At 45.9% G+C, this 110,164-nt stretch carries 93 protein-coding genes, 28 tRNA genes and 1 pseudogene; 81 read left to right on the top strand and 41 right to left on the bottom strand.

From position 1 onward, the window contains the following. Positions 1-52 precede the first annotated feature (52 nt). The 3 genes from Q5691_RS07370 to Q5691_RS07360 all read left to right on the top strand — a co-directional run bounded on the left by Q5691_RS07370 (position 53) and on the right by Q5691_RS07360 (position 3,892). The gene (locus Q5691_RS07370) at positions 53-1,582 is read left to right on the top strand and encodes a type I restriction-modification system subunit M (protein WP_333344297.1); all 1,530 of its coding nucleotides are present in this window, start codon (positions 53-55) and stop codon (positions 1,580-1,582) included. A 12-nt stretch (positions 1,583-1,594) separates the two neighbouring features. Beyond that, entirely contained in the window at positions 1,595-2,554 is a 960-nt protein-coding gene (locus Q5691_RS07365) for a Fic family protein (RefSeq protein WP_333344293.1), read from the top strand. A 66-nt stretch (positions 2,555-2,620) separates the two neighbouring features. After that, positions 2,621-3,892 carry a restriction endonuclease subunit S gene (locus Q5691_RS07360; RefSeq protein ID WP_333344291.1) on the top strand — a complete coding sequence of 424 codons (1,272 nt, stop codon included), beginning with the start codon at positions 2,621-2,623 and terminating at the stop codon, positions 3,890-3,892. Between the two features lie 25 nt (positions 3,893-3,917). Here the strand turns inward: Q5691_RS07360 and Q5691_RS07355 are convergent, their stop codons facing one another. Beyond that, positions 3,918-4,274 (bottom strand): type II toxin-antitoxin system PemK/MazF family toxin, encoded by a 357-nt coding sequence (locus tag Q5691_RS07355; RefSeq protein WP_333344289.1) that lies wholly within the window; start codon positions 4,272-4,274, stop codon positions 3,918-3,920. After that, the gene (locus Q5691_RS07350; protein ID WP_333344287.1) at positions 4,271-4,615 is read right to left on the bottom strand and encodes a hypothetical protein; all 345 of its coding nucleotides are present in this window, start codon (positions 4,613-4,615) and stop codon (positions 4,271-4,273) included. The genes Q5691_RS07355 and Q5691_RS07350 overlap by 4 nt, the downstream gene beginning before the upstream one ends. 453 nt (positions 4,616-5,068) lie before the next feature. Here Q5691_RS07350 and Q5691_RS07345 point away from each other — a divergent pair, with 453 nt between their 5' ends. Next, positions 5,069-7,936 (top strand): type I restriction endonuclease subunit R, encoded by a 2,868-nt coding sequence (locus Q5691_RS07345; protein WP_333344285.1) that lies wholly within the window; start codon positions 5,069-5,071, stop codon positions 7,934-7,936. A gap of 319 nt (positions 7,937-8,255) precedes the next feature. Beyond that, a complete protein-coding gene (locus Q5691_RS07340) occupies positions 8,256-8,486 on the top strand; it encodes a DUF2281 domain-containing protein (RefSeq protein ID WP_333209050.1) in 231 nt (76 codons plus the stop codon). Positions 8,487-8,647: 161 nt separating this feature from the next. On the opposite strand, the gene Q5691_RS07335 is transcribed toward Q5691_RS07340, so the two are convergent. The 5 genes from Q5691_RS07335 to petM all read right to left on the bottom strand — a co-directional run bounded on the left by Q5691_RS07335 (position 8,648) and on the right by petM (position 11,641). After that, positions 8,648-8,941 carry a hypothetical protein gene (locus Q5691_RS07335; protein ID WP_333344295.1) on the bottom strand — a complete coding sequence of 98 codons (294 nt, stop codon included), beginning with the start codon at positions 8,939-8,941 and terminating at the stop codon, positions 8,648-8,650. A 91-nt stretch (positions 8,942-9,032) separates the two neighbouring features. After that, the gene (locus tag Q5691_RS07330) at positions 9,033-9,251 is read right to left on the bottom strand and encodes a hypothetical protein (RefSeq protein WP_333209051.1); all 219 of its coding nucleotides are present in this window, start codon (positions 9,249-9,251) and stop codon (positions 9,033-9,035) included. 191 nt (positions 9,252-9,442) lie between these two features. Beyond that, positions 9,443-10,360, bottom strand: a complete 918-nt coding sequence (locus tag Q5691_RS07325) for an NAD(+) kinase (protein ID WP_333209053.1) — start codon at positions 10,358-10,360, stop codon at positions 9,443-9,445. A 1-nt stretch (position 10,361) separates the two neighbouring features. Continuing rightward, positions 10,362-11,339 (bottom strand): NmrA family NAD(P)-binding protein, encoded by a 978-nt coding sequence (locus tag Q5691_RS07320; protein ID WP_333209055.1) that lies wholly within the window; start codon positions 11,337-11,339, stop codon positions 10,362-10,364. A gap of 197 nt (positions 11,340-11,536) precedes the next feature. Then, positions 11,537-11,641: a cytochrome b6-f complex subunit PetM gene (gene petM, locus Q5691_RS07315; RefSeq protein WP_172189541.1), complete on the bottom strand. Its 105-nt coding sequence runs from the start codon at positions 11,639-11,641 to the stop codon at positions 11,537-11,539. Positions 11,642-11,711: 70 nt separating this feature from the next. Here petM and pdxA point away from each other — a divergent pair, with 70 nt between their 5' ends. Further along, the gene (pdxA, locus tag Q5691_RS07310; protein ID WP_333308386.1) at positions 11,712-12,809 is read left to right on the top strand and encodes a 4-hydroxythreonine-4-phosphate dehydrogenase PdxA; all 1,098 of its coding nucleotides are present in this window, start codon (positions 11,712-11,714) and stop codon (positions 12,807-12,809) included. Positions 12,810-12,929: 120 nt separating this feature from the next. Further along, complete coding sequence (locus Q5691_RS07305) at positions 12,930-16,541, top strand: OmpA family protein (RefSeq protein ID WP_333344284.1); 3,612 nt, start codon at positions 12,930-12,932, stop codon at positions 16,539-16,541. 104 nt (positions 16,542-16,645) lie between these two features. Here Q5691_RS07305 and Q5691_RS07300 read toward each other — a convergent pair whose 3' ends face one another. Further along, a complete protein-coding gene (locus Q5691_RS07300; RefSeq protein WP_333209060.1) occupies positions 16,646-17,470 on the bottom strand; it encodes a biotin--[acetyl-CoA-carboxylase] ligase in 825 nt (274 codons plus the stop codon). Positions 17,471-17,966: 496 nt separating this feature from the next. On the opposite strand from Q5691_RS07300, the gene Q5691_RS07295 reads away from it, so the two are divergent. From Q5691_RS07295 to Q5691_RS07210, 18 genes are all read left to right on the top strand, one after another. Continuing rightward, a tRNA-Asp gene (locus Q5691_RS07295) sits at positions 17,967-18,040 on the top strand. A gap of 206 nt (positions 18,041-18,246) precedes the next feature. Further along, a tRNA-Cys gene (locus tag Q5691_RS07290) sits at positions 18,247-18,320 on the top strand. 102 nt (positions 18,321-18,422) lie between these two features. Continuing rightward, positions 18,423-18,497, top strand: a tRNA-Met gene (locus Q5691_RS07285). A 3-nt stretch (positions 18,498-18,500) separates the two neighbouring features. After that, positions 18,501-18,575, top strand: a tRNA-Trp gene (locus tag Q5691_RS07280). Positions 18,576-18,581: 6 nt separating this feature from the next. Beyond that, positions 18,582-18,656 (top strand) — tRNA-Glu (locus Q5691_RS07275). 5 nt (positions 18,657-18,661) lie between these two features. Further along, a tRNA-Lys gene (locus Q5691_RS07270) sits at positions 18,662-18,736 on the top strand. A 13-nt stretch (positions 18,737-18,749) separates the two neighbouring features. After that, positions 18,750-18,831, top strand: a tRNA-Tyr gene (locus Q5691_RS07265). Positions 18,832-18,865: 34 nt separating this feature from the next. Further along, positions 18,866-18,939, top strand: a tRNA-Tyr gene (locus Q5691_RS07260). Between the two features lie 4 nt (positions 18,940-18,943). Beyond that, a tRNA-Ser gene (locus Q5691_RS07255) sits at positions 18,944-19,030 on the top strand. 4 nt (positions 19,031-19,034) lie between these two features. Then, positions 19,035-19,107, top strand: a tRNA-Phe gene (locus Q5691_RS07250). Positions 19,108-19,113: 6 nt separating this feature from the next. After that, a tRNA-Asn gene (locus tag Q5691_RS07245) sits at positions 19,114-19,188 on the top strand. Positions 19,189-19,198: 10 nt separating this feature from the next. Beyond that, positions 19,199-19,277, top strand: a tRNA-Gln gene (locus Q5691_RS07240). A 5-nt stretch (positions 19,278-19,282) separates the two neighbouring features. After that, positions 19,283-19,356: transfer RNA gene (locus Q5691_RS07235), tRNA-Gln, on the top strand. A gap of 29 nt (positions 19,357-19,385) precedes the next feature. After that, positions 19,386-19,462: transfer RNA gene (locus Q5691_RS07230), tRNA-Leu, on the top strand. Positions 19,463-19,485: 23 nt separating this feature from the next. Further along, positions 19,486-19,566, top strand: a tRNA-Leu gene (locus tag Q5691_RS07225). Between the two features lie 4 nt (positions 19,567-19,570). Beyond that, positions 19,571-19,643, top strand: a tRNA-Pro gene (locus Q5691_RS07220). 124 nt (positions 19,644-19,767) lie between these two features. Further along, positions 19,768-19,841 (top strand) — tRNA-Leu (locus Q5691_RS07215). A 95-nt stretch (positions 19,842-19,936) separates the two neighbouring features. Continuing rightward, positions 19,937-20,008: transfer RNA gene (locus tag Q5691_RS07210), tRNA-Thr, on the top strand. Between the two features lie 20 nt (positions 20,009-20,028). Here the strand turns inward: Q5691_RS07210 and Q5691_RS07205 are convergent. After that, a complete protein-coding gene (locus Q5691_RS07205; RefSeq protein WP_333209063.1) occupies positions 20,029-20,634 on the bottom strand; it encodes a macro domain-containing protein in 606 nt (201 codons plus the stop codon). A gap of 103 nt (positions 20,635-20,737) precedes the next feature. Here Q5691_RS07205 and Q5691_RS07200 point away from each other — a divergent pair, with 103 nt between their 5' ends. The 9 genes from Q5691_RS07200 to Q5691_RS07160 all read left to right on the top strand — a co-directional run bounded on the left by Q5691_RS07200 (position 20,738) and on the right by Q5691_RS07160 (position 22,361). Beyond that, on the top strand, positions 20,738-21,181 hold the full coding sequence (locus Q5691_RS07200; protein ID WP_333101624.1) for a retroviral-like aspartic protease family protein: 444 nt from the start codon (positions 20,738-20,740) through the stop codon (positions 21,179-21,181). A 44-nt stretch (positions 21,182-21,225) separates the two neighbouring features. Next, positions 21,226-21,296, top strand: a tRNA-Gly gene (locus Q5691_RS07195). A gap of 59 nt (positions 21,297-21,355) precedes the next feature. Further along, positions 21,356-21,427: transfer RNA gene (locus tag Q5691_RS07190), tRNA-Gly, on the top strand. 82 nt (positions 21,428-21,509) lie between these two features. After that, a tRNA-Arg gene (locus tag Q5691_RS07185) sits at positions 21,510-21,582 on the top strand. Between the two features lie 335 nt (positions 21,583-21,917). Continuing rightward, positions 21,918-21,991: transfer RNA gene (locus tag Q5691_RS07180), tRNA-Arg, on the top strand. 7 nt (positions 21,992-21,998) lie between these two features. Beyond that, a tRNA-Ala gene (locus tag Q5691_RS07175) sits at positions 21,999-22,075 on the top strand. 47 nt (positions 22,076-22,122) lie between these two features. Further along, a tRNA-Ala gene (locus Q5691_RS07170) sits at positions 22,123-22,195 on the top strand. 5 nt (positions 22,196-22,200) lie between these two features. After that, positions 22,201-22,274 (top strand) — tRNA-His (locus tag Q5691_RS07165). Between the two features lie 4 nt (positions 22,275-22,278). Further along, positions 22,279-22,361, top strand: a tRNA-Ser gene (locus Q5691_RS07160). 545 nt (positions 22,362-22,906) lie between these two features. Here Q5691_RS07160 and Q5691_RS07155 read toward each other — a convergent pair. Both Q5691_RS07155 and Q5691_RS07150 read right to left on the bottom strand, forming a co-directional pair. After that, entirely contained in the window at positions 22,907-23,137 is a 231-nt protein-coding gene (locus Q5691_RS07155) for a hypothetical protein (protein ID WP_333308393.1), read from the bottom strand. 77 nt (positions 23,138-23,214) lie between these two features. Further along, complete coding sequence (locus tag Q5691_RS07150) at positions 23,215-23,379, bottom strand: ribbon-helix-helix domain-containing protein (RefSeq protein ID WP_333203442.1); 165 nt, start codon at positions 23,377-23,379, stop codon at positions 23,215-23,217. A 237-nt stretch (positions 23,380-23,616) separates the two neighbouring features. Here Q5691_RS07150 and Q5691_RS07145 point away from each other — a divergent pair, with 237 nt between their 5' ends. From Q5691_RS07145 to Q5691_RS07105, 9 genes are all read left to right on the top strand, one after another. Beyond that, positions 23,617-24,189 (top strand): dihydrofolate reductase family protein, encoded by a 573-nt coding sequence (locus tag Q5691_RS07145; RefSeq protein WP_333209066.1) that lies wholly within the window; start codon positions 23,617-23,619, stop codon positions 24,187-24,189. Between the two features lie 197 nt (positions 24,190-24,386). Beyond that, positions 24,387-24,460, top strand: a tRNA-Lys gene (locus tag Q5691_RS07140). Between the two features lie 227 nt (positions 24,461-24,687). After that, complete coding sequence (locus Q5691_RS07135) at positions 24,688-25,650, top strand: GNAT family N-acetyltransferase (protein ID WP_333308395.1); 963 nt, start codon at positions 24,688-24,690, stop codon at positions 25,648-25,650. Between the two features lie 751 nt (positions 25,651-26,401). Then, positions 26,402-26,602, top strand: coding sequence for a hypothetical protein (locus tag Q5691_RS07130; protein ID WP_333209070.1), 201 nt, complete (start codon positions 26,402-26,404; stop codon positions 26,600-26,602). 210 nt (positions 26,603-26,812) lie between these two features. Continuing rightward, positions 26,813-26,885, top strand: a tRNA-Lys gene (locus Q5691_RS07125). Positions 26,886-27,015: 130 nt separating this feature from the next. Next, on the top strand, positions 27,016-27,501 hold the full coding sequence (locus tag Q5691_RS07120) for a hypothetical protein (RefSeq protein WP_333209072.1): 486 nt from the start codon (positions 27,016-27,018) through the stop codon (positions 27,499-27,501). A gap of 211 nt (positions 27,502-27,712) precedes the next feature. Further along, the gene (locus tag Q5691_RS07115) at positions 27,713-29,152 is read left to right on the top strand and encodes a hypothetical protein (protein ID WP_333209074.1); all 1,440 of its coding nucleotides are present in this window, start codon (positions 27,713-27,715) and stop codon (positions 29,150-29,152) included. A gap of 101 nt (positions 29,153-29,253) precedes the next feature. After that, positions 29,254-29,541: a Txe/YoeB family addiction module toxin gene (locus Q5691_RS07110; protein WP_333209076.1), complete on the top strand. Its 288-nt coding sequence runs from the start codon at positions 29,254-29,256 to the stop codon at positions 29,539-29,541. 47 nt (positions 29,542-29,588) lie between these two features. After that, entirely contained in the window at positions 29,589-29,912 is a 324-nt protein-coding gene (locus tag Q5691_RS07105) for a type II toxin-antitoxin system prevent-host-death family antitoxin (RefSeq protein ID WP_333209077.1), read from the top strand. 74 nt (positions 29,913-29,986) lie between these two features. On the opposite strand, the gene Q5691_RS07100 is transcribed toward Q5691_RS07105, so the two are convergent. Then, positions 29,987-30,253: a DUF433 domain-containing protein gene (locus Q5691_RS07100; protein ID WP_333209079.1), complete on the bottom strand. Its 267-nt coding sequence runs from the start codon at positions 30,251-30,253 to the stop codon at positions 29,987-29,989. A gap of 471 nt (positions 30,254-30,724) precedes the next feature. On the opposite strand from Q5691_RS07100, the gene Q5691_RS07095 reads away from it, so the two are divergent. Continuing rightward, positions 30,725-31,066: a hypothetical protein gene (locus tag Q5691_RS07095; RefSeq protein WP_333209081.1), complete on the top strand. Its 342-nt coding sequence runs from the start codon at positions 30,725-30,727 to the stop codon at positions 31,064-31,066. Positions 31,067-31,209: 143 nt separating this feature from the next. Here the strand turns inward: Q5691_RS07095 and Q5691_RS07090 are convergent, their stop codons facing one another. Beyond that, positions 31,210-31,602, bottom strand: coding sequence for a DUF4189 domain-containing protein (locus Q5691_RS07090; protein ID WP_333082037.1), 393 nt, complete (start codon positions 31,600-31,602; stop codon positions 31,210-31,212). Between the two features lie 152 nt (positions 31,603-31,754). Here Q5691_RS07090 and Q5691_RS07085 point away from each other — a divergent pair, with 152 nt between their 5' ends. From Q5691_RS07085 to Q5691_RS07065, 5 genes are all read left to right on the top strand, one after another. Further along, on the top strand, positions 31,755-32,582 hold the full coding sequence (locus tag Q5691_RS07085) for a hypothetical protein (protein WP_333308403.1): 828 nt from the start codon (positions 31,755-31,757) through the stop codon (positions 32,580-32,582). 40 nt (positions 32,583-32,622) lie between these two features. Continuing rightward, positions 32,623-33,261 (top strand): ThiF family adenylyltransferase, encoded by a 639-nt coding sequence (locus tag Q5691_RS07080; RefSeq protein WP_333344283.1) that lies wholly within the window; start codon positions 32,623-32,625, stop codon positions 33,259-33,261. A gap of 130 nt (positions 33,262-33,391) precedes the next feature. After that, positions 33,392-33,835, top strand: a complete 444-nt coding sequence (locus Q5691_RS07075; RefSeq protein WP_333344282.1) for a peptidoglycan-binding domain-containing protein — start codon at positions 33,392-33,394, stop codon at positions 33,833-33,835. 202 nt (positions 33,836-34,037) lie between these two features. Beyond that, complete coding sequence (locus tag Q5691_RS07070) at positions 34,038-34,394, top strand: peptidoglycan-binding domain-containing protein (protein WP_333344281.1); 357 nt, start codon at positions 34,038-34,040, stop codon at positions 34,392-34,394. A 143-nt stretch (positions 34,395-34,537) separates the two neighbouring features. Continuing rightward, positions 34,538-35,104: a DUF924 family protein gene (locus tag Q5691_RS07065; RefSeq protein ID WP_333344280.1), complete on the top strand. Its 567-nt coding sequence runs from the start codon at positions 34,538-34,540 to the stop codon at positions 35,102-35,104. Positions 35,105-35,315: 211 nt separating this feature from the next. Here Q5691_RS07065 and Q5691_RS07060 read toward each other — a convergent pair whose 3' ends face one another. Beyond that, positions 35,316-36,662, bottom strand: coding sequence for a sorbosone dehydrogenase family protein (locus Q5691_RS07060; RefSeq protein ID WP_333344279.1), 1,347 nt, complete (start codon positions 36,660-36,662; stop codon positions 35,316-35,318). 313 nt (positions 36,663-36,975) lie between these two features. Continuing rightward, on the bottom strand, positions 36,976-37,476 hold the full coding sequence (locus Q5691_RS07055) for an autotransporter (RefSeq protein WP_333209092.1): 501 nt from the start codon (positions 37,474-37,476) through the stop codon (positions 36,976-36,978). Between the two features lie 670 nt (positions 37,477-38,146). Between Q5691_RS07055 and Q5691_RS07050 the strand changes: the two genes are divergently transcribed. Then, positions 38,147-38,782 (top strand): L,D-transpeptidase, encoded by a 636-nt coding sequence (locus Q5691_RS07050; protein WP_333209094.1) that lies wholly within the window; start codon positions 38,147-38,149, stop codon positions 38,780-38,782. Positions 38,783-38,976: 194 nt separating this feature from the next. Here the strand turns inward: Q5691_RS07050 and Q5691_RS07045 are convergent, their stop codons facing one another. The 5 genes from Q5691_RS07045 to Q5691_RS07030 all read right to left on the bottom strand — a co-directional run bounded on the left by Q5691_RS07045 (position 38,977) and on the right by Q5691_RS07030 (position 43,475). Continuing rightward, a complete protein-coding gene (locus tag Q5691_RS07045) occupies positions 38,977-40,845 on the bottom strand; it encodes a tetratricopeptide repeat protein (RefSeq protein WP_333209096.1) in 1,869 nt (622 codons plus the stop codon). A 72-nt stretch (positions 40,846-40,917) separates the two neighbouring features. Then, positions 40,918-41,712 carry a Uma2 family endonuclease gene (locus Q5691_RS07040; protein WP_445304829.1) on the bottom strand — a complete coding sequence of 265 codons (795 nt, stop codon included), beginning with the start codon at positions 41,710-41,712 and terminating at the stop codon, positions 40,918-40,920. Positions 41,713-41,716: 4 nt separating this feature from the next. Further along, complete coding sequence (locus Q5691_RS27665) at positions 41,717-41,869, bottom strand: hypothetical protein (protein ID WP_445304752.1); 153 nt, start codon at positions 41,867-41,869, stop codon at positions 41,717-41,719. A 252-nt stretch (positions 41,870-42,121) separates the two neighbouring features. After that, on the bottom strand, positions 42,122-42,562 hold the full coding sequence (locus tag Q5691_RS07035; RefSeq protein ID WP_333308407.1) for a hypothetical protein: 441 nt from the start codon (positions 42,560-42,562) through the stop codon (positions 42,122-42,124). 46 nt (positions 42,563-42,608) lie between these two features. Further along, positions 42,609-43,475 (bottom strand): HEAT repeat domain-containing protein, encoded by an 867-nt coding sequence (locus Q5691_RS07030; protein WP_333344278.1) that lies wholly within the window; start codon positions 43,473-43,475, stop codon positions 42,609-42,611. Positions 43,476-43,690: 215 nt separating this feature from the next. Between Q5691_RS07030 and Q5691_RS07025 the strand changes: the two genes are divergently transcribed. From Q5691_RS07025 to Q5691_RS07005, 5 genes are all read left to right on the top strand, one after another. Continuing rightward, complete coding sequence (locus Q5691_RS07025; RefSeq protein WP_333209100.1) at positions 43,691-44,503, top strand: ABC transporter ATP-binding protein; 813 nt, start codon at positions 43,691-43,693, stop codon at positions 44,501-44,503. Positions 44,504-44,671: 168 nt separating this feature from the next. Then, positions 44,672-45,409: an ABC transporter ATP-binding protein gene (locus Q5691_RS07020; RefSeq protein ID WP_333209102.1), complete on the top strand. Its 738-nt coding sequence runs from the start codon at positions 44,672-44,674 to the stop codon at positions 45,407-45,409. Next, on the top strand, positions 45,406-46,266 hold the full coding sequence (locus Q5691_RS07015; RefSeq protein ID WP_333344277.1) for an EamA family transporter: 861 nt from the start codon (positions 45,406-45,408) through the stop codon (positions 46,264-46,266). The genes Q5691_RS07020 and Q5691_RS07015 overlap by 4 nt, the downstream gene beginning before the upstream one ends. A 191-nt stretch (positions 46,267-46,457) precedes the next feature. Then, complete coding sequence (gene cobN / locus Q5691_RS07010; protein WP_333344276.1) at positions 46,458-50,342, top strand: cobaltochelatase subunit CobN; 3,885 nt, start codon at positions 46,458-46,460, stop codon at positions 50,340-50,342. Positions 50,343-50,427: 85 nt separating this feature from the next. Beyond that, entirely contained in the window at positions 50,428-52,089 is a 1,662-nt protein-coding gene (locus tag Q5691_RS07005; RefSeq protein WP_333344275.1) for a hypothetical protein, read from the top strand. 105 nt (positions 52,090-52,194) lie between these two features. On the opposite strand, the gene Q5691_RS07000 is transcribed toward Q5691_RS07005, so the two are convergent. Continuing rightward, entirely contained in the window at positions 52,195-52,941 is a 747-nt protein-coding gene (locus tag Q5691_RS07000; protein ID WP_333344274.1) for a hypothetical protein, read from the bottom strand. 17 nt (positions 52,942-52,958) lie between these two features. After that, the gene (locus Q5691_RS06995; RefSeq protein ID WP_333344273.1) at positions 52,959-55,085 is read right to left on the bottom strand and encodes a M64 family metallopeptidase; all 2,127 of its coding nucleotides are present in this window, start codon (positions 55,083-55,085) and stop codon (positions 52,959-52,961) included. A 419-nt stretch (positions 55,086-55,504) separates the two neighbouring features. Here Q5691_RS06995 and Q5691_RS06990 point away from each other — a divergent pair, with 419 nt between their 5' ends. The 8 genes from Q5691_RS06990 (at position 55,505) to Q5691_RS06955 (ending at position 63,883) form a co-directional block, all read left to right on the top strand. Further along, entirely contained in the window at positions 55,505-56,425 is a 921-nt protein-coding gene (locus tag Q5691_RS06990; protein ID WP_333209114.1) for an NAD(+) kinase, read from the top strand. Between the two features lie 236 nt (positions 56,426-56,661). Beyond that, complete coding sequence (locus tag Q5691_RS06985) at positions 56,662-57,147, top strand: hypothetical protein (protein WP_333344272.1); 486 nt, start codon at positions 56,662-56,664, stop codon at positions 57,145-57,147. A 169-nt stretch (positions 57,148-57,316) separates the two neighbouring features. Next, positions 57,317-59,293 carry a carbamoyltransferase gene (locus tag Q5691_RS06980; RefSeq protein WP_333209117.1) on the top strand — a complete coding sequence of 659 codons (1,977 nt, stop codon included), beginning with the start codon at positions 57,317-57,319 and terminating at the stop codon, positions 59,291-59,293. A 100-nt stretch (positions 59,294-59,393) separates the two neighbouring features. After that, positions 59,394-59,801 carry an SxtJ family membrane protein gene (locus Q5691_RS06975; RefSeq protein WP_333344271.1) on the top strand — a complete coding sequence of 136 codons (408 nt, stop codon included), beginning with the start codon at positions 59,394-59,396 and terminating at the stop codon, positions 59,799-59,801. Further along, entirely contained in the window at positions 59,802-59,966 is a 165-nt protein-coding gene (locus Q5691_RS06970) for a DUF5989 family protein (RefSeq protein WP_190657062.1), read from the top strand. It begins immediately after the preceding gene. A gap of 4 nt (positions 59,967-59,970) precedes the next feature. After that, positions 59,971-61,203, top strand: coding sequence for an SGNH/GDSL hydrolase family protein (locus Q5691_RS06965; RefSeq protein WP_333209121.1), 1,233 nt, complete (start codon positions 59,971-59,973; stop codon positions 61,201-61,203). A gap of 13 nt (positions 61,204-61,216) precedes the next feature. Further along, positions 61,217-62,542, top strand: a complete 1,326-nt coding sequence (locus Q5691_RS06960; protein ID WP_333344270.1) for a hypothetical protein — start codon at positions 61,217-61,219, stop codon at positions 62,540-62,542. A gap of 6 nt (positions 62,543-62,548) precedes the next feature. Continuing rightward, positions 62,549-63,883 carry a hypothetical protein gene (locus Q5691_RS06955; protein ID WP_445305825.1) on the top strand — a complete coding sequence of 445 codons (1,335 nt, stop codon included), beginning with the start codon at positions 62,549-62,551 and terminating at the stop codon, positions 63,881-63,883. Positions 63,884-63,950: 67 nt separating this feature from the next. On the opposite strand, the gene Q5691_RS06950 is transcribed toward Q5691_RS06955, so the two are convergent. Further along, a complete protein-coding gene (locus Q5691_RS06950; RefSeq protein WP_333209127.1) occupies positions 63,951-65,279 on the bottom strand; it encodes a hemolysin family protein in 1,329 nt (442 codons plus the stop codon). A 423-nt stretch (positions 65,280-65,702) separates the two neighbouring features. Between Q5691_RS06950 and mfd the strand changes: the two genes are divergently transcribed. Beyond that, a complete protein-coding gene (gene mfd, locus Q5691_RS06945) occupies positions 65,703-69,266 on the top strand; it encodes a transcription-repair coupling factor (protein WP_333344268.1) in 3,564 nt (1,187 codons plus the stop codon). 126 nt (positions 69,267-69,392) lie between these two features. Beyond that, positions 69,393-70,046, top strand: a complete 654-nt coding sequence (locus Q5691_RS06940; protein ID WP_333344267.1) for an S-layer homology domain-containing protein — start codon at positions 69,393-69,395, stop codon at positions 70,044-70,046. A gap of 242 nt (positions 70,047-70,288) precedes the next feature. Here Q5691_RS06940 and Q5691_RS06935 read toward each other — a convergent pair whose 3' ends face one another. Then, positions 70,289-71,005, bottom strand: a complete 717-nt coding sequence (locus Q5691_RS06935) for a heme oxygenase (biliverdin-producing) (protein WP_333209133.1) — start codon at positions 71,003-71,005, stop codon at positions 70,289-70,291. 277 nt (positions 71,006-71,282) lie between these two features. Further along, positions 71,283-73,223: a DNA topoisomerase (ATP-hydrolyzing) subunit B gene (gene gyrB / locus Q5691_RS06930; RefSeq protein ID WP_333059513.1), complete on the bottom strand. Its 1,941-nt coding sequence runs from the start codon at positions 73,221-73,223 to the stop codon at positions 71,283-71,285. A 257-nt stretch (positions 73,224-73,480) separates the two neighbouring features. Between gyrB and miaA the strand changes: the two genes are divergently transcribed. After that, positions 73,481-74,401 (top strand): tRNA (adenosine(37)-N6)-dimethylallyltransferase MiaA, encoded by a 921-nt coding sequence (gene miaA, locus Q5691_RS06925; protein ID WP_333344265.1) that lies wholly within the window; start codon positions 73,481-73,483, stop codon positions 74,399-74,401. A 131-nt stretch (positions 74,402-74,532) separates the two neighbouring features. On the opposite strand, the gene msrP is transcribed toward miaA, so the two are convergent. Continuing rightward, positions 74,533-75,516, bottom strand: a complete 984-nt coding sequence (msrP, locus tag Q5691_RS06920) for a protein-methionine-sulfoxide reductase catalytic subunit MsrP (RefSeq protein WP_333344263.1) — start codon at positions 75,514-75,516, stop codon at positions 74,533-74,535. A 495-nt stretch (positions 75,517-76,011) separates the two neighbouring features. Here msrP and Q5691_RS06915 point away from each other — a divergent pair, with 495 nt between their 5' ends. The 4 genes from Q5691_RS06915 (at position 76,012) to Q5691_RS06900 (ending at position 80,411) form a co-directional block, all read left to right on the top strand. Further along, the gene (locus Q5691_RS06915) at positions 76,012-78,057 is read left to right on the top strand and encodes a serine/threonine-protein kinase (RefSeq protein ID WP_333344261.1); all 2,046 of its coding nucleotides are present in this window, start codon (positions 76,012-76,014) and stop codon (positions 78,055-78,057) included. 360 nt (positions 78,058-78,417) lie between these two features. Beyond that, positions 78,418-78,984 carry a tetratricopeptide repeat protein gene (locus tag Q5691_RS06910; protein ID WP_333344259.1) on the top strand — a complete coding sequence of 189 codons (567 nt, stop codon included), beginning with the start codon at positions 78,418-78,420 and terminating at the stop codon, positions 78,982-78,984. Positions 78,985-79,042: 58 nt separating this feature from the next. Then, a complete protein-coding gene (locus tag Q5691_RS06905) occupies positions 79,043-79,960 on the top strand; it encodes a hypothetical protein (protein ID WP_333344257.1) in 918 nt (305 codons plus the stop codon). A 157-nt stretch (positions 79,961-80,117) separates the two neighbouring features. Next, the gene (locus Q5691_RS06900; RefSeq protein WP_333209145.1) at positions 80,118-80,411 is read left to right on the top strand and encodes a DUF3288 family protein; all 294 of its coding nucleotides are present in this window, start codon (positions 80,118-80,120) and stop codon (positions 80,409-80,411) included. 65 nt (positions 80,412-80,476) lie between these two features. On the opposite strand, the gene secA is transcribed toward Q5691_RS06900, so the two are convergent. The 6 genes from secA to Q5691_RS06870 all read right to left on the bottom strand — a co-directional run bounded on the left by secA (position 80,477) and on the right by Q5691_RS06870 (position 86,951). After that, positions 80,477-83,293, bottom strand: a complete 2,817-nt coding sequence (secA, locus tag Q5691_RS06895; protein WP_333344255.1) for a preprotein translocase subunit SecA — start codon at positions 83,291-83,293, stop codon at positions 80,477-80,479. Between the two features lie 182 nt (positions 83,294-83,475). Continuing rightward, positions 83,476-83,955 (bottom strand): HEAT repeat domain-containing protein, encoded by a 480-nt coding sequence (locus Q5691_RS06890; protein ID WP_333308444.1) that lies wholly within the window; start codon positions 83,953-83,955, stop codon positions 83,476-83,478. A gap of 10 nt (positions 83,956-83,965) precedes the next feature. Continuing rightward, positions 83,966-85,231 carry a protein kinase domain-containing protein gene (locus Q5691_RS06885; RefSeq protein ID WP_333308434.1) on the bottom strand — a complete coding sequence of 422 codons (1,266 nt, stop codon included), beginning with the start codon at positions 85,229-85,231 and terminating at the stop codon, positions 83,966-83,968. A gap of 191 nt (positions 85,232-85,422) precedes the next feature. Beyond that, entirely contained in the window at positions 85,423-85,647 is a 225-nt protein-coding gene (locus Q5691_RS06880; RefSeq protein ID WP_333308436.1) for a hypothetical protein, read from the bottom strand. Between the two features lie 22 nt (positions 85,648-85,669). Then, complete coding sequence (locus Q5691_RS06875; protein WP_333344253.1) at positions 85,670-85,858, bottom strand: hypothetical protein; 189 nt, start codon at positions 85,856-85,858, stop codon at positions 85,670-85,672. 160 nt (positions 85,859-86,018) lie between these two features. Next, positions 86,019-86,951 carry a ribonuclease Z gene (locus Q5691_RS06870; RefSeq protein WP_333288192.1) on the bottom strand — a complete coding sequence of 311 codons (933 nt, stop codon included), beginning with the start codon at positions 86,949-86,951 and terminating at the stop codon, positions 86,019-86,021. Between the two features lie 264 nt (positions 86,952-87,215). On the opposite strand from Q5691_RS06870, the gene Q5691_RS06865 reads away from it, so the two are divergent. Further along, on the top strand, positions 87,216-88,391 hold the full coding sequence (locus Q5691_RS06865; RefSeq protein WP_333344251.1) for a SpoIID/LytB domain-containing protein: 1,176 nt from the start codon (positions 87,216-87,218) through the stop codon (positions 88,389-88,391). A 9-nt stretch (positions 88,392-88,400) separates the two neighbouring features. Continuing rightward, positions 88,401-88,658: a hypothetical protein gene (locus tag Q5691_RS06860; RefSeq protein WP_333312088.1), complete on the top strand. Its 258-nt coding sequence runs from the start codon at positions 88,401-88,403 to the stop codon at positions 88,656-88,658. A gap of 467 nt (positions 88,659-89,125) precedes the next feature. Here Q5691_RS06860 and Q5691_RS06855 read toward each other — a convergent pair whose 3' ends face one another. Then, on the bottom strand, positions 89,126-90,442 hold the full coding sequence (locus Q5691_RS06855; protein ID WP_333344249.1) for a hypothetical protein: 1,317 nt from the start codon (positions 90,440-90,442) through the stop codon (positions 89,126-89,128). Positions 90,443-91,212: 770 nt separating this feature from the next. Between Q5691_RS06855 and Q5691_RS06850 the strand changes: the two genes are divergently transcribed. From Q5691_RS06850 to Q5691_RS06840, 3 genes are all read left to right on the top strand, one after another. After that, entirely contained in the window at positions 91,213-91,734 is a 522-nt protein-coding gene (locus Q5691_RS06850) for a photosystem I assembly protein Ycf3 (RefSeq protein ID WP_333039118.1), read from the top strand. 134 nt (positions 91,735-91,868) lie between these two features. Beyond that, on the top strand, positions 91,869-92,150 hold the full coding sequence (gatC, locus tag Q5691_RS06845; RefSeq protein WP_006635952.1) for an Asp-tRNA(Asn)/Glu-tRNA(Gln) amidotransferase subunit GatC: 282 nt from the start codon (positions 91,869-91,871) through the stop codon (positions 92,148-92,150). Between the two features lie 209 nt (positions 92,151-92,359). Continuing rightward, positions 92,360-93,076: a TrkA family potassium uptake protein gene (locus Q5691_RS06840; RefSeq protein WP_333215071.1), complete on the top strand. Its 717-nt coding sequence runs from the start codon at positions 92,360-92,362 to the stop codon at positions 93,074-93,076. Here Q5691_RS06840 and Q5691_RS06835 read toward each other — a convergent pair. The 3 genes from Q5691_RS06835 to Q5691_RS06825 all read right to left on the bottom strand — a co-directional run bounded on the left by Q5691_RS06835 (position 93,033) and on the right by Q5691_RS06825 (position 98,438). Next, complete coding sequence (locus Q5691_RS06835) at positions 93,033-94,664, bottom strand: sodium:proton antiporter (protein WP_333344247.1); 1,632 nt, start codon at positions 94,662-94,664, stop codon at positions 93,033-93,035. The genes Q5691_RS06840 and Q5691_RS06835 overlap by 44 nt on opposite strands. A 450-nt stretch (positions 94,665-95,114) precedes the next feature. Continuing rightward, positions 95,115-95,642: a hypothetical protein gene (locus tag Q5691_RS06830; RefSeq protein WP_333215067.1), complete on the bottom strand. Its 528-nt coding sequence runs from the start codon at positions 95,640-95,642 to the stop codon at positions 95,115-95,117. Positions 95,643-95,723: 81 nt separating this feature from the next. Next, positions 95,724-98,438 carry a cation-transporting P-type ATPase gene (locus tag Q5691_RS06825; protein ID WP_333344245.1) on the bottom strand — a complete coding sequence of 905 codons (2,715 nt, stop codon included), beginning with the start codon at positions 98,436-98,438 and terminating at the stop codon, positions 95,724-95,726. A gap of 344 nt (positions 98,439-98,782) precedes the next feature. Here Q5691_RS06825 and Q5691_RS06820 point away from each other — a divergent pair, with 344 nt between their 5' ends. Next, positions 98,783-99,187, top strand: coding sequence for a BON domain-containing protein (locus Q5691_RS06820; RefSeq protein ID WP_333344244.1), 405 nt, complete (start codon positions 98,783-98,785; stop codon positions 99,185-99,187). Between the two features lie 132 nt (positions 99,188-99,319). Here the strand turns inward: Q5691_RS06820 and Q5691_RS06815 are convergent, their stop codons facing one another. Further along, complete coding sequence (locus Q5691_RS06815) at positions 99,320-99,697, bottom strand: hypothetical protein (protein WP_333215060.1); 378 nt, start codon at positions 99,695-99,697, stop codon at positions 99,320-99,322. Positions 99,698-99,980: 283 nt separating this feature from the next. Here Q5691_RS06815 and rppA point away from each other — a divergent pair, with 283 nt between their 5' ends. The 5 genes and pseudogenes from rppA to Q5691_RS06790 all read left to right on the top strand — a co-directional run bounded on the left by rppA (position 99,981) and on the right by Q5691_RS06790 (position 106,040). Continuing rightward, positions 99,981-100,658, top strand: a complete 678-nt coding sequence (gene rppA / locus Q5691_RS06810; RefSeq protein WP_333085832.1) for a two-component system response regulator RppA — start codon at positions 99,981-99,983, stop codon at positions 100,656-100,658. A gap of 18 nt (positions 100,659-100,676) precedes the next feature. Further along, positions 100,677-101,957, top strand: a complete 1,281-nt coding sequence (locus tag Q5691_RS06805) for a HAMP domain-containing sensor histidine kinase (protein WP_333215058.1) — start codon at positions 100,677-100,679, stop codon at positions 101,955-101,957. Between the two features lie 85 nt (positions 101,958-102,042). Further along, complete coding sequence (locus tag Q5691_RS06800) at positions 102,043-102,594, top strand: DUF3124 domain-containing protein (RefSeq protein WP_333312095.1); 552 nt, start codon at positions 102,043-102,045, stop codon at positions 102,592-102,594. Positions 102,595-103,013: 419 nt separating this feature from the next. After that, positions 103,014-103,972: pseudogene (locus Q5691_RS06795) on the top strand (aldo/keto reductase). A gap of 196 nt (positions 103,973-104,168) precedes the next feature. After that, entirely contained in the window at positions 104,169-106,040 is a 1,872-nt protein-coding gene (locus tag Q5691_RS06790) for a serine/threonine-protein kinase (protein ID WP_333215054.1), read from the top strand. A 116-nt stretch (positions 106,041-106,156) separates the two neighbouring features. Here the strand turns inward: Q5691_RS06790 and Q5691_RS06785 are convergent, their stop codons facing one another. From Q5691_RS06785 to Q5691_RS06770, 4 genes are all read right to left on the bottom strand, one after another. Then, complete coding sequence (locus tag Q5691_RS06785; RefSeq protein WP_333215052.1) at positions 106,157-107,092, bottom strand: branched-chain amino acid ABC transporter permease; 936 nt, start codon at positions 107,090-107,092, stop codon at positions 106,157-106,159. A 204-nt stretch (positions 107,093-107,296) separates the two neighbouring features. Continuing rightward, entirely contained in the window at positions 107,297-108,247 is a 951-nt protein-coding gene (locus Q5691_RS06780; RefSeq protein ID WP_333215050.1) for a branched-chain amino acid ABC transporter permease, read from the bottom strand. Between the two features lie 283 nt (positions 108,248-108,530). Beyond that, positions 108,531-109,787, bottom strand: a complete 1,257-nt coding sequence (locus Q5691_RS06775; protein ID WP_333215048.1) for an ABC transporter substrate-binding protein — start codon at positions 109,785-109,787, stop codon at positions 108,531-108,533. A gap of 194 nt (positions 109,788-109,981) precedes the next feature. Further along, positions 109,982-110,164: hypothetical protein (locus tag Q5691_RS06770; protein ID WP_333344241.1), on the bottom strand; the 183-nt coding region annotated here is incomplete at its 5' end.

Here is a 110,164-nt window from a genome sequence, read left to right as displayed (position 1 = left end):
TGTTTTGGTAAAAATTGTAATCTCACACTTTTTTCATTATAACCGATAACTAATCAACTTATTTATTTTTCATTCCTTAGGGTTTATTTTCTATAAGTATCTGTCGGAGCGTCAGTATCTTTACGCTAATGAAATCTTGGCTGAGGATAAGATTGATTTTCTAGAGCTTGATGAATCTTCAGCAGAAGGGCAGGAATATTTAGAGGCAATCAAAGAGGAGTCGATCGCACGGTTGGGGTATTTTCTGAAGCCGTCGGAGTTGTTTGGTGCTTTGGCAAAGCGGGCATTGGGGAATAAGGCGGAGGAGGAAGAGATTAGTGATGAGGAGTTGGAAGCGAGTTCCATTTTTATTTTGGACGATTTGACTCAGGTGCTCAATAGCATCGAGCGATCGACGATGGGGAAGGAGAGTGAGGAGGATTTTGACCATTTGTTTGAGGATTTGGATCTGACTTCGACAAAGTTGGGGCGAACTCCGAAGGCGAAGAATGCACTGATTGCGAAGATTTTGGTGCATTTGAATAAGATTGATTTTCGGTTGCAGGACAGCGAGAGCGATGTGCTGGGCGATGCCTATGAGTATTTGATTGGGCAGTTTGCGAGTGGGGCGGGGAAGAAGGCGGGGGAGTTTTATACGCCGCAGCAGGTTTCTAAGGTGTTGGCGAAAATTGTGACGACGGGGAAGCGGCGGCTGAAGTCTGTTTACGATCCGACTTGTGGATCGGGTTCGTTGTTGTTGCGGGTGGCGCGAGAGGTGGAGTCTGTCGGGGATTTTTACGGGCAGGAGATGAACCGCACCACCTATAACTTGGCGCGGATGAATATGATTTTGCACGGGGTGCATTATCGGAATTTTGATTTGCGGCAAGAGGATACGCTGGAGCATCCGCAGCATGAGGGGATGCGGTTTGAGTCGGTGGTAGCAAATCCGCCGTTTTCGGCACATTGGAGTGCGAATAAGCTGTTTGAGTCAGACGATCGCTTTAGTCAGTATGGGCGGTTAGCGCCGAGTTCTAAGGCAGATTTTGCGTTTGTGCAGCATATGCTGCATCACTTGGATGATAATGGGACAATGGCGGTGGTACTGCCCCACGGGGTTTTGTTTCGCGGTGCGGCGGAGGGGCAGATCCGCAAGTATTTGATCGATGAGCGCAATTGGTTGGATGCGGTAATTGGGTTGCCGGCGAATATTTTTTATGGAACGAGCATTCCAACTTGCGTGTTGGTGTTTAAGAAGTGTCGCGAGCATCCGAATGATATTTTGTTTATTGATGCGAGTGCGAATTTTGAGAAGGCAAAGAATCAAAATTTTTTGCGGGATGAGGATGTAGAGAAGATTGTTGAGACCTATCGAGGACGGTTACAAGAAAACAAATATAGTTATTGTGCACCGCTATCGGAGGTTGCGGAGAATGATTTTAATTTGAATATTCCCCGTTATGTGGATACGTTTGAGGAGGAGGAGGAGATTGATTTGGGGGCGATCGCTTTACAATTACAATCTATGGATCGGGCAATGGAGGAGAACGATCGCATCATTCGGGGATTTTGTGAGGAATTGGGGATTGAGGTGCCGTTTTAGGGTATGGGGAATATGGATACTCAGTTATTGCTTTCTTCTTCTCATCTGTATGAGAATTTTATGCGGCGGCTCATTGGTTTAAGTCAACAAGCCAATTTTTCATTAAGTGCTGCGATCGAGGATTATTTAACCATGAATTATCGGCTTAAATTAGAACGGATCGATAAACTCAAAGCTTGGCTGGATGAGTTTAGACCTTTTGAACCTGCGATCGTTGCCGAACTCAAAAAGCTCTATGATGTTCGCTTTACTTATAACTCAAATGCCATTGAGGGGAATACTTTAACTCAAAGCGAGACAGAATTAGTGTTAACCAAGGGGATTACGGTGGGGGGCAAAACCCTAGACGAACATTTAGAGGCGATCGGGCACAAGGAGGCGATCGATTATATCGAACATTTAGCCCAAAAAGACACCAAAATTAACGAATGGGAAATTAAGCAAATTCACAATCTAATTCTCCGCAAAATCAACCCAGAGGAGGCGGGGAGTTATCGGACTCTTGATGTGATGGCAGCAGGGACAAATTATCGTTATCCTCCTCACTATTTACTGTCTCAATTAATGGGAGATTTTGTGAGTTGGCTCAATTCGGAACCGGCTTTAAGTCTCCATCCGGTTGAATATGCAAGTATCGCCCATTATCGGTTTGTTTCGATTCATCCTTTTCGGGATGGGAATGGTCGATCGGCTCGATTATTAATGAATTTACTGTTAATTCGATCGGGCTATCCGATTGTGGTGATTAATAACCAAGTTCGCAATAATTATATTAATGCTTTAGCCTATGGACAACAAAACCAAGACGATTTAAGTCAGCTTTATGACTTGGTTTTTGATGCGGCGATCGCGTCACTGGTGGAGGTTTTAAGGTTGTTGGTGACGGCAAGCAGTAGCAGGGGAAAGGGACAGGCTTTTTATCAGGAAATTACGGATTTTCTCGATCGCGCAGGAGTTGAGGCAGATGTATAAAGATATGGAGAGGAACGATCGGGTGATTCGGGGGTTTTGTGATGAGTTGGGGATTGAGGTGCCGTTATGAATAAGAAGTTAAAGAAAAATGTGCCTGTGTTGCGGTTTCCTGATTTTAGTGGGTCTTGGTTGATAAAATCAGTCTCAGAATTAGTCACAGAAAACCTTATCTATAAGCCTCTTGACGGTAATCATGGAAATCTACACCCCACATCTTTTGATTATGTAAAAAGTGGAATTCCTTTTGTAATGTCTAATGATATTCAAAATGGAGTCATTAACTATAGTAAATGTCACTATATATCAGAAAATTTAGCAAAAAGTTTGCAAAAAGGATTTTCTAAAGAAGGCGATGTACTATTAACGCATAAGGGAACAGTTGGAGAGGTGGCGATTGTTGGCAAAACTCCATTTCCTTTCATAATGCTTACTCCTCAAGTTACTTACTATCGTGTTAAAAATCCCCAATTATTATCTAATCTGTATTTGGTATCTTTTTTCACATCTTATAACTTTCAAAAGATGTTAAAAGTTCTGGCGGCTGGCGGAACACGACCTTATATTGGAATAACGGAGCAAGGGAAGCTGAATATCTCGATTCCATCTGTAAAAGAACAGGAAAAGATTGCGAGTTTTCTGGGGGCGATCGACACCCGCCTCACCCAACTGCGCCGCAAGCACGAACTCCTGCAAACCTATAAACGGGGCGTAATGCAGAAACTCTTTTCTCAACAAATTCGGTTTAAGGGCGATGATGGGAAGCCTTTTCCTGATTGGCAAAAAAAGAAGCTTGGGGAAATCGCAAGTAGGCAAGTCAAAAAAAATCTTGACGAATCAATCACTAGAGTTTTAACAAACTCTGCTGTGCAAGGTGTTATAGATCAACAAGACTATTTTGACAAAGATATCGCCAATGCTGACAACTTGGCAGGCTATTACATCATAGAAAAAGGTGATTATGTCTACAACCCAAGAATTTCTACAAGCGCACCAGTTGGACCAATTCATAAAAACAAAATTGGCTTGGGTGTAATGTCTCCACTCTATACAGTTTTTCGCTTCAAAACTAAAGAAGATGCTTTTTATGAACAGTTATTTAAAACATCGGTTTGGCACAAATATATGTGCAGTGTTGCGAATTACGGAGCAAGATATGATCGAATGAATATAACAACATCCGATTTTATGGCTTTACCTCTGCCTTATCCCATTTCAGAGGAACAAGAAAAAATAGTGGATTTTGTGACAGCGATCGACCAAAAGATCCAAGCCATTGCCCAACAAATCGCATTAACCGAACAATACAAAAAAGGCTTGCTGCAAAAAATGTTTGTGTAGTGGCTGTAATTGCTGCTGTTTATCGTTAACTAAAGCCAAATACTTGCTTAATCGCCCCATCAACCCTAGCCAAATCCTCCCCACTCAACTCTCCACGTACCCTTACCAGCCGTTGCCGATGGTCGATCGGACGAGTCTGTAAACAATCCGCGATCGATCGTTTCGCCAGTCCATTCATCGCCGATGGATCTAAATCAATATTCGTCGAGATGCGCGCCTTTTTCTCATTCCATTCCGTAATCGGCACAACCTGAATCACAGGCACACGCGCATTGTAAACATCATTCGTCACAATGATACAAGGCCGAACCTTCCCCGTTTCAGAACCTCTCGTCGCTTCCAAATCAACATCAATAATCTGCCCGCGCCGCAAACTATTCATTCTGGCCAACCCGCCAGCGCGCTATCCGTCAAAGCCTGCAAATCCGTATCCTCCGCATAAACCTCCGTATATAAATCCGCCGACATCTCCAACGAATCTAACTCCTGCTGCAACTTCCCCAGCGCCACCCGAATCAATTCATCCTGATTCTGAAAACCATACTGCCGCGATTTTTGCACAAATGCCCACAACGACTCATCTAAATTAAACTGCGCTTGCACCATAAAACACCTCTCCCAAACGCCATATTCCCTAGTGTAGCACCCTGCACAATCCACTCCTTGCCATCTCTGAGAAGTCCCGTACTGAGTGCGTGATACCAATTTTTTATGAGGTTGCATAGAATCCGATCACCCTGGCGCCCCCCTTAATAAGGGGGGGACAAGATTCTTCTCAAAGTCCCCCTTATTAAGGGGGATTTAGGGGGATCGAGATATGTGTAACTTCACATTAAATTGGTATGAAATTTCTGTCAATTTTTACGATTGGGCAAGAAATCAATTTAATCGAACACCTTTAAAAAGGCTTGCTGCCAAAAATGTTTGTGTGAGACTAAAATAGGGAATAGAAATAAACTCCATTACCCATTATACCAATTTTTTATGATGCCCCGTAGAATCCGATCACCCTGGCGCCCCCCTTAATAAGAGGGGGACAAGATTCCGCTCAAAGTCCCCCTTCTTAAGGGGGATTTAGGGGGATCGAGATATGTGCAACTTCACATTAAATTGGTATTACCTACTATCCATTACCCATTCCCCATTCCCCATTCCCCATTCCCCATTCCCTAAACAATGACTCAATCAGAACAAGAACTAGAACAAAACTTGATCGATCGCCTGACGGGACTCGGCTACGAACCCGTCACCCTCCGCAACGCCGCCGACTTCACCGCCAACCTCAAAACCCAACTCGAAAAACATAACAATACCCAACTCAGCCCCGAAGAATTTAAACGAGTCCTCAACCACCTCGACAAAGGCAACGTCTTCGATCGCGCCGAACGCCTCCGCGACAAAATGGAACTCATCCGCGATGATGGTACACCCCTTTATTTAGAATTTTTAAACACCGAACACTGGTGTCAAAACCAATACCAAGTCACCCACCAGATCGCCCAACAAGGCAAATACAAAAACCGCTACGACGTAACTTTATTAATCAACGGACTCCCCCTCGTCCAAATCGAACTCAAACGCCGAGGACTCGAACTAAAAGAAGCATTCAACCAAATCAACCGCTACCAACGCCACTCCTACGGTGCAGACTTTGGGCTATTTCAATATGTGCAAATTTTTGTCATCTCCAACGGCGTGAATACTCGCTACTACGCCAACAACCGCAAACAAGAATACAAACAAACCTTCTACTGGGCAGATGCAGAAAATAACCTAATCACCCAACTCGACGACTTCGCCAAGGCCTTTCTGGAGAAATGCCACCTCTCCAAAATGATCTGCAAATACATCGTCCTGCACAAATCCGACAAAGTGCTAATGGTGCTACGTCCCTACCAATACTACGCCGTCGAAGCCATCATTGAGCGCGTCAAGGACACCGACAAAAACGGCTACATCTGGCACACCACAGGATCAGGCAAAACCCTCACCAGCTTCAAAGCCGCCCAAATCCTCACCGCACTCCCCAAGGTCCATAAAGTGCTGTTTGTGGTCGATCGCGCTGACCTCGACTACCAAACCAGCAGGGAATTCAACTACTTTAGCCCCGACTGCGTAGATACAACCGACAACACCAAAGAACTTGTCAATCAGATGACAGGCGACAGCAATCTCATTGTCACCACCATCCAAAAACTCAATAACGCCATCAGAAACCCTCGCCATGAATCTGTCATGGAACCCCTGCGGAATCAGCGTATCGTCTTCATCTTCGACGAATGCCATCGTTCCCAATTTGGCGAAACCCACAAAAATATCGTCAAATTCTTCCCCAACGCCCAAATGTTTGGCTTTACTGGCACACCCATCTTCGCCGACAACGCCGCTAGTAACGCCTATGGCAAACGCACCACCAAAGACCTATTCCAAGAATGCCTGCATAGATATGTGATCACTAATGCGATCGCCGACGAAAACGTCCTTAAATTCTCCGTTGAATATTGGGGGAGAATTCGCCGCAAAGATGGCAGTTTAGAATTACAACCCCTATCCGATAAAACCTTTTTTGAAGACCCCAAGAGAATCGCAGGTGTCGTTGATTGGATAATCGCCAACCACGATCGCAAAACCCACAATAAAAAATTCTCCGCCATACTCTGCGTCAGTAATATTGATAGCTTACTGACCTATTACGAAACTTTTAAAAATAAGCAAAAACAGGGTTTACATGACTTGCGAGTCGTGACGATTTTCACCCCCAGCATTAACGAAGACGACGAAGAGGCAAATGGCTTAATCGGCGAACCCGATTTTGATTTAAAAACCAGCAACAGTCCCCACAGCCGCGACAAACTCGCCGAATTTATCAACGATTACAACGTCCTCTATCAAACCCAGCATTCGGTCAGAGACAGCAAAGCTTTCTACACCTACTACAAAGACATCTCCAAACGGATGAAAGACCGCGATCGGGAAAACGCTCAGGATCGCGATCGGGCCGATATTTTGTTAGTCGTCAATATGTTCCTCACGGGCTTCGATGTCAAAAAGCTCAATACCCTCTACGTTGATAAAAACCTCCAGTATCACGGACTCATTCAAGCCTATTCCCGCACCAACCGCATTTTGGGCGAACTCAAATCCCAAGGCAATATTGTCTGCTTCCGTAACCTCAAAGAGAACACCGACCAAGCCGTCGCCCTCTTCTCCGATGCCAACGCCAATGAAGAAATCTTTATCGAACCCTACGAACATTACATTGAAGCATTTAATCAAGGCGTGCAGGAATTGACGGCGATCGCCACTATCCCCAACGATGTCAATAAACTGATCAGCGAAGACGATCAAGTGGAATTTGTCAAAGCCTTTCGTAATCTCATCCGTCTATTAAACGTCACTAAATCCTTCACCGAGTTTAATTTTACTGACCTGAACATGGACGAACAGACCTTTGAAGATTATAAGAGCAAGTACCTCGACATTTACGACAGAACGCGATCGCGCAATGACGAAGAAGATAAGTCTCTCATTGAAGAAGTTGATTTTGAATTGGAATTGATTCAACGCGATGAAATCAATGTCTCCTACATTCTCAAACTCCTAGCAGAACTCCGACGAAACATCAAAACTAGCGAGGAAGACTATCAGAAGAAAAAAGAATCTATCCTCGACCTCGTTGGGCAAGAAGTCCAGTTACGCAGTAAACGCGATCTCATTGAAAAGTTCATTGATGAGCAGATGCCCACAATTAAGCCAGAAGATGCGATCGAAACCGCATTTCAGAGCTTCTGGAATCAGGAACGCACGGTCGCCGTGCGCCAACTCTGTCTCAAGGAGAATCTGAAGCTCGAAGCCGTCCACCAAATGATCGCCGACTACAAATTCTCAGGCAAGGAACCATTACGCGAGACAGTTCTGAATGCCTGTAACGAAAAACCCAAACTATTAGAGCGCAAAAAAATCTTCGATCGCGTCGTGTTGCAATTACTCGACCTTATCAACAAGTTCGATGATGCTCTTGGCGCATTTGAAGAGGAACAATAAAACAACCCTCAAAGCAGGCGATCGCCAAATTAGTGGCGATCTTCATACGTGGTCTAACAAGTCGATAAAGCGGACGGGCAAGAGATTCTAGTGGGGATGCCGAGATTATCTGCCACCGCTTATCTTAGCCGTTATCTCGCAAACGCTGCCTGACTTTGGAGATGATTCGGAAGCTCGATCGAGAGCTTGACCTACAGAAAATTGGTAGAATCAATAGATACGCTTCGATCGCGCACCCATGCAACAAGCTAGTAGATCCCAAAAAAAGATGTTTGTGTAAATCGTTAAAATAGTACCAAAAACAATTAAGGAGAAACCCATGTTAACCCTAGAAATGGCAATCCAAAAAATCAAACATTTTTCCCCCGAACAACGCAATAAAGTTATTGAATTTATCGAATTTCTAGAATTTCAAGCCAGCCAAACTCAAACGATAGAACAAAAAAAAGATGACTCCAATCAAGAACAATCCTTTTTTGAGCTAGCTGGAATCTGGGAAGAAAAAAATATCACTCTAGACGACATTCGCAAAGACGCCTGGGGCAAATAAAACCAATGATTTTGTGTGACACCAATATTCTCATCGAATTCTATAAAAACAATCACTGATTGGGAGCGTTATCTCGTAAACGCAGCCTGACTTTGGAGATGGTTCGGAAGCTCGATCGAGAGTTAAGCTAAATAAAACTCCGAGTTCTGCATCGATGCTTATTAGAAGCGAATAATTTCGATCGTGCCTCGCGATCGCACAAAACAAACATCAAATTCTCGAAAGAAGTTGGTTTGCCCGAGAATTAATGGAACCTGAGAGGCTTGTGCCCAAGCAAATGCTAGGCGAACGGGTTCCAGATTCCCAATTTGAACATCTACAAATACACCCCGCGCCTCAACCGTTGCCAGATTTCCAGCCAATGGCAAGCGGACAGTTTGTTCCTCCCAAATTGCACCCAATTGCAGACCAATGTCATAAGGTAATAGATTGACCGCAGACCCAGTATCTAGCAGTGCATTCGCCGAGACAGAAAAGCCTGCATGAATCAGAGTGATGGGAATCGTGGGTAATGCTTCATCGTCAGAAAAGGGAAACTCGATCTAACTAGGCATGAGTAGATGCCTCTCGATCGTCCTGAATCATCTGCATCATAATGTTTGCAGCTTCCGTTGCATCGTAGGGCGACCAAACTGGATACTCTGATGCAGAAAAGATGACTTGTAATTCAGCGTCTGGGATTTGCACTGCTAGGAGTTTGAAGAGTGATAATTTGTCTGACTGGCTCAGATTGTTCACCAAAGGAATTAACTCAGCGAGAGACATGGTTTAAACTCCCAGAAGTACGAGAATACATCTATCATAAACGCTGCCTGAGTTTGGAGATGGTTCGGAATCTCGATCGAGAATTAAGGATTCCTTACGAGATTCCGATCAAACTTTATCCTGCCCAAAAACAAAGAAAAAGCCGCCCTAAAAGGACGGGACTTTAGCCCTCCGCTCATTACCAACAAATATCAAGGCAACTCAACCGAACTCGGTTTAGCAATGTGAGGCAAGCCCCAGCCCAATTTTTCCCGCAAAATGTGGAAAAACTCAAAAGATTGCACCCGAATAAAGCGGGCTGGGTACTGAGCTCGCTCGACTTGCACCCAATCCTCCGGCAGAACATAACATCCGCCGTTCCCGTCTACCACCATTACCAGGCGGTTTGGACTCGCCGGCAAAATCTTGATCGGCTCAGTGTTGGAAAACACCAAAGCCCGCGAAGCCATTGAATGCGGGCAAATAGGCAGCAACTGCAGCACCGGCACTCCGGGAATGATGACAGGGCCACCGGCAGAAAGGGCGTAAGCTGTCGAACCTGTGGGAGTCGCGATGATGACTCCATCTGCGGCAATGTCAATAGAGGCGTGCTGGCCGATCGCCACTTCAAAATGACACATACAAGTCAGCGGTTCCCGGTGCAGCACCATTTCATTGAGACAAAGGGCTTCCCAGAGGCAGTCGTTTTCTCGAAACAACCGCACCGCTAGCATTGATCTTTCTTCTATTTCGTATTCTCCAGCGATTACCTTTTCCAAAGCTTGCGGCAGCAAGTTCAGGTAAGTTTCTGTTAAAAAGCCCATGTGACCCGTATTGACAGTCAGCAGCGGCACTCCAATCGGAGCGACTTGGCGAAATGCCGACAGCACCGTACCGTCGCCGCCCAAAACCACTGCAAACTCCATGTCGCTGTCAAAACCGGGGGGGACGAGTTGTTCGATCTGAGTGTGGCACAGGGGGCGATCGGGGCTAGAATAGCCCAGAATTCCTCCGGAACCAGAAACCGAGCAAACCTCCCAGCCGCGGGCAGTCAGCTTGTCTTCCAACTCTGCGGCGATGCGACAAGCCACAGGTTTAACGTCGTTGTATATAATCCCTGCTTTCGGCACTTTAAAATGTAAAGGGCATTTTTTGTTTACTCCGTTTTTTAGTCTTAAGCTGCTCGTACTCTATTTCCTTGAGCTTCTTCATAATCAGATTAAAGTATTCTTCGAGATAAGACTCCAAAGTAGTAGTTTCTTTGGGGTCGATTCCGAAGACACTGTAAACATCATCCATCGGAGCTTTCAAGGGTTTTCCGGCTGCCAAAACTTCTGAAAAAGCCAATCTGTCAGCTACGTTCCAACTCCACTGAAAGAAGGTAGCTAATTTACGAGTAGCCTTCAACAAGGCGTCTGGGGTGCGCGTAATTTTGGCTTGCTTCCCTGACAGCCGTTCGCACAACCGCACGATTTCGTCAGCATCCCAAGCGCGATTTCCCACCACCGGAAAGCTTTTTTTCTCGGTTTCAGGAACCGAAAGAGCCCGGACGGCAAATTTAGCAACGTCCTGAGTGTTCATGTAGGCAAGGGCGGATGGCTTGTTGGGCAGCCAGACTGCCTGATTGTCCAAAATCGGCATTGCATACAGGCTCACCAGTCCTTGCAAAAAGCCGCAAGGTCTCAAGATTGTGTAGTCTAAACCGGATTCTGCTAAAAACAGTTCGGTACAACGCTTGATTTCCAACAACGGGACTTGGGGATATTTCTCGGCGTCGAGAAAGGAAAAGAATATGTAACGCTTGATGCCTGCTGCTGCTGCTGCTTGGATCAGCGATACTTTTCCGTCCCAGTCTACTCTTTTGATGCTGACAGAATCTGCTGCACTGGCTGTTGCTGCATCGATAATAGCACTGACGCCTTCTAGGGCCGGAGGCAGACTGTCTGGCTGGCAAAGGTTTCCCGGTACGAGTTCAGCGCCCCATTCTTTCAAAAATGCAGCTTTTCTGTAACTTCTGACTAAACAGCGCACCTGGTAGCCCTCGTCTAGGGCGCGGCGGGCTATTTGGCGGCCGAGAGTGCCGGTGGCACCTAAAATCAATAAAGTCATCTAGGGATTAATTATGAATCTTAAACTTTCAATAAGATGGTATCAGGTTTTTGTTAAGTTTATATAAAAAACTTAACAAAAACCTGAAATTTTCTCATTTTAGGCTTGAGATATTCGCCAGAAGGCTTGCTTTCGGCAGCAAGTAGACTCTAGAAGGCAGAAGGTAGAAGGCTTCTGAAGGATTGGTTGAAAAAAACTTATTCTTCGCCGCCTTGCAATTTGAGCAGGAGGAAGCCTCCACCTATACCCACGAAAATTAGGGAAAAGGACAAAAAGGCTGCATTGAAAATTTCAGGATTCATGATTTGATAAGTCTAATTGGGCGATCGCATTAAATAAAGATAATATAATTTGGGGCAACCCGGTACATGAATGCTAAAATTTCAGTGCCGCAATTCCTGTATTTTGTTGGAGAAAACTGCCTTGAGTCTCGATCGGGAATCAAAACTAGCTGTAACTCTGGGAGATCCGGCGGGAATTGGCCCGGAAGTGATTCTCAAGGCATTGGCAGATCCCGCTGCTGCTTTGATGGTGACGGTTTTCGGATCTAAGAGAGTTTTGCAGCAAACTTACGATAAGTTGCGATCGAGCAATCCCGCAGCAGAAGCGGTAAATCCCGAAACATTAAATATTATTGATATCGAACCAGACAGCAAGTGGGGCGAAATAGTACCCGGTGTCGGGAGTGCAGCTAGCGGGGCGGCTAGCTTTGCTTATATGGAAAGTGCGATCGCCCTTACCCTCGCCGGCGAATTTTCCGCGATCGTCACAGGCCCGATTTCCAAAACTTGCTGGCAGGCTGCCGGTTACAATTATCCCGGACAAACAGAACTCCTCGCAGAAAGGGCGAAATCGCAGCGGTTCGGAATGCTGTTTGCCGCCACATCTCCACACAGTGGTTGGACGCTGGTAACTTTACTGGCTACCACACATATTTCCCTCCGTCAAGTCCCCGATGCGTTGAGTCCAGAATTACTCAGCGAAAAACTAGAATTGCTGGTAGAGTGTTTGCGGGAAGATTTTGGGCTGGAAAGACCGAAAATTGCGATTTCTGGCTTAAATCCTCACAGCGGCGAAAATGGCAAACTGGGAAATGAAGAGCAAGACTGGATGATACCTTGGTTGGAAACGCAGCGCGATCGTTTTCCTCAAGTGCAGTTAGACGGGCCAGTCCCCCCTGATACCCTGTGGGTAAAACCGGCTAAAGTTTGGTACGGTTTAGCCAAGGAAGCTCACGACGGTTACTTGGCAATGTACCACGACCAGGGGTTGATTCCAGTAAAATTGATGGCTTTCGATAAAGCAGTCAACACTACAATTGGCTTGCCTTTTGTCCGCACGTCTCCGGATCACGGCACAGCTTTTGATATTGTAGGTCAAGGGATTGCAGATGCCTCCAGCATGAAGGCAGCATTGCAGTTTGCCGCCCAGTTGGCTAGTCGCAGAACAGCAGTTAAAATAGGGCGATAGGTTTAGTACGCCTGACGCTTGGAACAATTGTGTCATTCCTATTGATTTTCGCTGGGGTGAGGCGGCAAGCAAGCTGGTAATTTCCTTCGGTCGATTAAAATCAACTATTGGTAGCGCAGTATGGCAGCATTTAATGATAATTCCGGCAAAATATATCAGTCAGAAAAAGAGGTTTCTGATGCAACTCTGGCAAGTTCTAAAGCTGGAGAGCAACTTCAGGAATTGCTAACCATATTGACTGAATTTCAGTTATTAAAGAAATCCAAAAAAGAGCCAAGCGAGCTGAAATTACCGCTTTCGGAAAAGTCTGTTCAGCGATTAGAGGATGAGGAAAATCGGCGCCAACAATTGTCTTTCCTGATCGAATCACCGAGTATTGTACCGGAAGTATTAACTAACGATGAAGAGATCCCATCTCAAAGACGAGAAAACAATAATGAGGAACCAGATTTATCTATAGCCGGGAAGGTAGCAAAAAATAATCGGCAGTCGGAGGAAGAATTAGAACAAGCAGTTGAGCAGTTTAAACAGTTGCAACAACTACTGTTTGAAAGAGATTTACCGGAATTTTACAGTAATGTTTTGAGCGTGGAACAAAGGTTAGAAAATTTTGAAAATCTGATGTCTCAACCCGAAGAGTTGATGATTTTACTGAGGCCGTTAATTCCTGAGTTAGTCAGAGAAGAATTAGAGGAGTTGAAGTCGGAATTAAAAAAGGCGATCGACCTCGCGAGCAATAATAAAATTAATCCGATCGAGTTGGAGGCAAAATTAGCAGATTGGGAAAATCAAATTGCTAACTTGAACCAGCAGCCACTGCCGAATACAGAACACTTAATCCAACGGCTGATGCCAGTGGTGGGCGATCTGCTAAACCGTAAGGTAGAGGAGTCTAAGTTAGAGGTAGCTTCGGCGATCGCACCGAGAGTCAATCAAGTAATTCACAATCAAAACGGACTTGAAGAACAGGTAGTAAGAATTGAAGATAGAGTAGCGAATATTCAGCAGCGTTACCAGCAGCAACCGGAAGATTTAATCAAGCAGCTAGTACCAGTAGTTAGCGATTTGCTGAACCGGAAAATTAGTGAATTAAAATTAGAGATTGTAGAAGCTGTTGCTCCCTCAGTACAGGTAAGAATAGCTTGGGTAGAAATAGAAGAAAAAGTATTGAGCATCATCGAACGCCGACTGGCTACGCAACAGTCGCCAATTCAGAAGCCTGAAGAGATAATGGCGATGCTAATGCCGGCAATAACTGATTTGCTGAATCAGAAAATCGATGAATCAAAATTACAAGTAGCAGCGACGATCCAACCTTTGATAGAATCAGCAATTCTTCAAAGAGAAGTTCAAGGCAAATTGAGCGACGTAGAAAGTAGACTAAATAATCTTCAACGACAGCAAAAAACTCAGCCGGAAGATATAATGGCAAGGTTAATGCCGTTAATGATTGAGTCGCTGAACCGGAAAATCGAGGAGACAAAGTTAGAGGTGAGAGAGGCGATCGCACCTGGTGTCAACACTGCTATTCAAAACAGCGGTATTGCAGCACAAATATTAAATAATGAAACTAAGATTGTCGAAGTTCAGCAGCAAGTTTTAGCCGAGATAGAAGGGTTGATGGCAAGAATAATGCCAGTGATTGTAGAAATGCTGTCTCGAAACATCGGGGAAGCAAAGCTAGAGATAGAATCTGCGATCGCCCCCGCTGTCGATGCCATCATTCAGAATAAAAATATCGATCAAAGACTCGGGAAGATCGAACAACAGATTGTGGCGATCGAACACCGGATTTATGAATCCACAGACTTGTTTACCGATTTACTGAAACCTTTGATTGATGAGCTGATGGTTAGCCATCACGCCCAACTACAAAAGTCGGTCATCGAATCTATTTTACCATTGTTAGATGAAGTTGTAAGTTATAATTACAGACTCAACGATAAAGTAGGGGAACTCGATCGCAAAATTACTGATGCTGAATGGGGAGGCGATCGGGAAGAATTAATCGCCCGAATTAAAATCATGTTTCCCGAAATGATGCTCCAAACCATTAATGAGTCGAAACAATCATTTGTCGAAACCATAGCTCCGATAATTGATGAAATAATTAATACCAAAACCCGAGAAAATCGACAATCGATGGGAGTAGCCATATCGCCGGCTCTGACTGTGGGAATCAGCCACAGAATGAGTGAATCGCCCGATGAAATTGCCATGGCGATCGCGCCGGAAATGGCCGCCGCTATCAAACAGCAAATTCATCTCAAGCGAGAAGCAATGTCGGATGCACTTTATCCGATCATCGGCAGCACGATTTTAAAATACATTGCCGAGATGATGCGGGAGATTAATGAAAAACTCGAAGCATCTTTAAGTCCAGAGGGAATTAGTCGCAAAATTAAAGCCAAATTACAGGGCATTTCTGAAGCAGAATTGCTGATGAAAGAAACAACACCACTGAGTGTTAAAGCGGTTTTTTTAATTCAAACGCAATCGGGCTTAGTAATTTCAGCAGTGCAGAAGTCTGAACGCGAACAGCTAGAATCAGAGATGGTAGCAGGGATGCTGACTGCTATTCGGGCTTTTGTTAACGATTGCATATCTCAGTCGGGAAATATTGCAGAGATTGATGCTATAGAATACGGGACATCTAAGATAGTATTGGAAGTAGCGGGTTCGTGTTATCTGGCCGTAGTTATGCAAGGAGAAACCCGCCAGTGGTTTAAGTATAAAATGCGATCGATATTCAACAATATTGTTCAAGAATACGGGGATCGAATCCAGTCATTCAACGGCGATCCAGCGACTGTGCCACCCGAAGTAAACTCAAAATTGCAAAAATTAATCGATACAGAGGTAAAAGTTAAATCTCGTAAACGTCCAATTTTACCCATGATCGGTTTGGCAGCGTTAGGTTTAATTGGCGTACCTTGGGGAATTCATCAATACCGCAGCAGAGTTGCAGCGAGCTTAGAAGCAGATACAAATTTAGCATTACAATCTGCTCCCGATTTATCAGTTTATCGCCTCGTGGCTGATGTTAAAGATAGAGTATTGGAGATTTCGGGACGAGTGCCGAATCAAAATCTGCGATCGAAAGCGGAAAAAATCGCTCAGCAAGCGGCTCCCCAATCAAGAATTGAAAATAAAATTATAGCCGTTGAAGTACCGCCAGATCCGGTTTTAGTCGAAGCCGATGTCAAGCGGACAGCAGCTCTTTTGAATAAAGTAGAAAGCATTAATATCTCCGCTCGCTATGCAGAGGGAAAAGTCGCCGTTGCAGGCAGCGTAAGCAAAGTACCAGATGCTCAGAAAATAACTCAAGCTTTTGAGAAAATTCCGGGGGTGAAGTCTGTAACAAATACAGTGATAATAGGAACTCCACCGCCACCCAAGATAATAATGCCAGTTCGCGTATATTTCGGTGCAGGTTCGGCAAGTTTGCAGGCGAAAGATGTAGCAGAAAAGCTTAGCAAAGTCAAGGAATATATGGAGAAAAATCGCACGAAGAATTTAAGGGTAGTTGGCTACAGCGATTTTAAAAGCACTCCGGTAGAAACTCAAAAGTTGGCACTGGAAAGGGCGACAAATGTGAAAAATATTTTGGTTAGACAAGGGATAAATGGCAACAGAATACAAGTTGCTTCTACCAAGGGTCGTCCCGAAGGTGTGGAGGCCAATCAACCGCTGTGGCTGAGCAGATTGGTAGTATTTGAGGTGATAAATTAGAAATAGGGAATGGGGAATTGGGAATTGGGAATTGGTAATTGAGAATGGGGAATTGTTGACTGTTGACTACTGACTAATGACTACTGACTAATGACTTCTTCCTCTTAAATTAATCGAACTCGCCCAGAGGTAAAGGCTTGTATTCGATCGCCCGCCAAGCATATTAGCAAGCGGCCGCTTCCATCAATGCCGGCGGCTTCTCCGCAGATGGTTTCGGAGGAAAGTTCGATCGCCACCGGGCAGCCAATCAACGCATCGCGGCGGCGCAATTCCGGCAAAAGTAGCGCTAAACCGGACTTGGAGGCTGGCTTGTCTGTGGTAGAAAACATATCGGCTAGTTCGAGTAAATAGTGCCGCAGTCGATCGAGCAAACACAGTTCATCTGGTACTGTACTAGCAATAGAATGCAAGCTTACCGCATTGCCGAGATCCCTTTCATCCAATCCCGCAGCCGCGAAATCTACGCAGCGGTTGAGCCCAATTCCGACAACCGCGCGAGTTGTGCCCAAAGCATTGCCCGAAGTGGCTTCGCAGAGAATTCCGGCTAATTTGTGGCGATCGATCCAGACATCGTTTGGCCATTTCAGGCGCAGCATATCACGACAGTCAGGAACTAAATCTTCGATCGCGTAAATCACCGCTAAACCCGCTGCTAAACTGAGTCCCGGCAACAGAGTAGGGTTGAGGTTTTCGAGTACAAAACTAACAGTCAAGACACCGCTTGGGGCGTGCCAGGTGCGCCCGTGTTGGCCGCGCCCGCTGGTTTGTCGCTTCGTAAATACTGCATCTCCGTGGTGGAGCCCGGCCGCGCGGGCGATCGCCCAACTGTTGGTACTCGGACAGGTATCTAACGAGTGTAGCCAGTGATGGACGTTTGGGCGATCGGGTTCTGGGGATGCGGGCACGGGAGTTAAGGGCAATTCCGACAAGGTTTGATTTGTAGTATTTGATATCTAAAAGCTGATTATCGCATTTTCCAGAAGTGCCACCTCGGGCGACGGCGAGAATTCTGCGAAATTGGAGTGTAGTACAGTTTCAGCATCAGATTTACCTTACGCTACAACATCAGTTGAGCCGCAATATCTCTTTATTTATAAGGGTTTTGGCGAACGTAGAGGGTTGGGGGGAGCGATCAACACCCCTTTAAAAAACCCAATTTAAAAAAAAGTTGTATTACCCCCTTGACAGTCTTGTATTACGCAATGTAGTATAAATGTATGGCGAAGGGGAAAGAGCTTCAAAGCCTTGCCCCTCAAGCAATATGAACCTTGAAAACTGAATAGGAAGTTAATCATGTCACATAATTGTGGACATCGGCGGTGTAGACTCCGGCAACAATAGCCCGATCGGGTTGTAGTACGCGGAATCAACCGCCACCCTGTCCCAACTTGAGTAATTCAAGGACAGAAAATTGTTCATTTTCGCGGGGGTATAGCTCAATCGGTCAGAGCAGTCGCCTGTCGAGCGAAAGGTTGCGAGTTCAAGTCTCGTTACTCCCGTCAGTCGATTTTAGATTTTAGATTTTAGATTTTAGATTTACTCCACAGGAGAAGAATCTGGGAATTGGAACTTTGGTCTAAAATCCACACATCCTGTCGGAAAGCAAGTATCCGTTTTTCGGCGGGTCAAAGTCCCGTAGGCAAAAGTCAAGCCGTCTTCCCCTCTGGCGTGAAGATTGCGAGTGCAAACCTCGTCGGGACTCCCAGGTTAGGTGGCTGAGTGGCTCAAAGCGTCGGTCTGCAAAACCGATTTTCGCGGGTTCAAATCCCGCCCTAACCTCTGTTCCCTATCAGAAATTAAAAATTAGAAATTAAAAGATTAAACTAACAGTCTTTTAATTGAAATTTTTAACTTTGAAAAGGAACGAAGCGAAAGTGACATTGCAGCGTAGCTTAATAGTAAAGCGCCAAGTTCATACCTTGGTCAATGCGGGTGCAAATCCCGCCGCTGCCACCAAAAGCAGGGATGGTGTAACTGGCAACACTCTGGTCTCCAAAACCAGAATTCTGAGTTCAAATCTCAGTTCCTGTGCCAATTTATAGTGCTGTAGGCAAATGGTTTAAGCCGCTTGGTTTTCACCCAAGTGATTTGCGGGTTCAACTCCCGTCAGCACTTCTCGTGGGTCGTTGGCAGAATGGTTTTGCAGCCGCCTTTTAAGCGGATGGATCGAGGTTCAATTCCTCGACGACCTACCAAAATTTCTATCTTGGGTCGGCCCTCCTATTGGTGTGGGTAGCTGTCTGTAAAACAGTAGCTTAAAGCGTTGCTGGTTCAATTCCAGCCCGACCCATTTGTAACTGTATTTAATATGCAGTTGCAATCTTGAGAGCGTGGTGTAGCCGGATAACATCTCAGTGAATAAAACTGAAGATTGAGGGTTCAAATCCCTTCGTTCTCGCTGTGGAGAGGTGGCCGAGTGGCTTAAGGCGCTTTCCTGCTAAGAAAGAGCGGTTTAACAGCCGTCGAGGGTTCAAATCCCTCCTTCTCCGTTTTCCCCCGATAGCTCAGTTGGTAGAGCGCTTGTCTGAAGAACAAGAGGTCGTCAGTTCGATACTGACTTGGGGGATTGCATTGCCTTATAGCTCAATGGTAGAGCAAGCGGTTGTTAACCGCTAGGTTGTAGGTTCGAGTCCTACTGGGGCAGCCATTTTTTTAATTGCCGGGTAGACAAATTGGTAAAGTCGCCTATCTCTGAAATAGGAGTTTCTGTAGGTTCAAAGCCTACCCCGGCACCCAATAATTGGGAAGTCGCCTAATCGGTATGGCACCGCTCTTTGAAAGCGGCAAAATGCAGGTTCGATCCCTGCCTTCCCAGTTCTGCTATTACCAAAGCAGATAAATTACACTCCTGTAGCCCAATTGGCAGAGGCCGCAATTTCAAAAATTGTGTTGTGTGAGTTCAAATCTCACCAGGAGTACCAAATTTTTAACTAAGTTTCTACTTGCTCCTGTGGCGGAATTGGCAGACGCGGCAGACTTAAAATCTGTTTTATTTTGAGTGTGAGTTCGAGTCTCACTAGGAGCATGAGCGGGATGTAATTCAGCGGCCAGAAGCTATGCTTTGGGAGCATGGAGTCGTTGGTTCAAATCCAACCATCCCGACTTTATCCCTGTGATGTAATTGGAAAACATCACTCGCTCAGAACGAGTGTTTTTTGCAGGTTCGAGGCCTGTCAGGGGTATGAGGTTTTATTCAATCTCAAATCTCAAATCTCAAATCGGTTTTGCCCCTGTAGCCCAATTGGGAGAGGCGCTAGATTTAGGATCTAGTCAGTGCTGGTTCGATGCCAGTCAGGGGTATTTGGTGACATTGCGGGTGAAGTAGCCTGGGTAGGCTTGGAGGTCTCATAAGCCTCTTAATAGCAGGTTCAACTCCTGCCCCCGCCACCAAAAATGCAGGTGTGATGTAATTGGCAACATGAGGCTCTTGTAAAGCTTTCTTGCAGGTTCAACTCCTGTCACCTGCTTGGGAAAATACGATCGCTATTTAGCCAGAATTGCGATCGCCACCTTCCCAAATTTGCAGTTGTCGTTCTGCGGCAACAAAACAGTTTACATACGGCGTGGGATAAACAAAATAGTCGTAAGCCAGCGCCATTTGCCGCGCGGCTTCGCGATAAGGAACTCTGCCTATCCCCGTTCCTAAACCCGGACAAACGACACTCTCAATTTTACGTTCTGCGTGTCGATTGTAGCGCCGAATTGTTAATAGCATTGCCCACATTGCCACATACGGAACGTCTGTACCCACAACAGACATAGGTACGCGCATGGTGGGAGTATGAGCGAGAAAAGGATGTTTGGGATGGTGAGTTTCGATGATGAATGACGTGCCAACTGGTTGTTCGCCTAAATAGTCTTCCAAGATATGCTGCTGAACCCTAACCATCAGAGAATGACCGAAAAAACTAACGATAGCTGCGTCGATACCGCCATCCATCATGCCAAATGAATTAGCGGGACTCACCAAACAGTCATACTCGGTTAAATCCTCGAAACATTTGTTGGTAATTTCGAGATTGGGTAAGTAGAAAAAATGTTCTTGGAATGCCGCGAATAGTTCGGGATTTGGTGCTGTAAGTATAAGTTTCATGTGTTTTATCTCCGAACGCTAGTTTAGCAAATAGCTAAGGACGATCGTACTCATTTTTCCAAAAACTTGTCATAATTGAGGTTGAGTAGTTCAAGGTTAAACTATGCTAGCAACTGACAACACCTCAATGGGAAAAATTATTACCACACTCACCGTGACTAACCGCGCCGATCAAAATGTCGCAGCCAGAGGATTTATGCCTTCCGACCAAATCCGTTCAGTCACTCTAAATAATGTGCTAGTTGATACAGGTGCAACAACATTGTGTTTGCCTGCAAGTATCATTGCACAACTCGGTTTAGAATTGCTCAAAGAAGTGGATGTAGAGACTGCTAATGGCATTGGTAAAGCCAGAATTTTTCAGGATGCTAAAATTTCTTTAGTAGGACGCGAAGGCACGTTTGAGTGTTTGGAATTGCCCGGAGGTATGAATCCTTTATTAGGCGTGATTCCTCTCGAAGCCCTGGGAATTGAATTAGATTTAAAAAATCAGCGATTAGTAACTTTACCCATCAGTCCAACGCAAACTTACTTGACAATTTTGTAAAGGCTGTATGTTGAGGTTAAAGAGATACAATCGCTAAACTAATTGCGGATATGGTGTAACGGTAGCATTCGAGTCTTCCAAACTCTAGGCACGAGTTCGAGCCTCGTTATCCGCTTGGCTAAACGAGAGGTTTTTTCAATCCAAAATCTCAAATTTCCAATCTAAAATCGGTTTGCGGATGTCATGTAGCGGCTAGCATCTGAGTATGCCATTCTCAGCGCATGGGTTCGAGTCCCATCATCCGCTTTTGTAGTCCTGAGCTTCGATGGTAGAGCGTTTGCCTTACAAGCAGACGCGGGGTAATCTCCTGTCAGGACTACTAATTTATGGGAGTGTAGCTCAATGGATAGAGCGCCGCGCTTCGGACGCGGATGTTGTGGGTTCAAGTCCTGCCACTCTCGTTGTTTTTGCTTTAATTTAAGGAGGTTGATTCCATTGAATGGATAATTTTTTCTAGTAAGAGCGATCGCCCTTTGCGTGTCCCTATCTTTGGAGCCTACATACTTTAGTACGAGAGGAAAGGTAACGCTGTCAAATTCAGCGGGCGTTTGAGAACGAGGAGTGCATTGAACCCGGCAGGTTGGCTTAAAGGTAGCCATCCTTTAAAGAGTGTGTAATAACTCATCGGCCCAGTCCCTCTAGTAACTGAGAAAACGCAATGCTCTGATAACTTGCACGTCAAAGTGCGTGAAGCGCAGCTATCCCGTAGGGAATCGTACAAATCAACAAAAAATACGGGAGTGTAACTCAAGTGGATAGAGTGTCGAGCTTCTACCTCGAATGTTGTGGGTTCGAGTCCTACCGCTCCTGCTGTCTGGGGTTCGTAGCTTAATTGGTAAAGCATCTAACTGGCTGTTAGAAAGATATCGGTTCAAATCCGATCGCAATCCACCACACCAATTTTAGATTTTAGATTTACTCGACAGGTGAATCTTTTACCCGGGGTCATAGCTCAATTGGTAGAGCGCTTGCTTTGCACGCAAGAGGTTAGGAGTTCGATTCTCCTTGATTCCACTGCGGTGTCTGAAGCCAAAGCGGTCGCGGCGCTGGTTTGTGGAACCAGTAATAGCGGGTTCAATCCCCGTCAGACACCCCTTGGAAGATGCCGCTAAATGGTTGGCAACCAGTCTTGAAAACTGGGGTACAGGTAACTGTAAGGGTTCGATTCCTTCATCTTCCTTTTAACCACCGGAAGTCGAAAAGCGAGACACCGTGCTGATAACGCGGGGATAGGAGGGGCAGTACCTCCTCGGTGGATTTCTTATGATTTTATATATAAATAAGGGAGAATTATGGTTAATTATTTTCACGAGATTTACTATCATACAGCGAGCAAAATTATGGGGAGGTCACCTAAGTGGAATGGCACCGTAAAAACTTTGGAAAAGCGGCTCCCAAAAGGACGATCGGGTTTGTTGAGTAGGGTAAAAAGTTGCTTCGCGACGTTCCCTGAAAACGCAAACTGGCAGCGGGTTGCGGAGGCACTGAAAGGAACTAACAGTCCGAGATGGGGGCAGTTCCCGTCTGCTTGCGGGCAGTAAGGAAGCGCGTTTCCTGAAAGTTGCTGTCGATTGATGCGGGTTCGAGTCCCGTCCTCTCCATTCAAGGTTCAAGTCCAAATCGAAGAGTTTCAACCCGTGCCCTAACAGTTAAAGCATACATACTCGGCTGTTAACCGACCAAAACCAATGCTTTACGCACTTGCACGGGTTGAACCTCAGAACCTCAGTTGTTCTTGAGGTCTAAATCGCGATCGTAGCTGCCGATTGGCCGCAGTCTGGTCATCAACTGCTTCAGCAAGAAGCCATTGCTGTTCCAAGCGGTATAAGGAGTAGCCCCTTGTCCTTTCAGGCACAAGGTTTGTCGGGCTTTGTTGTGGCAGATATTTGCCAGCAGGCTGACGACTGACACTAAGCCGAGTTCATCGACAAGGGCTTCGAGTTCTTCTTTATTCACAAGCACACCTCCAGGGTTGACTATTCCTGGATAGTACCATATAGTACCTTTCAAGGGTACTTACAGTATGCTATTAGTTACTTAGTTTCAGTTTCCTCCACGAGGTTGTATTCCTTGATAGCCGCCATGACTAGCAGAGTGGACATAGGAACTCCTGTCTGCTGGGAGATGTTTCTCAGTTTTTCGTGCAAACGCTTGGGAACTGTGACTTTGATCACAGCAGTCTCTTCTTTGTCAGCCATTTCAAGCAGTCATGTTTAGTTGACATCAGCTTATCCTCTTTCCGAGTACCGATCGCGCTTTGCTCTGATCGTCTGTAGGGATGCGGGCGCAGCGCGATAAAATGGCTGCTGCTGCGAAACTGTGCGCTAACAAATAAAAAGGTCGATCGCAAATCTCTAACCAAGGGAGCGATTGGATATATTAGTTACATTCAGAAACAAGCAGTAACCAAACAACTTAATAAAATAAGGTGAAACATGAGAAAACTAAAATATTACGTTGCTTGCACCGTTGACGGGTTTATTGCTCGCGAAGATGGCTCATTTGATTGTTTTCCCATGGAAGGAGAGCATTTCGCTGATTTGTTCGATTCCTTTCCTGAAACTTTTCCGGCTCACTTTCAGGAAGCACGAGGCATTCGTGCAGAAAACAAGCAGTTTGATGCGGTTTTGATGGGACGGAAAACCTATGAGGTAGGGCTAAATGTTGGTGTAACTAATCCTTATCCCAGCTTGAAGCAGTATGTATTTTCGCGCACTATGGAAGCCAGTCCTGATGAGAATATTCAACTTGTTGCGGACAATCCTGTTGCATTTGTTAGGGAATTGAAAAAAGAAACAGCTAAAGACATCTGGCTGTGCGGTGGTGGGGCTTTAGCGGCAACTCTTTTTTCTGAGATTGACGAGATGATTGTGAAGTTGAATCCGGTAGTAATTGGAGCGGGAATTCCTCTTTTTTCCGGTGCAATCGAGCCGACCAATTTGGAAGTTGCCGATCGCAAAATCTACAGCAACGGTTTCATGTTGCTTCATTATCGAGTGAAGCATTAGCGATAAGGACTTTATTAGTTGCAATTACTGCGGGCGAAAAAAGACTGAAGTCCTTACTACAAAATGATCTTCTAGGAATTACACAAAAATTGTATGCGGTATTTTCTCTATTTCAATGTTGAGTCAGACCGATCGCCACAAATTTTTACAAAAAAAGTTGATTTTTCAGAACGGTTGTGTTAAAATAGCTTAGATGCGGGAGTATAGCTCAGTTGGTTAGAGCAGGTGACTCTTAATCTCAAGGTCGAAGGTTCAAGTCCTTCTACTCCCATCCCCAATAACCTACTATTCACAAGGCTTTGAGACTTTAAACTGTCTCTAGTATGTCGCTTTTAGCCCATTTTTCGCTCACGATAGCAGCCAAGGGCGGTAGCGGTTGGATTACAGTGAGTGTTTGCGTTTTCGGATTTTTAAGGTCAATCGACCCGCCCGATCGATAAAAGTGCGATCGCCCAAGCTATTTTTAAACTGAATAACGACAGGAAATGGTGATTAGCTATGATGGCAAGTCTCTCGACGCGCTGCTATGGGGGCGATCGCGATTTAGATGCGATCGCACATTTAATCAATACTTGCGAAGAAGTTGATCGGCTCGATGAAGGTACTTCCATCTCGGAATTAGAACAAGAATTTAACCAACCGTCCCTAGACAAAGCCCGCGATATCCGCCTTTGGGAAGATGCGGAAGGAAAATTAATCGGTTTTGCTCAGTTGTCGGTTTCTGAACCGGGGGAAGTAATTGACGGTTGGCTGTGGTTTCGCGTCCACCCCGACGCGCGATCCGGCGATGTGGAAGCAGCCGCGATCGCCTGGGGTGAAGTGCGGATGCGCGAGGTGTCTGCGATGCGGAGCGCGCCCGTGAAGCTGCGATCTTGGGCTCGCGCTGAGGATTGCGATCGCATTTCTGTGCTCGCAAGTTGCGGTTTCAGGGCCGATCGCTATTTTTTCCGCATGGCGCGATCGCTCTGTGAACCAATCCCAGAACCGCAATTTCCCGAAGGTTTCTTGCTGCGTCAAGTCTCCTGCGAACAGGATGCGGAAGCTTGGGTAGAAATGTTCAACCAGTCGTTTATCGACCACTGGAACCACCACGATTTTACAGTAGAGAAATCCAATTACTATTCAACTCTACCCAATTATAGAAACGATCTAGATTCGATCGCTGTTGCAGCAGACGGCACTTTTGCCGCTTTTTGCTACTGCGAAATTAACCCCGATGAAAACGATCGCACCGGCAGAAACGAAGGCTGGATTGGTGTTCTCGGTACGCGGCGCGGCTTCCGCAAAATTGGATTGGGACGAGCAATGTTGCTGGCTGGTTTGCATCGACTCAAAGCTGCCGGTGTCGAGACGGCTATTCTCGGCGTCGATGCTGAAAATTCCTGCGGTGCGCTGCGGCTTTACGAATCAGTAGGCTTTCACAATATTCGCAAGAGCATTTCTTATGTTAAGGATATTTAATTGATAGGGACTTACTCACATCTTGCACCATTCTCACGAACAGGCAAGATGCCTGTTCCACAAGAAAATTTACTCTTTGTGGAACAGGCATCTTGCCTATTCATAAAAAGCTTATTGAGAATGGTGCAATATCTCAGGACTTACGCACTCCGACCCAAGAAACCCGGTTTTTTACCGGATATGCGGGTAGCAACCAAATATTTTCGTGAAAAAACCCGGTTTCTCGCCACTCGTGTAAGTTTTATCTAAAAAACTTTTGCTACCCCCTTGACACCTGTGTAGTATGTATGTAGTATATAAGTATGGAAAGCGCAGGACAAGCAAAAACCTGTATTTTTCGTGCAAATTCTGAACGTTGACAACTAAATATTGCTCAAAATTTCAACGAACATCAATTTGAAAGTCTTGTAATATAGACTCGATGGTCATGTTGTTACTTTATACGAGACTGTTCGGTTACAAACTGACTCGAACAGAGTCAGATATTGTACGAAATCAGTCTAATTTCGACGAATTTCATGCGGATTCAGAACAGACAATTTCAGCCAGATTTAAATCAAGCAAAAAGGCTGAGGAAATCCGTAAAATCAAACAAGCTTATCATTGAGAACGGCGCTTCTTTCAGTAAAGATTATCAGATTTCGTGAATCTTTACCGATACTGGCAATTTGCTAAGTCTCACAAAAAGCCAAAGTCGAGAGCAGATAAGCTACTAATCCCAAATCCAAAATTGCTCTAGGAGGTATCGGTGATGGTTCACATTCGTTTTGAAGGACGTTCCTACGATCTGGCAGAAGACCAACTGGGTATCGCGGCAGGCATGAGCGACAAGGCTATTAAGGAACGTCTAGCAAATCATTTTGATGTCAAAGGCGATCGCTTCGAGTCTTACGTTCTGGATCGCCGTCCCAGCGGCGATTTAATTGTCCGCCCAGAAGCCGTTTACGGCTAGAAATTCATTTAAAGCACGTATTAGGCAGCGCACCCTAACAAAAGAAGCTTACAAACTGGATACGTTCGACTTAAAATCGAATTGTAGGTTCAATTCCTACTTGCCGTGAGGCTAAAGCTTCTCTGACTTGTGCGCTGCCTCTTATAGCTGAATTTGTTATATCTATCCGGCGCTTAAAAGTTCCACTTGGCGCCCCAACAAAGGAAGCTTACATACTAGCTCATTGGTAGAGCAATTCCCTCTTAAGGGACTGGTCGCGGGTTCAACTCCTGCGTATGTGCCAACGGCTTTCTTGACTTGCGCGAAGTGACCTTTTAGGCGCTATAAACTCTTGTTGTTAATTCAGGATAATAATTAAGTAATCCTGTTTGTATTGAAGACTTCCGTCCTCAAAAATAAATTGGGTATTAGCCATGAGAAAAAAACTGGCAATTTACCGATCGCCCAAGGAGATAGACAGTCTGATTCATGCCTTCCAAGAAGGCAACCTGTCGCGAAGTCAATGGACCCACGAAGCACATTTAACTGTTGCCCTGTGGTATCTGTGTTATGACTCGGAGCAAGAAGTGATAAATGCGATTCGCAATGGCATTAAAAGTTACAACTCGGCTCAAGGAATTGAAACCACAAAAAACAGTGGGTATCACGAAACGCTAACGCTGTTTTGGGTACGAATTATTCGCCGATATCTCGCCGATGAAAGCCAAAATCGCTCGATCGTATATCTGGCTAATGGTTTGATTGCCAAATATGCCGATTCCCTACGGGATAGCTCCGCTTCACGCAATTTACCATTTCGCTACTACACGCGCGATCGGCTGATGTCTTGGGAAGCCCGAAATAGCTGGGTTGAACCAGACTTGAGAGCGATCGAATTAGAAAGAGTTTCCCTGAAATAGTTAATTTAAAATCGCAGTTTTTGCCGCGCCCCAATCGCGAGAGCTTACATACAGACCCTATTAGGTTTAGCCATAGGTTTACTAAAAAAAAGCTCCCCAAACTTGCGCGGTGATTTTTAAATTTCACTTGCTAGCGTGCAACAACTGCCAACCACCGATTTTGAATACTTCTAAAATCCAAAATCCAAAATCGAATAGGAAGGTAACACCAATGAATATGAATACAGCAGAGCGCGATTTGCGTTTGGAAATGTTCAACAGTCTCCTCACAACTCCGCACCGTCAATTAGAAAAAGTAGCAGAAATTCACAAGTTAATTATCGAATTAGACCCAATATTTTACGGTCATTTAGCAGTGTGGTATCAACGTCACGGCGACGTGCGCGATCACAAGGAAGTTTTTGCTGGAAATTTGCTGACTTCGGCGCTGACGGAACACCGAGATGCCGGTTTTATGATGCTGCAAGAGTTCCCTCCCTACGAGGTTTCGCGGATTGTGGACTTTATGAAGCAGCACCAGAATAAGGTTCCCCGCAGCGCGCGCACTGCTGTCACTCGCTATCTGAAATCGCGGGAAAAGAATGCACAGTTTTTCGATCGCGCCGCCATCCGCAACCGCAAGGCGATGAAGCATTTGTACGCAACGCTGCACGTCAAGCCGAGCGATCGCGCTAATGCTATCCTGTTTAAAGACAATCCGCCGGAAGACTCTCTGGCATTCGTTTTGAAGCAGTTAGCAAAGGCGGCGACACCTGCGGAACAGGCGAATTTGATTGTTGAGTACAAGATTCCGTATACGATCGCAGTTGGTGCGATCAGACAGCTAACGCCAACGGTTTTGGCCGCGCTGATTAATTCGATGTCGCCGCAGGAAGTCATCAACAATTTGAAATCGATTCAGTCGCGTGGCGCGATGGATCACGCCGAAGTTAAGCAGTTGATTGACTCGAAGCTGGATGAAGCGGCAAAGTGCGATCGGGTTTCTGCTTACAAAGCGAGTGTTGCGGGCGCGGGCGCGAACTTCGACGCAGCAACGGCGGCGAAGCTGGAAGCGGTGACAAACGAACAGGTGAAGAAGCGCGGCAAGATTGCGAAAGCAACCGGTTTGTTGATTGACAAGTCGGGTTCGATGGAAAGTGCGATCGAAGTCGGCAAGCGTCTCGCTGCTTTGATTTCCGGCATCTCCGACGCTGCTTTGTTCGTTTATGCCTTTGACACGATACCGTATCCAGTGCAAGCAAACGGCAGCGAATTGACAGACTGGGAAGCCGCTTTCAAACACATTCGCAGCGGCGGCGGCACAAGTTGCGGTTGCGCGGTGGAAGCAATGCGAATTAAAAAGCAGGTTGTCGAGCAATTCATTATCGTAACAGATGAAGGCGAAAATGCTGCACCTTATTTTGCAGATGCTTATCAGAATTACTGCCGCAGTTTGGGGGTAAATCCTGATGTTGTGATTGTGCGAGTTGGTTCTTGGTGCGAATATGTCCAGAAGCAATTGAAGGACAAAAAAGTATCGGTGGAAACCTTTACCTTTGCAGGTGATTATTACTCCTTGCCGAATTTAGTGCCGATGTTGAGTCGTCCTTCGCGACTGGAATTGTTGATGGAAATTATGGACACGTCGCTGCCTGTGAGGGATGACAAGTGATATAATTGAGCATGGCTCGTGAGTTAAGCTTGCGGCCAATGCTCACTTTATTTTTTCTAGGAGGGAGCATAAAATTGAAAAAATGATTCAGGGTTTGCCAGATGAGTGCTGAGGGTGAGAGCGATCGCGTAGAACGTCAGGCCGTTTTTCAGCCGGAGTTTTTAGAAGACCTAGAATATTGGGTACAAACTGACCGCAAGATGGCGTTACGCTTAATCAAAATGGTCAGAGAAATTCTGCGAGACCCGTTTGAAGGCATTGGCAAGCCGGAACCCTTGAAATACGAGTTTTCGGGCGCGTGGTCGCGTCGCTTGAATAAAGAACATCGTATTGTTTATTTAGTAAGTGAGGACCGTATTGATTTTCTGAAAGGGCGCTATCACTATTAGTAAAGTGAGAAAAGTTGAGTCATTAAATTAGTCGGAGTTAGAATTTTATGTCAACTGAGATTACATACACTGAAGCAGAAGCAAATTTAGAAAATCTCTGTAATCGCGCTGTTGAAACTGGGGAAGTAATAGTTATTACTAGGCCTAGCGGCAAAAATGCCGTTTTGATTTCTGAGGCAGAATTAGAAAGTTTGCTAGAAACGCTTTATTTGCTGAGGTCGCCTGCAAATGCAACTCGTTTGTTTACAGCATTAAAAAGAGCTAAAGCAAGAGTCATTCAACCTCAGACACTCGATGAAGTTTGCAAAAAATTTGGGCTTGATGAAGAGAATGATACTGAAAAAATCCTACAAATGAGAGTAAACTCATAGAGTGAGGAATCCGATCGCCCTTTATTCCCAAACTCCCGACTGCCTTTCCTCAAGCGATTCGTATTATTGCATTTTCACATCGACTTCTTTCTTCTTCCTTCTGCGATAATTTCTTGTAATTCTGGATTAGCGATGGATGACAGTAACTGGGAATCAGCAGCAGCCAAAGCAGCGCGCAACTTTCCCTCAGTCAGTGCAGGATATTTCTCTAACACCTGCTGTTGAGTCCATCCCGCAGCAAAGAGCCCTAGCAAAAATTCTACAGACAATCGAGTTTCTGGGGCTGCTGGTTGACTTGTTGAAGCTTTCGGGTTTGGATTAATGAGCTTTCGCCAGTCCATTGTTTTACTTAAACGATTGGGGAAGATTCCGCCAATTATACTGCATTTGGGCACAGTAGAAACACGGGTCTTGTGGACTGACTTTGTAACAGTGCCACCGCAGGTCCTACCATTTTAGATTTTAGATTTTAGATTTTAGATTGGGCATCACTGATGAATTAAGGGTTTGAACCTTGGCTAGAGTCGCATTTTTTGCGAACTGGTGTCATTTCCCGATTTTGCGATTAAATTGTTATTACGATCGCAGTACAGCACTTTCTTATAGACTAGAGTAATGGGGTAGCGAGGGGGCGATCGCCCTTTTTCCTTTTGTCCGTTTCAATACCAAACCGCGTTAGCGAAAGCGTTGCGATCCGAAAGAAAGCCCGCCCCTACGGGGGCTACGCCAACGAAGAGGATCGCACTAAATCTCAACCCACGGTTCAACGAACTGTGCAACCCACAATACAACTACTTTAACTTCTTAAAACTATGGGAAAAAAGTCGAAAGCCAAAAAATCCCAGGTCAAAAAATCCAGTTTGCTTTGCACCAGACTGCAAGAAGCTCTCGATCGAGGCAGCAAAGTTTGGATTAAAACAAATAATAGCAGTTTTGGCGGCATCCCGATTAATTTGTTTGCGGACTTCGTGGAACTTTTGGTGATAGTCCCCCCTAACGAACAGGCGGAAAATATCGATGCTTACGGACAAGTTACGTGGCTGATTCGACTCTCTGATATTATTGCACTCGCTTATCCTACTGAATACTGGTCTAAAGATAGATTAGAAAGTTTGCTGCCACCTGATGCAGTTACTTCCGAAGTAGGAGATTAACTGTAAGGTGCGCTCTGATAGCACCCTACGTTTAGCCGAATGGTAAGTGGAAGGTGCGCCGAAGAGCACTTTACACTTACCATTTTATAAGCTGTTTTACCAGCGAAAATATAAACAACTCCGACCGATTTTTATCAGTTTAATTATTCGTTGCAAGCTGAAAGCTTCACTTTACAACGGCCACCCTCTAGTTCGCTGCAAGCGGCGAGAGCTTGAGCTTCTGCTGCTGATTTGTCGTCACCCCAGCCCGCACCTGCTCCTCCTTCGCCTAATGCGATCGCTCCACAATTATTGGTATTATAGGTCAGCGCTTCACAGTCGTCAGCACCTCCTGTTTCTTCATTGCAAGCGGCTACTGCTGCGTTTAGTGCGCCTCTCTGTGAATCATGATTCCAACTAATACCAGTGGCGCCAGAAGTCGCAGAATAAGCAGTAGCTCCATAGGTGGTCTGAGCTTTAGCTACCTGGGCTGACCCCAAAATAGGAAGTGTCAGAGCTGTCACTACAACCAACTTAGAAAAAAGCTTTGGCAGCATATTTACTTGAGATATTTACAAGGTTAAAATTCTATCCTCGCTCAATATTATATTAGGATATTCATTCGTGTCAAGAGTGTTTACAATTCTTTGTAGTGGCTTTAATTAAAAGTGCGTTATGTACAATAAGTAAGATTACGGAGGTCAATCCATTGGCAGATATTCGCAGAATTCTCAGCCAACTTGCGGCCAAAGAAGGGCAACTACTCGATACCCAATTCCTGGCTCCCTGCGTGCGCGGGGGAAGCGTGCGGATAAGAGTTAGCTCAATGGTTTATACTTTTCAACCGCAGCCACGCAACTTTGAAGGATGGGCTATTTTTGCGCCAGTAAATGAGAAAATTGTTGCGGTAATTGAGGAGCCGATTTTGCCGCAAGTGGCCGAGTATTTGCAACTGCTCGTACCTGTTCGCTTGCACTTGGCTTGTGTGCTGCAAGGGCAAAGTTGGCTGGCTTATCCTGTTAACGAATCTGATGCTAAACAGCGCACAGGTGTTGCGAAACCCGTACCAGTTCATTTAGTAACTGAAGGTTCGCAATTTGAGCCGATTGTTGCGCGGTGGGACGGTCATTGTTTGTGGTTTGAAGAGATTGACAGGCGCGCCGATCCGCTGCCATCTGAAAAGTTGAAAGCAGCTTTAAGAAAGTTGATTTTGCCTCAAGAAGTTCGCTTCAAAGGGATGACACCGGAAATGCGAACAGTTTACGAATTGGTGTCCCGAAATATTAAAGGTTTCGATCCGAAAGTGCGGGAAGAAAAGCGCTTGCAGCGGGCGTTGAAAATGGGAGGCGGTGAATTGCGGGATTTTTTCGATCGCGAAAATTATTGGCTAGTTGAATGGACTAGCGGAACAGGAGAACACCACACTTCTGCGATCGCCAAAAATGACTTGACAGTTATGAGTGCTGGCATTTGTCTCAGCGGATTGGACAAAGACTTCGACTTGCAATCATTAGTTGGAGTAGTTGAAGATAGATAGGAAATAATGACTACTGACTACTGACTACTGACTACTGACCATGAGTATATTTTTTCACGAACAACTTTACAGAAGTGCCGCAGTGATGTCGCAGATCAAAAATTTCCCGGTAACGGTGTGCGGCGCGGGCGCTTTGGGTGCGAATATTACAGAAAGTCTGGCGCGATCGGGCTTTTGTCAGTTAAAAGTCATCGATCGCGATCGCATCGAGGAACGCAACCTTTCCACTCAACCCTATTATCGATCGGACATCGGCGCATTCAAAGCCAAAATTCTCGCCAACAACCTCTACCGCGCTTTGGGAGTCAGCATTGACGCGCACTCAAAAGAATTGACACCCGCAAATGTCGATCGGCTGCTTGCCAACAGCGCCACAGTCATCGATACTTTTGATAACAGTGTAGGGCGGCAAGCAGTCAAGGATTACTGTGCCAGTGCCTCCCTTCCCTGCGTGCACGTCGGATTAGCTGCCGATTACTCCGAAATAATTTGGAACGAACACTATCGGGTTCCTTCAGCGGCGAATGATGACGTTTGCGATTACCCACTGGCGAGAAACTTGGTAATGCTGACAGTTGCAGTTGCCTGCGAAGTAATTGTTACCTTTGCTGCTACCAAACAGCAACAAAATTTAACTTGCACGATTGGAGATTTTGCAGTAAAGCCACTTATATTGTAGAATGTCGGTTGACTGTTGCCAGAAACCCGGTGAATCAAGATTGGATGCCCTCATCCTATAAACCCGGTTTCTCACCCTCTAACAATCGTCAAACTTGCAAACAACGCTTGAGAAAATTAACAGGGAAAGTATGTCCGAACAAGTTTGTACTGGTACTATTTCACTAGAATGCAAGCCAAAACCGCCCCCTCCCCCGCCTCCGCCTCCGCCTAAGCCTAAGCCTTCGCAGCCGACTTTTTATTATTTAGTAGCAGTTCTGGGCTTATTAGTTTTGACTGGCGCCAATGCAGCAAACTATACAGCGGGCAGCACAATTTGCCCCACTAATGATTGCCACGAACCCGAAGTCAGACACCACAAAAGGATTTTAAAACACGGATCGAGAGGGGCAGATGTGAAGAAACTGCAAAAGTTGTTGAACGCGCGGGGCTTGTCCCCACACCCGATCGCAATTGATGGCGTGTTCGGGCCGACAACTCTCACAGCAGTGAAGAAATTTCAGCGGCAATCTCATATTCCTGTAGACGGAGTTGTGGGAGGCAAAACTTGGGACAGACTGTTTGCTAATTCGTAAATTTAAGCACCCGACAGCAAAGGTTCCTAAGTCATCATTGCTAATCATTAATCGCTGCGGTTTGTAGTTGGACAGATAGCGCATTTTGTGCAACTACAGACACAGAAACTTTAATCAACAATCCATCGCATACTAGATTGCCAATGAATGAAGTTTTAGATTGTTGGTTTGGTCGCTCGAATGAAAAATTAACAGGAAAAATATGGCCGGATCACAGACTTTTTATTATTTACTAGCAGTTCTCGCCCTATTAGTTTTGACGGGCACAAGTAGAGCCAACTATGCAGCGGGCTCCGCAGTTTGCTACACTGATGATTGCCATCGACCAGCAGTGAAACACCATAAAAGGATTTTAAAATGCGGCTCGAAAGGGCACGATGTGAAGAAACTGCAAAAGTTGTTGAACGCGCGGGGCTTGTCCCGACACCCGATCGCAATTGATGGCGTTTTCGGTCCGACAACCGAAGATGCAGTGAAAAGATTTCAGCGACAAGCGGATATTCCTGTAGACGGAGTTGTGGGAGGCAAAACTTGGGACAGACTGTTTGCTAGTTTGTAACTTTAAGCACCGGACAACAAAGGTTCCTAAGTCATCATTGCTAATCATTAATCGCTGCGGTTTGTAGTTGGACAGATAGCGCATTTTGTGCAACTACAGACACAGAAGCTTTAATCAACAATCAATCGCATACTAGATTGCTAATGAATGAAGTTTTAGATTTTTGGTTCGGTCGATCGCACTCTCCTGAGTTTGGCAAAGTCCACAAGAAATGGTTTGAAAAAAATGTGGATTTTGATGCAGAAGTGCGATGGCGCTTTCTGCCACAATACGAACTAGCCGCCTCCGGTAAACTCGACTCATGGCACGATTCCCCCGACAACTGCCTAGCATTAATTCTACTGTTAGATCAATTTCCGCGTAATATGTTTCGCGGAACGCCCCAAGCATTCGCCACAGACAACAAAGCTTTAGCCACCGCCGAATATGCTGTTAATCATAACTTCGATCGCGAATTGCTAACTGTACAAAAATTATTTGTTTATCTCCCTTTTCAACACAGCGAAAACTTAGAAAACCAGCAAAAATCCGTGGAACTATTTCGCCAACTCAGCGGCGAACCTGACAGCGATTCATTCATTGAATACGCGATGCAGCATTTAGAAATAATCCAGCGTTTTGGGAGATTTCCCCACCGCAATCAAATTCTCGGACGCGAAACAACCCCGGAAGAAGCAGAGTTTCTGAGACAACCTGGTTCGGGATTTTAAAGCGCGATCGCAAAAAGTCGAGCGTTCTGATATATTCGAGGCTTGTAGAGGCAGTTTTAGGCCGCAATCAGAACCAACAGCAGACAATCTCTCTACAAAACCCGCCACAACCCAGCGAATCTCAAATTGAATAGTGAAATTAGAAAAGAAGATAAATTTTTGATTCAACAAAAAGTATACGAGGGTGAAGAATTTATCGATCGCCCAATCGTCAGCCGCGAGACTGCACCCGATAAATCCGGTTGTTCGCTTCCTCAGTAAATAGCAAACTCCCGTCAGGTAAAACCAGCAAACCAACCGGCCGCCCCCAAGTTTTCGGGCCCGACGGATCTGTGAGAAAACCAGTCAGAAAATCCTCATAATAACCTTGAGGGCGTCCGTTCGCCGCATTAAAAGGTACAAACACGATTTTATAACCAGTTCCAGCGTTGCGATTCCAACTGCCGCGAAACGCCACAAACGCCCCATTTAGGAATCTTTTGGGAAACGTTTTGCCGTCGTAAAACTGAAGCCCCAAAGCCGCCGAGTGCGCCTGAAACAACACGTCTGGCATTAATGTTTTAGCCGCTAAATCAGGTCGATCGCTATTGCCATTTCTAGCGTGGCGCGGGTCGAGCAAATTAGGCTTAAAATAAGTGTAAGGCCAGCCGTAAAACTCGCCTTGACGAATTCTTGTCAAGTAATCCGGCACCAAATCATCTCCCAAACCGTCGCGTTCGTTGACTGTCGTGTAGAGTTGATTGGTTTTTGGGTGAAAATCCAATCCCACCGGATTTCGCAAACCCGAAGCAAAAATTTGCTGGTTCTTGCCGTCCAAATTCATCACTTGAACAGACGCCCTCGGCAGCGGTTCGACATCGGCATTAGACTGCGATCCAACTGAGACGAAAAGCTTGCTCTTGTCGGGGGAAACGACAACATTTCGCGTCCAGTGTTGGTTGTAGCCACCGCCCGGTAAATCGGCAATTTTTTGACCAGTACCGGTCAATTGTTCCTGCCCTTTTGTGTAGGGAAATCGTCGAACTTCATCGGTATTTCCGAGGAAAAAATAGCGATCGGCAAAAGCCATACCAAAGGGAATATTTAACCCGTTTTGGGCACTTGCAAAAGTCTTGCGAACCTCAGCAACCCCGTCGCCGTTGGCATCCCGCAACAGCGTAATCCGATTCTGTCGCGTTTCTGTTACCAAAACATCGCCTGTCGGGGTCAAAGCCAGCCATCGAGGAGCGTCTAAATTGTCAGCAAAAACGTTGACGACAAAGCCAGGAGGCACTCGCAGCACTGGCGATGCGGGAATCGGTATTACTTGAGGAGGTTTTGAGGCGCTTTCGCTGGCTCCTGGCTGCGGCAAAGAAGTTGCAACAATGCGGATGGGCTGCGGCGAAAGCGGTTTGGTCGGTATAATTTGATTTGTCCCAACATTTCCCAGCGGTGCACGGGAGGGAATTTGAGACACGGGGCCGTTGTCGCCCACAGCAGGGGCGATCGCATCTGTAGCTCGATCGCACGCAATCATCGGCAACAGCAGAATTAGTAGCAAGAAACGCAGGTAATACATAGCAGCGATTTCTCCACAATTGCTAGACAATTATATTATTCTAACTGCTATTAAACAGCGAAGCCACCGCGTGCGCGGTGACTTAATTTCGCTTACTCATACCAGTTGCAAAAAAAGAAGGCAACTGTAGGCCCGTGTTTCAAACCTTGAGCTTCATCAGTCAATCGATTTTAGATTTGCGATTTTAGATTGTTGATTGAAGAAAGCGATCCTACTAATAAATCCGGGGGGCCCGGATCAAATTGCTTGATTGTCATTGCCAATTTTCAATCGAAAATCGACAATCAAAAATCTAAAATCGTATAACCTAGGTCTACCAAAGTCCTCTCACAGGAGCCGGAGCCGGAGCCGGAGCCGGAATTGGACGGGGAGCCGGACGAGGAGCCGGAGCCGGAGCCGGACGAGGAGCCGGACGCGGTGGCGGTTCTGGAGCCGGACGCGGTGCCGGTGCTGGGGTTGCGGGACGAGCAACCGTTGTGGCGACCACCTTATAATCGGGGATCACCGCGATATTTTGGATCTGAGATCCGGCGACGGTGGCTCTGACTTTCATTCCCGGTACTAAGCCAATAATTCTCAGGACGCATCTTTGAATCCTGAGAGTCCTGTACGGCGCGCTTTCTTCGCGAATAGTTACTACATCGCCGACAATACTTTTGACAAAACCGACAATGGTTGTAGTGTTTGCTGTTGTGGTGGTCTGCGTTTGGGCTATTTGAGTTGCAGGGTTAGCCATCGCAGGATTTACTGAGACCGCCGAAATTACCACCGACAGTGTTGCACCTGTCAATAATTTGATGTTCTGAAGACGCATTGAAACCTCACATTAACTGCTATTCAGGGTCGGGTTTGCTTCCGCTGCACGAAAGTCCCAACTTCTATACCTAATCCAGTTTAATCCCCAGAGTAGGAAATTTATGACAATCTCAAAAAAAGATTATCGAACAAGTATTGAAAGACTAAATTTTACATCATAAGTTCCCGATTTACAACAAGTTCAGCGGTTTGCATCTCTAGAGTGTTGCCGTGATATATTGAGTTTATTCGATCGACCGTTGCAGTTTTTTTCCGCCCACCTAACTGTTGCTGGGGGGAACTCTACCCAAAGACAGATTGTGCTTGCCGGATACAGCAGCGCCATAGTTTGAATACTCGATCGCCAGTCGGCCATTACTAAAAAATCCAATTAGTCGGAGGGAAAACTTAATCATTTTCTTGCAAGATTTACCCATAAACCGGGTTTTTTAACGACATTCTATTGCGTAACTCCACTGAGCTACTTATAAAAACCTTGTTGTTTTGGTATTATTGCTTAAGCTTTGTGTTGAGCTACAAGTTATCAGTGGTGAAATTTCAACTAAAAACTGTACAGCGCAGTTGCCGTCAAAAAGCCATCTCAAAAATTTTCTCATCAGGTGCGGTTGGCGGATAATTAGATAGGAACTTTGTAGGAAATGCTGGTGAGGAGTTTAGCGAAGAAAACAATGGTGAAGAGCAAATTTTCGTTTAACAAGTTAATTGTACTGAGCTTGAGTGCAGCCGCGCTGTCGGTCGGCCTACAGCAGCAGGCGACTGCCGAATTGGTGGCTAATTCAAGTAATAGTGCGATCGCAGCGCAGCGGCCCACATCCGAGACACAATTGCCGAATCTTGGAACCCCAGAACTGCCGCCCTTGGGAGAACCATTTCGTTATATTCCCCAGGAACCAAAGCCTGCGGTAAATCCTATTGAGGAAGTACGTTTAGTCCTGAAATTGCGAGAACGCCGCGTCTATGTTTACCGACAAAATAAGGTGCAAACCAGTTTCCCGGTTGCTGTGGGAAAAGGCGGGTGGGAAACTCCTACAGGCAATTTTAAAGTGATGCAAATGATCAAAGATCCAGTTTGGCAAAATCCTTGGACAGGAGAACTTATTCCTGCTGGGCCAGATAATCCATTAGGGAGTAGGTGGATGGGATTTTGGACGGATGGCAAGAATGTGATTGGTTTTCATGGTACTCCGAATCCAGAGTCGATCGGGGGGGCGGCTTCTCACGGTTGTGTCAGAATGTTTGACAAAGACGCACAGGCTTTATTTGAGAAAGTCGCAGTTGGCACACCGGTGATAGTTGAGCATTAGTTATTCCGAGGTTGGGGTGCATAAAAACAAATGAACAGGCAAGATGCCTGTTCCACAAAGACTTAAATTTGGTTGTGGGCTGGGCATCATGCCCGCCCATGAAAGACTTATTGATAATGCAGCTATTGGGTGAGTTAAAACTTACATTTTGCACCCCCCTCAGCAACAGGCTTTTTGGCCTGTTCCACAAAGAGTTAAATAGATTGCTGATATTTTTCCAGCAACTCCGGGATGTAATCGTACCCATCAACACCGATCGCCGGAATGATATTCGCTCGACTTTTAGCCAAAGCTTGTTTAAAAGATTCAGCCCCCATTTGACCCCGCAAAATAGTCAACAAGCCAGCCGATTGACGCCACTCCATCGCACCAATTTGCTCCAAAGTATACATCCCCAAACTGCCAGCAAATATGGCTTTTTCTAGTGAGTTGATTCTGTAATAAGCTTGAGCCAAGTAAGCCAAATTCAGACCTTGCAAATATAAATCCCCTGAGAATTGAGCTGCTTGCCAACCTTTGAGCAAATATTCGATCGCAGCTTCAGCATTTTCCAGGGCAATTTTAGCGATACCGAGACTGCTGGAACAAAAAGCTTGACTTTGGCGATCGCCCAATTTTTCCGATAGCAACAAACCTTGTTCCAAATAACCGATCGCACTCTCGTAAACCTCCGGTTCCACCTCCTCCAACTGCCGCGCTTGAAACACTTCACTGTAACCCAAATTAGCCAGAGCATTTGCCTCGCCTTGTCGCTCTCCCGCTTGTCGTGCCATAATTAAAGCCCGCTGGCTGTAATTAATCGCTTCCTGATAATTTTTTTGAGCAACATAGTTGCGGCTGATGTGATTGAGATTGGCAACTTCGCAAGCTTTGTCCCCTTCGGTACGGGCAATTTCCAGCGCTTGCTTGTGCAACAAGATCGATCGCTCGTAAGCCCCAGCCGCCTGCATCGAATAACCCAAAAGCGTCAGAATTCGAGCTTTTGCTTGAGTGCCTTCAACTCGCCGCAGCGGTTCATCTAAATAATCCAAAGTATGACGCAGAGCTTTACCATCAAATGAAGCAAAAATTCCCCCGTAAAGCGGAAAGTATTCTCGTTGAGAAAAAGCCCGCAAAATTTGCAAAGTTACTTGAAAACAAGCATTGGCCAACTGCTCCCCGCTCTTGGTAGAATTATTAAACCCACTAGCTAGCTGACTCCAAATTACCGCAAAAGTAATGTAAGTAGAAATAGAAGCTTTCGTTGACACTTTGGAATCGTAAACTTGCTTGTCAAACCATGTCGCCAACGCCCGCTGCAAGCACTGCAAAATAATCGCTAATTCCACCAATATGCCTAAATCTAAATTCGATTGCTGGGCTGCGAATTGAACTACAGATTCACCGATCGCAATAGTATTCAAAAGAGCCTGGGGAAAGGGACTGTTAACTTTTTTTGCCCAAAAAGCCCAAGGCCCATTTTGTTCGGGACTACCGGCAAATCCTAGCTGCTGCGGCTGATAAATCCAGCCCACAAGTTCCGGTTCCAAACGCTGCCAAGATTCTAAACCTTTGGCGATGCCGGCGGTGATTTGCTGCAAATCTTGTTCGGTTTCGGGATTGGCAGTTTGCAGCATTTGTTGGTGCAGAGATTTGGCTAATTGCTGCAATTGATCTAGAGTCAGCGGATGTTCTTTATTCGGATCAATTACTTGCAATAATGCCAAGAGGCGGGCATTAGATTCAGCACTAACGATTTGTTGGATTGAGGAGGCAATTGCGCGATCGACGCGGTTATCTTTCTGCCAACGTTCCCATTCTCCTTGGATGGTTTTGAGAGCTCTGAGGGTGCGATTTGCCTTTGCTTGTTTGATTTCGTCTTTTTCATTTCTGAGTTGATTTTCGGCGGCATCAAGGCGTTCGCCGAAACAGCGTTCAAAGATTTCGCCAGTACCGGTACTAATGTCTTGCACCAGCATTTGATAAACTTGTTCTTTGGAGCGAATTTGACCTTTGAGGGTGATTTCGACAATTTTGTCGATTAGGGCTAGGTAGCGATCGCGCAGTGAGGTAGAGTCTGGCATAATTTATTTTTAGTTAATAAGTTTTTATGGACAGCGCTTGCAGCTTGCACCATTTCATGCTGCTATTTAATTTTACAGCTCATCTGGATTAATGCCCATTGCTCTGAGGCGATCGGCTAAACGATTTGCTCGCTGACTTTCTAATTGAGCTCGCTGACTTTCTGATTCGGCTCGCTGACTTTCTAATTCGGCTCGCTGCCTTTCAAACTCCTCTGGAGTCAGAACCCAATCGCCACTGACATCGTACCAACGCAGCCACAACCTCGAACAACCTTGATAACAACCTTCCCACAAACCTATACCTAATTCTAATTCCGGTATCCAGAATCGGGGTTCGGTTAAAACTTGTTCGCGGTAACGATTGCTAATCAAACGAAATACTCTCAGTTGATTGTTGTACCGACTGAAAACAAAGTAGTAAGGAATCTGCAAAATCTGTTCGTAAACTCGCCACTTAGTAGGCGGTTTATTTCGGGATTCTTCTGTAATTCCTAAATCCTCATCTTCAGTTCCAGGTGATAGCAGTTCTATTACTACCAGAGGACTGACATTTTCTTGCCACATCACGTAGCTGAGGCGTAATTCGTCACCTCGATAAAATCTCGGAACCCCCAAGACGACAAACCAATCAGGTCTTTTGTACCAATTGAGATGGTTAGAATCGTAGTAGAGATTAAGGTCTCTCGCTATAAATATTTGTTCTGGCGGATGGTTTGCGGGGCGACAGGTTAAACGCAGCAGTTCAGGTTGAAAGTCGTGGAATTCGTCAGGCAAACCGGGTTCCTCCGGGTCTTCACTGGGTAAATCATACATCGTAGGGAGGACTTTTGTTTGGGAAGGTGGCGAATCCGGTTCGTACATCGTCATAAGATTACCCAGGCGAGACGGCTTGAGGAGATTGAAGCGGTACGGTAATTGTAATATTATAGCGCGATGTGATTTCTTGCGGCAGAAAGTCAGTATCTTTTGGACCGGGAATTTTATCGAGATAGCAATTTTTTACGGCTAACAGAAAGCCTGCGATCGCTTCTGATTAATTTTGGGAGTCGGCTACCTTCAATAAATCTTGCCATTAACTCTCATCGTTGCCGTTAATATCTAGCGGTGTAATCGCTGACTTTATCCTCTGTTACGCTGCGGTTTGTTCGGTTTAAATAGTGCAGTATTTACTCAAAAATAGTAGTGGGTGAATTGCCTTCTGCTGTGCCTTTTTTCTTGGCAATGAGTTGTTTGACATAGAGTTTTGCTAGCAAGACGGTGATGTTTCTGACGCCGACTATTTCGGTTCTAAGGTTTCGTAGATTTTGAGCAGCCACAGTGGGCAGATGCCAAAGATTCGGAAGAGGAAAAACAAGTAAACTTCCCAGATGTAGGGACTTTTTGGAAGTGATTTGATGCAGTGGCAATTGCTTGGTTCAGCTTTGAGAGCATTGATGTATACACGGAGATTTGCGATTTTTGGTTGTGACAAATTAGCTTTAGGTTCATCCAAAATTTTTAAGGCTGATTCTAGGTTTGATACAGCCTGATTTAACTCCGGTGAGGTTAGCGTCTTTGCTTTTTCTTGAAGGTGAAGAGCAATACTTAGCAAGACAGGGGCCGCAGGGCTACGCAGATTGGCATCGGAGTCTTTCAGCAGCGGAACTATTTGTGGCACAACAGTTTTAGCTCCTGCACCAATCGTCCCCAAAGCAGAGGCTGCACTACCTACGCACATTTGGATTGGAGTCTTTCAGCAAGACTATTAGCTGCGGCAATGCAGTTTAAGCTTTTGCACGGATTTTATTCAAAGCAGAGGCTGTACTACTACGCACATTGGGATTGGAGTCTTTCAGCAAGAGAATTAGCTGTGGCAGTGCAGTTTTAGCTTCTGCACCGAAACTTCCCAAAGCATTGGTTGCACTACTACGCACAGTTGCATCTGAGTCTTGAAGCAGGGAAATTAGCTGTGGTAGTGCAGTTTCAACTTCTGCACGCATCCTTGCCAAAGCATAGTCTGCACGGCTACGCACAGTGGCATCGGAGTCTTTCAGCAACAGAATTAGCTGCGGCACAGCAGTTTTAGCTTCTGCACCCATCTTTCCCAAAGCATTGGCTGCACGGCTACGTACAGTTGCATCGGAGTCTTTCAGCAACAGAATTAGGTGCGGCACAGCAGTTTTAGCTTCTGCACCTATCCTGCCCAAAGCATAGTCAGCACGGCTACGCACAGTGGCATCGGAGTCTTTCAGCAACAGAATTAGCTGCGGCACAGCAATTTTAGTTTCTGCACCAACCGACACATCTGAGTCTTTCAAGGTTTTGACAAAGGCAGGAATAGCAGGAAGACCGATTTGTCTTAGAACCTCAGCAGCACTCTGAGCGACTGACAAATTCTGATCCTGCAAAGCTTCCATCCTATCAGGGATGGCTGGTTCACCTATTTTTCGTAACAGCTTAATAGCTGGATCAAGTGCTATTTCATCGTTAATATTTAACTTCTCGGTGAGGAAGGCAATCTGTTTGGGATTAGCTGTGGGTTCCTCCCCAATTCCAGTCGCAGCATTGCGAGTCAACAGCAAAGGCGATGTGAAAGATAGAAACGAGAGGGCAATTACGGCAGCTAATCTGTGTCGGTAGTGCTTCGTCATGGGCTAGAATCCTTGTGTTTGATGAGCCGTCTCAGCCATTTGAATAATTGTGTATACATTCTCATCAAACTGTTTCAGGACTCCGGGCGATCTAAATTTGTGCTTGCCCGTGGTGCAATCGATCGCCCTAAATACTGCTTAAAAAGGGTGACTTTAAGAACATTCGGCAGTCTAAGGCATAATTAGATATCTTATATTCGTTCTATGATGTGTTTATGATTTCCGAACCCCTTACCCTCTCAACAAGCAATCCTGTTTTAGCGGCAAAAGGATTAACTCGTCGTTTTGGTGGTTTAATTGCTGTAAACAACGTATCTTTTACAGTTGAAAAACACGAAATTTTTGGATTAATCGGCCCTAACGGCGCGGGCAAGACAACTCTATTTAATCTAATGACTGGACTGATACCTGCTTCTAGTGGCAACCTGATTTATCAAAATGAAAATATTTCCCAATTGAAGCCTTATCAAATTGCTAATAAAGGTATTGCCAGAACTTTTCAAAATATCCGGTTGTTTGGGGAACTTTCTGCTGTGGAAAATGTGGCGATCGCCCGACACATCCACAGTCGATCGGGCAATCCAGTTTTATCCGTGCTGGCGGGGATTTTCGGCTTGCCAGCATCTAACGCAATGGAACGCAAAACCCAGCGAAAAGCCTTAGAATTGTTGGATTTAGTCGGATTGGGCGATCGCGCGGGCGAACAAGCCAAAAACTTGCCCTACGGCGACCAGAGGCGCTTAGAAATTGCCCGCGCTTTAGCCTTAGAACCGCAAATACTCTTGTTAGATGAACCTGCAGCGGGGATGAATCCCAATGAAAAGCATAAATTAAGCGAATTTATCCGAGAAATACGCCAGCAATTCAATTTAACTGTAATATTGATCGAGCATCATGTACCGCTAGTTATGGGATTGTGCGATCGGATTGCCGTGTTGCATTTCGGTCAGCTTATTGCTTTGGGAGAACCTGCTGTTGTGAGGAATGACCCGGCGGTAATTGAGGCTTATTTGGGAGATGAAACGTAAAAAATATAAATGTTTGCCTGCTCTGACGGGAAACGAGTAAAATTAATAGTTAGCCTTAAATGAATCTTCCAGCCATCTGAAGAGTAATTCAGCTATGAGCCAGGTTTCAACCCCTGGCCCACTGCTAGAAAAGAGACAGTTTTGTTATCAAAAATCCCGTCAAACAAAATGCAACATAGCCCACCTAAAACAAACAAAAACATCCTCTTAGAGCTCAAAAATGTTTCTGTAAATTATGGCGGAATTCAAGCCATACAAAATATTGATCTCACGATTAATGCAGGCGAGGTTGTCAGTCTCATCGGTGCCAACGGTGCGGGCAAAAGTACCACCCTGAGAGCGATTTCCAAAATAGTTAATTTGCGGCAAGGACAAATTCTTTATAGCGGGCGCGATATTAGCCGCCGTCAAGCTCACGAAGTTGTGAAATTGGGAATCGCCCACAGTCCCGAAGGGCGGCGGGTTTTGGCCCAGCAAACGGTGTTAACTAACTTGGAATTGGGGGCCTATATTCGATCGGACTCGGCGGCAGTAAAAGCCGATTTAGAGCGCCAATTTGAGATATTTCCGCGCCTAGCAGAAAGGCGCCGTCAGCTAGCAGGAACCCTCAGCGGCGGGGAACAGCAAATGTTGGCGATCGCCCGCGCGTTGATGTCGCGCCCTAAACTGCTATTATTAGACGAGCCTAGTTTAGGCTTAGCACCTGCGATCGTCAAAGAAATTTTTGCAATCATTCAAAACCTCCGCTCCACGGGCGTTACAATCCTTTTAGTGGAACAAAACGCCAGTTTAGCGCTGCAAATTGCCGATCGGGGTTACGTGCTAGAAGCTGGTAATATTACCCTCACAGGTATTGGAGCAGATTTGCTAAACGACGAGCGAGTCAGGAGCGCATATTTAGGTTGACTTGGTTAATTTTTGGAATCTTGACCGCTTTCTTTGAAGCCGTCAAAGACGTTTTTGGCAAACAAAACCTCAAAAAAAGTGACGAATATGTTGTAGCTTGGTCTCTCTCATTTTTTTCAGTCATCTTTTTGATTCCCTGGGTATTTTATACAGGAATTCCGCCATTAAACTCTCAATTTTGGCTCGCTCTATTAATCGGAGGTAGCATCAACGCTGTCACATCCCTCCTCTACATCAAAGCCATCAAAGTATCAGATTTATCCCTGACACTACCGCTGGTAGCTTTGACACCATTATTCATGTTGGTAACTTCACCGTTAATTGTCGGTGAATATCCAAAACTTTTTGACTATATTGGCATTTTACTAATCGTAGCAGGCTCTTATTTATTAAATATAAAAGAGAAACATAAAGGATATTTAGCCCCATTCAAAGCACTGCTGGATGAACCTGGGCCCAAATTGATGTTAATTGTCGCATTACTATGGAGTATTGCCTCCAATTTTGACAAAATAGGAGTTACAAATTCATCCCCTGTTTTTTGGGTATTCTCTTTGTTTGGTACAATCACTGTCTTGCTACTACCAGTTTTATTGTACAAAACCCCAAATTCAGGAGAAAAAATTCTCAAACAATTACCCATGCTAGCTGCTATGGGGTCTTTCAATGCTATTGCAGTGCTTTTTCAAATGCAAGCTTTGACATTAACTTTGGTAGTGCAAGTGATCGCGATTAAGCGCACTAGCGTGTTAATGGGTGTATTGTTCGGTCATTTCATTTTTAAGGAAAAAAATATCCAAGAAAGATTATTAGGGGCGGGAATAATGATTTTGGGAGTTTTATTTATCAGTTTATAGGTTGAGATTTCCGGGACTTTGACGCTCATTCTCCCCCCGAATGTAGGGGCGGTTCCCCGTGTCTCCCCTCTCTCGGTTGGGCGGGAATGTCCGGGTTGGGAAACAGGCCCTAGTCTTTATTTACGTATAAGTCATGTTATACTCAAGGCGATCGCACTTTCTCTCACTATTTATTAAAATAAAAAAAATTAATGCACAAAATAGCAGCCACACCCGGAGGTTGGAACCCTGAATCAGAAGGAGTAATTTTTATTCAGCAAACCCCAGCACCAATAGTATTTATTAGTGCTGCTGACACCGACATTCAAACTCTCGCAGCGGCGGCATCCAAAATGCCGGCAGCATTCCCCAAAGTGCGCGCTGTAAACCTGCTTCAATTGCAGCAACAACTAACAATTGACACTTATGCCGAAGAAGTTTTAGAACGCGCAGAGGTCATAATCTTAAGACTTTTAGGAGGGCGTTCTTATTGGTCTTACGGGTTAGAGATTCTGCGGGAAACGGTGCAAAAAACTAACGCCTCACTGATTGTAATGCCGGGAGAAGACAGTCCCGACCCTGATTTAATCAGCCATTCCAATGTATCGCTGTCAGCAGTCAATCAACTTTGGCGCTATTTCACAGAAGGTGGAGTCCAAAACTTTGTTAACGCACTCCAATTTGCCGCCGATACTTGCCTAAAAACTGCTTATAGTCCGCCCCTACCTCAAACAGTTTCCCGCGTCGGAATTTATGATTGGAAAAAGCAAATTGAATCGTCTCCAACTTGCGGACACGGGGATATTAGTTCTACATCTAAAGTCGGGATTTTATTTTATCGCGCTCATTACTTATCAGGAAACTTAGCACCAATTGATGCACTTTGTCAAGCTCTAGCAGAGCGAAACTTAGTACCAGTTCCCGTCTTTGTGTCTTCTCTACGTGAACCAGATTTGCAAATAGAATTGCTGGAATATTTTCAACCCAAAGAATCAGAACCTATTCAATTATTGCTCAACACTACAAGTTTTGCAGTCTCCGGTTTTAGCAGCCAAGAACCGGAACAAAATAGTTTAAAATCCTTAGATGTCCCTGTATTGCAAGCAATCTTCAGCGGCGGCGGTTTGGGACAGTGGGAAACTGAATTACAAGGACTTTCTCCCCGCGATGTGGCGATGAATGTAGCATTGCCGGAAGTAGACGGAAAAATTATTACTAGGGCTGTTTCTTTTAAAGCGGTACAGACTTGGAACAGCGAATTAGAAACAGATGTAGTAGGCTATGTAGCAGCGGGCGATCGCATTCAATTTGTAGCAGATTTAACCGCTAATTGGGTGAAAATGAAACAAACCCCAGCCGCCAACAGACGCATCGCCATAATTTTAGCAAATTACCCCACCCGCAACGCCCGCTTAGCCAACGGTGTCGGCTTAGATACGCCCGCTAGCTGTGTCGAAATCCTCAAAGCTATGCAGCAAGCAGGCTATCAAATTGAAAACATCCCTGCTAACGGCAACGAGTTAATTGAACTCCTGACTTCGGGCGTGACAAATGACCCGGAAGGACGCGAATTGCGGCCTGTTCATCAATCTTTGGATTTGGCAGAATATGAAGAATATTTTGCGAGTTTGCCCCAGGAAGTGCAAGAGGGAATTTGTAAAAGATGGGGGCTTCCGGGCAGCTATGCACAAGACTTTATAAGTAACAATAGGTCTTTTCCGATTCCGGGGATTCAGTTTGGGAATGTGTTTGTAGGAATTCAACCGTCGCGGGGATATGAAATTGACCCCGCATTAAATTATCACGCCCCAGACTTAGAACCAACTCACAATTATTTAGCTTACTATTATTGGCTGCGCGAAAAGTTGGGAATTGACGCTATAATTCATGCTGGAAAACACGGAAATTTAGAATGGCTTCCCGGTAAAAGTATAGCCTTGTCTAACAAATGTTATCCAGAAGTAGCGTTAGGGGCGTTGCCGAATTTTTATCCGTTCATTGTCAACGATCCGGGGGAAGGTTCCCAAGCAAAAAGACGATCGCAAGCTGTGATTATCGACCACCTGACACCGCCGATGACTCGCGCCGAACTCTACGGGCCTTTGCAGCAGTTGGAAACCTTAATTGACGAGTATTGCGAAGCCCAAAGTTTAGATCCGTCCAGATTGCCCATGATTCGCGATCGCATTCTCGCCCTCACCAACAAAGAAAACTTAGATAAAGACTTAGGAATACAACTAAATAAATCGGAATTTACAGAATTTATCACCCGCACAGATGGCTATCTTTGCGAACTCAAAGAATCCCAAATTCGTGACGGCTTGCACATTTTCGGTCAGTGTCCCGAAGGTAGACAGTTGAGAGATTTGATAATTGCGATCGCCCGCCATCCCACCAACGGGCGATCGGGCCTAACCCGCGCCCTAGCAGAAGACTCAGGCTACGATTTCGACCCTTTAACCTGCGATCCAACGTCGATAATTCAGCACCGTACAGCAGGTGATTTAACAGCAGAACTCGAAGAAAAAGCCGCTGAATTAGTAGATAGCTTAATCGAAAATATCCGCGTTTATCCGCGTTTATCTGCGGTTAAAAATATCCAACAAATAGGCGAAGCAACCCAACAAGAATTAGACTGGATAAATAACTATCTTTTACCTTCCCTCCTCCAAACAAACCAAGAAATTACCAACCTTTTGCGCGGATTAGATGGGCGGCACATACCAAGTGGCGCATCCGGCGCGCCCACTCGCGGCAGACCAGATGTATTGCCCACCGGTCGCAATTTTTACTCAGTAGATATCCGCGCCATTCCCACAGAAACCGCCTGGAGAGTTGGCAGAGTTGCTGCTGAAAATTTAATCGAAAGATACACCCAAGAAAATGGCGAATATCCGAAAACTTTGGGTTTGTCAGTGTGGGGAACATCCACCATGCGGACGGGGGGAGACGACATCGCCGAAGCCTTGGCACTGATAGGAGTTCAACCAGTTTGGGATGGCCCTTCGCGCCGGGTTGTAGATTTTGAAATCTTGCCCGTTTCTGTGTTGGGGCGACCGCGCGTTGATGTTACTTTGCGAATTTCTGGCTTTTTCCGCGATGCTTTTTTTAATTTAATTGATTTGTTTGACAGTGCGGTAAAAGCTGTGGCTGATTTAGAGGAATCGGCAGAAGACAACCCTTTAGCAGCACAAGTTAAGGAAGAGATTTTGTATTGGGAATCTACAGGTTTGAGTCAGGAAGCGGCGCAAGGGCGATCGCAATTTCGAGTGTTTGGCTCAAAACCAGGTGCTTACGGCGCAGGACTTCAAGGCATAATTGAAGCTCAAAACTGGACAGACGACAGCGATTTAGCAAAAGCTTACATTAATTGGAGCAGTTACGCCTATACAAGTACCCCCCCAACCCCCCCTTATCAAGGGGGGGCTAAATCTAATTCTTCTCCTTTACAAGGAGGGGCTAATTCCAACTCTTGTCCCCCCCCTTTACAAGGGGGGGCTAGGGGGGGTGAATGGGGATGTTCTGCACCCGAAGCATTTGAAAAACGCCTCGGCCAAATGCAAATAGTTCTGCAAAACCAAGACAACCGGGAACACGACATCCTCGACTCGGATGATTATTATCAATTCCAAGGGGGAATGACGGCCGCAATTCGCAATTTGCAAGGCAAAAATCCTGAAACCTATTTCGGCGACAACTCGATTCCCGAAAATCCGAAAGTGCGGCAACTGAGAGAAGAAATTGCGCGGGTTTATCGCAGCAGGGCTGTAAATCCCAAATGGATAGAAGGTGCGATGCGACACGGTTATAAAGGTGCATTTGAAATTGCAGCAACTGTTGATTTTTTGTTTGCTTACGATGCTACGGCAAATTGTGTAGAGGATTTTATGTATGAAGGAATCGCAGAGGCTTACATTTTTGATGAGAAAGTGCAGGCATTTATTCAAGAAAACAATCCTTGGGCACTGCGAGATATGGCGGAAAGATTGCTAGAAGCTCGTCAGCGCGGGTTGTGGGAGAGTGCGAACCAGGATACATTGGATAAATTGAGGTCGATCGCCCTGCAAGCCGAAGCAGTTATCGAATCCCATACATAAATACTCAAAAGTCACGATCGCGGCGGCAGACGAATGGGCAGTTTGCGGTAATATCTAGTAATGTTTCGCGATCGCTGAAAGCTTTATGATTCGCCGCTACATTGCTAGCATCAGCACCAGCATCCTCAAACGTACCTGCGCCGCAGCCGCTGTATTAGCCGTAACTTTGGGATGTTCGTCAACGAAGCCGCCCAACACCGCAGCGCCATCGGGTTCGATCGACGAATCCGCAGTCCTAGCGCAGTCCCCAACGTCTTTGTTAGCTCAAAACCGCAACAAAACCAGAAAAACCCTCAGCCTTCCCTCTTGCCCGCAAAACGATGCCTTCACGGAGTCAGTTAACTTTGCCACCCAAGCTTCTAATTTGGCTCAATCAGCCAATTCAAAACAAGACTGGGACGAAGTAGCCGCCCTGTGGGTGCAGGCCGTCGCTTGGATGCAAGCCGTTCCCCCCGGCAGTCCCAGACGGGCGTTTGCGGAGAAAAAAGTAATCGAGTACATGAAAAACCTGGTTTATTCCCAGCAGCAAGCGAGCGCAACCAGATCGCAAGCCAGTACAGTCAGCTTCAGCAGCGATTTGCTAAACGAACAACTACAACTTTACCTATCCTACGTTGCTGCAGTCGGCCCACCAGATGTTTTGATTGTCGGCAGTTCCCGCGCATTGCAGGGGGTCGATCCCAGACAGCTAAAACAATCTTTGGCCCAAAGGGGCCGTCCGGGCTTAAAAGTATTTAACTTTTCAGTCAATGGCGCAACTGCACAAGTAGTTGACTTTCAACTGCGGCGGCTTTTGCAGCCCGGTCATTTGCCTCAAATGATTGTCTGGGCCGATGGTGTGCGGGCATTTAACAGCGGCCGGGACGATCGCACTTTTAATTCGATCGTCGATTCTGAAGGCAGCCAACTTTTAGCAGCAGGCATTCGCCCCGAACTGCTGTCCGATGAACCCAACGTAATTCCGCTGTGTTACAGATTCCCGCAGCCCTGCGCTAACAACAATTTCCGCAAAGCATTTACCTCTGTAGATCAACCTTTCAGGGGCGGGGAAGATGCCCAACCCCTATTCCCCACAATCAAATCCCTGTCGAGTGGAACGGGCATCTTGCCCATTGCTGACACCCACCCCCCAATCAAATCCCTGTCGAGTGGAACGGGCATCTTGCCCGTTGCCTCAAATGCTGCAAGATATGAGTTAAAACCGATCGCAGCGAATGCAGCAACTAATAAAGCACAATTGATTCCAGTCTCGCGACGCACAACAGTAGCCATCAGACAACTCAACCAATTGGCAGAATCGATCGACTCCAACGGATTCATGGCGATGTCGGGCAAGTACAATCCCAACACTTATTATCGAGAACGCGCTTACGTTTCAGGTCAGTACGATGGCGACTACAAAAACTTCAACCTCGGAGGCAAACAAGCAGCAGCCTTTAACTCAGTTGTAGCATTTACCAAAGCTCGCAAAATTCCCCTAATTTTCGTCAATTTACCCCTCACCAACGATTACTTAGACGGAACTCGCCTGCGGGCAGAACAGCAGTTCCGGCAACGAATGCAGCAACTCTCGCGGCAAAAAGGCTTCGCTTTCCGCGACTTTTCGCAGCGGTGGCCGGGCCGCAATGACTATTTTGTTGACCCCAGCCACCTCAACCGCTTTGGGGCGAGCGCAGTTTCTAGCCTACTCGCGGCCGACTCCAGCATTACATGGCCCCGCCCGAAATCCCGAGGTATGGAAGGGTAATACAATTTTCGATTAAAGAATGGGGAATTTTTCTCGTTACCAGGCAGAGCCTGGTAACGCAGATCCAGGTTTCTATTGAGGAAAGAAATTTCCGTCACAAACAGTTTATTGGAGTGCCTGTTGTAGTTCCCCTTGTAGAGTGTTTGGCAATGTCTCCAAGTGAATGCCCTGGAGTTGAGCGACCTTACGCAGTTGCTCACCAAACTGTATGCTGAGTGGTTCAGCAGTGAGTTCTTGACCTGGAGCACCGCCTTTGGCTCGATAGACGGTGATTTGCAGATCCGGTAGAGATGCCAAGGAGATATCCTGCTGCGGAATCCGAACCGTAAATTCATCGCTCGATAGCTCAGTAATATGATGCATCTGCTGTTCTGGAAGACCATCAGGATATGGTAGTCCTCGCACTTCACCCAGTGTGGGGAGCGAGCCAACCGCTATTAGCGTCTGACCAGAGTTGACTTCATAGAGTACCTCACCTTGTAAGTGCTTCTCCATAGTCAGGGAACCTTCCACTGCACGTACACCAATGACAGAAAGTTCTCCGTTCTCAATGTGCAAACGCAAACGAATATATTTCTCTTGAGCCAACTGCTGCTGCATGAGCTTGTCTGATTGCTCTACTTGGTCTGGTCTAGCCTGGGTTTCCAACGATACTGGAGCCATCAATCCCATACCCTCTTCTTCTGATATGGCTGACATGAAGCTCAGACCTTCGCTACCAGGTTCTGGCTGGCTGGGCATGACTCCCGGTTGAATTTGGGCTACCTCACTCATCTGAGGAAGTTGAACGTTCTCTCTGGAGGAAGGCAGTTCCTCTTCCTTCCTAGATTTGGATGTCAATTTATCAATCATGGTTAGGCTCCTTCTTATTACCAATTGCGACCGTAGCGATAGTTGTGAATCCAGCGGTAGTAAATTTTCTGGAGTGAGAGGACGGGATTTGCTCGGATCATGCCAAACCAGTTTTGGTTATGAACAAATAGATCGCGCTTGCCAGCAACTCCCTCGTAATTACAAGGAATAAACTGGTCAACTGCTCCTAAATTCCATTCGCCGACCCAATCCTCAACCCAATTAGAGCTTAGAGCAGAACCATTGGAAATCATCGTTCCAAGGTATTCCCGCGACCAGTCTTTGCAGTTGTATACAAAGAGATCGACTTTGCCATCACCATTGATATCGGCAAGGTAGTGAGAGTCATTTTTACGCATCTGCCAACCAGGAACGGTGTCATCATAACGCTTCACCATGTTCAGGACAGCACCATTCGAGCTGAGCATCCCCAGGTATGCCATCGACCAGTCCTGCCCATTGAAGATATACAGATCCGCTTTCCCATCTCCGTTGAAGTCACCCACATAGTGCTGGTCATTGGGTTTCATTTGCCAGCCCGGTAGAGTATTGTCATAACGCTTCACCATGGATAGGAAGGTACTCTGTGAACGCAGAATGCCTAAATACGGTATGGACCAGTCTGAGCCATTGAACACCCACAAGTCTTCTTTTCCATCTCCGTCGAAGTCACCCACGTAATGCCGATCGTTCTTGCCCATCTGCCAACTGGGGAGGCTACCGTCGTAGCGTTTCACCAGGGAAAATCCTGACCCTGTAGACCTCAACATTCCCAGATAGGGGGTAGGCCACTCCACACCGTTGAAGACAAACAGGTCTTTCTTGCCATCGCCATCAAAGTCAGCCACATAAAAGCGATCGCTCTTTTGGAATTGCCAACCGGGCATCGAGTCATCGTAACGAGCAACCAACTCTAGACCATTGTTGCCATCATCGACAAGCAACCCAAGATATTCCATCCCCCAATCAGTACTATTGTAAATTACGACTTCATCTTTACCGTCCCCATTAAAATCGCCGATATAGAATTGGTCATTCGGTTTAAATTGCCAGGAACCTGGAACTCTTTCCACTACACTAAAAACCATGTCGAGTTTAGAGCCATTGGAGCGGTAGATTTGGATCGAGTTGTCGTTATGAACCAGCAGGTCGTCCTTACCGTCGCCGTTAAAGTCCCCCGCATAGCACTTGGAAAAGGTTCGTCCCGTATACGGGTGATGTTTTTCTTTGAGCGCAGTGTAACATACCGGGCAAAATGGGGGCGAGTTCCCGCGCATACGACAATTTTCCACTGGTCGGTAAATACCCTTGTCGCGATATTGTGCCCCTTCAAATAGACCCACATCCTGACTACTGCTCCAACCTAACGGTTTCGTTCCCTGATTATGGTTAGTGCAGGCTCCCGAGCCTGGCGAGGCATTGACTCCCGTGGGAACTGGGGTCGCGGGGTTGACAAATCGCCTCCACTTGAGCGTTGCTCGGTTACTATTGGCGGTAATATTGACAGATCCTGGCTCTCCACCAATATAAGTGCCTGGTTGGCAGTACTCGTCTGCTAAATTGCCAATCCCATGTCCAAATTCATGAGCCATCACTTCCCAACTTGAGCCAAGGGTAACGTGTTGTTTATTCCCCCACGCGCAGCCACCGAAGCCAGATTCATTGAGGATAATCAAAACAAGCTCGTAATCGGGGACCCAGGTGTTGAGGGCATTTTGAACGAGGGTTGCCGTGTTAGCACCCTCTTCCAACCAACAGTGCGCCCAAGAACCGTTGAAAATGTACCTGAGTGCTGTATTCCGCAGGGTAGTACTGACAATTACGTCATCGCTGGGGTCGGCGGGAGTTCCCTTTTCGTCATAAACTCGCTGGCTGACCCCTGAATCGTTAGAAATCAGGTTGACTCGGTAAATGTTGAAAGCTTGAGCATCTTCATAGAAATAATCATGACCGAACACTCCATCTAGAAGAATCTCTTTGACTTTTTGGTTATAAAGGTTCTGGTCGGCTTCTGTGAAGCCGTCTCCAAGGACAGCGATGTTGCGTTTATTTCCTGGAGGACCAGCTTTGAGAATTTGCGTCATGCTATCAGGCATAATTAACGCCTCCTTTATTTTTGCTAGTTGTAGATCAATACTGCTCAAAATAAACTTTGGAAACAATACGACGATCCGCGTATATGATTATGAATAAATTGCAACAAACTACCTTTTGAGTAGCCTCAACCTTTCCAGCACCACCATCACAGCCACCGTCCGGGTTTCCTTGTTATTAGTGGTTACCACCCCACGAGCGGCAGGGCTGTGGTTTATTCAGATAAAAATGTCAGCAAGTTGTTTGATAGCAATCCCAATATCGTCTCTATGATGAATATTTCTCAATTTAATCGCAGTGAGTGCGATTTAAATTATAATCAGAAAGGATTAGAGGGAGTTGCCAGTGTCGATAGAGCAGAGGGTTGATGTCATTGCCGTATTTGCCGATCGACAATCGAACATTTTAAGATCTTTCACTCACTCTAAAATCTCACAATCCAAAATCTAAAATCTAAAATCGATAGGTTGTGCAACTAAAACAAGTAATTATCGCCCACAAAGCCAGAGATACCCTCAGCCAGCGGTGGGCAGAACAGTGTGCTCGCCAATTAGAAAGTCGCGGGTGTCACGTTTTAATGGGGCCCAGTGGCCCGAAAGATAACCCGTATCCTGTGTTTTTAGCTTCTAGTAACAGCCCAATTGATTTAGCGGTAGTGCTGGGCGGCGACGGTACGGCCCTAGCTGCCGCGCGGAATTTGGCGGCTGACGGCATTCCGATTTTGGCAGCGAATGTGGGGGGACATCTGGGTTTTTTAACCGAGTCTTTTGAGGATTTCCAAAATACTGAGGAGATTTGGGACAGACTTTCGGAAGATAGGTATGCTGTGCAGAAGCGGATGATGTTGCAGGCAACAGTTTTTGAGGGAAACAGAAGCAATCTCGAACCCCAAAGCGATCGATTTTTGGCACTAAATGAAATGTGTGTCAAACCTGCTTCAGCCGATCGAATGCCGAGCTGTATTCTAGAAATGGAAGTTGACGGCGAAGTAGTCGATCAGTATCAAGGCGACGGTTTAATTGTGGCAACTCCCACCGGTTCGACTTGCTACACCGCATCTGCCAACGGGCCGATTATGCACTCGGGAATGGAGGCGATCGCCGTTACTCCGATTTGCCCTTTGAGTTTATCTAGTCGGGCGATCGTCCTCCCCCCCGGTTCCGTCGTCAGCATTTGGCCTTTAGCAGATTACGAACTCAGTACCAAACTCTGGACAGACGGCATTTTGGGTACTGCAATTTGGCCAGGACAGCGCGTAGACGTGCGGAGGGCGGACTGCGAAGCCAAGTTTATCATTTTGCGGGAAAACTATTCTTATTTCAACACTTTGAGGGAAAAACTTCACTGGGCAGGAGCCCGAATTCGGTACAGCAACAATCACCGCAATTAATCCGAATCATTCAATAGACATCGCAAGAATTGCTAGTCTTGAACAGGCAGGATGCCTGTTCCACCATAATAATGATTGGAGAGGTCTAATATCAACCCGCATTAACCCGTGGGGCCCGTAAGCGTGAAAAAACCTGTTAAATCACCAACAATCTAGATACAAAAACCACCTTCAGCCAACCCATAATCTTTGTACTTTGTTAAGATCTCTCAATATCTTGACAAACAGCCTGATCTATGCAGCTTTTCAACAAATCAACCCGACCTTTCAACCCTCAAGATACATATCCCTGTCCCGTGTGCCGCACCGGTCAAATTTCCACCCTAGCGCTGATGGACGCCCTAGCTTGCAACTTCTGCCAGCACATTTATACCGCAAGCGTTGAAAGACAATCGCTCCAAATGGCCGATCGCCAACCGCCCGTAACTTGGCACTGGAACGGCAAACAGTGGATAGGAGCCCACCTCGAAGGCGTAGAATTCGGATGGCCCTACTTGGCAGCGGCTTTGGGTCTAATTTTCCTTCCGACCACCTTGCTGGGACTTTCAGCTTACTATTTTCCTCCGGTTCCCGGCAGCCGGTTGTCGTGGCTGCCCCTAGCTTGGACAGGCTTAGCTTTTTTGTCGCATTTAGGCATTGTGCTGTGGTTGGTAGGTGAATTTTATCAATTCCCGGTGGTCACTTACTTCAGAGCTTGGGGCCGCAGGATAAGCCGACGCTAGCTTAAATGCTGTCCAACAGCTGATCGTCCGAGGACTTTGCACCGACATCGATCCAGGTAAAATTAGAGGCGATCGCAAAATTCAATTCCCAATCAGCACTTAAGCAGCTATAATCGTTAGCTATTCTAAATAGTCAAAAGCAAACGCATTGCGATTTGTGAGGAGAGCGATGAACATACTTGGAATCTCGGCGTACTATCACGACAGCGCCGCAGCCTTAATTCGCGACGGAGAAATTATAGCAGCAGCGCAGGAAGAAAGATTTTCCCGCAAAAAGCATGACGCCAGATTCCCTAAGAATGCGATCGCTTATTGCTTGAAAGAAGCGAAAATAGATTTGCGGGAACTCGATCGAATAGTCTTTTACGACAAACCTTTAGTCAAATTCGAGCGCCTTCTCGAAACTTATTTAGCCTACGCCCCCCAAGGTTTTAGCTCTTTCCTAAAAGCCATGCCAATATGGCTCAAAGAAAAGCTTTACCTCAAAACCATGCTCAAAAGAGATCTGGCAGCAATAGCAAACTGCAAAACAAATAAACTGCCATCTCTGCTATTTACCGAACACCACCAATCCCACGCAGCATCGGCATTTTTCCCCAGCCCGTTTCAAAAAGCAGCCGTTTTGTGCCTCGACGGCGTGGGCGAGTGGGCCACAACCTCAGTTTGGTTGGGAGACGGGAACCAACTTACACCTCAGTGGGAAATCGATTTTCCCCACTCCTTGGGTTTGCTTTATTCAGCTTTCACCTATTACACCGGCTTCAAAGTCAACTCTGGCGAATACAAACTCATGGGTTTAGCTCCTTATGGCGAACCCAAGTATGTAGACAAGATTCTCAACTATTTAATCGACCTCAAAGATGACGGAACTTTCCGTTTGGACATGGATTATTTCAACTATACTGTTGGCTTAACCATGACAAACAAGAAGTTTGACGAACTGTTTGAAGGGCCGCCGCGTCAAGCTGAAGGAAAATTGACTCAGCGGGAAATGGACATTGCGGCTTCGATTCAAGTTGTTACCGAAGAAGTTGTTTTGCGGCTTTGCAGAACAGTTAAAAAAGAATTGGATGTCGATTATCTTTGTCTTGCCGGCGGCGTTGCTCTCAACTGTGTTGCTAACGGCAGACTCTTGCGGGAAGGTATTTTCAAAGATATTTGGATTCAGCCGGCAGCGGGAGATGCTGGCGGTGCTTTGGGTGCGGCTTTGGCGATTTGGTATCAGTATTGCGAACAAACTCGCACAGTGAGCGCCAACTCGACAGCAAATAGTATAGAATCCCTCAAAACTGAACTTGCCACTACAAACGTAGCGGTTGAGGAGAGGACTGAAGTTCTCACTGCCAACCAAGCGGTGGCAACTGTGGCGAAGTCGGTTGCTCATTTAACTTGTCACGATCAAATGCGGGGCTCATATTTGGGGCCGAGGTTTACTGACGCAGAAATTCTCGAATATTTGGATGCTGTCAAAGCCAGCTATCACCGATTGGACGATGCTGAATTAATGCCGCAGTTGGCTGAAATTTTGGAACAGGGAAATGTGGTGGGATGGTTCCAGGGGCGGATGGAATTTGGGCCGCGGGCTCTGGGCGGTCGATCGATCATTGGCGATCCCCGCAGTGCTAAAATGCAGTCCGTGATGAACCTGAAAATTAAATATCGGGAATCTTTTCGACCTTTTGCTCCGTCAATCTTAGCCGAACGAGTTGCGGATTATTTCGAGATTGACCATTCTAGTCCTTATATGCTATTGGTAGCACCTGTCAAATCCAGTCTCCGCATTCCGATGACTCCCGAACAAGAGCAGTTGTTTGGCATTGAAAAGCTCAACATTCCCCGTTCCGAGATTCCGGCTGTCACCCACGTCGATTACTCGGCTCGCATTCAAACAGTTCACAAAGAAACTAATCCTCGGTACTATGACTTAATTAGCCATTTTGAAAAGCGATCGGGCTGTTCTATTGTGGTAAATACTTCTTTCAACGTCCGAGGGGAACCCATTGTTTGCACTCCAGAGGATGCTTACCGCTGTTTCATGCGAACCGAAATGGACTATCTGGTTTTGGAAAATTACTTGCTTCCCAAGTCCGAACAAATTCCTTGGAAACAAGATGATGCTTGGAAAAATGAATTTGAACTAGATTAGTCATTAGTCATTAGTCATTAGTCATTAGTCATTAGTTATTAGTTGGAACGAATAACTAATAACTAATTCCCCATTCCCCATTCTCCATTCCCCATTTCTAATGAGCGACGAAATTAAAAAACTCGACAAAAAAGGCTTGCGCGATTTCGGGCTGCTAATTGGCGGCTTGATTGCAGTGCTGTTCGGTTTAGCAGTACCTTTACTGCGGCGGCATTCTCTACCTTGGTGGCCCTGGGCAATCGGCGCAGTCCTAATCGTGCTAGGATTAGTTGCGCCGAAATCGCTGAATCCCATTTATCACGCATGGATGCGCTTTGGACTTATTCTTAACAAAATCGAAACGCCGATCGTCTTAGGGATAGTTTTTTACCTTATAATTTGGCCGATGGGAGCAATCAAAAAGATTTTCGGCGAAGATGCAATGCGGCGAAAACTAAATCCGAAAATGGATACTTACCGCGTCCCAAGTAAAGAAAGAACCAAAGTTAGTATGGAGCGTCCTTTTTAAGTGTTTGAAGCAACTTTAGATTTTCTCAAAGATTTGTGGGCGTTTATGAAAGAACGCCAAAAGTATTGGCTGTTGCCGCTCATTGTGACTTTAGTCTTTTTGGGAGCTTTGATTGTATTGAGTCAGGGTTCTGTGATTGCTCCATTTATTTACACGCTGTTTTGAAATAATGAGCAAGTTGAAAAATTTGGGTGTCAATTTGGGCTTGACACTCGGTGGTTTATTGATGGGGGTGGTAATTGGCGAAATTGGATTGCGAGTTGCTAAAGTCGAGGGCTATCCAAAAATAGGAGATTTTGTAGACTCGGCGCCAACTCGTTTCCATACTTCCGATCCAAATTTGGGCTGGAAGCTGAAACCGGGCGCGTCGGGGGAGTGGAATGGGGAAGGTGCGAGTTTTGTGCAGGTGAATAGCGAGGGTTTGCGCGATCGTGAACATACAAAAGCAAAACCTCCAAATACTTTGCGCGTTGCGGTTTTGGGCGATTCTTTCACCGAAGCAATTCACGTACCTGTCGAACAAACTTTCTGGTCAAAATTGGAACGAAAGTTAGGCAACTGCGAAGCTGTTAAGGGACGCAAAAATGTTGAGGTAATGAATTTCGGGGTGCAGGGCTACGGTACTGCTCAAGAATTGATAATGCTGCGAAAAAAAGTATGGGATTACAGTCCTGATATAGTAATTCTTGCTTTTTTTATTGGCAATGATGTGATCAATAATTCGCCGCAATTGGAATACGATCACTACCGACCATTTTTTGCTTATGATGCTAGCGGCAAGTTAGTACCAGATATGTCTTTTCGCAATCTGGCGCCGATCGATCGCAACGAAAGAGCAGTTTCCTTCGTAGACCGAATGCCCAGTTTTATCGTCAACAATTCGCGCATTTTGCAGGTCATTAAAAAAGTAGACTTAGATCGGAAAAAGCGGGAGTTATCGGGACACTTTACCACTTTAAGTACCCTGAACCTCAAGGAACCTCAAAATGCAGCTTGGGAAGAGGCTTGGAGGGTGACAGAGGGTTTGATTGTGACGATGCGGAATGAAGTCGTGCAGAAAAATGCTGATTTCTTGGTTGTGACGATCGGCGATCCGATGCAAGTTATACCGGAGGCCGAGAGGCGAAAAAATTTTATGAGAAAGAACAACATTCAGGATTTGTTTTATCCCGATAGGCGGCTGGAAAATTTGGGCGCGCGCGAGGGTTTTCGGGTACTGAATTTATCCGAACAGATCCAAGGTTACACTGAAAAATATCAAGTCTGCGCCCACGGTTTTGATAATTCTGTCCCCTGTGGGGGTCACTGGAATGAACTCGGACACCGACTGGCTAGTATCCTCATCAACCGAAATTTGTGCGAAAATTTGAAGCAGTCTCAAGTACCCAAAAAACAACCGTAATCAGTCAAATTTCATGAAAGATTCAACGGCTTTGAAAAAAGGCAAAAACATATTAATTATAGTCGCGGTTAATTTGGTGATCGCCTTTATTTGTCTGGAAGCTTTATCGCTAGCTTTTTATTTTATCAACCAAAAGCAGTTTTTTTATACCCGAACTAAAGCCAAAGAAAAAGTAGTAGAAGATATTGAAAGGATCGGCATTAGACTTGATGAATCTATCGTAGAAAGACTGCACCCACTTTTTGGCTATGTACTCAAACAAGGTGCTTTTACTAATGAAAAATTAAAGTTAAAAGTCAACAAACACGGCTTTTTTTCACTCTACGAATATCCGTTTATTAAAACCAATAAAAATCAAGTTATTATCGGATTTTTTGGCGGTTCAGTTGCGAATAACTTTGCAGTCGATGAATACGTAAATCGCAGATTGTCTAACAAATTGAAGACTTATTCAGAATTTGCCAACAAGGAAATTATTGTTTTAAATTTTGGCAACGGTGGCTACAAACAGCCCCAACAATTATTAATTTTAAATTACTTTCTGGCGTTGGGTCAAGAGTTAGATTTAGTCATAAATATTGATGGTTTTAACGAAGTAGCCCTGTCAAATTTAAACAACAAAGCCCAAGTAGAAATAGGAATGCCCAGCGTTCAGCACATACAGCCTCTGACTGGTTTAGCCAACAACAACTTATCACCGGAAGCGATGAGCTCGATCGTGCAAATTAACGAAAACAAAAAACAGTTGAAAGCAGGTATTGACAAATTGCAAACTTGTCAACTTGCTTTGTGTCACGCTGTCACCTCGCTACAGGTGAAACAATTAGTCAACAATTACCAGCAAGCCGTTGTCAAGTACGATTCGCAAGTCAAACAATCCAACCCAGACACCGCGAATAGCGGTATAGTATACATTCCCAAAGCTGACTTTGTTTTGCAGGATGCCGTTGCTTTTGACAAAATGGCATCGATGTGGTATCAATCGTCGATCGGGATGAATCAAATTTTATCAAGTAGAAAGATTAAGTATTTTCACTTTATCCAGCCCAACCAGTATTATCCCACTAAGCGAGCGTTTACCGCCAAGGAAAATGAAATTGCGATCGACCAGAAGAGTCCTTACATTGAAGGTGTGAAAAAAGGTTATCCGGTATTATTGTCCAAAGTTGATGATTTGCAAAAAGCTGGGGTTAATGTTTTTAGCGCAGTGAATATTTTAGACAATACAAAAGAGACGGTTTACAAAGATGCCTGCTGCCACTATAATTCAGTCGGAGACGAAGTATTGGCAAACTATGTTTCTAGTTCCATTATTAAAGTAGTAAGAGAGTCGAAATAGAGGTTTATGAAAGATTTAAAGTTCCTCAAAAAAGGACAAGAATTTCTCAAGATAACTTTGATTAATTTAGTCCTTTTACTGGTTTTCCTGGAACTCGGTTCCTTGGGATGGTATTTTGTCAAGCATAAGCAATTTTTCTATACTAGAGAAAAGACGCAAGATAAGTCGGCTTTAGGAATTAATTTAGAAGGAGTGCGGCTGAATCAGTCTATTGTTGAAAGGTTTCATCCTTTTTTTGGGTTTATTCAAAAACCCAGCGCTGATTTTAGACCTGGTTTTAAGGTTAACAACTACGGATTTATCTCTCCTTACGATTACCCTTTGAAAAAAACCAAGAAAAATCAATTTATTATCGGAGTTTTTGGCGGTTCTGTGGCTTCTAATTATGGAGTATTTGAAGTTCAAAACAAAATTTTACCTCAATACCTAAAGCAGCTTCCGGGTTTGAAAGATAAAGAATTTATAATTTTGTCTTTTGCTACCGGAGGGTATAAACAACCGCAGCAATTATTAATTTTAAATTATTTTTTGGCTTTAGGACAAGAACTGGATATGGTCGTCAATATAGATGGTTTTAATGAAGTAGCACTTTCTAATTTAAACAATAAAAATCAAGTCGATTTGGCGATGCCGAGCATTCAGCATATTTTGCCACTGACTAGCTTGGCGAATAATAGCCTTTCTACAAAAGCGATGAAAGCAACTATCAGAATCCAAGAAAATAAAGCTAGGATTAATCAGGGTTTGGAACGTTTGCAAAACTGCTCTTTAGCTGCGTGCGATGCTTTGACTTCGGTTTACGTTCAAAATCTAGTTAATAACTATAAAACCGATGTCATTAAGTTTGAAAAAGAACGGACTCAACAAAAAAAAGATGACAGTGGTAGTGTTATTTACATCAATACTAATAAGTCTGTTTTACAAGATTCATTAGCTTTTGAGCAAATGGCACAGAATTGGGTGAAAAGTTCAATTTTTATGCACAAAGTTCTGTCTGCTAGTAACGTGCCTTATTTTCATGTTCTTCAGCCTAATCAATATTATCAGACGAAAAGGGTGTTTGGTGAAGCCGAAAAGCAGATTGCTTTTAACAAGGATACTCCTTATGCTAAATCTGTACAAATTGGATATCCGGCTCTTTTCAAGAAGTTTCCGAATTTGGAAAAAAATAATATCACTCTAGTGAATGCTGTTAATGTTTTTGACAAGACTAAAGAAGCTGTTTATGTAGATAGCTGCTGCCACTACAATCAAGCTGGAGAGGTGGTTTTTAGCAATTATGTGGGCCGTTCTATTGTGGAATCTTTGCGGAAAGATGAGGCTAGAAGCAAAAAAAAGTAGGTCTGAAATATCCGCTGAATGGTGGATATAGGGTGCGCCTAGCGCACCTTACCGCTGAGTTTAAATTTTAGGTTTTTGGTTGGGTTTTAGGTCGATCGCCCGTTGAGTCGATCGGCATTACCAAGATTTTATCAACTCGATTCCCGTCCATATCGACTACTTCCACGCGCAAACCGTTCCACTCAAAATGCTCTGCTGCTGTGGGAATTTTGCCCAAATTTGTAATCACAAAACCGCCCATTGTGTGGTAACTTCCTTTGTGTTCTGCTGACTCTTCGATTCCAAATAGCTCAAAAAAATCTTCGACTGCTAGCATTCCGTCTAACAGCCAAGAACCGTCTTCGCGCTGCACGGTTTGAGGTTCGTCAGCATCTTCAATCGAGGGAAAGTCGCCAACGAGTTCCACTAAAATGTCGTTGACTGTAACCAATCCTTGAATGACGCCGTATTCGTCTACTACCAAGGCAATTTGATTGCTAGATTGTTTGAAAAGTTCTAATACCTTTAAACCTCGCGTGCTTTCCGGTACAAATAACGGTCGTCGTAAAGAAGCGCTTAAATCTAGCGGTTGACCAGTTAAAGTCCGAGACAGCATATCAGTAACGTGTACTAAACCGACAACGTTGTCGAGTCCTCCCTGACACACGGGAAACCGAGAATGACCACTGCCGAGCATTTTTTGGCGGTTTTCTTCTACTGAGTCGTCGAGGTCAAGCCAGGTAAGATCGGGACGCGGAGTCATTAAGGCGCTGACTCGCCGATCGCCCAAACGAAACACTCTTTCCACCATATCTTGTTCGGCTTCTTCAAAGGTTCCGGCTTCTGTTCCTTGCTCGATCAAAACTTTAATTTCTTCCTCTGTAACTTGCGGTTCTGTAGAAGGCACAATCCCCATGATCCGCATCACTAAGTCAGTGGAATAACTTAACAGATAAACCGCAGGAGCGCCAATTTTTGAGAGCATTCGCATGGGAATTGCTACGCTTGAGGCGATGGGTTCCGGGTTGTTGAGCGCTAGGCGCTTCGGCACAAGTTCGCCGATAATTAAGGTCAGATAAGTGATGGTTAAAACTGCTACTACTGAGGCGATCGTCTGAGAATAGGGCGCCAGGGCAGGAATCAGTCGCAACAAAGGCTCTACCCTTTTAGCAATTGTCGTTTCTCCGAAAGCGCCCGACAGAATGGCCAGCATCGTAATCCCGATTTGAACTGTCGGCAAGAACTGATTGGGGGCATTAGCCAGATCCAAGGCTACACGGGCATTGATCGAACCTTGGTTGGCCATCTGTTGCAGTCTCACCTTCCGTACAGAGATGATGGCCATCTCTGACATCACAAATAAGCCATTGAGGAAAACCAGCAGGAGAACAATCAGAATATCGGTACTTGGGGACATTTCTAAAATTTTCGGTAGTAACGGCAAAGCGATGTGCCCGGTTAGTCGATTTTAGATTTTAGATTTTAGATTTTAGATTGACGACGCCGCCAGTATCTGGGGGATTTCCCTAATGTCTAAAATTCTTCGATCTTCACAACTTGAGTCGGGGGCTTGTATCCGTCTTTGGGTGCAGTCACAGGAGAGGTCTGGAAGCTGCGAATCTCGATCGCAAAATCGAAATTTTTTCTAAACCTGGCCCTATATTAACGGAACTGGCTCGATCGCGATCGCAGGATCGACATATTAAAGCAGAAATCTATCTCTAGTTAAGTTCCCATGCCTCAACAGCAGAGCGGCACAATCATGGATGTTTGTCGTACAATCTCCTTAACAGGCAAAGGGAAAGAGCCTTCGCCGATCAGGGATTAAAATTAAAAGCGCATGACTTTCTCTTCAATAATTCGTACCCTGGGGCGATCGCCCCTAGCAACAGAACTCCTCAACAAGCTCAAGCGCCATCGCTACGTGCAACTGTCCGGCCTCGCCCGTTTGCCTAAAGCTTTGGTAGCTTCTGCCCTCGCACAGCAAGAGGGGCGAAACTTATTGGCAGTAACAGCAACTCTGGAAGAAGCCGGCCGCTGGGTTGCCTCTTTAGAGGCGATGGGCTGGCAAACCGTACATTTTTACCCGACTTCGGAGGCTTCACCCTACGAGCTATCTTACTCCGACGAGAACGAAATGACTTGGGGGCAAATGCAGGTGCTGGCGGATTTGGTCGAGAAACAAGAAACAAACGCTAATTCTAAGCCGATCGCGATTGTAGCTACCGAAAGAGCTCTCCAGTCTCACTTGCCCCCACCGGATGCTTTTGAACCCTACTGTCTGACGCTGAAGCGAGGTGCGGTTCAAGACTCAAAGATACTGGATCGTCAACTGGTATCGATGGGGTACGATCGGGTGACTCTGGTGGAAATGGAGGGCCAGTGGAGTCGCCGGGGCGATATTGTCGATGTCTTTCCCGTAGCGGCGGAGTTGCCAGTACGGCTGGAATGGTTCGGAGATAATTTGGAGCAAATTCGGGAGTTCGATCCGTCTTCCCAGCGATCGCTCGATAAGGTCGATCGATTAGTTTTAACTCCCACTAATTTTAACACAATTATTAAAGCAGTTTTATCTGAAAAAAATATTGACGAAATTAACCAACTAGGCTCTGTAGATCCAGAAAATGAAGCCGAAAAATTTGTCCGCAGGCTGTTGGGTTTAGCGTTCGAGCAACCTGCATCTTTGTTGGATTATTTGACAGAAAATACTTTAGTTGTTATTGACGAACCGCAAGGGTGCGAAGGTCACAGCGACCGCTGGTATGAGAATGCACAGGAACAGTGGAATAATTGCAATCGGGAATCGGCAGTTGCTGGTGAGGCTACAGAAAAATTGCCAATTGCTAATTTGAAAGTTCCAAAAATTCACCGCACGTTTGCTGAATCTATGGCAGATGTCGCAGCTTTCGAGCGGCTAGAACTTTCTGAATTAGCCGAAGATTCTACGGCTAAAAAACTTCAAAGCTCTGCCGAGGGCGACCAGCTACCGTCTGCGATTAATTTGGCTTCTCGGCCTGTGCCGGTGATGCCTCACCAATTTGCGAAGCTGTCTCAAATGCTCAGGGAAGAGCGCGATCGGGGTTTTACCATTTTTCTGGTTTCTGCTCAACCGAGTCGATCGGTTTCTCTGCTGTCGGAACACGACTGTCCGGCTCAGTTTGTGGTGAATCCGCGCGATTACTTGGCGATCGACAAGTTGCAATTGCAGCACGTTCCGGTTGCTTTGAAGTACAGCGGGCTGGCAGAATTGGAAGGTTTTATTCTGCCGACTTTTCGGATTGTTTTAATTACCGATCGGGAATTTTACGGTCAGCATTCTCTCGCTACTTTTAGCTACGTCCGCAAGCGCCGTCGTGCTGCTTCTAAGCAAGTAGACCCGAATAAATTAAGCCCTGGTGATTATGTGGTGCACCGCCAGCACGGAGTGGGTAAATTTCTCAAGTTAGAACGCTTGACGATCGATCGCGAAACTCGCGAATATTTGGTGCTGCAATACGCTGACGGTACTCTGAGAGTGGCGGCCGATCAATTGGGCGCTTTGTCGAGGTTTCGGACTGTAGGCGATAAAGTACCGGATCTCAACAAGCTGACAGGCCAAACTTGGGAAAAAACTAAAACAAAGGTTCGCAAAGCTGTTAAAAAATTGGCAGTGGATTTGCTGAATCTTTATGCTAAAAGAGCTAAACAAACAGGTTACGCTTTTCCTCCTGATATGCCTTGGCAACAAGAGTTGGAGGATTCTTTTCCTTACCAGCCAACCCCGGATCAGTTGAAGGCAACTCAGGATGTGAAACGCGACATGGAGGGCGATCGACCTATGGATCGCTTGGTCTGCGGCGATGTCGGTTTTGGCAAGACAGAAGTTGCTCTGAGAGCAATTTTTAAAGCCGTTACGGCGGGCAAACAGGTGGCTTTGCTCGCGCCGACGACGATTTTAACCCAACAGCACTATCACACTCTCTCGGAGCGTTTTTCCCCTTATCCGATCGAAGTTGGTTTGCTCAATCGCTTTCGGACTGAAACCGAGCGCCGGGAGATTCACAAGCGTTTGGCGACTGGGGAATTAGATGTGATTGTGGGTACTCAAGCTGTTTTGAGCAAAGCGATTAAATTTCGGGATTTGGGCTTGTTGGTGGTGGATGAAGAACAGCGGTTTGGAGTTAAGCAAAAGGAAGCAATTAAATCTCTCAAAACAGAGGTAGATGTTCTGACTTTGACAGCAACGCCGATTCCCCGGACTTTGTATATGTCCCTGTCGGGGATTCGCGAGATGAGTTTAATTGCGACTCCGCCTCCTTCCAGGCGCCCGATTCAGACGCATTTGGCTCCCTATAACGCAGAAACGGTCCGATCGGCAATTCGTCAAGAATTGGACAGAGGCGGCCAGGTTTTTTACGTGGTACCGCGGATTGAGGGGATTGATGAGTTGGCCGTTCAGTTGCAGGAGATGGTTCCGTCTGCCAGAATTGCGATCGCCCACGGTCAAATGGAGGCCTCGGAACTAGAATCAATCATGCTGACTTTCAGTGCGGCAGATTTCGATATTTTGGTGTGTACGACGATTATTGAGTCGGGTTTGGATATTCCGCGAGTCAATACCATTTTAATTGAAGACGCGCAGAAGTTTGGTTTGGGTCAGCTTTACCAGTTGCGGGGACGGGTGGGACGCGCGGGGATTCAAGCTCATGCTTGGCTGTTTTATCCCAAGCAGAACCAACTTTCTGATGCGGCAAGGCAGCGGCTGCGGGCAATTCAAGAGTTTGCCCAGTTGGGTTCAGGCTATCAGTTGGCTGTCCGAGATATGGAAATTCGCGGTTCGGGTGATGTTTTGGGTACTGAACAATCTGGTCAAATGGAGGCGATCGGTTTTGATTTGTATGCTGAAATGTTAGAGGAAGCTATTCGGGAAATTAAGGGTCAGGAAATTCCGAAAGTTGAGGACGCGCAAATTGACCTAACTTTGACGGCGTTTATTCCTGCCGATTACATCGCAGATTTGGATCAAAAGATGAGCGCTTACCGGTCTGTGGCTTCTGCTAATACCCCTGAAGAATTACAGCAGATTCAGGCTGATTGGTGCGATCGCTATGGGCCAATTCCTCTGCCAGCCCAGCAACTTATCCGTGTGGTCGAACTCAAACAAATTGCTAAAAAAATCGGTTTTTCTCGTATCAAACCGGAGAATAAGCAGAACATAGTTTTGGAAACTGCGATGGAAGAGCCTGCTTGGAATTTGCTCAAGGCTAATTTGCCGGAACATTTGCGCTCTCGTTTTGTCTACAGCAAGGGGAAGGTTACTATTCGGGGTATGGCGGTTTTGACGGCCCAAAAGCAATTGGATAATTTGATTGATTGGCTGGGTAAAATGCAGGGGGCTTTGCCGGAAGCAAATGTTGGATTTTAATATATAATCCCCAAATCTAGCACACCGCGGAAACCACAGAATAATACCGAGGAAACTGGAAAAAATATTACTGCTGTTTTCATGATTGTTTTAGCGACAGAAAGGATTAAAATCGTGAAAAGGTTAGTGAGTATTTTTTTGGCGATCGCCCTACTGCAAGGAGTGCCTATGGCGGTTCAATCTCAAGAAATAATTGACCCGATCGACCGGGTTGTGAGTGCAGGGTTGATGAATAAAGATGCCAGTGGCAATTTTAATGCTGAGGGTCTTGTCAGTCGTGCTGATTTGGCGGTGATTTTAGTAAAAACTTTTGGTTTGGAACGGCGGAAAACCGCTCAGAAACCGGATAAAGAATTGCCGGACGTACCGAAGAGTTACTGGGCTTACAGTGCGATTCAAACAGTTTTGAAAACGGGAACAATGAGTGGATATCGCGACCGAATGTTTTTCCCTAATCAAAGGGTGACTCGCGCGGAAGCTTTAGCTATTTTTGCTCAAGCTTACGGGGTTTTTCAGTTTCCTGATGCCAGCATTTCCGAAATTTTAGCTAAGTATCCCGATGCAGGTGAAATTCCTAATTGGGCTAGAAAGTCTATAGCTACTGCACTTTATGAAGGGTTTGTTAATGTTGATATCGCAACTAATAAGATTAATCCTTTGAAGCCGATGACTCGCTGGGATATCGCTTACGCTTTGAGTAAGTATTTGGAGCGGCAAGTAAGGCCAACTTCTTTGCCTGTCCCGGACGAGCAGCCTCCTAATCGCGGCGTGGGAAGGTAAATATAGTAAGTTTCCTTTGCATGAGAATGGGTAATTGGTAATTGGGCATTGGGCATGGGGCATTGGGCATTATTCCTTCTTCCTTCTTCCTTCTTCCTTCTTCTATAAAAAGTCGATCGCCCGCAATTCAAACACTATGCAAAATCCCGGAGCTTTGGTGACTGTAAAAGCAGCCATCAAACCCCCAGGATTTAAAGTTTTCCTCTTAAACGAGGCTTAAATTATTGCCAATGGGTGTTGGCTCAATCAGCAGTAGCCAATTCGGTACTGGCACCGCCACGCTTCCGAGTCAGGGTATTGAAAAGCATCTGACCGACTGCTTTAATCAAATTGCCTTCTAACTCCATGAACATCTTCATGTTCATGCCAAAAGCTGCATTAGCTTCGTCAACAATTCGTTCTGCTGTTGCTTCGTCAATCGGCAGTTCATTCATTGCCTGACGGTAGTTAGCCTTGAATTCTTTTTCATCAGGAATATCCTGGAATTCATAGAAAGCAGTGCCTTCTCCCTCGGAAAGATTCATCCCGCGCTGGGCAATTCCCTTCAGGATTTGTCCGCCGGATAAATCGCCCAAGTAGCGAGTGTAAGAGTGAGCTACTAACAGTTCCGGTGCGGTCGCCGAAATCTCGCGAATTCGCTCCACATAAGCTTTAGCTGCGGCTGAGGGGGCTACTTGTTCGCGCCAATTCGCACCGTAGTAGTAAAATAAATCTTGCTCTAAGCTGTGTTTGCGATTCAACTCAGAAAAGTAAATTTTTGAAACAACCGGATGCTGCTTTTGGCGTTCCATTTCCTCTTCCATTGCCGAGTAGACAAAGTAGAGGTTTCCTACTAACTTCCGGTAAGAAGTTTTTTCTACAACGCCTTTTAAAAAACACTTGACAAAACCGACGTTTTCTGCCATTGTGTGGGACTTTTTCGTTCCCTCACGCAATTTGGTCGCTAAATTGATGCTCATGCTATACTGTCCAACCTTCTATTTTTGTGGTAGCTGATGGATGCGCCAAAAATCTAAAATTTACCTAAGCATTTACCTTAGATCGATTTGATGAGAGATTGTATTAATTTTTATAACAAAACTTGGCAGTTGGCAGTAGTCAGTAGTCAGTTGGCAGTTGGCAGTAGTCAGTAGTCAGTTGGCAGTTGGCAGTAGTCATCAGCCACTAACTAATGACTAATGACTAATGACTCATCCTCGCCAGCAAACAACTGTCAACTGTCAACTGTCAACTAATTTAGATGTCCAAGTCGAGGAGGTTAAGTTTGGGGCCGTAGGTTTCGATGAATTCGCGACGAGGGGCGACACGATCGCCCATTAAGATCGTAAAGATGCGATCGGCCTCAGCAGCGTCTTCAATCTCCACTCGTTTCAGCGTCCGAGTTTCTGGGTTCATCGTTGTATCCCACAACTGTGTCGGCATCATTTCACCCAAACCTTTGAACCGCTGAATGGTGTAGTTAGCATTCGCCGGAAATTCATTGCGGATGAGATTGTTCATTTCGCGATCGCTGTAACAGTAGTAATGATTGCGTCCCCGTTCCACTTTATAGAGAGGAGGACAAGCAATGTAGATGTAACCTTGGTCTACAAGGGCGCGCTGATAGCGGTAGAAGAAAGTCAGCAATAGCGTGCGGATGTGAGCACCATCTACGTCAGCGTCAGTCATAATTACGATGTGGTGATACCGCAATTGACCCGGATCGAATTCTTCACCTTTGATGCCCAAACCCAAGGCTGTAATTAACGATTGAATTTCGTTATTTTTGTAGATTTTGGCGTCGTCGGTTTTCTCAATGTTGAGAATTTTACCGCGCAAAGGCAGAATTGCTTGGAATTGGCGATCGCGCCCTTGTTTTGCCGATCCGCCTGCAGAATCCCCTTCCACCAGGTAGATCTCAGACAGGGCCGGGTCTCTGGAACTACAATCCGCTAGTTTACCGGGCAAAGGAGACGATTCTAAGACGGATTTTCGGCGCACTAAATCGCGGGCACGGCGGGCTGCTTCAGCAGCCTTAAATGCCTGAATAGCTTTTTCCAAAATAGCGTCAGCTACTTGGGGGCGAAACTCCAAATATTCTGTTAATACTTCGCCTACTAAGGAATCGACAATTCCCCGAACTTCTGTATTTCCTAGCTTAGTTTTAGTTTGGCCTTCAAATTCCGGGTCTGGGACTTTGACCGAAATGACTGCTGTCAAACCTTCGCGAACGTTTTCGCCCGCGAGGTTGGGCTCGTTTTCTTTGATTTTGTTGCGCTTGCGGGCGATCGAATTCATCGTCCGCGTTAAAACAGCCTTCAAACCTTCTAAGTGCGTGCCTCCGTCGATCGTCCGAATGTTGTTAGCAAAACCGAGAACGTTGTCACTAAAAGCATCGACGCACCACTGCAAAGCCACTTCTATCTGCACATTGTTGCGTTCTCCTTGCACGTAGATCACTTCTTCGTGCAGAGGCTGCTTTTCGCGGTTCATGTAGGCGATATATTCCTTGATTCCGCCTTCATAACAGTATGTTTCGATGCGAGGTTCGCTACTTTTAAGCAGTTCCAAACGGTGGTCGCTGAATGTAATTCTCACGCCCGCATTCAAGTAACCCAATTCTCGCAAGCGTCCGGCGAGTATAGTGTAATCAAATTCAATGCCAGTGCTAAATATTTGAGTATCTGGCAAGAAAGAAACTGAAGTGCCGGTGCGAGTGCCTTTGTTGGGCTTGGCAGTAAGTTCAGTAACTGGATTGCCTCTTTCGTAGCGCTGTAAATGTTCTTTTTGGTCGCGCCAAACTGTCACTTCTACCCACTCGGACAGCGCGTTAACAACAGAAATACCTACACCGTGCAATCCTCCAGAAACCTTGTAGCCACCACCGCCAAATTTACCGCCGGCGTGGAGTACAGTCATTACTGTTTCTATTCCCGATTTGCCAGTCTTGGCAACGATGCCGGTCGGAATACCCCGGCCGTCGTCTGTCACGGTAACGGAACCGTCGGCGTTGATGTCAATCTCGATGTGAGTGCAGTGGCCAGCCAGCGCCTCATCTATGGAATTGTCCACAACCTCGTAAACTAGATGGTGGAGTCCTCGCGGCCCGGTGGTACCGATGTACATCCCCGGCCGTTTACGGACTGCTTCGAGACCTTCGAGAACTTGAATCTGGTCGGCGCTGTAGCTGCTGGTCATACAAAAATAGCTCCAATAATGAGGCCTAAAGCCCCGAAAGCTTCTAAAATGGGAAAACTCCTAAAATTATAGCACAAAACCGTTAAAGGCGATGCTAGGGCTTTCTGAAGGGAAATTTATCGGGGGGACGGAGGGGAATAGTTTTGATATTGCTTCGCGACTCGCCAGGCGTAGCGCGGTGAATCAGTGTAGGAGAGACGGGAAAGCATGGAGAGGAGAGGATTTGAGAGTTTTTATAGGAAAACGTGCGACAGCTTATGCCTAAATTAATTACTATTTGTGGGGCGACGGCGACGGGGAAGTCGGGAGTGGCTTTGGCTTTGGCGGGGCGACTGCAATCCTCGATTCTGAGTGCGGACTCCCGTCAAGTGTACCGCGAATTTGACATCGGAACCGCAAAACCGACGGCGCTCGATCGCACTTGTGTACCGCATCACTTAATTGACATCTGCGATCCGACAGAAACTCTGACACTAGCAGATTACCAGCAACAAGCTCAAAGTTTAATTGCTGCTGTCGATTTTCCCCTGTCTCCCCCCCTGTTGTTGGTTGGAGGGACGGGCTTATATATTAAATCGATCGTGCGCGGTTTAAAAATTCCGAGGGTAGGGCCGATGCCCGAATTGCGATCGCAACTTGCGGAACTCGGACAATCTCAATGTTACGCGATGTTGCAGCAGGTCGATCGCTCTGCCGCCGAGAAAATTCACCTGAATGACCCAGTAAGAACTTTAAGAGCACTGGAAGTATTTTATGTCACCGGTCGCCCTATTTCCGAACAGCAGGGCGAAAATCCTCCCAATTATCCTATTTTACAAATTGGGTTGGATTGCGCGATCGAAGTTTTGGTCGATCGTATCAAACAGCGCACCGAACAAATGCTAGAATGCGGTTGGCTGGCTGAAGTAGAATATTTGTGTAAAAGATACGGCTCCGACTTGCCCCTGTTGAACACGCTGGGCTATCAGGAAATGAAACAATATTTGGCCGGCGAGATTAAGCTTGAAGAAGCCAAAGAATTAACAATTTTGCACACGCGGCAATTTGCGAAGAGACAACGGACTTGGTTTCGGGCCTATCCTGAAATTGAATGGTTTGATGTTAGCACGCCAGATTTGCTAGAAAGAGTTTGGCAGAGAGTTGAAGAGTTTGAGGGACGCAGATCAAGACTGATGTAATTTCAATTTTTCGTTTTCAGGCAGAGCCTGGGAATGCCTGAATCCGAGGCTCTGCCTCGCGGGAATTGAGAGGCAGAGCCTCCGGATATGCGTTCCTAGGCAGAGCCTAGAAACCAGGGAAAATCCATCAATTAACTGTACAAACCCGCCACATATTCGCCGTAACCGTTATAGGGCAAAGTTGGGCGAGTTTCCCACGACCAACTGTTACCGGGGCCGACTATACGTTCGCTCGCCTGCGACCATCTGGGGTGCGGTTTGTCGGGTTCGACATTTGCTTCAAAAGCGTACTCGTTGGGGCCGATTGTATTCCAAAAAGTGGCGGGCTGTTGTTCGACAAATTCAATTTTGACGATCGACTTTGCGCCCTTAAAACCGTATTTCCAAGGAATCACTTGCCGCAGCGGCGCACCATTTTGTTTTGGTAGCCTTCGGCCATATAAGCCTGTGGCAAAAAATGCTAAATCGTTGGCCATTTCTTCAATTCGCAGACCTTCGGTATAAGGCCAAGGATAAAATTGCGACATAAAACCTGGGCCGGGAGTAATTTTGGGGTCGTAAAATGAGGTAAAGCGAACGAATTTAGCTTTCGATTGCGGTTCGACATCAGCCATTAGTAATTTCATGGGAAATCCGACCCAAGGAACTACCATCGCCCAGGCTTCTACACAGCGAAATCGATAAACTCGTTCTTCGATAGGAAATTTTTTGTAGAGGTCGTCAATATCATAAGTGCGGGGATTTTTTACTAAACCGTTTACTTCTACTTTCCAGTTTTCTGTTGGCAAAGCTTGAGCGGCTTGCCATATAGATTTTGTGCCGCCGTATTCGTAAAAATTGTTGTATTTTGTAGCTAAGGCTTCGTCGGTAATCGCTCGATCGACTTTCGCAAAGTCGGGATTCCGGCTCAATCCCGAATATGCTTGGGTTGAGCTTTGATCCAGAGCGGTTTTTGAGCTAGGATTGCTTTGGCAGCCGGTCAGCGGCAGCAGCGAAGCTGTCACGCCGGCGCCAATTAAATTTGTCATGAAGCGGCGGCGGTTGAGAAAGGCTGTTTCTGGAGTAATTTGGGGTTCGAGAATTTCCCAAGGTTTGGGAACGCGAATTAATGGCATAAGTAATAGTTAAAAGTTAGTAGCTAGTTGGGCGAAAATTGCCTAAGTTTTAATCTGTTAGTCGATTGGAGATTTGTAGTTTTAGATTAACTCCATAGGACAAAGAATCGCGGATATTTGGCAAGGCCTCGCGATTGCTTTGCAGCGATCGCAATGCAAGTATTCGCAATGACAGTATAGCTTAATTCGGTAACAACTGAGATATTGCACCATTCTCAATAACAGGCTTTCCGACCTGTTCCACAAAGAATGATTTTCTTGTGGGGTAGGCATCCTGCCCGCCCGTACGATCGACCTATTAAACCTTGCTCGCAGGAAACTCAGCAATAATTAACGTGCGATCGACCGAAGCAATTGTGGCGAAAATCTGGGAAACAATTATGATCAAGCAAAGATTCCAATTATTTAATTTGTCCACAGGAAGCGGCACGCACCGCCCCGCTTTCCTCCCCCACCAGCAATAATGTCGGACGGGGGTCTCCAGCGGAAAGACAAATGAGCTACTGCACCAATCCCAATTGCCAGAATCCCCAAAATCTCGATCGCGCGACAGTATGCAAAAGTTGCGAGTCGAACTTGCTGCTAAAAGGCCGCTACCGAGTCTTTCACACCCTCGGTCAAAGTCTCACTTGCCGCACCTTCTTAGCAGTCGATGAAGACCAACCTTCGCAACCCCGCTGCGTCATTCAACAGTTATGCGCGCCGGCTGCAGGTTGCACACAAGAAAACTGGGCATTTCGCCGCTCGGCCTCAGTTATCGACAAATTGGGCCAACATCCCCAAATACCGAAACTGCTGGCATCTTTTGAACTCGAAGGCTGCCAGTATTTAGTGCAAGAATACATCGAAGGCCGTAATTTAGCCGATCGGCTTTCAGAAAAAGGTGTTGTTAAAGAAATTCAAATTTGGTATCTGCTGAGCGAATTGTTGCCAGTCCTGCAATTTGTTCATGAAAATCAACTGATTCACGGAGATATCAAACCGTCGAATATTATTCACCGCAAAAATCCCCAAGCATCCCCAGCTTTGGCAGGGAAAGAGGATCTACATCCCCTGTCCCAAGAACGTTCCTCTGGGCTAGTTTTAGTCGATTTCGGCGCGGCAATTCGGGCTAATAGTGGCCCGATCAAAACAGAAACGGTGACAGGTTCTGCAGAATACGCGGCCCCAGAACAAATTAAAGGCCAAGCGATTCAGAGCAGCGACATCTACAGTTTGGGCGTCACTTGCATTCACTTGTTAACGGGAATATCGCCCTTTGATTTGTTTGACATCAAATCCGAAAGTTGGGCCTGGAGACATTATTTGAAAGTACCAGTTTCGGCGCGACTCGGCCGCATTCTGGATAAAATGGTGCAGCGAGAACCATCAAAACGCTATCGATCGACCGAGGCAATTCTCACAGACATGAATTACGGCCCGGCATCGGCACAAGTGATTCTCAGCAAACCCAAGTGGAGTTTAGCCATGTGGGGAGCAAGTACGGTTGCCCTGCTGTCCGTAGTGCTGGGTGTTCGCTTGCCATCTCCTGCACCGCAGGCTTTCACTTCTTCTGAGCCTGTTTCTAGCATTCCCGAAATTCGGTTCAATCCGCCCCCGATGCAGAATTTCAGGGGTGAGGCATCGCCGTCCCGGCCCGCAGTGCGGACTCTGGCGGATCAAAACAAAAACCCGGTTTGGGCGGTAGCAGTTGCTCCCCAGGGCCGCGTGATAGTCAGCGGGAACAACGACGGCACAATTCACCTGCTGCACAAGCGTCACGGCAAGCTGCTGAAGGTTTTAGCAGGACATTTGGGGCCGGTGTGGTCGGTGGCTGTTAGTCCCGACGGCAGGACGATCGCCAGCGGTGGCGTTGACGGTACGATTAAATTGTGGAATTTCTATTCGGGCAAGTTAATTCGGACTTTGGACGGACACACCGACGGCGTGTTCTCGGTGGTTTTCAGTCCCGATAGCCGGACTGTGGCCAGTGTCGGTAAGGACAAAACTTTGAAGTTGTGGCAAGTCGAAGGCGGGGCCGAGTTGGAAACTCTCAAGCAGGTTTTTGACGAGGTGCAGTCGGTGGCTTTCAGCCCCGATCGAGAAACTTTGGCGATCGGCAGCAGCGACGGTAAGATCAACCTGTGGAACTGGCAGACTGGGGAATTGAAAGAAACTCTTTGGGGTCATTCCGAAGCGGTTTGGTCTTTGGCCATCAGCCCAGACGGTAAAACTCTCGCCAGCGGCAGTTGGGACAAGACGGTGAAGCTGTGGGATATCAGCGCAAATAATCACTCCGGGCAGCCCAACGGTTTTTTGCTACGGACTTTGATCGGCCATTCCGACAAGGTTAAGTCCTTGGCTTTCAGTCCCGACGGAGACAAGCTGGCCAGCGCCGATTTGAGCGGGACTATCAAGCTGTGGCGCATGAGTTCCGGCGAAATCGCGGGCACGCTGAAGGGTCATTCTACCTGGGTGGATTTGGCTTTTAATCCTCAAGACCAAACTCTGATCAGTGGCAGTTTTGACGACACGATTAAGGTGTGGCGACTGTCTCCTTAATTTTTTCGATCGCCCGTTCGATCCAGTTTTGAACAGCTAGGGCGATCGAACATTGAGTTAATTTATCTATCAACACTTCGCACCTTTTCAAAGCTGACGCATGGGTGTTAGCAACCCGGTTCCTAAGCTGTTGGTAATCAAAAACTGTCCGAACTGTTGCAGGACTTACGCACAGCCTCAATCTATAGTGTTTTGTAGGGGCAAACCCCCCGTGGTTGCCCCCATACCTGGAATGATTGCGTAAGTCCTATGTTGCTACACAAACAAATTTAAAATATCAAATAGTCACTATATCCCTAGAAATCGCGGTTGCTAACTAACACATGTGGTAAAGTAGTTTCGGCTGTTAAACTAAAATATATGACCGCAAATTCCGAGTTAGCCTCACAGCATTTGTCAGCGGGCGATAGCCTTCAGAAATCAGGAAAACTTGAAGATGCGATCGCTCAATATCAAAAATCACTAGCCATTCAACCGGATAGTCCGATCGCACTTAACAAGATAGCAGAAATTTATTATACGCAACAGAAATATGTAGAGGCGATCGCCTCCTGTTACCAAGCACTTCGCCAGCAACCTAATTTCGCCGCCGCCTACAAAACTCTAGGCAATATCTTGCAAGCCCAAGGCAAAATAGACGCGGCGATTCGCGCCTACTCGAAGGCGACCGAATTTGATCCTAATTTTGTCGAAGCCTATGTTAATTTGGGCAGTATGTTTTACAAACAAGGCCAGCTAGATGAGGCCATAAGTTACTACCAAAAATCTATCGTTCTTCAACCAGATTTAGCAGTCGCTTATTGGAATTTAGGCAAAAGTTTGGAAGAGCAAGGTCGAATCAATGAAGGTTTATTTTATCAAAAAAAAGCTCTCAACTTACAGCCGGAGTTAGAAGCGAGAAGCAATTTAGTAAAAAGTAACACTTAGTGAAGAGGAATGTTATAGTCAAAATAATTCAATCATTAACGATGCAAGCTGGATCAACATGGAAATTAGCCAGAATCCGCTCGAATTCCTAACGGCTAAAGTACAAGAAACTGTTGCCGATACCCAAAACTTAGCCAACGAAATCGCTGCTAAAGTTGAGGAAAGTGCAACTGTATTAACGGCGTGGGTACAATCAGCGCCAAGTTCAATGGTTAGTGCCGGGGCGATCGCCACTCAAGAAGCTTTTAAAATAGCACACAACATCCGTTTTGAGAACCTGCCCAGAAATCTGCAATCCAAATTTGCTAGGGCTGGGGTACGTGACGGCATCCGAGATGTTCAAGAAGCAGCAAAAGTATTTGAATCCATACCCGCCCAAATTCGTGCCCAAGGCCCAGAAGCAATTCGCAACTTCTGTCAAGATAAAGATTGGAGTCACATCCAAGCGCACGTCAATGGAGGCGGAAGCGAAGCTGCTAACGGGATTTTTGAACATTTTTGGGTGAATCGTGCTCGCGGTGGTGTAGATATGACTGCTGCAGAATTAGCAGTCGCTAAGCAAGTTTTAGCGGATGCAGCGTTTAAAGCAGCAGTTGCGGAAATCGTTGGGGCTGCAATGAAAGGGGCGATCGCCGCAGCAGTAATTGAGTTAATATTTTCTATCTTAGAAAACTCGCTATTGTGCGTTGAAGGCAAAATTACCCAGTCAGAGTTAGTCGAACAAGTCGCCACCGCCACCGCTAAAGCTGGCATTGCTGGTGGTGTTATTACTGGTATTCTGTTAACACTGTGCATGATATTTCCCCCCATTGCCGCGCTTTTAGGTGCCGCAGCGATGCCCTTGGCGGTTGCAGGTATTGGTGTTATGGGAATTCGCGCCTGGGAAATCTTTTGTCACGGCGATCGACTATTTGGTATTACTGAACAAACACAAAAATTTCTGGGAATGACTGAACAGTTGACAGTTGACAGTTGACAGTTGACAGTTGACTGTTATGATACCCGAATCAAACCGTTTATGAAGCGCGGATTTAAGACTTTATTCATGATAGTTATTTATGTCCGATGTCCGCGCTTTTGGGTGGCGGTTGCTTGTAGCAATATTTTCAAATGATTGGGAAACATAAAATAGTATGGATTCAGTAGCAAAAACTCAAGATCAGCAGCATCCGCAATACAAGCGCGATCGAGCCAGTGTCAATACTTTATTAGCAGGAGAAGCAACCGACTACAATTTATCGGAATTAGCAAGATTAATAATTCGCTACCGAGGCTTTCCCGGCGCTAGAGATATCCAATCAGACTTAAAAAAAGTCCTGCAAAAATGGAATCATACCGAAGAAACTCTTTATGAACAAACCCGCAAAATTCACGCTACAGGTGAGGTTTATAGAAAGCAAAAAAGCGATCAAGAAGATTGGGTTTAATCTCAAATATGCAACTTCCAGGAAGAGCCTGGAAGTTGCAGTCAACAGTCAACAGTTAACTATCTTCAAACCATCTCTGGCGAAACTTGCATTGCCGGCTGCGGCTGGAACTGGAACAGCGAATAAACCACATTGCGACGGATATCCGTCATCATGTCCAAAAATAGCTCGTAACCTTCAGTTTTGTACTCGATCAGCGGGTCTTTCTGCCCGTAACCACGCAGCCCTACAGACTCGCGTAAAGCATCCATTTGTTGCAAGTGTTCCCGCCACAAAGTATCAATTTGCTGCAAAATAAAGAACCGTTCCGCATCTCGCATCAATTCAGCTCGGATTGCATTAACTTCCGCTTCTTTAATGTCGTAAGCATTGCGGACTTGTTCGTGCAGGAATGTTTTAATTTCCTCAACAGACAAATCTTCTAGCTGATCCGGTGTCATGTCAGCGAGCAGATAAACAAATTCCTTCACCTTGCTCACAAGTTTGTCGAGTTCCCATTCTTCCGAAGGTAAATCGGGATTGATGTATGCTCCCACGATGTCGTCCATCGTCTGTTCGGCATACTTAATTACCTGTTCTTTGGAGTCCAAACCTTCCAATACTCGGCGACGTTCCGCATAGATTGCTCGACGCTGATTGTTCATCACTTCGTCGTATTCAAATACCTGCTTGCGGATGTCGTAATAGTAGGTTTCGACTTTTTTCTGAGCGCCTTCGAGGGAACGAGTCAGCATTCCAGATTCGATCGGCATATCTTCCTCAACACCGAAAGCCTTCATCAAACCGGCCACCCGTTCCCCGCCGAAAATCCTGAGCAAATTGTCTTCCAAACTCAAGAAAAACCGCGTTGAACCAGGGTCTCCTTGGCGTCCCGCCCGGCCGCGCAACTGATTGTCGATCCGGCGCGATTCGTGGCGTTCGGTACCGATGACGTGCAAGCCTCCCAACTGCACGACTTCATCGTGTTCGGTGCTGGTAAAAGCATCGTATTCGCGGCGAGTCAAATTGTAAGCTTCCCGCAACTTTTGAATTACGGGGTCTTTTGTCGGCGCTTTTTCCGAAGCTATAGCCACGATATCATCGGCTTGCAATTCCGAGAGCGATCGCTCGCCGTACTCTTTCACCGCCAATTCCACCGCCGCCTTAAGCAGTTGCTCGGCATCTTTCGATAGCTGCGTCGGGAAAATCTGCGCCGAAGCTTTCCAAGACTTTACCTTTTTGGCAGTTTGACCAAAACCTTGAGGTGCGGGGCGGCCGCCAATACCGGGCGCTTGCACCAGCGAAAACCCGTCCTCATCATCGGGGCGCACGATCCGGGGCATCAGATACTCGCGCAACTTCAGGCGGCCCATGTACTCAGAATTACCGCCCAAAATGATGTCTGTACCGCGCCCGGCCATGTTCGTGGCGATCGTCACAGCACCCTTGCGTCCGGCTTGAGCAATAATTTCCGATTCCCGCTCCACATTTTCCGGTTTAGCATTAAGCAAATTGTGAGGAATTTTCCGTTCCTGCAGCAGCCGCGACAGCAACTCCGACTTTTCCACGCTAGTAGTACCCACCAGCACCGGCCGACCGATATCGTGCATTTCTGCACAGTCCTGGGCGATCGCATTCCACTTGCCGGCCTCGGCCTTGTAAACCATATCCGAAAGGTCTGTGCGGCTCGTAATCCGGTTAGTGGGAATCAGCGTCACTTCCAGATTGTAAATCTTCTCAAACTCCGTCTCCTCAGTTTTCGCCGTCCCTGTCATCCCCGACAGCTTCGGATAAAGCAAAAAGAAATTCTGATAAGTAATCGTCGCCAGCGTCTGAGTTTCCGGCTGAATTTCCGCCCGTTCCTTCGCTTCGATCGCCTGGTGCAAACCGTCACTCCAGCGCCTTCCCGGCATCACCCGGCCCGTAAACTCATCCACAATCACCACTTCGCGATCGGGAGTGACGATGTAGTTAATATCCTTAATAAACAATTCCTTGGCCTTAATCGCATTAAAAATGTAATGCGCCCAAGGGTCAGCCGGGTCGTACAAATCCGTAACACCCAACAACCGCTCAGCTTCACCAAAGCCTTCATCGGTCAATAGCACATTTCGAGCCTTTTCGTCAACCTCGTAATGTTCTTCATTTTCCTTTCTCAAAGCAGCAGCTACCTCAGCCGCCCGCATATACTTCTCACTGGGGCGTTCCACCTGGCCGGAAATAATTAAAGGCGTCCGTGCTTCATCAATCAGCACCGAGTCAACCTCGTCAATCACGCAGAAATTAAAAGGACGCTGCACAACGTCTTCCATGACAGTAGCCATGTTGTCGCGCAAATAATCAAAGCCGACTTCGCTGTTAGTCGCGTAGGTAATATCGCAGTTATAATTTTTCTTTCGTTCCACCTGATCCATGCCCTGCTGAATCAGTCCGACAGTCAATCCCAGGAAGCGGTGCACCTGTCCCATCCATTCCGCGTCCCGTCTTGCGAGATAATCGTTGACGGTGATGATGTGTACGCCTTTACCGTTGAGGGCGTTGAGGTAAGCCGGCAGCGTCGCCACGAGAGTTTTGCCTTCACCGGTTTTCATTTCGGCAATTTGGCCTTTGTGCAGAATAATGCCGCCGAGGAGTTGGACATCAAAGTGGCGCAGCCCCAAAACCCGCTGTCCCGCTTCCCGCACCACTGCAAAAGCTTCCGGCAAGATTTCGTCTAGGATCTCTTTCTCCTCGTTGAGAGATTTAGCTTTTGCCAAACGTTCTTGAAACTCCGCCGTTTTGCCTCTGAGGCCGTCGTCTGAGAGTGCGCGGAAGTCTTCTTCCAAAATATTGATATCAGCTACCCAAGGCTGAAATTTTCTCAGTTTGCGCGCGTTGGGGTCGCCTAGCAGATTTTTAAACATGGCAGGAGAGGCAGATTTTTAATAATTTAGCTATTAGCTTTCAGGGTTACGGGCTGTAGTGTTAGCCACAACATATACCCTCCCCGATTGTAGCAACCATTGGCTCTCCTGGGCCGTCGAAGGCGTCTTTGGGGGCGATCGGGCAAACCGGGTTTCTTGAGTCGGAGTGCGTAATTCCTGGATCAATTTCCCTGACTTGCCACCAAATCCCACAACACATCAATACCTGAACCGACATATGGTGTATCTTGAGGGCGATAGATCCATTGCACGACAGCAGGCAAAACCTCACTAGATTTCAAACTCAACTTGCCCAAGGCTTCTACTATCGACCAAGGCCTGCTATCCTCTTCATCTTCGAGACGTAACAGCAGGGCGCTGATGACTGCTTCTGAAGGATTTCCCAACTTACCCAAGGCTTCTGTTGTCTCACGGCGCACCCAGTCCTCCTCATCTTCGAGACTTCGCAGCAAGGCACTGATGACAGATTCTGAAGCATTTCCTAACTTGCCCAAGGCTTCTGCTGCCCAGCCACGCACATCCTCGTTCCCATCTTCGAGACGTAACAGCAAGGCGCTGATGACGGATTCTGAAGCATTTCCTAACTTGCCCAAGGCTTCTGCTGCCCAGCCACGAACCAAGGGAGTTTCGGGAGACTTTATAAATCAGCTCTTAACGAACGTCAACAGATATCGAAAAATGACCACTATTATCACCAGTAAGTGGATCGTTTATTCCTAAATATAATTCTCCTTCATTTATGACAGTTATCTCTTTGTCCGCACCTATTTCAAATAGTTCACCACTTGCAGATATTTTCCCAACTAGCACTCCTGCTGGTCTTCCACGAAAGAAACATTCTGCGTGAGGGCAAAGGGTGTTGGAATTACCTGCGGGAGTGGCTTCCCCATAAGATCCATGGTTTGGCCAAACAATGATTACACCTGATGCTCTTACTCTTAAAACTTGACCAGGTTTTACATATATACCTGTTGGATACAACCCAAAAAAATCTGCACGTAATGCTATATCTTTGTGTAATTGACTGGATAGAATATTTGTACCTAATGCGAAGTAGCTTATTGCTCCAGTCATAACAAACAAACCTAGAATAATCGCAGGTACATATGGCTGGAGTTGAAACTTGGGTTGCAATTTTGCTAAGGCTACCTGTGCATTAGGTAACCGCTTTTCCAGATGGGGTTCAGTCATCTGCTTTAACCATTTTGTGAAAGCAGGACTGATATTAGGAGTAGATATGAATTGAATTTGCAGGTTTTTTTGTGGTAGTTCTGTTGGGTGTTTACCAGTCACTAAATAAATTAGAGTTGCTCCTAAACCATAAAGATCAACCGCAGGAGTAATGCGTCCAGTAAATTGTTCGGGCGGCATATATCCATAGCTACCGACCAATGTCATGGTTCCTTTTTCTACAATAGTCTGTGTACCGACCGCTCCAAAATCTACCAAGTGGATTTGGTCTGCAATATCTCCAAAACCATCGGCTAACAAAATATTGCTTGGTTTAATGTCTCTATGGATTAAAGGGGGACGATGTCCATGGAGATATATCAATATTTCTAAGATTTTCTGGGCAATTTGCCGCAGTTCCGCTTCACTAAACCCATGTCCAGATTGTAAGTATTGCTCCAGGGATTTTCCTCTAATATATGTTTGAACCAATGCGATTCCTTTATTCTTTTGTGAGTTGATTTCTATATAGTCTAGATAACGAGGAATCGCTGGATGAGAAAGGGTTTTCAGTGTTTTTATTTCTCGCTTGAATAGTTTTATATCTGCCCAAGTAAGATTTTGACCAAACCAAAGAATTTTAACTAGAACTTGTTGTTCAGTTTGTTGGTCAATAGCCAGGAAAACTTCTCGGCCTGCTTTTTGACTGAGTCGTTCTTGAAGTTGATATCGATTTTTCAAAATCATAAAAATTAGGGATGTATTCTAGTCAGATAGTCAATTCAATAATCTCCTAAACTTTGTCTAGAAAATGGGTGGGCTATTGATGTAAAGTTACCTTACTTAAATCAGGGCCAATCCTGTAAAAATCCCGTAATATACAAAGAGTTAGGAGAGTCGAAGTAAAAACTTAACGTTAAGTTAAATAAATGCGAGTTTCATAACTCGTCAACAACAGAAAATCTTTGATTTTCCCAAATTGCCCCTAACTGCACCCCAACATTATAGGGCAAAACATTTACACTAGAGCCTGTATCCAGTAAACCCATAACCTCAACAGAACGATTTTGATAAGTTAGTGTTAAAGGCAGATACGGAACATCAGCTAAAACACCAATTCCATCTCGTTTAGGTTGAAAAGGATATCGTCTACTATTAAACATTTTGAGTTTGTTTATGCTCTATTTATAGTAACTGCGTCAATTGCTCTGCTGCACTATTAGAAGTATGCACTGAATATATAATTTCAGCAGATTCATTACCCATTACAATTCCTTCTTCTTTCGCCAATTCTGCTATTAAAAACAGCATCATTTCAAACTTTTCAGGACGAGACAATTGCCGAAGTTGGGCTAATAATTCAAGATTTGACATAAAACGCCATAGAATTAGTTTTTACATTTTACCATGACATTGAGATTTCAACCACTCCAAAACAGCACAGCCAATGAGTAAGTTTTGAACGGGTTCCAGAACCCGCCCGATCGCCCTTATTGAAAATGCTGTCACATCTCTGGTCAGATTAACCCTAGTTTTAAACAGGCCTGGGAACTTCGTAAGTCAAAAAGTCATAGGCCATTTTCGTATTCGGAAAAATAGCCTGCGCTTCCTTGAGCAAATCATCCAGGACGATCGCATTCCCCGGAGCGTAACGCGGGCTAAAATGCGTCATAATTAGCTGTTTAGCCCCAGCAATCAAAGCCACTTGAGCAGCCATTGTCGAAGTTGAATGGAGGCGATCGAAGGCCATTTGAGCATCTTGATGAGCAAAAGTAGCTTCATGCACCAACAAATCAGCATCCTTCGCCAATTCCACCGCCCCGTCACAAAAAACCGTGTCTGTACAATAAACAAACTTGCGCCCGATTTGATCCGGGCCACAAAAATCAGTACCTTTAAACTGTCGCCCATCCTCTAACTTTACCGTCTTTCCTTGTTTTAACTCGCCGTAAATTGGCCCGGAAGGAATGCCCGCGGCCTTCGCTTTTTCTACATCAAAATGTCCCGCACGATCTTTCTCAGTTACTCGATAACCAAAAGCAGTAACTCGGTGCTTCAAAGGGCCACAACTAACAATATATTCGTCATCTTCATAGATAACTCCCTCGTGAATTTTGTGTACCTTCACCGGGTAAGAAAAATGAGTTTGAGAATAACGAACGCCAGCTTGCAAATATTCTTCAAGTCCCGGAGGCCCGTAAAGATCGATGCGCTTGACATTCCCCGCCAAACCGCAGCTAGCCAGCAAACCCATTAAGCCGAAAATGTGGTCGCCGTGCAGGTGAGTGATGAAAATGCGGCTCAGTTGGCTGACTTTGAGATCGCTGCGGAGAAACTGGTGCTGAGTTCCTTCGCCGCAGTCAAACAGCCAGAGTTCCGCTCGCTGGGGCAAGCGGAGGGCGATGCTGGAAACGTTGCGCGATCGCGTGGGGACGCCGGAGCTAGTTCCGAGAAATGTAATCTGCAAGAGTCAAATCACCTCAATTAAGTCTTAAAAAATATGTTACATATATCCAGAGTGCGACAAATCCGACATATAGGAAATAGTCGCAGGCAGGAACCGGGATAAATCGCTGTTCCTGCGAACATCTCTTCGCTAAAATCATTTTTGACAAGCGTACAGAGCGATCCACCCAATTCTAACGTTTTGTTTCTTCCGTTCCCCTTCCTTTTTCCCTTGCCTTCCCTTAAAAATTCTTAAACTCATACAGCACAGGAGGAAAATTTTCAAATGCAGTCAGGAGTATTTTTTGGTTCCGTTTTTTCAACATTAAAAAAACGCTACTTTTGGATTTCACTGTTGTTTTGGCTGGCAATGGTAGCCCCAGCACAGGCCGCGCTGATCTTGCGAGTGGCGGTACAAGACGGGGCAAGTCAGGTAAAAGTCGGCAGTTCTACTAAGGCTGCAATCCGCGATGGTAGCGGGCGCAATTTGGGCGAACTGTCGGCAAACAGTTCTCAGTCAGCTCAATTTCGATCGGGAACAGTGGCAATTGGTCGCTGGGCTGCCAACCAAGTTTGGATCGAACCCACGGGGAACGGTTATGTTTGGATTGGCGATCGTTGGTATCGGGGACGCACGCTTCTAGTTCCCCAAAAAGGAGGCTTGACTGCCATCAACTACGTCGATATCGAACAATATCTCTACAGCGTTCTCGGCGCCGAGATGAGTGGCAATTGGCCTCAAGAGGCTTTGAAAGCCCAAGCAGTCGCCGCCCGTTCCTACGCTATCCACCAGCGAATGAAAAGCGAAACCGACCTTTACGACGTGGACAGCACTCAGTATTCCCAGGTTTACAAAGGATTGCAAACAGAATCTTCTGGCACTTATTCCGCAGTCGATGCAACCGCTGGTCAAGTTCTGGCCTACAACGGTCAGATAATTTTAGCCGCCTTCCACTCTGCGTCTGGGGGACATACTGAAAACGTCGAGGATGTTTGGACAGAACCTCTGCCTTACCTGCGTGCTGTTCCTGACTTTGACCAAGGGGCGCCGGTTTACCAATGGAAAGAAAATTTTTCTCGCGCTCAAATCAGCAGTAAGATTTCTGGCGTGGGCAATGTGATCTCGATGAAGCCAGAACGCACTACCGCTCACGGCAGCGTTTTGAGGATGAAAGTAGTTGGAGATGGCGGTTCTAGAGTCATGACTGGCGCAGATTTACGCCGGGTTTTAAATTTGAGGAGTACGCGGTTTACCGTGATTCCTCAGTATGCCGGCGGTGGGAACCCAAGGAACAGCGGCCAAGCTCCTACCGGTTTTCAAGTTGCTGGTAAAGGTTTCGGCCATGCTGTAGGAATGAGCCAGTGGGGTGCCTATAATTTGGCCAGACAGGGATACGGCTACCAGCAGATTTTGTTGCACTATTACCGAGGTGCTACTTTGGCTAGAATTGCAGTCCAGTAACTGCTGGGAATGGGCAAGGAAGAAGTTCGGCAACGGATTCGCTCCACGGATGTAACGGATATAACGGATGTCAGGGGGAAGGAAGAAGGAAGAAGGAAGAAGGAAGAATGGAAAAACAGCTATTTCTGTATCCGTGGCTTCCGTGTCCTGAATACAGGGAATTGCGAATTGGAAAGTGGGAACTTGTACCGCCCTTTGACTACGCTCAGGAACCGCGTAGTGGCAGGCCAGGAACCCCGTAGCTTAAGTATTGGGAATTGGGAATGACTAATGACTAATGACTAATGACTAATGACTAACTACATTAAGGATTGCTATGCAAAAGTGGGAGTATTTATTTGTGGATGCGAATATGTATCCTTTTGGAAACAAGCTGATTAGTTTATATGTAAACGGTGAAGAACAGCGAGATTGGAAACAAGGCTCGCTGCATCTATTTGTTAATCATTTGGGCGAGGAGGGATGGGAACTTGTGGCTCTGGATCACGACTCGAAGTATGACCAAAATTGTTTGATTTTTAAACGACCTAAGCTTATTTAATAAAACTCGAATTAGAAAAGCTTCTGACATCCATAAAGATTGATATTTTTCATAATTCTTAGCAACGAACTCAAAGCCTGTTCCCCAACAAAAATATTTTATTGTAGAACAGGCATACTGCCTATTATTGAAAAGGGTGCAAGATTTTAGTGCAACCTAACTTAACAACAAAGAACTGCTTTTTAAATTATTATTACAAGTTGTCCGAGCGACCAATCCGGCGCTGCCATTCCGCATCTATTTTGGCTGACTGTTCTAGTTCTTGTTGGGTTAATTCAGTTTCTGTTGTATATGCTAAGTCTTCTCCAGTCAGAACGTTTTCTGCTGCAAATTCCTGGGCGTAGGTCAGTTTTTTGAGCAAGTTGGCATCGGGTTCGTTTAATAACATTGCTCGCTGCTGACGCTCTTGATTGCGGGATTCTATCCGGCTATTTTTCCACTGAATCCAGAAGTAGCGAATTAAAGGAATGGCGAGAAATCCGACGCCATAAATCAGGATTATGGGATAAACAGCGCTGACGAAACCGATAAATCCACCGGCAATTAAATTATTAGTTAATAGATTACCCAAAACTAATGCACCCACAAGATTAACAGCTCCTAACCCTGCTGCAAGCATAATTTGACCGGAACTGGCGTTGCTGAAACGCCACAGCATTTCTCGCAAATAAGCTGCTACTGGTTCAGAATTTCTCTCGGTGGCTGTGGTTTGCAATTGCGGAAAATGGTAGACTATTTGCCCTTCGGGACTGACTTCCGGGCGGCCGTCAAAACGGGCGAGAGCCGGTAACATATATTCTTCGTAGTCTCGGGTGTATCCTTGTCCGAGATTGTCTAGATATGGAGCAATTTGTTCGGCGGCGACGGCGCCTCGGTTGTTGCGAATTGCGGCGGCAATATCGCTCCACTTGCGCTCTTCTAGATTGTGATTGGGATTGCCGTCTCCAAAGAGAAAGGAGAAAACTGCTTCCAGAAAACTCATCTCGGGTTTTTGGCCAGTTAAGCGCGATCGCTGCTGGTAGTATGGTTGGTCATGGTTCCAGTAAAATATCCAGATTAGGTCATTCCAGAAGTAGGGAAAAAAGGAAAAGCCACCGCCTCTGCCGCCCCCTCCACCACCGTCTCCTCCTCCGCCGCCGCTGTTATTGCTATCGCCGCTGGAGAGTAAAATCGTGATAGCAACAAAAATTAAGAGGATGGAAGCTACCAGCACTATGCCGAAAGATATCCGAATCAGATAAAATAAAATGCGCCAGATTTTTTGCCACCATTCCTGCAACTGCAAGCGCCAGAATTTGTTTCGCAAAATATCTCGAAAGTTCTTGGGAAATAGGTAGGCGATGTCGCCGGATTCTGCTACTTGCAGGTTGCCGCCTGCTTCGGAGGCGAGGGTTAATAGTTCTCGCTGGGCAAAATTGACATCTAATCCAGCTTTTGCCGCCACGTCTCCAACCGTAACGCGGTAGCCAAGTTGTTCGACGGCTTGCATAATGGTGGGATTCGGAGCCATAGGTTTCTCTCTGTGAAAATTACCCGGTTATTTTTATTATATATTGCGGGAATTCGAGCTGGTTTTGGCGATCGGGTTTCTGATTTTTTTTGAGGCTGCCCTTGACAATCAAGCATCCAGGATACAAGCCCCCGGATTCATTCGTCCAGAAATAAAAAACCTGTATCCGAGAAACTTGCCCCCCGAATTTATCCGTGGGGTCAATGCTAAAATCTAAAATCTAAAATCTAAAATCGATTGACTTTGGGGCAAAATATTGCTAGTGTTTTGCCGAATAGCTTTTAAGTATGGGCTAAACTCGGATAGCTTAATAAAACTTTGTGATGGAATTTCTCCTAGGCAGGGTATTTGGTTGTTTGCTCTGAGGGCCAAGGAGCGGGATTATGGGTACAGTTAGTAAGGTACAATGTGCGATCGCCCGTTGGCGTTACCAAAGCAATCCGAAGGTAAGCCATCGAAGAGGAGAGGATTGCCCCTCCACCCTCCAGCAGAACTTTTCCCTTCGGCGCGGGTTTTTGTAAGTTTTGTGTAGAGTGCCAGAGATATGTTAAAGAAATCTAGTTTTTTTGCCAGTCTTGCAAGACTTATATAAAATAGATAGAGCTTGCGCGGGTGTTAAACCCAAGGGCGTGTTTTAAGGTTCGCACTTGCGATCGACTAAACCTTTTAGCGCTCTCAACACAACGGCCCACTACAACAGTGGCGCAATTATTAATAGGAAAACTTTACAGGCTAATTTTTCGGATTAGCCACTAACCAAAGAATCGCATATGCCAAGAACTCAACGCAACGATAACTTTATTGACAAAAGTTTCACGGTAATGGCTGATATCATCCTCAAGATTATGCCAGCCAAAAAGCAGGCGAAGGAAGCTTTTGCTTATTACCGGGATGGTATGTCAGCTCAAGCAGATGGCGAATATGCTGAAGCGCTGGACAATTATCATGAAGCGCTGAAGCTGGAGGAAGATCCTTACGATCGCAGTTATGTCTTGTACAATATGGGGCTGATCCATACTAGCAACGGCGAACACGATAAAGCTTTGGAATATTACAGCGAGGCTTTGGATCTAAATCCGAGAATGCCACAAGCACTAAATAATATTGCTGTAATTTACCACTATCAAGGGGAAAAGGAAAAGGAAGCTGGCAATATTGAAGGGGCGGAAGGGCTGTTTGATAAAGCTGCAGATTATTGGAAGGAGGCTATTCGCTTGGCCCCGAACAATTACATTGAGGTACAAAATTGGCTGAAGACGACAGGTCGATCGCAAATTGATGTGTATTTTTAACTAGGATGGGCATGGGGCATAGTTAGTGGTTAATAGTTGGTAGTTAGTCGTTTCTCTAATAACAAATAACCAATTCCCTATGCCCAATTCCCCATTCCCAATTTCCCATTCCCAATTCCCCATTCCCAATTTTTATGATAGACAGAGAAGAAGTTCGGAAAGTCGCGAATTTAGCGAGATTGGAATTAACGCCGGAAGAAGAAGAGCAGTTTACTGGTCAACTTAACGGTATTTTGGATTATTTCGAGCAATTGAGTGAACTAGATACAAGTAAGGTGCAGCCGACAACGCGGGCGATCGATGTTAGTAATGTAATGCGATCAGACGATTTGCAACCTTTTGCTAAGGGAGAAAGTATTTTGGAGGGAGCTCCCGATCGCGATGGGGAGTTTTTTAAAGTGCCTAAGATTATGTAGCGTTCCCGCTACGCACTTAACTGAGGAACATCCCTTGAGGGGCAGGCTAGCAATGCCTACCCCAAAAACAGATTAAATTAACTGTGGAACAGGTAATAAGTAAGCCCGGTATAAGCCACCCCACAAGCCGATTAAACTGATAGAAACCCAACACAAGATCGCTAATAGCGATCGCTCTGTAAAGTTAATTTTTGGGGTGACAAATAGTCATGTACGTATTAATTGGTGGAGCAGGAATGATGGGGCTAGGTTTAGCCCAGCAGTTATTAAAAGTCGGTCATACGGTTGCAATCATCGATGCCGACCCGCTGGCCTGTCGCTTTGCTCGAGAAAAAATCGGAGTGATGGCATTTGAAGGCAGTGCCGTGAGCACAACGGTGCTTCTGGAAGCCGGAATTAAACAAGCAAACGCCGTCGTTGCTGCACTCAGGGACGATGCACTGAATTTAGCGCTGATCACCCTATCCAGAAGCTATGGCATTTCCCATATTGTGGTGCGAATGCGCGATCGCGAATTCATGGAAGCCTATCGACTTGCCGGAGCCAGTCACATCATCAGCACTATTGATTTGGCAGTTGCATCAATGGCGAATGCGATTGAATACCCCCAAATCGAGTCTATGATGCACTTTGAACACGGGCAAGTCGAGGTACTAAAGCTGCCAGTTCCAGGCGATTGCAAGGTGGCAGGTCGCACTGTTGCTCAAATTGCTCAAGACCCTCGTTTTCCAACAGGTTCGCTGATTATTGGTTATCAATGCCATGCCTGCGCCAATCTGGAGATTCCGAACGGCAATACAGTTCTTGAAGCAGGCTCTACTATCTTGGTCGTCACCCGTCCAGAGCTAGTTCACCAGATGATTGATTACCTCGGCATTCGGGCTAGTCATCTGCCAACGTTAGAAGTTTCTCATCCAAATCTTTGATGTAAGGATGAACCAGATCCTCTGGGACAATTCGCTTGCGGAGGGCATCGCTAACGGCTCCTTTTTCTGCTAAAAGCAATCGCCGTCGAATCGTATCTAGCCCGCTGCGATCGCCCTCTAGTTGCCCTGCTCGATGTTGATTGTAGAGATCGCGCAGCACTCGCTCAGACTGTGCTATTCGTGCTTGATACGATGCCCATAACTCCTCGTAAACTGCCTTGGGCAACACGCCAGATTTCAGCAAACTATCTAGCTCATCTTGAGCCGCTTTGGAAGCGATCAACTGAATCTGTAACTGCCCAGTTTCCTGCATTACATCAGAAACACGGCTAATTTTTAGTCGTTTTACCATCCACGGTAAACTTAATCCCTGTCCGACCAAGGAGAATAAAACTGCACCGAACACCAGGGCAATGATGTTATCCCGTCCTGGTAGGGTCAAGGGAATGGCAACAGCTAAGGCCATTGATAGAGACCCTTTAATATTCCCTAAAACCAAAATGTGCTGCCAGCGTAGCGGAATGGGGCGATCGAACCAGCGCAGCCCCGCTAAGAACAAATAGACCGAGAGAATTCGTCCCAGTTGATAGGCCAGAATGACGAATAAAATGGATGGCAAAATTCTCCACAGCGTTAGCGGGTTAATTTCAATCCCAATCAGCAGGAAAATAAACGTATTGACGCCAAAACCAGCGTATTCCCAGAAACTCAGCAAGGTAATCCGATCCGAGGCAGACGAACTGCGAGGCAGCCCAATGTTGCCAAAAACAAGTCCGGTGATGACCACCGCCACTGCGCCCGATACGCCTAAAAATTGTCCGATTTGGAAGGTTCCCAATGCTAGAGCGACGGTTAGCAAAAGGCTACTCAACGGATCGTTTAAGCGAACAAATATCGGCACGCTCAAATAACCTAAAACACCCCCGACCACTGCCCCACCTAAAGCAACCACGAGCAGCTCCTTCAAGCCTTGTATAGGGGTGAGAGAGCCTGTCGCATAAATTACCAAAAGCAAATTAAATGAAATTAGAGCAGCCGCATCATTGAACAGAGTTTCTCCCTCAACAATGGTGGACAATCGAGAAGGCACACGGATCTCCTTAAAAACCGCGATCATCGAGACGGTATCAGTGTTTGCTAGAATGACTCCGATCAGCAACGCCGGAATCCAGTCTAGTCCTAGCCCAAATTTAACCAGAATAGCGATAATTGCTGAGGAAAAGATCGAGCCTGGACCCGCCAGCAGCGCGATCGGCTTAAAGGTACTGCGGAGACGGCTGATATCCGTATTGATAGATGCTTCAAAAATAAGAATGGGTAGAAAAAGATTTAATACTAAAGATGGGTCTAAACCAATTCGACGCGACAAAACCTCCGTAATCGGCAAGCCTGCTAACACTAAGCCCGTTACATAGGGAATTCGCAACCGTTGAGTTACGAGTGCCACAACAGTGGCAATCAGCAGGAGAATGATCAAGATGATGACCAATTCAGGAATGACTCCTGCCGTTTGGCTATTTGTAGCAGGCTCGCTGCTCAAGGGAGTTTGTTGCGCTACAATCGACTCTATCACCGATACTCCTCCCATAAACTCGTTTTCCTCAAAGAAATTAACAGATTAACTACCGTTTTAGTCTACAGGAGACGGTTCACTCTGTTGTAGGCGTAACTGCAATTTATGTGGTGTATTTGGATGAATGCTGAAGAAGCTGAAACGAGATTTATGGGTGGCCTCGGCGATCTGATCGTTTTTAAAGTGCAATTTTTTTGGTAGATATGGATGATTTCCCAACCCTTACAGGATGCTAATTGCTCTTAATTGTACTGGTTTTTAATTTTTTTTAACAGTCTCTTCTGAAGTGTTGCCGACCCGATCGCGGTTGCCGAATCGGCGGGTGGTGGAACTTGTCGATCCGTATGTCAGGAGTAAGAGAGCGATCGCCCAAAATCATCGACCGTCAAATTTTTAAGTGGTTTTAGACGTTCTATTTCGCGGGACTAAATTCCTCGAAGGTAATCCTCCTTTCTGACCTTGAATTTAGGTAGCATCACAGACACGCCACGTCAGAATCTCCCAACGTTTAAGGACAGGTTCAGCAATCACGATCTCATTTTCTCTTGCCTCCATGACGATCAAATAATCTCCCTGGTTAAATCTGCCGTTGTAAATTCTTGCTTGTTCTTCTGGCACCAACCATCCTTGAAGTGCGCCATATAGACCGCCAGCAGTTGCAGCAATCCCACTTCCAACGAAAGTTGCTAAAAGGCTTTCCAGCGCTAATGCCTGACCAATACCGGGAATTAGCAGGCTGCTGAGTCCAACAATTAACGCTAATGAACCTAGTCCTATGCTGCCTAAGATCGCGCCTACTTGTGCACCTGTTGCTCTTGTGATTAAAATTTGCTGCACTCCCAAAGAGTCCAAATCATCATGGTCAGAAGGTTTAGCAATCACTGAAATCTTGTGCATGGGGAAGCCCCGGCTTTTTAGCTCAACTAGCGCCTGCTCTGCGTTTCGATGATTAGTAAATAGACCGCTAGCACGTTTGAGGTTTTGGTAATTCATGAGAAATATTTAATATTCAACGCTACAAATTTGGTAAATAGTGTGTAAAGTTGCTGGCAATAGCCGTATCACAAAAACCACTTAGTTCAGAGGTGCAAAACGCTTTAGCAAAGCTGACAAAGGAATCATTGGCAGTCCGAATCCGATACAAATTAAGCCTTGGATTAGATCCAAAGCTTCTGTGTCGAATAACTGATTCATAATGCCCCATTGGCTAAACAGGAATTGGAGAATGAAAATAGCCGCAATGCCGATCGCTACCGCATAGCCAACTGATTCATCTTTACCGCGTAGTTTGGCGACGATCGCCGGAACGAAGCGACTGATGCTTAATAGGTAAAAAGCTTCGGCCGCCACCAATGCTTGAATTGCCATCGTCCGGGCTAGAGCTTCATTACCTGTGGTTTGGACGATCCATTCAAACATCCCAAAGATCACAATCCAGTTAAATACCGAAACTGTCAGAATCCGAGCGGTCAGCCTACGAGACAGAAGCGGTTCATTGGCAGGTCGAGGTGGCTGTTGCATGACATTGGGAGAGGGCGGCTCAAATGCCAACGGTAAGCTCAATGCAACTGAACTGACCATATTCAGCCAGAGAATTTGTACTGGTAAAATGGGTAGTGGGGTTGCCAGAAGTACGGCAATCAAGATGGTCATGGACTCTCCACCATTCACGGGCAGGATGAAGGCGATCGCCCGCAGCAGATTCTTATAAACCGTGCGTCCTTCCTCAACTGCTTTCTCGATCGAAGCAAAGTTGTCGTTTGTCAACAGCATATCCGCTGCTTCTTTTGTAACTTCGGTGCCTGTAATACCCATCGCTATCCCAATGTCAGCTTGCTTCAGGGCGGGAGCATCGTTAACTCCATCTCCAGTCATCGCCACAATCTCGCCCTTAGACTGAAGTGCTTCGACAATGCGGAGCTTTTGCTCTGGTGCGACACGAGCAAACACGCAGCTTTGTTCAACAGCATTGGCGAATTGCTGCTGGTTCATTTGAGCGAGTTCTTGACCGGTAAAAACGGGAGCCTCTTGGGTTTGATTTAGTCCCATTTGGTGCGCGATCGCTGCTGCTGTTTTGGCATGATCGCCCGTAATCATCTTGACCTGAATTCCCGCAGATCGACAGGCTTGAATCGCTTGAATCGCTTCGGGGCGAGGCGGGTCGATCATGCCTTGCAACCCCAGAAAAGTTAACCCTTGCTCAATATCAGAATGGTCAATTGAAGATTGAGAAGCGGGTACAACTTTCTTAGCAAGTGCCAGAACTCGTAACCCTTTTTTTGCCATTCTGTCCACGGTTTGCTCGATCGGCGCGGGGTTGAGGGATCTCGCCTCTCCCTGTTCATCGAGCATCTGGCGACACCGTTTGAGAATTGCCTCAATCGAACCCTTGACATAAATCAACCGTTCTGGGCGATCGTCATGTAAGGTTGCCATGTATTGAAACTGAGATTCAAACGGCAGTGTATCGAGCCGGGAAAACGCTTCCTCCAGTTTCTCAGTAATTAACCCCGCTTTTTGGGCTACCGCAACCAGCGCCCCTTCGGTTGGACTACCGACTACAGTCCAGTTTCCATCCTGCACTTCTAGATGCGAATCGTTGCACAACAGTCCTGCTTGCAGGCATTCATATAAGGCAGGTGCGATCGCCAGGTCAACGGAATGTCCATTTACAGAAATTTCCCCGTCTGGTGCATATCCTCCACCGCTAACCCGATATCGCTTTCCACCGGCATCAATCTCTTGAACTGTCATTTGATTCTCAGTCAAGGTTCCGGTTTTGTCAGAACAAATCACGGTGGTGCTCCCCAGCGTCTCAATTGCCGGAAGTTTGCGAATAATGGCGTGCTGCTTTGCCATCCGGGAAACCCCGATCGCCAGTGTCACCGTTAAAATCGCGGGTAAGCCTTCAGGAATTGCGCTGACTGCAAGTGCCACAGATGCCTTGAACACCTCAACCCAAGAAAATCTCTGGGCAATGCCTGCTGCAAAGGTGAAGGCAGCCAAAGCTAAAATGACATAGAGCAAGGTTTTGCTAAATTTGTCAATTTTGCGACTCAGTGGGGTTTCCAGTGTGGTACTTTGCTGCATGAGTTGGGAAATGTGTCCCGTCTCGGTCATGTCACCGATGCTGACGACGAGTCCGCGTCCCTGTCCAAACGTTACCAGGCTGCCGGTATAGGCCATGTTCGTGCGATCTGCCAGTGCAGCGTCTGCCTCTAGCGCCTGGGATTGCTTCTGAACCGGGACAGATTCTCCCGTTAACGCTGATTCATCAACCTGTAAGTCACGGACTTCGATCAGTCGCAGATCCGCAGACACTTTATCCCCAGAAGACAGCAAGACGAGATCGCCAGGAACCAGTTCACTGGATGAAACCACTTGCTTTTGACCGTGGCGGAGAATGGTTGCCTCAGTTGCAACAGATTTTGCTAAAGCGGCGATCGCATTCTCTGCCTTTGACTCTTGAACGAAACCAATGGTGGCATTCGTCAGAGCAACCCCCACAATTACCCCTGAATCAATCCACTCTTTCAGAAATGCTGTTACTATCCCAGCAGCTAACAAAATGTAGATTAGCGGCTGATTCAGTTGCTTAAGAAATCGCAACCAGGCACTTTGCGGCTTCTGAGCCGTTAGTTGATTGGGGCCGAAAATCTCGCGCCGTTCGGCTGACACCTCAGAAGATAGACCTATTTCCAGGTCAGTCTCTAAAATCCGAGCCACTTTCTCGACAGAGAGGTGATGCCAAGAGTGTTCTACTAATTTTTCTACATTGGTTGTAGTCATAACGTTTCTTGTCAAGGCAACTGCTTATTTATTATTTCGTCTTATTTCTAGCGTCATTGATGAAAGTGAGGGAAAAGTGAGCGACTAATTTCTGTTACTCACATTTGGATCACATTTGCTCCCTATACTTAGGCAGAGAACCAATTAAGATAACTTATAAATTTGCCAACTTTAGTTCACTGGATTTGATTTATTGTTGCCTTTTATTAATAGGGTTGTCAAAAACATTACTTTTGATAGATGAACTCTTTTACATTCACTGGTTAAGTTGAAATGCTCAAAGACTTCATCCTGAGTTTTATCGGCAAAATTGCGTTTCACAACAAACAAAACAAACAAAGAATATGCAATTATTAAAGCTATTGGTGCAAGGAATCAGCGTCAGCACTGTTGCAATTTTGGGTTTAGGTGCTTGCACCCCCCCCAATACTTCACAGACAACTGTTCCATCTACTTCTGCTCCCACAAGGACCACTGGAAATACGACTGTTCCAACCGCTTCTGCGCCTGCAACCACGACCGCACAGACGCCTCAGAATCAAGACATTGACGATATTGCCGATCGCGTAGAAGATGCCTTAGAGTCCGATAGTACCCTCAAGCCATTCGATTTGGACGCAGACGATCGGGATAATTCGATTGTTTTAACAGGGCGCGTTCAAACGGCAGAACAAAAAGCATTGGCAGAACAAATTGCTCGGCAAATTGCACCGAATATTTCGATCAATAACGAAATCATCACTCAGTAGTTATTAATTCTCAAGTGGCAAGAGTATTTGGCTCTCCTTGCCGCTTGAGGAGTTGCTCGATCGCAGCGAGGAAACCTATAAATTTAACAACCTTATTTGACTGGATGCGATCGCAATATTGAAACAATAAACTTATTCAACGATTTCGTAACGGACTAACTGGCGAACATTTTGACGTGATAACTGTAGTTCTTGCGCGATGGCTGCCTCTATCTGGGTTGCGTCAGTCATGGGCAATTCTAATTCCAATCGCTTCAAAATGGGTTCTGCTGTTTCTACCGCAACCTGGGTGGTTCCTTGTTTTCGGTTAATCACCGCGTTGATCAGCAATATATTGACAGACACCGTTGCTTTAAGCTGGGTATCTGCCTGAAGTTTATTCTTTACTATCTGGGGTTGTTGTAATTCTTGAGCCATTAGGAAACTGGAACCAACCCAAAACGAGATCGCCACAAACGGCAATGGCAACCAAAACTCTGCGCCTGAGACTTGCAGCCAACGTCTAATCATCCGCTATTCTTTCCCATTGATTCTGAGGCTCTTACTATCTATAGCAATCCTAAATCATGTGCATAATTATTGTAGGGGCAATCCTCCCGTGGTTGCCCGATAGATAGGGGGTAGGCACTCTTAGCACTACCCCTACAAATTTATCTGAATCATTTAGGATTGCTATATTGGCACTTTAATACAACTGGATATCTCCTAAAATCTAGCTTAAAGAAGATGCGCGAATCGCCTCAAACTCTAATAATTCTTAAAACTGCAAGCTGCGAAGGAGGCGAGCCGAGATATGAGAGTTTTGCTGGTGGAGGACGATCCAAAGCAACTGATGCCACTTCAAACAGTGCTGTCTCAAGCAGGACATAGCGTGGATGGGGTAAAAGATGGACAGACGGCACAGTGGCTGTTATCAGAAAAAGAATATGATTTGTTGATTTTGGACTGGATGTTGCCACATATCAGTGGGGTAAATCTCTGTCGTCAATATCGAGCAGCAGGGAAAACAGCGCCGATTTTGATGATCACGGCAAGAGATACCACGCCAGAAAAAGTGACCGGCTTAGACGCAGGTGCAGATGATTACCTGGTGAAACCGATCGATTTGGTTGAATTTATGGCACGAGTGCGGGCATTAAGACGACGATCGCCCCTTTGGCAAGGAGATACGCTCAGCCTTGAGGATCTACAACTCCACCTCGATACTCTGACTGTTGAGCGACAAGGTGCAACTGTTTCCCTCTCCAGTCGCGAGTTTCAGTTGTTGGAGTATTTTATGCGTCATCCTCGACAGGTTTTGACTCGGAATCAGATTGAACAAGCTGTGTGGGAATGGGGGACTGAACCAGAGAGCAATGCAATTACGGTTCTAATTCGCAAACTCCGCCAACGCTTGCAGGCTGTAGGATCGGCAGACTGGATTGAGAGCATTTACGGTATGGGTTATCGCCTCACTTCCCCTGAAAAGTAACGATCGTGAAGGCAAGTCGTGTTTAATCAAAGTCGTCGCAATCTGGCTCGTTGGTTCACCCTCTCCATGGGAAGCATTCTCGTGCTGTTTGCAGGGGTGATTTATCAGATTGAGGTAAAAGATAAACTAGAAGCCCTTGACCGACTGCTGTATGACAAAACTAGAGTCATGGCTGCCAGCGTACATTATGAAGTTCGCAAAAACCAAAACCAGGTCGATCTGAGTCATGTCCCTTTGTTAGGCAGTGGTTCTCATCCCCTTGCAGAAGATCTGATTTATGTACGCTGGTATAACGCACAAAGGCGGCTCGTTCGTTTTTTTGGGACTCCTTCCCCAGAGCAGTTAAATACGCCCTTTGGTTATCTCACAGTTCGATCGACCGATCCACTTTTGGGAACAGGAATCTGGCTGCGTCAGGTGACATTACCCGTTGAAGGTAGAACTGGGGTACTCGGTTATCTTCAGGTTGCAACTCCTTTGACAGAAACTCAAAACAGGCTCACTGAGCTTCAGATTGTGCTAACTCTCGCTGTCCCGCTGACACTGGGCTTAATTGCCCTCACAGGTTGGTTTCTCAGCGGGCTGGCGATGCAACCGATTCGGCAAGCCTATCAGCAGCTTCAGCGCTTTACAGCCGATGCCTCTCACGAGTTGCGATCGCCCCTGTCTGCCATTCTCACTAATGCCCAGCTTGGGTTGCTGATCGCGGGTGATGATTCACGTTACCATCCTCCCTTAGAAAACATTGTAGATAGCGCAAAATCAATGGGAGCGCTCGTGAATAATTTACTGCTGTTGGCTCGTCATCAGGGGCAACTTGCGCCGGAATCGCTCAGGTTAATCAATCTCAACGAGTTCCTCAGCAATTTAGCAACCCAGTTTCTCGCACTTGCAGAAGTCCAAAATATCAAACTAACCTGCGAATCACCGGAACAACGGATTGAATTATTGGCTGATCCTGATTTGCTACGGCAAGTAGTCGAAAACTTGCTTTACAATGCCTGTAAATATACTCCCGTTGGCGGAACTATACAGATACGCCTAGTTCTTCATTCCAATTTGGCAGTCATTCAGATAATCGATACGGGAATCGGTATTCCAGAAGCGGACTTACCCTATATTTTCGATCGCTTCTATCGAGTAGACACCGATCGCTCGCAGGAGAGTGGAGGCTTTGGGCTGGGGTTAGCGATCGTCGAACAAATTGTCAAGGCACACAGCGGACAAATACAGGTGACAAGTGCAGTGGGCAAAGGCTCAACTTTCCAGGTTGAACTGCCACTCAAACCTTATCACTAAGCCGCCTCAAACGAGAGAGAAGGTGCACTCTGCTTTCTGCTTTAGACGTAACTGCAATGTATGTGGTGTATTTGGATGAATGCCGATGAAGTTGAAACATGATTTCTGGGTTGGTTGGGCGCTAGGGGCGATCGTCCTGAGTTCTTGTTCAGACCAAACTACCTCACAAAGGCAACAACCTGATACAAAACGTGAAACCTCACTGAGAGCAGTCCCGTTAGATCAAACAAAAGTTGTGATGGGACAAACCGTATATGTCCCTATTTACTCACATATTTATCACTACAATAGCCAGGATCAAGTCATGAATTTGTCAGCGACCCTCAGTATCCGCAATACGGATCTGACGAATTCAATTATTATTACTTCGGTGCGTTACTACGATAGTGAGGGGAAATTGATTAGGCAGGACATTAAGAGTCCAGTAGAACTCAAGCCGCTTGCTTCTACAGACTTTTTCATTGCAGCAGATGATACAAGTGGAGGCTCAGGTGCAAACTTTATTGTGGAGTGGGTTGCAGAAAAAACGGTTTATGAGCCTGTCATTGAAGCTGTCATGATTAGTACCTCTTCTTCTCAGGGCATTTCATTTATCAGTCCCGCTAAAGTTCTCAAGCAACACAAAATGCAGAAGTGATTTTAGAGCATTAAATTATTGCTTTACAAAGTAGTTTTAGACTACCATAAGGGGAGCATCTCATATTTGTAAAAATACTTCTTCTGGCTTCTTCCTTCTTGCTTCTGAATTTTTTCCTACTGGCTCCTGACTCCTAACTCCAATTTCTAGCTTAGGAATGAGAATTAAATAACTTCCACTCTTGAAAGAGTGACGGGCGGGACGCCCATCCCACAATAACAATTAAAATTGTAAGTTATTTAATTCGCGATCCTTAGCTGCAAAAGTGAGATTCTCCCCTTTTTAATTTTTAACTTTATACGTCACTCTTTATTGCAAAATAAAACGATAGCATTACTGTGCATGACTACCCAACTTTTTTCTGTTAAGATTAGACAGCTTGAGGGTGAATACTAAAAATATAAATGAGGACTTAGGGTATGCAAAAGCGACAATTGGGAACATCACAAATTCAGATTACCCCGATAATTATGGGGACTTGGCAAGCTGGGAAGCGGATGTGGGTGGGAATTGAGGATGCTGAAACTGTCAAAGCAATGCGCGCCGCTTTTGAGGCAGGTATTACCACCTTTGATACGGCTGAGGTTTATGGAGAAGGGCATTCGGAACAAATTATCGGTCAAGCGCTTTCAGATGTGCGATCGCAAGTAGTTTATGCTAGCAAAGTTTTCGCCAACCACCTGAAACCCGAGTTGGTAATCGAAGCCTGCGATCGATCGCTAAAAAACCTCAACACCGATTATATCGACCTTTACAAATCCACTTGCCCGCTGGCACTTGGAATTCCGAATTAGTGCCAATTGCAGACACAATGGACGCCCTGAACAAGTTAAAAGAACAGGGAAAAATTCGCGCGATCGGCGTTTCAAACTTTTCCCGCGCCCAAATAGAAGAAGCCGCCCAATACGGACGCATCGACAGCTTGCAACCGCCATATTCTCTGTTTTGGCGCTGGGTAGAAAAAGATGCTATGTCCTATTGTGTGGACAATCATATCTCAATCATTGCCTATTCATCTCTAGCTCAAGGAATATTGACAGGTAAATTCGGGCCAGAACACAAGTTTGAAGAAGGCGACCACCGCGCCAAAAATAAGCTGTTCATCAAAGAAAATTACGACCGAGTGCAAACAGCATTAAGTCAACTCAGGCCAATTGCCGATCGCCACCAGATAAGCTTGGGCAACTTAGCTTTAGCTTGGTTGATTTCCCAGCCACAAACAAATGCAATTGTCGGCGCGCGCGACGGGGAACAAGCAGCCGAAAATGCTAAAGCTGCTGAGGTAAAATTGAGTGAAGAGGAATTAAAAGAGATTGATGCGATCGGGCGAACAGTCACCGATCATTTAGACGATAACCCCGTTATGTGGAACTTCTAAAACAGAACTGACGCAACTGGCATATATAGTAAGGTGCGTCAGAACATACATCCTAGATAATCATCCTAGAAATTCGTCTGACGCACCCTACAAGTCGATAGGAGTGTGACTTGTGCAAGAGGTATAATATTTACTGCGCTGTGGAAATATTCAAAAAGTTAAAATCCAAAATCTAAAATCCAAAATCTAAAATCGAATGAGTTACTGCCTAAATCCCAACTGTTCCAAGCCACAAAACCCTCCTGCCGCTAAAATTTGTCGAAATTGCCGTTCAAAACTGCTGCTGCGCGATCGCTACCGGGCTATAAAGGCGATCGGACAAGGCGGTTTTGGTAGAACATTCCTCGCCGTTGACGAAGATAAACCCTCAAAACCTCGCTGCGTCATCAAACAATTTTTACCCCCAGAAACCCAACTCATCCCCTCCGCAAGCAATCGCAACAGCAAAAAAGCAGCCGAACTTTTTGAACAAGAAGCAATGCGATTAGACGAATTGGGCAAACACCCCCAAATTCCCGAACTATTAGCCTATTCCATCCAAGACAGCAGACAATATGTAGTCCAAGAATTTATCGACGGGCAAAATTTAGCACAAATTTTAGAAACAGAAGGCAGATTTACAGAAAATCAAATTCAAGACTTACTCAATAGCTTATTACCCGTCCTTCACTTCATCCATTCCCACAACGTTATTCACCGAGACATCAAACCCGGAAACATCATCCGCCGCGCCGACAAACAATTAGTTCTAGTAGACTTTGGCGCCGCCAAAATTGCTACAGGTACAGCATTACTCAAAACAGGAACCAGCATCGGCAGCCCCGAATACATTGCCCCCGAACAAGCTAGAGGGAAAGCATTTTTTACCAGCGATTTGTACAGTTTAGGCGTAACTTGTTTGTATTTGCTAACTCAAGTTTCCCCTTTTGACCTGTTCGATCCTGGTGAAGATACCTGGATATGGCGACAGTATTTGGCTAACAACCCGGTAAGTGAACAACTAGGGAAAATTTTAGACAAAATGATTGAAAATGCTACTAACCGCCGCTATCAAACGGCTGTTGAAGTATTAAAAGAAGTTAATCCCCAATTTGCGATCGATCTAGCAATTCCTCAAACAATTACCAAGCCAGTCAAACCCGCCCCAACACCTGCCCAGTCCCAACAGCAAACCTATAACTGGCAATGTATTCACACCCTCACAGGTCATAAAAACTTAATTTACTCTGTGGCTTTTAGCCCCAACGGAGAAGTTGTAGCCAGCGGCAGCGATGACAAAACAATCAAGCTGTGGGGAGTTGAAGACGGGCAAGAAATTGTCACCCTCACAGGACACGCTAACTCAGTTTATACAGTAGCTTTCAGCCCGGACGGACTAATGCTAGCCAGTAGCAGCCAAGACAAAACAGTAAAACTTTGGCGGATGAAAGATGGACAAGGAATCCGCACCCTGATTGGTCACAGTAACTCAGTTTACGGCGCAGCTTTCAGTCCAGATGGAACTCTGATTGCTAGCAGCAGTTGGGACAAAACAATCAAGATTTGGCGCGTCAAAGACGGGCAAGAAGTTCGCACCCTTGTGGGTCACACTAATTTAGTTTATTTTGTTGCTTTTAGCCCTGATGGCGAAACTATTGCTAGTTGCAGTTGGGACAGAACCGTCAAAATTTGGCGAGTTAAAGATGGGAAGCTAATTCGCACACTTACAGGTCATACAGACTCCGTTCGCTGCATAGCTTTCAGTCCAAATGGAGAGTTTTTGGCTAGCGGCAGCCATGACAATACCATTAAAATTTGGTGGGTCAAAGATTGGCAAGAAGTTTTAACGATCACAGGACATTCTTGGTATGTTGATTCTATTGCTTTTAGTCCCGATGGCGAGATTCTGGCTAGCAGCAGCAATCAAACTCTGAAGATTTGGCGAGTGAAAGACGGTCAAGAAATTTGTAATATTGCGGGTCATAATAACTCGGTCTATTCTGTTAATTTTAGCCCGGAAGGAGAGTTTATGGCTAGCGGCAGCAGTGACAAAACTATTAAGATTTGGCAGAATACCATGTTTGTTTAATTACCCGCAATCAAAAGCGTTTTTAGTAAGGATTTTTGTCTTTATTGACTAATAATTTTGTATAAAAAGTTTTATGGCGCGGGATTTTTTCCCTAACTCCAGATGATTTATGAATTTTAAACAGAAGTACGATCGCCCTTCCTCCACCTCTTCAACAACTCCGGCGTCACCAAACCTTGCGGAAAAAATATCGTCCCCAAAACAATTAGCAACCCAAAAATAATTAACCGTCCATCCCGCAGAAATTGTGCCAACCAAAGCGGCAATCCCTGAATAGTCGCCATTCCCCTCAAAACCTCCGGCAAAGCAGTAAACACCATCCCACCCAAAACTGCTCCCAGAAACGTTCGGCTACCACCAATCAACACAGAAGTCAAGTAAATAATACTAGCATCAAAAGTACCTTGACGGGCGTTCCAAGTATTCAGGAAATGAGCGCTAACTGCACCCACAACCCCAGCTAAAACAGCACCTAACGTGAAAGCCAAAACCTTATAAAAAGTTGGGTTAATGCCGATCGCATCAGCCGCCAACTCATCAGCGCGGATCGCGGCAAAAGCCCGCCCCACCCGAATCCGTTCCAGCCGATAGACAATTGCCATACTTACCAACAGTAAAGGTAGTACAATCCACAAATACTCGATCGGCGTCGCAAACGGTTGCGGAATCCCAAAAATGCCCACAGCCCCGCCAGTGATGTCCAGATTCAGCGATAAAACCCGCAAAATTTCCACAAAAGCAATAGTTGCGATCGCCAAATAAATCCCGCTTAACCGCAGCGCCGGAATTCCCACCACAATCCCCAGCAACCCCGAAACAGCCCCTGCAATTATCATCTCCAATAACAACAATGGCAGTGGAAATAAACCCCCTGTCGGCTTAAACACCGTCGTAGACAAAATCGCCGCAATATACCCACCCAACGCATAAAAACCAGGGCTAGCGAGAGACAACTGACCAGTCATTAGAGGCAAATATAGCGACATTCCCAACATTGCACCCAACAACATCGAGACAATCAGAAACCCATAAGTAGTAAAAAATGCAGCCATGATTTTATTTTAAATAAGAAACATACTTAAATACCAACTTCATCTCAAATTCAGTCCCATCATAATCATTCATTTCTCTCTTCTCTTTCTCTGCGTTCTCTGCGTTCTCTGCGTCCTCTGCGGTTAAATCATTCCGATATAATTAGTTTCTGTAGGGGCAGTCCCCCCGTGGTTGCCCCAATTTTAATCACCTAATTATCTATTTTACACTTTTTGAATCAAACGCCGTCCAAACAAACCCTGCGGTCTAACTAATAGCATAATAAACAATATGGCAAAAGCAACAGCATCCTTATAAGCCGAAAAATCTCCCGGCACAAAAGCCTCCACCAAACCAATGATAAACCCACCCAAAACCGCCCCAGGAATACTCCCCAGCCCACCCAGCACAATCACCGCCAAACCCTTCAAACCAAAAGCAATACCAAAATACGGCCCAGCAATACTAACACTAGAACCCACCAAACTCCCCGCCAAACCAGCCAGAAAACTGCTCACAAAAAACGTCAAAACAATGTATCTATCAGTATCAATACCCAACAGACTAGAAGTAGTAGCATCTTCAGCCACAGCCTGCATTGCTTTGCCAAATTTAGTAAAATTTATTAAGTAAGTTAAGACAGCTACAATAGCTACAGATACCGCAAAAATTACTATTTGAACAGTACGAATCGGAATTGGTTTATCCGCAGTCCCAAAGTTAATGGCAGCGGGCAAATAGCCGTAAGTGTTAGCAGGAAAAGTGTAAATTTCCGCCCCGACAAGATATTGGATAATATTGGCGATCGCAACTGCCACACCCAAACTAGAAACCACCGTCAGCAGAGGATCAGAGAGTCGGCGGCGCAAAGGCAAAAAAGCAATTCGTTCAACAATTACTCCTACCAAACCAGCCATGACACTTCCCAAAATTAACGCCACAGCAAAAGGCAACTGCAGGGGAATTCGAGCATTAGCCCACAACCCATTAAAACCGAAAGTACCTCCCATCAGCGCATAGGTGAAATAAGCACCCAAAGTAAATACTGCACCGTGAGCAAAATTAATAATTCCCAAAATAGAAAAGACCAGCGTGTATCCCAGGGCAAAAATAGCATACACGCTGCCGATCGACAAACCATTCAAAAATTGTTGCAAAAACAGAGTTAAGTCCATCACCAGTTAGAGATTCGGCATCAACATTAAATCATTCAAAAACAAATAGCATACAATTTTTGACCTTGCCGAATACAGGTATGAATTCAAGATTTCGTAATTGCTAGAAGCCAAGTAGGGTGAGTTTTGTAACATCAAGCGAAAAGTTGATTCATACCGTGAATCAGCAACGTCCAATTTTTAATCTGACTTCTGACTTCCCCCTTGGGGGGCAGGGGGGGTGACTTCAGACTCACACTCAATAACTCATCTGTGTATCCGTGTCAAAATCCGTGTCGTGCCTTCATTTCAAAAACTCAAACTTACCATTATTGCCATCCGCCTCCATTTTTATCTTTGCCACATAAAACTCTTTCTGATTAATCTCACCTTCAGGCGTAAAAGAAATTTCCCCCAAAGGCGTATCGTACTGGCCACCCAACAACTGCTGATTCAAATTTGTACGCAACTCTGCCAATGGCTTTTCGCTAACCTTAGACTTAGCATTAATTGCCTTTAATGACTCAACAAAAACTTGTACACCAGTAAAAGCTTGAGCGCTAAACTGAGGCGGTTCTTTCTTAAATTGAGCGCGATAAGCATCACGAAAAGCCTTATTAATCTCATTCTGATATTCCGGGCTGTAGGCTTGGGCTATCAAAACCCCATCGCAAAGAGCCTTGCAAACAGGAAATACATTAGAAGTATTCAGACCGTTGCCCCCAATGATAACGCCTTTGTAGCCTAACTCCCGCAACTGCTTAATTAAATTGCCTCCATCGGCGGCCAACCCAGAAATAATGATTAAATCCGGCTTGACATTTATCCCATTAGTGGCTTGAGATTGGAAATCTGTATCAGTAGTCAAGAATTTTTGGACTGTTGCCAATTCCAGCCCCATATCTTTAACCGTTGTCTGAAAAGTTTCAGTCTCAGATTTGCTAAAAGCATCATTCTGAGCAAAAAACACTGCTACTTTCTTAATATTGGGATTTTGCTTCAGTGCAGCTTTAACTGCATTAGGTGCTACCACGGCCACAGGCGCGGAGACTCGGGCCACGTAATCGCCAATCTGGGGAATGCCTTTAGCGGTATTGGAGGGGCCGAGTACGGGAACTTTTGCTCGATCGGCGATCGGATCGGCACTAAAAGCCTGCTGCGAGAGGGTCGGGCCCACAATACCCACCACCTGATCCTGATTGATCAGAGTATTGAAGGCATTGATCGTCCCCTGTTCATCTCCACCGGTATCTTGGAACACCAGTTTAATCGGCGTCCCATCCACACCGCCCTTATCGTTGAAATACTTCTCAGCAATTTTCGCGCCAGCCACCTGTTCCTGACCCAGTAAAGCCACATTGCTAGTTTGTGCCACCCCAACCCCAACGGGAATAGCGGTAGAGTTCCCCGCGGCCGAACCCTGTGGCGAAGTTGCCGGAGATGGCGAAGTACCTGGAGATACTGTAGTCGATGTCTGGGGAGTGTTCGTCTGAGTGCAAGCGATCAGCAGTGAAGCGCAGGTAATGAATAAGGCACTAGGGCGAGCGGCAGGTTTTTTCATAAGCGGGCGATCGAACATCTATATATAGGACATCTACACGTAGAGATATTCTACCCATGCGCGGTAGATCGTCCCTTCAAAAGTCCAATCTTGCCCAAAAAAAAGACCCCATAGTTAAAAGAGGAGTCAGCCAGCGGAGGTCGGAGAGCGACTTGATAGCCGAAACCCTTGGTGTGTATAGGCTTAAAAAAAAGTCAAAAATATTTTCGCAAAACGCTTGACAACTCTGGGGAGAGTTGATACATTAATAAAGCGCCAGAAGGGAAGCGGTTCACTGAACCACGAACAAAAGGCAAAAAACTGAACCTAGAAAAAAGAATAGTTTGAAAGCTTAAAGCACTATTAACCTCGTCAAAAAAATCAAGATAGAGAGTAAA

It is taken from the genome of Microcoleus sp. w1-18aA5 (genome assembly GCF_036701705.1).
GTDB lineage: Bacteria > Cyanobacteriota > Cyanobacteriia > Cyanobacteriales > Microcoleaceae > Microcoleus.
The sequence above is the reverse complement of the archived record's forward strand: the minus strand, read 5'-3'. Positions and strand labels throughout refer to the sequence as shown.

Excerpts from the sequence above, each read along its gene's own strand:
- Q5691_RS06850 (WP_333039118.1), top strand. The coding sequence starts at position 91,213 with ATGCCAAGAACTCAACGCAACGATAACTTTATTGACAAAAGTTTCACG.
- Q5691_RS07060 (WP_333344279.1), bottom strand. The coding sequence starts at position 36,662 with ATGTATTACCTGCGTTTCTTGCTACTAATTCTGCTGTTGCCGATGATT.
- Q5691_RS06860 (WP_333312088.1), top strand. The coding sequence starts at position 88,401 with ATGGGCAAGGAAGAAGTTCGGCAACGGATTCGCTCCACGGATGTAACG.
- Q5691_RS07030 (WP_333344278.1), bottom strand. The coding sequence starts at position 43,475 with ATGACGAAGCACTACCGACACAGATTAGCTGCCGTAATTGCCCTCTCG.
- mfd (WP_333344268.1), top strand. The coding sequence starts at position 65,703 with ATGACTTTCTCTTCAATAATTCGTACCCTGGGGCGATCGCCCCTAGCA.
- Q5691_RS07045 (WP_333209096.1), bottom strand. The coding sequence starts at position 40,845 with ATGCCAGACTCTACCTCACTGCGCGATCGCTACCTAGCCCTAATCGAC.
- Q5691_RS06820 (WP_333344244.1), top strand. The coding sequence starts at position 98,783 with ATGCAATTATTAAAGCTATTGGTGCAAGGAATCAGCGTCAGCACTGTT.
- Q5691_RS06980 (WP_333209117.1), top strand. The coding sequence starts at position 57,317 with ATGAACATACTTGGAATCTCGGCGTACTATCACGACAGCGCCGCAGCC.
- Q5691_RS07340 (WP_333209050.1), top strand. The coding sequence starts at position 8,256 with ATGTTAACCCTAGAAATGGCAATCCAAAAAATCAAACATTTTTCCCCC.
- Q5691_RS07330 (WP_333209051.1), bottom strand. The coding sequence starts at position 9,251 with ATGTCTCTCGCTGAGTTAATTCCTTTGGTGAACAATCTGAGCCAGTCA.
- Q5691_RS07145 (WP_333209066.1), top strand. The coding sequence starts at position 23,617 with ATGAGAAAACTAAAATATTACGTTGCTTGCACCGTTGACGGGTTTATT.
- Q5691_RS07360 (WP_333344291.1), top strand. The coding sequence starts at position 2,621 with ATGAATAAGAAGTTAAAGAAAAATGTGCCTGTGTTGCGGTTTCCTGAT.
- gatC (WP_006635952.1), top strand. The coding sequence starts at position 91,869 with ATGATAGACAGAGAAGAAGTTCGGAAAGTCGCGAATTTAGCGAGATTG.
- Q5691_RS07000 (WP_333344274.1), bottom strand. The coding sequence starts at position 52,941 with ATGATTGATAAATTGACATCCAAATCTAGGAAGGAAGAGGAACTGCCT.
- miaA (WP_333344265.1), top strand. The coding sequence starts at position 73,481 with ATGCCTAAATTAATTACTATTTGTGGGGCGACGGCGACGGGGAAGTCG.
- Q5691_RS06830 (WP_333215067.1), bottom strand. The coding sequence starts at position 95,642 with ATGAATTACCAAAACCTCAAACGTGCTAGCGGTCTATTTACTAATCAT.
- Q5691_RS06840 (WP_333215071.1), top strand. The coding sequence starts at position 92,360 with ATGTACGTATTAATTGGTGGAGCAGGAATGATGGGGCTAGGTTTAGCC.
- Q5691_RS07135 (WP_333308395.1), top strand. The coding sequence starts at position 24,688 with ATGATGGCAAGTCTCTCGACGCGCTGCTATGGGGGCGATCGCGATTTA.
- Q5691_RS07320 (WP_333209055.1), bottom strand. The coding sequence starts at position 11,339 with ATGACTTTATTGATTTTAGGTGCCACCGGCACTCTCGGCCGCCAAATA.
- secA (WP_333344255.1), bottom strand. The coding sequence starts at position 83,293 with ATGTTTAAAAATCTGCTAGGCGACCCCAACGCGCGCAAACTGAGAAAA.
- Q5691_RS06905 (WP_333344257.1), top strand. The coding sequence starts at position 79,043 with ATGGAAATTAGCCAGAATCCGCTCGAATTCCTAACGGCTAAAGTACAA.
- Q5691_RS07095 (WP_333209081.1), top strand. The coding sequence starts at position 30,725 with ATGGGAAAAAAGTCGAAAGCCAAAAAATCCCAGGTCAAAAAATCCAGT.
- Q5691_RS06960 (WP_333344270.1), top strand. The coding sequence starts at position 61,217 with ATGAAAGATTCAACGGCTTTGAAAAAAGGCAAAAACATATTAATTATA.
- Q5691_RS06935 (WP_333209133.1), bottom strand. The coding sequence starts at position 71,005 with ATGAGCATCAATTTAGCGACCAAATTGCGTGAGGGAACGAAAAAGTCC.
- Q5691_RS06875 (WP_333344253.1), bottom strand. The coding sequence starts at position 85,858 with ATGTCAAATCTTGAATTATTAGCCCAACTTCGGCAATTGTCTCGTCCT.
- Q5691_RS07035 (WP_333308407.1), bottom strand. The coding sequence starts at position 42,562 with ATGTGCGTAGGTAGTGCAGCCTCTGCTTTGGGGACGATTGGTGCAGGA.
- Q5691_RS07305 (WP_333344284.1), top strand. The coding sequence starts at position 12,930 with ATGGCAGCATTTAATGATAATTCCGGCAAAATATATCAGTCAGAAAAA.
- Q5691_RS06915 (WP_333344261.1), top strand. The coding sequence starts at position 76,012 with ATGAGCTACTGCACCAATCCCAATTGCCAGAATCCCCAAAATCTCGAT.
- Q5691_RS07150 (WP_333203442.1), bottom strand. The coding sequence starts at position 23,379 with ATGGCTGACAAAGAAGAGACTGCTGTGATCAAAGTCACAGTTCCCAAG.
- Q5691_RS06885 (WP_333308434.1), bottom strand. The coding sequence starts at position 85,231 with ATGATTTTGAAAAATCGATATCAACTTCAAGAACGACTCAGTCAAAAA.
- Q5691_RS06785 (WP_333215052.1), bottom strand. The coding sequence starts at position 107,092 with ATGGCTGCATTTTTTACTACTTATGGGTTTCTGATTGTCTCGATGTTG.
- Q5691_RS07120 (WP_333209072.1), top strand. The coding sequence starts at position 27,016 with ATGAGAAAAAAACTGGCAATTTACCGATCGCCCAAGGAGATAGACAGT.
- Q5691_RS07115 (WP_333209074.1), top strand. The coding sequence starts at position 27,713 with ATGAATATGAATACAGCAGAGCGCGATTTGCGTTTGGAAATGTTCAAC.
- gyrB (WP_333059513.1), bottom strand. The coding sequence starts at position 73,223 with ATGACCAGCAGCTACAGCGCCGACCAGATTCAAGTTCTCGAAGGTCTC.
- Q5691_RS06985 (WP_333344272.1), top strand. The coding sequence starts at position 56,662 with ATGCAGCTTTTCAACAAATCAACCCGACCTTTCAACCCTCAAGATACA.
- Q5691_RS06835 (WP_333344247.1), bottom strand. The coding sequence starts at position 94,664 with ATGGGAGGAGTATCGGTGATAGAGTCGATTGTAGCGCAACAAACTCCC.
- Q5691_RS06950 (WP_333209127.1), bottom strand. The coding sequence starts at position 65,279 with ATGTCCCCAAGTACCGATATTCTGATTGTTCTCCTGCTGGTTTTCCTC.
- Q5691_RS07110 (WP_333209076.1), top strand. The coding sequence starts at position 29,254 with ATGAGTGCTGAGGGTGAGAGCGATCGCGTAGAACGTCAGGCCGTTTTT.
- Q5691_RS06815 (WP_333215060.1), bottom strand. The coding sequence starts at position 99,697 with ATGATTAGACGTTGGCTGCAAGTCTCAGGCGCAGAGTTTTGGTTGCCA.
- Q5691_RS06965 (WP_333209121.1), top strand. The coding sequence starts at position 59,971 with ATGAGCAAGTTGAAAAATTTGGGTGTCAATTTGGGCTTGACACTCGGT.
- cobN (WP_333344276.1), top strand. The coding sequence starts at position 46,458 with ATGCACAAAATAGCAGCCACACCCGGAGGTTGGAACCCTGAATCAGAA.
- Q5691_RS07020 (WP_333209102.1), top strand. The coding sequence starts at position 44,672 with ATGCAACATAGCCCACCTAAAACAAACAAAAACATCCTCTTAGAGCTC.
- pdxA (WP_333308386.1), top strand. The coding sequence starts at position 11,712 with ATGCTAAAATTTCAGTGCCGCAATTCCTGTATTTTGTTGGAGAAAACT.
- Q5691_RS06775 (WP_333215048.1), bottom strand. The coding sequence starts at position 109,787 with ATGAAAAAACCTGCCGCTCGCCCTAGTGCCTTATTCATTACCTGCGCT.
- msrP (WP_333344263.1), bottom strand. The coding sequence starts at position 75,516 with ATGCCATTAATTCGCGTTCCCAAACCTTGGGAAATTCTCGAACCCCAA.
- petM (WP_172189541.1), bottom strand. The coding sequence starts at position 11,641 with ATGAATCCTGAAATTTTCAATGCAGCCTTTTTGTCCTTTTCCCTAATT.
- Q5691_RS06790 (WP_333215054.1), top strand. The coding sequence starts at position 104,169 with ATGAGTTACTGCCTAAATCCCAACTGTTCCAAGCCACAAAACCCTCCT.
- Q5691_RS07050 (WP_333209094.1), top strand. The coding sequence starts at position 38,147 with ATGGTGAAGAGCAAATTTTCGTTTAACAAGTTAATTGTACTGAGCTTG.
- rppA (WP_333085832.1), top strand. The coding sequence starts at position 99,981 with ATGAGAGTTTTGCTGGTGGAGGACGATCCAAAGCAACTGATGCCACTT.
- Q5691_RS06865 (WP_333344251.1), top strand. The coding sequence starts at position 87,216 with ATGCAGTCAGGAGTATTTTTTGGTTCCGTTTTTTCAACATTAAAAAAA.
- Q5691_RS06780 (WP_333215050.1), bottom strand. The coding sequence starts at position 108,247 with ATGGACTTAACTCTGTTTTTGCAACAATTTTTGAATGGTTTGTCGATC.
- Q5691_RS07130 (WP_333209070.1), top strand. The coding sequence starts at position 26,402 with ATGGTTCACATTCGTTTTGAAGGACGTTCCTACGATCTGGCAGAAGAC.
- Q5691_RS07355 (WP_333344289.1), bottom strand. The coding sequence starts at position 4,274 with ATGAATAGTTTGCGGCGCGGGCAGATTATTGATGTTGATTTGGAAGCG.
- Q5691_RS06955 (WP_445305825.1), top strand. The coding sequence starts at position 62,549 with ATGAAAGATTTAAAGTTCCTCAAAAAAGGACAAGAATTTCTCAAGATA.
- Q5691_RS07065 (WP_333344280.1), top strand. The coding sequence starts at position 34,538 with ATGAATGAAGTTTTAGATTTTTGGTTCGGTCGATCGCACTCTCCTGAG.
- Q5691_RS06900 (WP_333209145.1), top strand. The coding sequence starts at position 80,118 with ATGGATTCAGTAGCAAAAACTCAAGATCAGCAGCATCCGCAATACAAG.
- Q5691_RS07025 (WP_333209100.1), top strand. The coding sequence starts at position 43,691 with ATGATTTCCGAACCCCTTACCCTCTCAACAAGCAATCCTGTTTTAGCG.
- Q5691_RS06910 (WP_333344259.1), top strand. The coding sequence starts at position 78,418 with ATGACCGCAAATTCCGAGTTAGCCTCACAGCATTTGTCAGCGGGCGAT.
- Q5691_RS06800 (WP_333312095.1), top strand. The coding sequence starts at position 102,043 with ATGAAGTTGAAACATGATTTCTGGGTTGGTTGGGCGCTAGGGGCGATC.
- Q5691_RS07005 (WP_333344275.1), top strand. The coding sequence starts at position 50,428 with ATGATTCGCCGCTACATTGCTAGCATCAGCACCAGCATCCTCAAACGT.
- Q5691_RS06825 (WP_333344245.1), bottom strand. The coding sequence starts at position 98,438 with ATGACTACAACCAATGTAGAAAAATTAGTAGAACACTCTTGGCATCAC.
- Q5691_RS07075 (WP_333344282.1), top strand. The coding sequence starts at position 33,392 with ATGTCCGAACAAGTTTGTACTGGTACTATTTCACTAGAATGCAAGCCA.
- Q5691_RS07090 (WP_333082037.1), bottom strand. The coding sequence starts at position 31,602 with ATGCTGCCAAAGCTTTTTTCTAAGTTGGTTGTAGTGACAGCTCTGACA.
- Q5691_RS07070 (WP_333344281.1), top strand. The coding sequence starts at position 34,038 with ATGGCCGGATCACAGACTTTTTATTATTTACTAGCAGTTCTCGCCCTA.
- Q5691_RS07080 (WP_333344283.1), top strand. The coding sequence starts at position 32,623 with ATGAGTATATTTTTTCACGAACAACTTTACAGAAGTGCCGCAGTGATG.
- Q5691_RS06855 (WP_333344249.1), bottom strand. The coding sequence starts at position 90,442 with ATGGCTCCGAATCCCACCATTATGCAAGCCGTCGAACAACTTGGCTAC.
- Q5691_RS07200 (WP_333101624.1), top strand. The coding sequence starts at position 20,738 with ATGCTAGCAACTGACAACACCTCAATGGGAAAAATTATTACCACACTC.
- Q5691_RS07105 (WP_333209077.1), top strand. The coding sequence starts at position 29,589 with ATGTCAACTGAGATTACATACACTGAAGCAGAAGCAAATTTAGAAAAT.
- Q5691_RS07100 (WP_333209079.1), bottom strand. The coding sequence starts at position 30,253 with ATGGACTGGCGAAAGCTCATTAATCCAAACCCGAAAGCTTCAACAAGT.
- Q5691_RS07205 (WP_333209063.1), bottom strand. The coding sequence starts at position 20,634 with ATGAAACTTATACTTACAGCACCAAATCCCGAACTATTCGCGGCATTC.
- Q5691_RS06975 (WP_333344271.1), top strand. The coding sequence starts at position 59,394 with ATGAGCGACGAAATTAAAAAACTCGACAAAAAAGGCTTGCGCGATTTC.
- Q5691_RS07345 (WP_333344285.1), top strand. The coding sequence starts at position 5,069 with ATGACTCAATCAGAACAAGAACTAGAACAAAACTTGATCGATCGCCTG.
- Q5691_RS07040 (WP_445304829.1), bottom strand. The coding sequence starts at position 41,712 with ATGACGATGTACGAACCGGATTCGCCACCTTCCCAAACAAAAGTCCTC.
- Q5691_RS07055 (WP_333209092.1), bottom strand. The coding sequence starts at position 37,476 with ATGCGTCTTCAGAACATCAAATTATTGACAGGTGCAACACTGTCGGTG.
- Q5691_RS06880 (WP_333308436.1), bottom strand. The coding sequence starts at position 85,647 with ATGTTTAATAGTAGACGATATCCTTTTCAACCTAAACGAGATGGAATT.
- Q5691_RS07365 (WP_333344293.1), top strand. The coding sequence starts at position 1,595 with ATGGATACTCAGTTATTGCTTTCTTCTTCTCATCTGTATGAGAATTTT.
- Q5691_RS07350 (WP_333344287.1), bottom strand. The coding sequence starts at position 4,615 with ATGCAACCTCATAAAAAATTGGTATCACGCACTCAGTACGGGACTTCT.